Consider the following 114,992-nt stretch of genomic DNA (forward strand, 5'->3'; position numbering starts at 1 on the left):
TGAACCTGCCTGGCGAGCGAGATAATAAAGAAGGTTAAATTCCGCAGTGGTGAAATCAATAGCGACGCCGGACTTGTATACCGTCCTGGCGTTGGAGTTGATAACCAGTTCTCCTATACGGATAATCCCGTTTTCCTGGGTGGCGGGGAGGTCGCTGTCATTGGCGGAGTAGGTCTCCACCCGACGGAGCTGCGCCCGGATATGCGCCAGCAGTACTCTGGATTTGACTGGCTTGGCCAAATAATCGTCAGCGCCGACTTCCAGTCCGGCGACTTCGTCGATGTCGTCATCCAATGACGTGAGCATGATAATAGGGCCCTTATAGTGTCTTCTGACTTCACGGCACACTGACAAGCCATCCATACCCGGCAGCATGACATCCAACAAAATAAGTTGCGGTTGATTGCGTTCCAGCCAAGCCACGGCGGACTCTCCATCGTGGATCACTTTCACGGGATATCCGTTCTGTTCCAGAAACTGCTTGATGAGCCGGGTTAAGCCTTTGTCGTCATCCACCAGCAATAGCCGTTCAGTCATTTTTTAGGCCTCGTATTTTCCATTTACATCAGCGATATGGGTGGGAGGACTGGAGCGCGCCAGACTGTGACGCGCTCCAGCCGGGTCATTTCCCGGACTTAACCACCAGTGGGTTATTGATATACAGGGTCTCCCACTCCCGCAGACTCGGGTCTGTCAATGGTAGAGAAAAAGTCGTCCAATGAGCTTTTTTACGGCACAAGTCCGGCTTCAGGCGCACAACCGTGAGGTCGGGGCCATCCCACAGCAGCCTGAAATCGTCGCGACGGGTGCAGCCGGTGCTCTTTACCGAGAAGGTCAGCTGGCCCTGCTGAATCGACACGAATTGCAGTACGGCGGGGCGACTGAGAGGAACGCTCGCTTGCGCCGTCTCCGCCTTCTCAGCATGTCCCTGTGTGGATATCAGGCACAGCGCCAGTCCCAGGGCGAGCCCTCTGTTGCGCGCATTGGATCTATGGTGAGTAGTGTAATCGCTCATTGCAGCGACCTCCTGTATTAACCCGGATAATTTTGATTTCAGCCCAGGCGACGACGCGCCAACCACAGTAAGCCGAGAACAGGCAATAAGAAGCCGAATGCGCCGCCTCCGCCATTGTCCTTTTTCTTAGCTTTGGCGTTCAGGGCGACAGAGCGAATGTGAGCGCGTTTAAACTTGCCGTCGACGCCATCGGAATTATCCTGAAGCAGCCAGTAAACAGTGTGTTGGCCTTCTTCCAGCTTATATTTGAACTTCTTGAATTTGCCGCCTGCTTTGGCGTCAAAGATGCGTTTACCATCAATGTAGAGATAGAGGTCGTCCGCTTCGCCATTATCAATCTTCCATTCGAAGCTGAAAACGCCTTTTCCGCTGAACTGCGCCAGTAGAACGGCGTTTTCTTTATCAACGCCTAATTCCGCGCTCAGGCTCTTTTTACCGCCATCGTCGCGCTGAGTCCATTCGCCGTCTTCAGCCTGTCCCCACGCGAACTCAGTGTTCTGGCCTAATGTGAAGTCGGCTTTATTGATGGATTGGACTGAAAACACATAGGTCCAGTTTGGATGGCTGCTATCCGTACTGCTGGCGGTCAGTGTTGCTGTTTTTCGTCCTGTTTCCGCAAACTGCGCAGTCAGGTTCAAAGTACAGGATGCGCCAGGTTTCAACAGCGCGTTATCACAGGAGGCGGCGTCGATCTGGTAGCCGTTGTCTCCAGTCAGTACCAGACCCTGCACTACCATGTCTTTCTTACTGTTATTGGTCAGCGTGAGCGGACGCTGCATTTTGTAGTCAGCGCTGATCAATTTGAAGTCTGTTTGGCTGATGGACAATCCTTCCGCCTGCGCCATTTGTTCGTTGATCCATTCGTTAAAGGTGGCGACGCGGGCGTAAACACCAGGAAAACCGGCTTTGGCGCAACCTTCGCCAAAACTGACCACGCCAACCTGAGTCAGCACTCCATTGTTGTTCCAGAGCATTGGACCGCCGCTGTCGCCGTCGCAAGTGTCTTTTCCCCCAAGCGGATAACCGGCGCACATCATGGTGTTGTCAATGTCGATTCCTATGGCGCTATAGGCGCTGGCGCAATCGGCCTGATCATAAAATGGGACTTCTGTTTGGCGTAGCTTGTCAGGATAGTCAAAACCGACCGAAGACATGTTGCCCCAGCCCATGACTTTAAAAGGAGTATTGGGGGCCAATGAGGCCATGGCGTCTTCATCCGCCAGAGGAAGGGTGGGATGTTTGATCGCTTCTTTCAGCTCCAGCAGCATCAAATCGCCATAAGGTTCGCCCACAGCGTGAACAAAGCGCTTTACGCCCACTCGTTGCTGTCCTGCGTCTTGTTTGTTGAGGTCGAAATCGCCGGCGACGACGAAAACGGAATCGGCGGGCTCGTCTTCAATACAATGCGCCGCGGACAGGGCCCAGCGCTCTGCTATCAGACTAGCGCCGCAGAAATGGTCTCCTTCGTCCTTGGATTGCATGGACAGCATCCAAGGGTAGCCGTTTGGTGACTGATCTCCGCCGATAATTCTGGACGTGACAGGATCGACTGCGATGGCGTTATGGGACAGGGCGACTAGCCCAAGCGTTGCGCTCAGAGAAAGAACTCTTTGAGGACTCATAGCAAACTCCACTATAAAAACAGATTTACGCTTTTCCCGGCGTAAGCTAACTTGTTGGGGCGGCAGCGGATGCTGGCGCCCGCCGGCGGGGCTATTTAAGTGGCTGGCCATGTAGAGCTCTGTCTCGGTTTTGTATCAGAACGTACAAACCGGAACCAGGCGACGCTCGTTAGGAATAAACAGTAATGCTGATTTAGGGTGGGACAGGATAGTGACGACGTTAGAGCATCATCGGACATTGGGCATCGCGGACTTAGCGCAGGCCAAACGCAGAATACACGGGTATACCCTGGAAACGCCCATAGTCAGCTCGTCTTTGCTGAACCAGTGGCTGGGGCATGAAATTTATTTCAAAGCCGAATGCTTGCAGAAAGTGGGCGCGTTCAAGGCTCGTGGCGGGTGTAATACAGTGCGCTGGTTGCTGGAGAACGGGCGCAGACCGGAGCGCATTATCGCCAATAGTTCCGGCAACCATGCGCAGGCGGTGGCCTGGGCGTCAAGTCTGTTTGGTATCCCTTCGACGATTTTCATGCCGGAGAATGTCTCCCGCGTCAAAGCATGCGCTACGGAGTCTTACGGCGCCGAAGTCGCCTTATGCGCGACCCGCGCCGAAGTGGACGAGCGAGTGCTGGAAGCGGCCAAGGACCCCGGCGTGTATTGGATTCCCCCCTACAATCATGAGCAGGTCATCTGCGGCCAGGGCACTGCGGCTTATGAGGCGCTGCATGAACTGGGAGAGGTGGACGCCGTGTTTGCGCCCTGCGGCGGCGGCGGACTGGTTTCCGGTACATTGATTGCGACGCGGGCGCTGGCGCCGAAAGCAGAGGTCATCGCGGCGGAGCCGCTGCAGGCCAATGATGCGGCGATTTCGCTGCGTGAAAACAAGATTCACCGTCTGAGCGCCACTCCAGATACCTTGGCCGACGGCGCCAGAACCCTGGCGGTGGGCGACATCACGTTTGAATACATTCGGCAATTGGACGCCCTGTATGAAGTGGAGGAGCAGCGCATTGCGTTTTGGACGCAATGGTTGAGTCACTTGCTCAAGCTGCATATCGAGCCTACCAGCGCCATGACCATGGACGCGGTGCGCCAGTGGCTGAAAGGCCGCAGCGGCAAGAAGCGCCTGCTGGTGATCCTGACTGGCGGTAACGTCGACCAGGGAATGATGTCAGCCCTGTGGCGGGACAATTATCTCAATGAGTTTGAGCTGTAATGCCGCGACGCGTCGCGTTGGGTTCTAGCCCAGGCGGCGCGTGGACTCTCTGATCACCAGCTCCACATTCAGATTGACGGACTCCGCGCCTTCGCCGCGAATCAGGCGCAACAGTCGTTTCGCCGCCGTTTGTCCGACTTCATAGACCGGTTGCCGGATCGTGGTGAGGGGTGGCGTGGTGTAAGACGACATGGGCAGATCGTCGAAGCCGATCAGAGAAATATCCTCAGGTACGCGAATGCCGCGGCGATACAAGGCCAGACGGGCGCCATAGGCGGTCTGATCATTGGCGCAGAAGACGGCGCTGAAGGAAACGCCTTTGTCGAGCAGCCGGTTCATCGCCATCAGGCCGCCAGGCTCGATAAAGTCGCCTTGCGTCACCAGGTCTTCGTCGAAGGCGATGCCTGCTTCCTCCAGCGCCATCTTGTAGCCATGCAGCCGGTTACTGGCGTCGTGCTGTTCCTGCGGACCCTGAATATGGGCGATTCTGCGGTGGCCGAGAGAAATCAGGTGCTTGGTCGCCAGATAACCGCCCATGCGGCTGTCTATGAAGATGGACGCGGCGTTATCCGAATGGGCGGTATGCCCAACGGCGACAATGGGAGTTTGCGAGGCCAGGTCCAGGATCTGCTCGTTATTCAGGTTGCCGGTCAGCAGAATAATGCCGTCCACCCGTCGCGCGATCAGCAGGCGGATGCGTTCAATTTCGCTCTGGCTGTTCCAGTGGCCGCTGGCCATCAGCGAAGCGTAGCCTGATCCCTGCAGACCTTCCTCAATGCCTTTGAGCAGCTCGTTGAAGAAGGGGCTCTCCACCGCTTGGGTGATGACGCCAATGGTCATCGACTGGCCGCTTTTGAGGCTCTGCGCCAACACGTTGGGCTTGAAGTTCAAGTCCTCAATCGCCCGCTCCACGGATCTCCGCTTGTCATCGGACACCCGGGCGGTGCCATTGAGAATACGGGACACGGTGCTGACGGAGACCCCCGCCCGTTTCGCCACTTCGGTGACGGTGGAGGCCGCCGGCTGTGCGCCAATTCGCCTCTTCTTTACTGCATTCTTTCTGATTGTCTGTTCCAAGCTAAACTCCCATAGCCCGTCGAAATCCTGTCATTCCCTGGAATATATGCGCATACGCCACTCTTCACTTCGCATGCGGCCGCTGAATCGTATAAGAACGGATTCGTGCCCGGCATGTGCTCGTACGGTTCTGATAATAAATGAAATTTCCGGATATTTTCATTTTTTTATTGACAAGCGCATTTGCACAACGTTATAAAATCGCTGTGTTTGAAAACGTTTTCATTACGTTTTTGTCAAAATAACACAGCGCATTGATGAATAGAATAAGCACAAAAACCAACCTCGATGTAAGGGCTCCGGCCCAGGAGAATAATAAGATGAAGATCATGCATGCTCTTCTGTTGAGCGCGGCCATGTCGGGAAGCGTCGCCGCGCAAACCGTGACTCTGGAAGTGGCTTCATTTCCCGATCTGGACAGAGGCATTAAAGCCGCCATACCGTTATATCAGGAAGCGCATCCTGACGTGGAGATCAAGCTGGTCAGTCTGGCTTTCGGCGATCACCACAATGCGATGACCACCTCTCTCGCCACCGGTTCCAACCTGCCTGACGTCATGGCGGTGGAAGTCGGGTTTATCGGCAAATTCGCCGCGTCCGGCGGCATTGAAGATTTATCCAAACCGCCCTACAACGCCCTGCAATATCAGGATCAATTCGCCAAGTTCACCCTCCCGCAGGCCACCGGCGGAGACGGCAATCTGGCGGCGATTCCTGTGGATATCGGCCCCGGCGCTTTGTTTTACCGCCAGGACTTGTTACAAAAGGCGGGAGTCGATGAAAGCGCTTTCTCAAATAATTGGGACGCTTTTATTGAGGCGGGTAAAAAAGTGAAGGAAAAAACCGGCGCGTACATGGTGGCGCACGCTGGCGACCTGAAGGACATCATCATCCGTTCGGACCTGGAGGACGGCGAAGGCATCTTTTTTGATAAGGAAAACAGCTCTCTGGTGACCAGTCCGCGCTTCGAAAAAGCGTTCAAAGTGGCGAAAGCGGCGCGGGACGCCGGTATCGACGCCAAGGTCAAAGCCTGGACCAGCGAGTGGACCGAAGGGCTACGGCGGGGGCAGATCGCCACCCAAATGATGGGTTCCTGGGTGGCGGGACATCTCGCCAACTGGATTGCGCCGGAATCCGTCGGGCTATGGCGCAGCAAGCAACTGCCTGACAATGTGTACGCCAGCTGGGGCGGCTCTTTTTACGCCATACCCGCCAAAGCGCAGCACAAGGAAGAGGCGTGGGAGTTTATTCGTTTCCTGGCCTTGAACAAAAGCATGCAGTTGGAGGCGTTCCATAAGTTGGATGCGTTTCCCGCGTTGGTCACGGCGCAGAATGATCAGTTTCTGCAGCAGCCCATCGAATTTCTGGGCGGGCAGAAAGCCCGCGTCCAGTGGAAAGAGGCGGCGGATCGCATTCCCGCCATTACTGTGAACAAGTACGACACCATCGCCGACGAGATCGTCAACGCCGAGCTGGATAAAGTGCTGCTGCACGATAAAGATATCAAGGAAGCGCTGGCGGATGCGCACAAGCTCATCAAACGCAGGGTCCGCTATTAAGCGGGCCTGAAGTGCGTGAACAACCAAAGTCCATATCAGACTTAGTGGAGGCCCGGTAATGTCGGCGGTTATGGAGCGGCGGGAAACCCCAGCGACGGCGCAAGTCAAAACCAGACGCAGATGGCTGACCCGGAAAACGGCGCCTTATGTATTTATCAGCCCGTTTTTCATTCTATTCGCAGTGTTCGGGTTATTTCCGTTGCTGTTCACCATCTATCTGTCCTTTCATTACTGGGATCCGTCCACCGGCTTGGGCGGTATGAAATGGGTCGGCTTTGAGAACTTCACGTTCGTGCTCACGGACGACTGGTTTCACAAGTCGCTCTATAACACCTTTTGGATCGCGCTGGTGAGTGGGGTTCCCCAACATCTGGCGGCGATACCGCTGGCGTTTTTCCTGCACACCCGGTTGTCGCGCTGGCGCAATGCGGTGGTGGGGCTGTATTTCCTGCCGTTTATTACTTCCACAGTGGCTATTTCCCTGGTGTTTACCTCGTTGTTCTCTCGCGACTATGGGCTGATCAATGTGCTGCTGACGCAGATGGGACAGTGGGAAATCGCCGGACTCAGGCCCCTGAGCTGGGTGTTTCCAACGGAGAACATCGACTGGAATGACCCCGGCTACACCAAGTGGGTGATTTCCTTTGTGGTCTGGTGGCGTTATGTGGGATGGAACACGGTGTTGTATCTGTCCGCGCTGCAGACCATTCCCAAGGATCTGTATGAGGCCGCGAGCATCGACGGCGCCAGTCGCCGCCAGCAGTTCTGGCATATCACCGTGCCGTTGCTGCGGCCCATGATGTTCCTGGCGATTACTCTCAGCATCATCGGCAACCTGCAGCTATTCGAGGAGCCCTTTATTCTCACTGGCGGTCTGGGGCCGGGCGGCACCAGTATCGGCGGACCGGATCAAGCGGGCAAAACGGCGGCGATGCACATGTACGCCACCGCCTATATCGAAAGCGATTTCGGCACGGCGTCCGCAGTCGCATGGCTGTTGTTCCTGATCATCGCGATGATGACCTGGGCCAACAACAAAGCCTTCAAAGAAAAATCCTAGGCGGGAGCAGGCAATGGAAAGGCGCATCATCCTGGACCCCGGTCAGTGGATCGCATTCATGGTCGTCGCGGTTGGCGCGATGATCATGCTGGGGCCTTTTTACTTCATGTTTGTGTTCGCCACCCACAGCAACACGGATATTCTCTCCGTTCCGCCGCCGGTATGGTTCGGCGGTCAGTTTGTGGCGAACGTGCAGGTGCTGCTGGATAAGCTGCCTTACTTCTGGAACAACCTTGGAGTGAGCTTTTATGTGGCGGTCATCACCACGGCGCTGAATTTGTTCTTCTGCTCTCTGGCGGGCTACGCTTTCGCCACCTATGAGTTCCGCTTCAAAAACCTGTTGTTCATGATTGTCATGAGCACGCTCCTCATCCCGCCGTTTCTCGGCATGATACCCACCACCCTGATCATGACGCTGTTCGGGTGGATGAATGAGCCGCGGGCGCTGTATCTGCCCATGGCTTGTAGCGCCTTGGGCGTATTTTTGATGCGTCAGTACATCAGCTCCGCGATTCCCCGGGAACTGCTGGAGGCGGCGCGCATGGACGGCTGCGGCGAATTCGCCACTTTCCGCCATATCGTGCTGCCGCTGACGGGGCCCGCCATGGGCACCCTGGGGCTGATCACTTTTATCACATCCTGGAATAACTTCATGACGCCTCTGGTGGTCATGCGGGACATGGAAATGTACACGGTTCCGTTGGCGCTGCGCGCGCTACAGGGCTCCGGGCAAGTGCCCTGGGGCGCTATCTGCGCAGGCTCCTCCATCGCCGTGGCGCCGCTTCTCATTATTTTTATCTTGGCGTCGCGGAGGCTGATCGAAGGTATGACAGCCGGCGCGCTTAAGGGATAGAAGCGGCGATTTAGAAAGCAATAAGAGGCTTGTATTTATGAATCAGAAATTTGCAAAGGATTTTACCTGGGGCGTGGCGACCAGCGCGTACCAGATTGAAGGCGCCGCCAATGAAGGCGGCAGGGGGCCTTCCATCTGGGACACGTTCTCTCATACGCCGGGCAAGACGGTGAATGGCGAGACCGGCGACGTCGCCTGCGATCACTATCATCGCTACCAGGAAGATGTGGATCTTATTGCTGGATTGGGTGTGGACGCCTACCGTTTTTCCATCGCCTGGCCGCGGGTGCAGCCGGATGGCAAAGGCGCCTGGAATGAAGCCGGGTTCGATTTTTACAGCCGTCTTATCGATGCGCTGCTGGTCAAGGGCTTACAACCCTATGTCACCCTGTATCACTGGGATTTGCCACAGGCGCTGGAGGATGACGGCGGCTGGCGCAATCGCGACACCTGCCATCGGTTCGCCGACTATGCGGCGGAGTTTATGCGGCGTTACGGCGATTGCGTGAAAACGATTTCCACTCATAACGAGCCTTGGTGCACCGCCACGCTGGGGCACGCTACCGGCCAGTTCGCGCCGGGTTATCAGGATGAGGCGATGGCCTACCAGGTTTCCCACCACCTGCTGTTGTCCCATGGCCTGGCCATGCAGGCTATGCGTGGGGTGAATGCGGAGACCCCGGTGGGCATCGTGCTCAATCATACTCCCACGTATCCGGCCAATCCGGATTCGGAAGCCGATCGCCAACTGGCGCGTCTGGATGACGGAACCAACATTCGCTGGTACATGGACCCGATTTTCCGCGGCGCCTACCCCCAGGATGTGCTGGCGTATCTGGGAGACAAAGCGCCCAAGGTCACGGACGGCGATATGGAGACCATCCGCCAGCCGTTGGATTTCCTGGGCGTGAACTATTACACCCGCGGCTACTTCAGCCACGCCAATCCGCAAACCCCGGCGCCGGCGGCCATGGGAGTGACGGACATGGGCTGGGAAGTCTATCCGCAAGGTCTGGCGCAACATCTGGTGAGAATCACCCGCGACTACCTGCCGCCGCCGATTTACATCACTGAAAACGGCGCCGCCTTTCCCGATCGCATGCAGGAAGGCGAAGTGCAGGACTTAGCGCGGATTCATTATCTGCAGACTCACCTGCAGGCGCTGCGTCAGGCCATGGAGTTGGGCGCGGACATTCGCGGCTATTTCTATTGGAGCCTGGCGGACAACTACGAATGGAATTGGGGTTACAGCAAGCGTTTCGGGCTGACCTACGTGGATTACGCCACCCAGCAGCGCACGCTGAAAGCCAGCGGCCACTGGTATCGGGACTTTATTGCTCGTCAGCGCGCCTAGCTACGGCGGCGCAACTGAGTGAAACACTAACGCGGGACGAGGGGAGAATTGCATGGCGTCCTTACAATTGCTTGGCGTTGAAAAGAGTTATAAAGGCGGCGCCAACATCATCAAAAAGCTGGATTTGTTTGTGGAAGACGGCGAATTTGTGGTGTTGGTGGGGCCCTCAGGCTGTGGTAAATCCACCTTGCTGCGCATGATCGCGGGGCTGGAGGAGGTCAGCGCGGGACATATCCTGATCGGCGACAAGCGCGCGGAAGGACTGCCGCCTTCGGAGCGCGGCGTGGCCATGGTGTTTCAGAGTTACGCCCTGTATCCCCATATGACTGTGGCGGAAAACATGGGGTTTTCCTTGAAAATGGCCGGTCTGCCGAAGCCTCAGGTGACGCAGGCGGTGGAGCGGGCGGCGGAAGTGTTGCAAATCACCCATCTGCTGCAACGCAAGCCCAAGGCTCTGTCAGGGGGGCAACGCCAGCGGGTGGCCATCGGTCGGGCGATTGTGCGCGAGCCCAGCATTTTCCTGTTTGATGAACCCCTTTCAAACCTGGATGCTGCGCTGCGCGCCCAGATGCGGCTGGAGCTGGCCAAGCTGCACAAGCAACTGGGAACCACCATGGTCTACGTGACCCACGATCAGACCGAAGCCATGACGCTGGGAGACCGCATCGTCGTGCTTAACGGCGGTCATATCGAACAAACCGGTCGTCCCATGGAATTATACGAACGGCCCGGCAACCAATTTGTGGCGGGATTTATCGGTTCGCCGAAGATGAACTTTCTCCCCTGTCGCGTGCAGGCCAGCAGTGAACAGGGCGCAACGGTGCAGATCGGCTCATCGCCGCGCCCGTTGCAGATCCCCGCGCCGTCCGGTCGCGTCGCCGGTGAGCCGGTGTGCCTGGGGGTGCGACCGGAGCATGTGCGGTTGACGGCGCCGGATCAGGGCATTCCTGCGCGCGTGGACATCATTGAAGAAATGGGCGATGTCGCAGTGGCCTATCTGCATGTGCCGGGGCTGGAAAAGCATCTGGTGGTGAAAACGCCCACTTCCGCCATGGGTTTCTATGAAGGCGGTCAGGTTGGCGTCGCGGCTGAGCTGGAGTGCTGTCATCTCTTCAATCAACAAGGGGTTAACCTGTCTTTGGGCTGAGCCTGTTTCCGACGCGATTGCGGGGCCAGGGAACAGCCCGAAGTACGCAGAGAGCTTTGGGGGCGATTTGCGTATCGACGTGGCCTGATCGGCTCGTCTTGGCGACGGTTGTTAATTTGGGAACAAATTGGGAATCGTCGCCTTTCTTGTTTTCAGTTTCTGAAGAAATGTCTTTTATTGTCATAAAATATCAATTATTTCAATAAGATGAATTATTGTTGCGGCTGTCTGGCGTAAGCGCTGCTTTGTCCTGTGTTGACAGAATGTTGCGTTTTAACGCCTTGGCTAAGCCGCTGCAGCCTTGACCCTGGTACCCCCCTGCAACATGATTTTGGGGACGTTCCCAACGGTAGAAGCCTGTCATGCCAACAATTATCGATGTATCGGAGCTGGCCCATGTGTCGAAGTCCACGGTCAGCCGGGTGGTGTCAAACAAAGGGTCTGTGTCTCCCGCCGCCCGTAAGCGGGTGGAGGACGCCATTCGCAAGCTGGGCTACCGTCCCAATCACTTCGCACGGGGCCTGAAAAGTAATAAGTCCGACATTATCGGCGTGGTGGTGGTGAACCTCGCCAGCCCTTTCTATGCGCAGATGCTGAGCGGGGTGCAGGATTATATCTCCGGTTCCGACAAACATCTGGTGGTCACCAGCGGCTATGGCGACCTGGATCGGGAAGTCGCCGTCATCAATTCATTACTGGATCGCCGCTGCGACGGCCTGTTGCTGTACGTGGAGAACGAAGTGCCGTTGGAGCGTCTGGCTGGCGTGCATCCCGGCAATTATCCCATCGTGACCATGGGACGCATGTTGCCGGGCATTTCCAAATGGTCGGCGCGAGTGGACAACTTGCACGGCGGCTATATGGCGGCGCGTTATTTATTGGAGAAAGGGCACCGGCGCATCGCCCATCTGATGGGGCCGGAGAGCTATCTTGACGCTCGCCTGCGGCGGGACGGCTTCCTGCGCGCCATGGCGGAACAAGGCCTGACCGAGCGCGACTACCTGATTCTGTCCGGCCCCTATGAGGAGACGTTTGGCTATCAGGCGACCTTGCGGCTGTTGGACGGCGGCGCCCGTTTCACCGCCATTTGCGCTGGCGATGACGACATGGCGGCGGGGGTATATCAAGCCCTGCGCGAACGCAGCGTCAGCGTGCCGGAGCAGATTTCGGTGGTGGGGTATGACGATAACTTTCACGCCAAATTAATGTGTCCCGCACTGACCACCGTCAGGCAGGACGTGATGGAGATGGGCGAAGCGGCGGTAAAACTGCTCATCGAACGCTTGGACAATCCAACCATGGCGGAGAAACACATTGTGTTGGAGCCTAAGCTGATCGAACGAGACTCAGTGAGGGATCTGAACTGAGTCGCGAGGGGGTCAACTTAAACAGGAAATGGGAAGGCGAATGAAAGCGACGACAAAAATAAAAACGCGGTCTTTGATGGCTTGCCTGGCGCTGACGGCTTCGGTGCAGGCGGCGGAGGCGGATCAAAACAGGATTCACGGCGGTGAACTGGTGTTGGCTCCGACTCAGACCAACGCCCACGTGCGTAACTTCAACCCCTACAATTTCTCTGTCGGCGCTTTTTACGCTCAGGATTTCATCTACGAGCCCCTGTGGATATACAACATCGCCCATCCTGGCCAGGACTTTCCGCGCCTGGCCGTCTCCTTCGAGACCGCAGACGACCTGCGCTCCGTCACCTACCATCTGCGCCCTGGCGTAAAGTGGTCCGATGGCCAGGCATTCAGCGCTGACGATGTGGTCTTTACCTTCGAGCTGGCGAAGTCACACCCGGCTTTTCCGGTAGGTCTGGACATTCAGTCCGACAGCAACCCCAATGGGCTGATCGTCAGTATGGAGAAGGTCGACGACCTTACTTTTGTGGTGCGTCTCAGCAAACCCAGCGGGCTGGCGCACGAACATATCGGCGTTATGTACCCCTTGCCGCGCCATATCTGGAAAGATGTGCAGGACCCGACCACTTTCGCCAATTCTGAGCCGGTGGCCACCGGGCCGTTTACCGAGGTGCGTTCTTTCAGCATGTCCCAGTTCAAAGTATGCCGAAACGAGAAATACTGGGACGCCGGTAAACCTTATATCGACTGCCTCAAATTTCCCCAGTACTCCGGCAATGATCAGACCATGCTGGCGGCGCGGGCCGGCAAAATCGACTGGCTGGGGGACGGGATGTCGGATCCAGAAAGAACCTACGTCAACGGCGACAAGCACAACAAATACTGGTTTCCCGCCGGGGCCAACGCCAATTTACATTTGAACACCCACAAAGCGCCGTTCAACAGCTTGCCGTTCCGGCAGGCGTTCAGTATGGCGCTCAATCGCCGTTTTATTCTGGATGTGGCCACCTTCGGTTTGACGACGGAAACCCAATTTCCCATCGGCACCGGCGAACTGTACAAGGACTGGTATGACGCGCAGGCCCTGCAGCCCTATCGCTACCTGATGGAGTACAACCCCAAGCGCGCCAAGGCCTTGTTGGATGAGAACGGCTTCGTCGACCGCGATGGCGACGGCTGGCGCGACAACCCGGACGGTTCTCCCATTGAGTTTAAGCTGGCGGTGCCTTCCGGCTGGTCGGACTGGGTCAACACCATGATGACGGTGTCGGAAAACCTGCGCGACATTGGCGTCAACGCCCATCTCAGCACCCAGGACGAAAGCACCTGGTTTGCGGGAACCACCCAGGGCGATTTTGATGTTTACATCATGTGGACCAAACCTTCTGCGACGCCCCATGGAACCTACAGTCTGATGTTCGCCACGGATGGATTGGCGGAAGGCCGGCGACTGGAGCAGAACATGCATGGCATGGTTATCCCGGAGATCAATCAGGCGCTGGATCGGTTTGCGCAAACCCAGGACAGGGCGGAACAGAAAAAATGGCTGACGCAGGTGCACAAACAGGTGGCGGAGAAGTTGCCGGTCATCACCCTGTTCGCCAACCCGGATTGGTATCAGTACAACGACTCCCGCTTTCAGGGCTGGGTGACCCAGGACAATCCCTACGTGCGGCCCATGCTGCATTTGGGGGTGCCGGAGCGGGGCGTGCATGTGCTGAATCTGTCCCTACGTAAAGAAGCGGCGGCGCAAGTGGCGCGACAATAGCGTCCGTCAGGGAGATGTGCTGATGCGCTTTATTCTGCGCCGTCTGGGGTTTTACTGCGCCGCCTTTGCGGTGGCGTTGACCCTCAATTTTTTTATCCCCCGCCTGATGCCGGGCGATCCGGCGGCGACGCTGTTTGTCAGCCTGCGCGGGCGCATGTCGCAGCAAAGCCTGGACGCCATGCGCGCCGCCTACGGGTTTGACGGCAGCCTATGGGATCAGTTCGTCGCCTATGTGTTCAGGCTGATGCATGGCGATCTGGGCGTCTCCACCGTCAACTTTCCGCAGCCTGCTTCGGAAATGCTGTTATACGCCGCAGGCTGGACCTTGTTTTTAGTGGGCGTCGCGACCTTGTTGAGCTTTGCCGTGGGCATTGTATTCGGAATGCTGGCGGCCTGGCGGCGCGGTTCCTTCTTCGACACCCTGTTCACGCCGGTGAACGTGATGCTGAACGCTTTTACCCCGGCGGTGGTGGCGTTGCTCCTGCTGTACGGCTTCGCCCTGCAACTGGAATGGTTTCCTTTGGGACGGGCCTACGACATCGATCTGGAGCCGGGATGGAATATGGCCTTCATAGCCAGCGTCCTGTATCACAGCGTGCTGCCGCTGGCGTCCCTGGTGATCATCGCCATCGGCGGATGGCACCTGAGCATGCGCAATACCATGATCAATCTGCTTAACGAAGACTACATCACCCTGGCGCGGGCCAAGGGGCTCAGCGGCCGCCGAATCCTGTTTCGCTACGCCGCCCGCAACGCCATGCTGCCGCAGATTACTTCATTGGCGCTGACCTTCGGCTTTGTGCTGGGCGGCGCGCTGATCACGGAGGTGGTGTTCAACTATCCCGGATTGGGTAAGTTCACCCTCGCGGCGATTGAGAAACGAGACTACGCCTTCATTCAGGGCCAACTGCTGTTTCTAACTGTCACTGTGCTATTGGCGAACCTGATTGCGGATGTGCTGAATCTGCTGCTGGATCCCCGTTTGCGCGACAGGAGCGAATTAGCATGAAACTGCATGAACTACAGGTCGAGCTGGGCTTGAATAAACCGCAGACAAATGGGCTGCTGCGTTGGGCGCCGGCGCCTCTACGCGTATTTCTGGCGGATAAGCGCGGCGTGGCGGGTCTGGCGATCCTGCTGTTGCTGACGGCGGCCGCCTTGGGTGCGCCTTGGTTGACGGAATTCCCTCCTGATCGTATGAGCGCCATGCCGCACTTGCCGCCGGACGGCGAGCATTGGCTGGGAACCACGCGCATGGGGAAGGATGTGTTCGCGCAGTTATTGTACGGCGCCCGAGCCAGTTTGACGGTGGGTTTGCTGGCCGGGGCGCTGGCGACCCTGATCGGCGTATTCGTGGGCATGTGCGCCGGTTATTTCGGCGGTCGCCTGGATGACGCCATCAGTTTCATCGTCAATGTGGCGCTGGTGATTCCCGCATTGCCGCTGATTATCGTCATCGCCAGCTTTGTCGACAGCGCCAGCCCCATGGTGATCGGGCTGGTGCTGGCGGCCACTGGCTGGGGCTGGACGGCCCGCATTATCCGGGCGCAGACCCTGCAAATCCGTCATAAAGACTTCATCCTGGCCGCCCAATTGCTGAATGAGCCCTGGTGGCGCATTCTGGCGGCCCACATCCTGCCCAACATGCTGTCTCTGGTGGTGAGCGGCTTCGTGCTGACCACTATCTACGCCATTCTGGCGGAGGCGGGCCTGGAGTTTATCGGCCTGGGCGATCCCAGCGCGGTGACCTGGGGAACCATCCTGTTTTGGGGGCAGCAGAATTCTGCGCTGCAAGTCGGCGCCTGGTGGGAAATTCTGCCCGCCTGCTTCGCCATCATGCTGACCGGCGCGGCGCTGGTGTTGATCAACTTCACGGTGGACGAGATCGCCAATCCGCTGCTGCGTAAACGGCGTGGGGAAAAAGCGGTCATCGCTTACCTGCGCAAGAAGGGACTGCCTGTCAATGACTGACGCCTTATTGAGCATCCGCAATCTTTGTGTGGATTACCTGACGGACGCCGGCGTCGCCCGCGCCGTGGACGATATCAGCTTCGACATCCGTGCGGGGGAGGTATTCGGTCTGGCTGGGGAGTCCGGTTGCGGCAAGAGCACCACTGCTTTCGCTATCGCCAGATTGATCCGCATGCCGGGCTTCGTGTCCGATGGCGAAGTGCTGTTCGAAGGACAGGACGTGCTGCGCATGGACGCAAAACGGCTGCGGGCGTTTCGCTGGGCGCAGACCAGCGTTGTCCTGCAGAGCGCCATGAACGCCCTGAACCCGGTGATACGGGTGTCGGAACAGGTCTGCGACGCCATTCGCGCCCATCAGCGCGTGAGCCAGGATCAGGCGCGCGCGCGGACCAAGGAGCTGTTTGCCCTGGTGGGCATCGATCCCGGACGGTTAGACGATTATCCCCATCAATTCAGCGGCGGCATGCGGCAACGTATCTGTATCGCCATGGCGTTGGCGCTGCGGCCGCGGCTGATCATTATGGATGAACCGACCACGGCGTTGGATGTGGTGGTGCAGCGCGACATTATCGGCAAAATTTCCGCATTACAGCAGGCGTTTGGCTTCTCTGTGCTGTTTATCTCTCACGACCTGGGACTGATGCTGGAGTTTTGCGACCGCATCGGGGTCATGTACGCCGGTCGACTGGTGGAAGCGGGAACGGCGCAGCAGGTGGGAGAGCAACCGGCGCACCCTTATACACTAGCGCTGCTGCGCTCTTTCCCGTCATTGCACGGTCCTCGCAGACGCTTGCAGGGTATCCCCGGCGCGCCGCCGCGCCTGACGGAAACGATCGCGGGCTGCGCCTTTGCGCCCCGTTGCGAGAAAGCTGAGTCAGCCTGTCACACACAGGCGCAAACGCTTGCTTCACTGGCGGCGGGACGCGTCGTCGCCTGCGCCAGAGTATCGCGCCCAGTTGTGACGACGATGCAAACGACGGAGGTCTCATGACGTCAGAATCCGCATTACTGCGCATGGAGAAGGTGTCCCTGGATTTTAAAACCGGGACCTGGGGGCGCAGATCTGTATTACGCGCCTTGCGCGAGGTCAGCCTGACCCTGCGACCAGGCAGAGCCCTGGCGTTGGTGGGCGAGTCAGGCAGCGGCAAAAGCACCTGCGCGCGTTTGCTGAGCGGGCTGCATCAGCCGACGCAAGGCGACATCTATTGGCGCGGCGTGGATCTGGAGCAGCGTAAATCCAAAGAGATCGCCGCTTATCGTCGTAGCGTGCAAATGATCTTTCAAGACCCGTTCAGCTCTCTTAATCCGGCGTTATCCATCGGCTATCAGATTGAGCGGCCTTTGCTGGCCAACGGCATTGTCGACAACGCCGCCGAAGCCGCCCGACAAGCCCGGAATTTGCTGGAGCGGGTCGGCTTGCATCCGGCCGAGGAAACCGCCGCAAAACGCCCTCATGAACTAAGCGGCGGCCAGCGTCAGCGGGTCGCCATCGCCAGAGCGCTGGCGGTGAAGCCGGAAGTGATATTGGCGGACGAACCCACTTCCATGCTGGATGTGTCAGTGCGCATCGGCATACTGAATCTGCTGTTGGATCTGAAGCAGGAACAGGGCATTGCGTTTCTGTTTATCACCCATGATCTGGCCTCTGCACGCTATTTCGCCGACGACATCGCTGTCTTATACGGCGGTTCTTTGGTGGAGCAGGGCGATAGCGACGCTATTACGCAGAACCCGCAGCATCCCTACACCCGGCTGCTGCTGAATTCCATTCCTGGCGCGAGCGTCGATCCGGCGTCTATTCCGACGCAGACGGACGCGCCCCTGCGTCGGCCGGACGCGGAAGGTTGCCCCTTCGCCCACCGTTGCCCGCAGGCCATACCCGAATGCAGTAACGTCACGCCCGCGTTGCGTCAGCTAACGGACACCCACGCCATTCGTTGTCATCTTTATTGAACCCATTTCGGAACCCTTTTATGTCGATCAGCCTGCTTGTGAACCATCTTGGTTATTCCTGTGACGCCGTCAAACGTTGCATCGTTCAAAGCCGGGAGCGATTAACCGGCTCGATGGCGCAACTGATCAGCGAGGACGGCGAGATAGTGGCCCGGTTCGCCTTGGGAGATCCCATGCGCGCCGCCGGCTGGCACACAGGCGACTGTTACGTTTTGGACTTCAGTCAGGTCACGGAAGCGGGTCGCTATCGCTTTGAAATGGATGGCTGCGAGGTGGGCGGCGGTCGTCCACGCTCGCACTGGTTTGATATAGACTCAAGTATCGGACAGCGTTTGACGCCGCTGATGACGGAATATTTCCGATTGATGCGGTGTCAGGGCCGCTATGACGACTATGATCGCAACCTGCCGTTTTTTGGTCAGCGTAAATCCGGGCGAGTCGATGTCAGCGGCGGCTGGTACGACGCCTCCGGAGATGTCAGCAAATACTTGAGCCATCTCTCCTACGCCAACTATATGGCCCCGCAACAGACGCCGCTGGTGGTGTGGAGTCTGCTGTCGGCGGCGCCGCGTCTGCCCAAGGCTGTTCAAGCTCAGGCGGGGGAAGAAGCGTTATACGGCGCGGATTTTCTGTGTCGGATGTTCGATGAGGACGAGGGCTACTTTTACCAGATTGTATTTGACCGCTGGAGCAAGGACCCCGAACAGCGCAATATCTGCAACTACGCCACGCAGAAAGGCTACAAGAGCGAGCGCTGGGAGGCCAGTCTGCGCCAGGGCGGCGGTATGGCCATCGCCGCCCTGGCCGCCGCGGCGCAGTACAGTGTGGCCCTTGGCGTGTATGACAAACCTTATCGACGCATCGCCGAGCGCGCCTTCGCTCATCTGCAGGAAAACAATCTCGCTTACCTGGATAATGGCAAGGAAAACATCATCGACGATTACTGCGCCTTGCTGGCGGCGGTGGAGCTGTTTCAGTTAACCGGACAGGAACGATACAGCCTGTACGCCACAGCGCGCATCCGCAATCTGGTCAACAAACAGAGTTGTGGCCATGGTTACGAGGGCTGGTGGCGGGTGGAGGAGGACAGTGACCGTCCTTTCTTCCACGCCTCCGATGAAGGGCTCCCCATTATCGCCCTGCTGAGGGCGCAGGAGGTGATGGATAGCGATATTCCGCTGCAGTTCTTCGTCCGCCGTGGGCTGGAGTTTTATCTCTCTATCAGCCGGGATGTGGACAACCCTTTCGGCTATCCCCGTCAGTTGGTGAAACCCCTCAAACAACGTCCGCGGGCGCAGTTTTTCTTCCCTCATAGCAATGAATCCGGCTATTGGTGGCAAGGGGAGAATGCGCGACTGGGCTCGCTGGCGGCGGCGTCCCGTTGGTATCGACGGCAGAACGACGTTCCTGAACGCCTGCAGGGAGAGCTGCGTGGATTTGAACAGAATTTGCAGAACTGGCTATTGGGACTCAACCCGTTCAACTGCTGCATGGTGGAAGGCGTGGGTCATGACAACCCGCAATACAGCGAACTTTATCCCGCCTCCCAAGGCGGGATTTGCAACGGCGTTACCTCCAGCCTACATGATGAAATGGACATCGCCATGATGGAGACGGAAGACCCGCTGCACAGTTGGCGCTGGAGCGAGCAATGGCTGCCCCACGCCGCCTGGTGGCTATTGGCCTTCTCCATGGAGGATCAGGGCGTTTCGTAGCGGTAATGCCCGGTGATGGGATAATCGAACAGCATGTCCTCCAATTTGGGACCACGTCCGATGTTGTGAACGATCATGGGGCGGCCGCTGAGCCAGTGTTTTTTATCCACGACGATGCCGATGTGAGGCAGATTGCCCGGCAGCATCCAGGTCACCAGATCGCCGGGCTGATAATCCTCCGCCTTGTCGGTGACGGGCAACGATTGGCCGTGACGGGAAAAGTAGGTCTGCAAATTGGGAACGCGACGGTGATCGATGTTGGCGTCCGGCTTTTTCAGTCCCCAGATCTTCGGATACCGCGAGAAATGCTGACGCATGTCCTCATGCACTTCTTGTTGCAGGTCCACGCCTAACTGGCGGTAAGCGCGTATCACCACATCGGTGCAGACGCCAGTGTTCGCCGGTACGTCGCCGTTGGGGTAGGGAATCCTGCGATAGCTGCCGTCATACACAACCTGATGATTCGTTCGCTCAAGCGCCGCGGTGGACAGGCGTTGAGAAAAGTCGCCGTCGGCCTGTGTCAACGCTGAGCAGAACGTCATGGCGGCGAACAGGAAAAGGCGCGCTTTGCAATGGACAATACAACGCATATAGATAACATCTGCTTCTTAATTCATTCAGACGTCAGCATGGCGGAAAGTGCAATGGAAAACCATTCGACTTCAGCGAATAATTCGACGCTTGCCGCAGCCTGCCGGACAGTCTCTTTTCTATGACGCTTCTAGATCCCTCAATATTGGCTTTTCTCGCCGCCGTGGCCATATTCACCGGCTTCGTCAAAGCGGGCGTGCCGGCGTTGGGCGGTCTGATTTCCGCCGCCATGGCGTTGGTGTTTCCTCCCAAAGACGCCTTGGGAATCACCTTGCTGTATCTGCTGGCGGGGGATGTGGTGGCCGTCAGCCTGTACTGGCGGCAGGCGCATTGGAGTGAGCTGGGCAAGATGCTGCCTTCCATTTTTATCGGCATCGGGCTTGGCGCGCTGGCGCTGCAGTTTCTGGATAACGAGAGTCTGGGGCCTGTGATCGGCGTCTTGATTCTGATTCTGGTGGCGATGGAGCCGCTGCGGCCTTATATCACCGCCTGGGCGATGCAACGGCTGACCGCCGTGCGCTATTCCTCGGGGATCATGGCGGGTGTCGCCACGACCATCGGCAATGCCGCCGGTCCCATACTCACCCTGTATTTTTTATTGCTGAAAATCGATAAGCACGGTTTTATCGGCACCGCGGCGGTATTCTTTCTAATCGTCAACCTGACTAAGGTTCCGGTCTACGCCTATCTGGGCGTGCTCAAGGATTATTACCAGCTGAGCTATCTGGCGACAGTTCCCCTGGTGTTGCTCGGCGCCTACGCAGGACGCCATTTTCTGGTCTGGATACCACAACAATGGTTTAACCGCATCGCCCTGATCATGACCGGCGTAGCGGGATTATGGTTATTGCTGCGGGCGCTCTGAGTCCGCTTCCGCGGGTCCGACATAGGCGAAACGTTTTACTTTGACCCCGTCTTTCTCGATGGTTTCATCAAACATCGCCAACGGCCGCACCCACACGCCATAGTCGCCGTACAACGCGCGATACACCACAAACCACTCCTCCGTTTCCGAATGCCGCGCCACCTCCAATAACTGATAGCGGGGTCCTTTGTAATGCTGGTAGATGCCTTTGGGTAAGTGCATGCAGGAATCCTTTGAGTCTCATTCTGTATGGACAAGCCCTGTGATGGGCGGCTGTCTTGTTGGCGGGGAATAATAACGCATTATTAACATGGCGATAATATTGGCCTGTTAATAATCAGGCGCGCGCGGCGGCTAGCTGTGGGAGGCAGGGCCTGGCCTGTGAGGCCCTGTCGTTGCAGGCAAATAGAAGGAAGCTATTTGCTTGCCTGATAAATAGTATGCAATCTGCGCTTTCAACCTGATTCACATCAGCGTACCGCCCTCGCATTCACCAGAACAGGTAGTTCTCCATTTCTGGATAACCCTCTTTTTCCAACAAATATAGCGACAAAGTAGTTCATTCATCTCGCTATTTGAGCCGCCATTTAGAGCTCGTCCGCCGGAACATAAAACGTGAATATTAATCATGTAATGGGGTGACTATTTGCAAGTTTACTTAATCGTTGCGTTTGTAATTAACCATTTGATTTATATAAATTAAAGTAATTTTAATAAATGTCCTTCGAGTGATTGAAATGGATTTGTTTTATTGATTATAAAAATAGAATGACTCGAATAAAGATGAAATATCTGAGTTAGATAAAACAAATCAGTACACAAGGGGTGTAACAGTGAAGACGACTCAAGGTCTGGGATTTTTAACTTCATTAGTGTTTGTAAGCTGCGCGTCTGTTGCGCATGCGACAGTCATTGATTGGAGCAATACAAGCGGCGGTGATTTTAATAATGGCGCAAATTGGGCGGGAGGGACGGCGCCCGGGGCATCGGATACGGCGTCTTTTAACACCAATGCAGGTAGTTCCTATACCGCATCGTTGTCGGGAAACGCAGGTATTCGTGATGTCTCCGTGCAGAATGACCATGTTGTTATCGACCTCAATGAACATGATTTAACGATGCAGTCAGGCATCTCTGTGAATGGTAACGCCGATAGCTATTTGGTATTGAAGAATGGCCAAGTGATTCGGGATAGAGACAGCGCAGAGTTGGCTACAATTCGGGTAGGAAGTGAGTCTGGCGCAAAAGGCAGTCTGACTCTGCAAGGGGCCAGCATCGACAATGTCCACTCCGTATTAATCGGAGATGAGGGAGAGCTGGTAATATCCGAGGGCTCGCATTTGAACTTGTCGAATGGGATAAACGTGGAAAAAGGAGGAAGCTTGAAGGTATCGGGAACATTGGATGGATATCGTGATGCCAGCGTCGGCGGGAGCGCTAGATTTGATGGTGAAGTAGTAGTGGATAACGCTAGCGTTTATATGGATCGTTCTAGTAATCGCACATCCATTAATGGCGACTTTACTATTCAAAATAGTGCTGGGGCCTATTTCGGAGATCTATTTATAGGCGGAAACCTGAAAATGGATGGCACAGATGTCCGCTTAGAAGCTGATCGCCTGGAGATTGGTGGGACGGTTTCGTTCAATCTCGGAGGAGGGATTGTGTCTGATAGTAGTATTTCTATACTTTCAGATGGTCTGATGATTCTGGACAATGGGAGCTTGCTGGCGTATGAAGTGATAGTAGATGGAGGCGAACTTCACGCCGTTGGCGCCGTCGGCGGCATTGATGGTGACCTAATTAACTCTAATCATGGCGCCGTATATATTGGTCCCAACGGTAACAACCGAATCGCAAGCAATAGAGGCGATTATGTTCAGGATAGTTCCAGCACTTTGGCATTGACGTTGGGTGATGAAGATGTATTGACTGGCTATAAGTTGATGATTACTGATGGCGAGGTTTATTTGGATGGGACTTTAGAAATTGACTTGTGGGAGACTTTTAAACCCCAGCTGGATGACGAGTTCACCTTGATTACATCGGACTTCAATATCTACGGTATGTTCAGCAATTTTATACTGCCGAAACTAGATCCAGGCCTCGCCTGGGATTGGGGTGTCGAGCCAAGAAAATATGGTGGAAATCTGTTCAGCCTGAAAGTCGTGGAAGGCCATTCCGTGCCTGAACCCTACACCCTGGTTCTAATGACCATCGGCCTGGCTGGATTCGCTGGCGCGAGGCGCTTTCGTAAAGCGGCGTAATTAGGCTCAAGCAGCTTTAAGTATGGCTCGCTCTTCAAATGAAGTAGTTGGGCGGGCTATGTTTTTAGAATAATTTGACGTCTTGGCTAGAGAGTGGCATAGGATATGCTAACGTCAGTATGTGAACGCTCATACAAGGAGGAAGGCATGAGTCTCATTTCAATAGCGGAAAATCTCTGGATCTACAACGGCGAAGCGGTTCCCTACTTTGGATTGGCGTATACCACCCGCATGACAGTGGTGCGCTTGTCCAACGGCGATATTCTTGTTCACTCCCCCATTCGTTACGATGAAAATTTAGCTCGGGAAGTGGCGGAGCTGGGACCGGTCAAATATCTGGTGACGCCCAATAAACTTCATCATTTATTTTTGCCTCAGTGGATGGCGCATTTCCCAGACGCCGCCTGCTATGGCACTCCTGGCTTGCAGGAAAAACGTAAGGATATTTCCTTCGATGGATTACTGGGCGAAAACCCGGAGCCTGGATGGGAAAAGGATATGGACCAGACTTTGTTTCGCGGCAGTTTCGCCATGAAAGAAGCGGTTTTCTTTCATCGCAGCAGTCGCACTCTGATCCTTGGGGATTTGATCGAAAACTTCCGGATGGACCACTTTCATGGTTGGCGACGCTGGGTCGCTTTGCTGACGGGGATTATCGCGCCTCATGGCAAGACGCCAATAGACTGGCGCCTTACGTTTATATTCGGCAGGTCCAAAGCCAGGGCCGCGCTACGCAAAATGCAGGCGTGGCGCCCGGACAACATTATCATTGCCCATGGCGAATGTGTGATCGGCCATGGCTCTGAGTTTCTGGCGCGGTCTTTTTCCTGGCTTAAATAGCAGGTCGGCGCGGGGCCGTCTACATCAGGTCGACCCCGCACTTCAGATCTTCGAACCAGGACAGGAACTGGCCGATTTTGTCTTTGCCGAAAAACGGCTTACCGTGCTGCGGCAGCATCATTTCCACATCCAGTTTGCGCACCTGATTCACCCATGCCTGACAGGCTTTGTTAGAAGCCATATAGCGCTTATGAAAGCCTTCCATCAACGGGATATGCTTAGCCATATCCTGCACGGGCTCATGATCCCAGCCCGGCGTCATGGCGGCGCCGACGTCGCCGGAGAACAGGATTTTGCTGACTGGATCGTAGAAGTGAAAGTTACCAACTGAGTGTAAAAAGTGCGCAGGCACCGCGCGAATCTGGGATTTGCCCAAGGGGATCTGCGCTCCGTCGTCCGGCAACTCCACCATGCGGTGGCTGAGAGATTTATTCATCTTTCCGGAGACGAACTCCGACACCAAATGCGGCAGGAAGCGAGCCCACAGACGTGAGGTTACTACCTGACAGTCAGTATGCATCAGCCAGCGCGGCAACGAAGTGATGATGTCCGGGTCCTGATGCGAGGCGAAGACATAACGCAGGGAGGACTTGATGGAAATGTGTTTGGACAGTTCAATGGAAAGCGGCGTGTAGGTCAGTTCGCCGCCGGGATCAAAGAGCGCGGCTTCGCCATGGTCCACGATGACCAATTGATTGCTGGGAATCGCTTCCCCTTCGACCAGACCGGTCAGGAACAGGCAGATATGCCCATTTTTATCATACAACTTCATTGCTTTTTGGCTCATATTCCCTCCATAGCCATTCGGCGCTGGCCGTCTCGGTTAAAATTAAGACAACCTGACAAGAAAGCGGCGTATTGTACGTGGCAAGCCCGATGCGGCTCTGATATAGGTCAAAATGGAGAGGTTACGGAGGCCTGAACGATAAAGATATCAAGGAAAATAGGGGGCTCAGGCTTGTTCGAGCAGCTGTTCGACCAGGGGGACCACACCCTGGGTGGCGGGCTCATTGATCACTATTGCGTCGTGCGCCTCTGGATCAGCGTTAGGATCGACGATATACATGGTGACGCCGCGCATGCGCTTCTCCACCAGGTAAGCGGCGGGATATACCTCCAGAGACGTACCCACCACCAGCATGATGTCGGCGCTATGGACGATTTTCTGCGCCTGAGAGAACAAAGGGACAGGTTCGCCAAACCAGACTACGTCTGGTCGTAACTGGCTGCCTCTTTCGCATTTGTCGCCAATGTTGATGTCCCGATCGCCGTGCTGGTAAACCAGCTTAGGGTTCACTGAACTGCGGCTTTTCATCAACTCGCCATGGATATGCAGTACTTGACTGGAACCAGCGCGCTCATGCAGGTTATCCACATTCTGAGTGATGATGGACACCAGATAGCACTCCTCCAGCCGGCTCAGGGCGTAGTGCGCGGCGTTGGGCTGAGCTGCGGCCATGATGCGGCGTTGCGCGTTCCAGTAGGTCAGCACTTTTTCGCGATCTTTGCGCCAGCCTGTCAGAGAGGCGACTTCGTTATAGTCGGTGTCGCGCCAAAGGCCGTTTTCGCCACGATAAGTTTGAATGCCGCTTTCGGCGCTAATTCCGGCGCCTGTAATTACCACGATATGCTTCATAAAAAACGTACTTCAATATTGGGGAAATGCACTGAGCGTGCGAATCAGCATGCCAAACAATATGCCGTCCAGGCAACCTGGAATACCCCTGACGCTGAGTTACGTCAGCGCCAGTCGTTCACAAGGAGAGGCTATGAGTTTCGACGCTTTTGTTGCGCGCCACTTAAGGGACTCGCAGGGATTATTAGGAAACATGCTCGCCAGTTGGATGAGTAACGCTCATGACGAGCTAAATCAGTTCATGAAGCAGGCCATGTGCCTGGGACCTTCCGACCGTGTGCTTGAAATCGGCTTCGGCGCCGGCAGGCTGATTCGTGAAATGGCGCATATCACCACCAACGGCGGAGTCGCGGGCATTGATACGTCGATGGCCATGGTGTCACGGGCGACGCGCAATAATCGGAAACTCATCTCCTCCGGGAGGGTGACGCTGGTGAACGCCTCCGTTGAGAGCATTCCCTTTGATGATGCGGCGTTCACCAAAGTGTGCAGCGCCAATACGCTGCATTTCTGGCCGGACCCGGAAGAGAATATTCGCGAGATAGTTCGCGTACTCACCAATGGAGGGACACTGGCGTTGGGATTTCGTTTGGAGAATCAGCCCGACGGGCAGCCACTCTCACGACATGGCTTTAGGCTTTGCTCTGAAGACAGCGTCATGGCGCTGTTGCGCCTGGCGGGCTTTTCCAGCATTGAAATGCTGCAGGAAAAACGTCGGCAAATGACTTCCTACTGTGCGTTGGCGACCAAATAGTCACCGACTTTGAGATCATCTGGCGTGACGTAAAAGCTGGCCCCGATGCGACTTTTAACCGTGACGCCATCTTGTATCATCGCCAGACATCCACTGATTTCTACAGCGCATTCCAGTTGATTGGGGCGCGCTATATCAATCATTATCAGGTAGCGGTTTCCGGCAGCCGATAGGACCGCCGTTTCACTGTGACTTCCGGCGCGCTGCAGCAGCTCTGCATAGGAAGCGTCCCAAAGCTCTTTCATCGCAGCCTGCAGCGCCACGATGGCGTATTGATGTTCGTTATTACTCAACAAAGGAATAATCTCATGGATAAAGACAATGCTCGGATTGCGTTAGTTACCGGAGGTAGTAAGGGTATCGAACTGGTCGTGGCGAAGAAACTGTTGCGTCAGGGGGATTGCGTGGTCACCTGCGGCAGAAACGACGCCAACTGGAAAGAGGCGAAGGCCACGCACCCCGCGCTGGACCTCGCAGTTGCAAGACAGTCATAATCCGCAACAGAAGCAAACCGCCTCGCAGGCGCCTATCGGCCGCTTTGCTAATCCGGAAGAGGTGGCGGAAGCCACTGTCTGGCCGGCCTCCGAGAGTGCAAGTTATGTGGTCGGCCACACGCTGGTGGTGGATGGAGGCTTGTCGCTTACCTGAATGTTGCGTTGAACTGGAATACCAAGAGTGAGGACTAATGTCTTATCTTGCCCCGGCGGCGGCCGTGGAAACTGTCTCTGAAGTGAAAAAAAGCCGTTTCATCACTCGCGCCGGCTATGCGGACAGTCGTGAGGCTGCGATGGCGATGCTGGCGCAGGCGAAACAGGATTACCCCGACGCTGGACATCACTGCTGGGCTTATCTGTTGGGCAACCCGAAATCCGCGCAGAGCGCGGCCATGTCTGATGACGGCGAACCCAGCGGCACGGCGGGAAAGCCGATATTGAACGTGCTGCAACATAAGGGCGTTGGCGATGTCATGGTGATCGTCATTCGCTACTTTGGCGGCGTCAAACTGGGAGCGGGCGGATTGGTGAGAGCCTACTCCGGCGCCGCCCAGCAGGCGATGGTGGAATTGCCGGTTCAGCTTCGGGAAACCCTGACCAGCATTAGCCTGAGCTGTGATTTTCGTCATGAGCAGGTATTGCGCTTATGGCTGGATCAACATGGCGCCCGTAATGTGACTGCGGAATACGCAGAGCAAGTCACGCTCAGCGCCGAGTTGCCCCAGGATAAGCTGACCGCTTTGCAGGAGTTCGCCGCTGGTTTAGGGGTGACATTGACGGTTGCGGAATAAGTAAAGCGACTACTGTAACCTGTCAGTTAGCGCTTATAGGATAGTTGCCAGCGGCGTCCGCATAATTTCTAATGGTCGCGTTAGCGCCCGAATTGATAATCAGACCGAATGATTTAATCCGGACCTGCTTATGGGCGGGTTCGTTCAACTATAGCTGAGGAAGCCTGAGAATGTTGCGAAAACATCTATTGCCTTTAGTCGCCGCCCCTATTTTGAGCCTGGGCTTGGTGTCCGGTTGCGCTAATAGCGGCGCCTACACTGACTCCGCATTGACGCTGGGAGCAGGCGTGCTGCAGGCCACCACCCTGTCGGAAGACCAGGTGAAATCCGTGTCCCAGCAGGCGGCGGATAAGATGGATAAAGAAAACAAAGTGGCCCCGTCCAGCAGCAAATACGCCAAGCGCTTGGAAGCCATTACCCGCAATCTGAAAAACACAGACGGGCTAACGCTGAACTACAAGGTTTATTTGTCCGATCAGATCAACGCTTTCGCCATGGCGGATGGCACTGTGCGGGTATACTCCGGTCTGATGGACGTCATGCCCGACGACCAGGTGCTGGCGGTTATGCAGCATGAGATTGGCCACGTCAAACTCAAACACAGCTACAAGCAGATGCGTGAGAAGATGCTGACGGATGCGGCGTTTCAGGCGGTGGTTTCAGCTGGCGGCACAGTGGGTGAACTGACTCAGTCGCAGTTGGGGCAAATCGCTTACGCCGCCGTCAATGCGCGGTTTTCTCAGGCGGATGAACTGGAGGCAGACGCCTATGCTGTGAAATCGCTAAAACGGTTGGGTAAAGACCCCTACGCCATGAAGCGCTCTATTGAGACCTTGCAGAAGAAAGTCGGTGGTGAATCCAGCTTCCTGAGTTCACATCCGTCCAATGAGAAGCGATTGGAGAAAATTCAGGAAGAGATCAATCGCCTGTAACAAGTAAAGCCTTATCCAGATCAGGGAACGCTTGTTCTGGAGAGTGGATTGAGCGGCGCGCGTCGGTTTGGCGCCGCCGCAAAGCGGGACTACGCTTAAGAAAGTTCAACCAGACGCAGGGAGTGTGTGATGGCCGCGACAACAATCAGTCCTGTAATCAGTAAGGCCGAACAGGAGTCCGGCTATACCGAACCCAACTTTCTCCCCTTTCCGGAAGAAAACGCCTGGAGCGATCTGGCCAAGGTCGTGCGCGGCGCGTTGAATATGTTTCCGCCGTTCTATCTGCAGTCCATTTTTGGGCCGATATCAAGCTGGCCGCCGCCACACCGAGAATTATCGGAATACACCATTCTCGACCTCTGGCGTTTAAAGCGTACGCTCGGGTTTCTGGCGGACGCCAATATCCCGGCTCATTCGCATCTTCCCAACAAATGGGCGCGGACCCTTCTTCCTCCTTTTATCAACCGCCTGTTCTGGCGTCCTAGCGGCTACTTTCAGCAGTCGGACCCATTTGATTCCGTCACTTCATTCAGTCACGAACGCTGGTTTTTCCTCAATGGCATTTTGACCAACAAGGCCATTGCTGAGCTTAACTCGCAGCTGATCAGCCAGATGTTTCAGCGTCCGGTGACGGTTATTCACAATCAGACCAGTTCGTTTTTCTTGGACTTGTTTCAGTGCGCCGTGGGAAAAAGCTTCAAGATCGATCCCGATCTGGAGATTCCTCAGACCATGACCGAACCGGACGTAAAGGCGACTATCGCGTTGCTGGAGGCGATGAAAAATCCGGCGCTGGAGCGGGTGGTGGCGCTCTGTCATTCGCAGGGAACTATCATCGCCGCCAATGTGCTGCGTGCGATCAGTCGCGCGTTGAAAGCGTTGCAGAAATTGAAAGATAACCCGGAATGCAACGACTGGGCGAACCTGGAGTTTATTGATCGCTTGGCGCTGGCGCACCTTACGCCGGATCAGTTTGACCTCATGGATAAGAGCGGTTTTAACGCTTACGCCATTAAATTGCTCAAGAAACTGGAGGTATATACCTTCGCCAATTGCGCCAACACCATGACCTATATCGCCAAAGTAAATATGCCCATTGAGATGGGCGGTGGCGTAACCGCGCTGCCTTATATCGAAAACTTCGCTAATCAGTATGATCTGGTCGCCCGCCTTGGCGTCATCTCCCCGTTGCGGGAGACTGGCTCATCTATCATTGATATTGACGGACCACTCTATCTGCGTACGGATATCGACGCATGGGGGCATCTGCTGAACCAGCATTACTTGTACGCCATTAGCGATTACCTGTCGGCGCCTCAAGGAACCACCCGCAATCCTTATCAGCTAGAAGGCGATAATGCAGACAAAACGCCTAGACTTTACTGTTACTTCCGAGGCGATAGTCCAGAGCGGATAAAGTCGTTGGATGAAAATCTGCGAAGATTCCCTGTCGTATTGGACATGGTTTGATCTGTTTTTTCAGAGCGCCCTAGTTACCAAGGCCCAAAGTGGGGAGAAGTTGAGTCGTATCTCATACGCCGGTTTGTTGATTTTGTGATCAGTATCGCAAGTGAAAAGGCGAAACGAACTTGCTTTTAGTGTGAAAACTACAAGTGTAAAAAATTCTGACGATAATTCCCTTGTCATTCCTGTGAAATACCGCTAGATAATAACTTCATGTTTAATCGGCTAATTGCAGTCGATAATGCCTCCTAAAATATGTGACACATTATTATCTTCGTTAGGAAGTTGTCTATTTATAAAGGTATTGTTGAGTAAAAGACCACATATAGTCTCTTATGAATAATCCTAAGAGTCTATATTTAATATCCGCGAAATGTCGGGACTATTGCTTAGGGCCTATATCTTTTTTTTGTGAATATTTAAATGTGAAATCATCCATTGATTAAAATTTGTTAGGCCTATGTCTAAAGGCCGTGTCCATTAACTTTACTGAGAAAATATACTTTTATATTGGTTAAAAATATAACGATATGTTTTTTATTATATTTTTAAACCAGGGAATACTTTGTGCCTTTCGGGTAACTCCAAAATCAAAATTATAAGGAGTAACCATGCACAAGGTTATTAATGCATTGTTTCTAGCAAGTAGTGCAGTGGCCTTTGTAGGGTCTGCTCAAGCCGCCATTGTAGACATTTACACGGATCAAGCTGCTTGGGCGTTAACAACAGGAGCCTATGAGGTCGAAAGTTTCGACCGGGACGCGTTAACCTCAGGACTAAGTATTTCTTCAGGATGGAGCCACTCCACGGTCAGCGGCGGAAAGTTCTATGACCGTGTTAGCGACACCTATGCGCCCACCGTTTTCGCCTTTGAAGGCGGCGCCACCTCTTTTGGCGGCATTTGGGATTTGGCGGGCCCTGGAGGAGAGGGGACCGGCATCAAGATGGAAATTGAGCTGCTGGACGGCAGCAAGGTTGTCGAAGAAATGGCTCCGACGTTGAGCGGTACTTTCTGGGGCTTCGCTCTGGACCAAGGCTTCTCATCGATCAAGTTCCTGGAAGGTTCTTTCGCTGCGCTGTTTGAAACTTACAGTCTGGATGAACTCTTTTTCACAGGAGTCGCCGGTAAAGACGCGGCTGAGACTAGCGAAGTTCCCGAGCCGGGAGTATTCGCATTGCTAGGTTTGGGCATGCTCGGTTTGTCGATGCGCAGGAGGTCTTCTCAAGCGTAACCGACGTTACCGATGGAATAGGCCGGCGGAGACGTCGGCCTGAACCAGGAGTTAGCTCAAAAACTCCCTTTCCATTTTTTGCGAGAGTGCGCTGCTGCGTTAGCGCCAATGATGTACTCGCTCCTTTTCCCGCTTCTTGTCACATTGAACGCAAGTGCGTCGGGACGATTCTTTCTTCCAGAATTTCTGGAACCATTAGACAAAGCTCCCAGTAGACGCCGTCTTCTTTTTCCGAACGGTGAGAAGCGAAGCTGTATCCCAGCCGGCTCAACACATTTTCAATTCGTTTCGTGGAGAATTCAGGTCCGACTTTGAAAACTCCATTAGAGCGCCCAATACACCTGGCTTCCCGCACCATGCGAAACAACTGTCGCTCAAACTCCTGAGATGTTTTCTTGGTGGTCATGTTCACCGTACTTGGTCTTGCTGAGTGTTGGTTTTGAGTCGAACTTCCCGGACTTAATAGACGAGCTTAACTATGCGGGCCGCCTGTCTCAGCGTTAGGGAATAGTGCGATAACCACAAAAAGTGCGGCCAACAACACTTGTATGAATATGATATAAAAACATCAAGTTATCAATATTTTTTAAACTGATTATTAAGTGTTCGAAAAAGCGAAGACCCAAGGCAAACGGCTAAGCAGGCCGCGGCGTCGTCGCTGTGCGGCCTGGATAGTCTCTTAACGCAATTTGAGCGCGGCCTGAGCTTCAGGATGTCGACTTGCTGGCCAGGTCTCTCACCACATACTGCAGAATTCCCCCATGACGGTAGTAATCCCACTCAGTTGGCGTATCAATGCGTACGTCCATGTCGAAAGTCTTCTTCGAACCTTCTTTATCTACGGCGGTGACAGTAATTGATTTGGGCGCGCTTTCCAGAGAACCGAAGGAGTAAGTTTCCTCTCCGTTGAGGTTCAATGTCTGCGCAGATTCTCCGCCCTTGAACTGGAGAGGCAAGACGCCGAAGCCAACCAAATTGGAACGGTGGATACGCTCATAGCTTTCCGCCAAGACTACTCGCACTCCAAGTAGGCTCACCCCTTTGGCGGCCCAATCGCGACTTGAGCCTGAGCCATACTCTTTCCCGGCGATGACAATCAGCGGAGTTCCGTCTTCCCGGTAGCGTGAGGCGGCGTCGAAGATACTGACGACATCGCCGCTGGGCCAGTGTGTCGTCCAGCCGCCTTCCGTACCCGGCGCCAGTTGGTTGCGCAATCTGACATTGGCGAAGGTGCCGCGCATCATCACTTCATGATTGCCGCGACGACTGCCGAGACTATTGAAATCCCGTTGCTCGACGCCGCATTCGAGCAAATATTTGCCAGCGGGGCTATCCGGCGCGATAGAGCCGGCAGGGGAGATGTGGTCGGTGGTGATGGAGTCGCCCACTTTCACTAATGCCCGCGCCTGTTCAATTTTTGGCAAAGGCGGTGGCGATAGGGTCATGCCGTCAAAGAACGGCGGTTTCTTGATGTAGCTGGAGTCGGGCCAGTCATAGGTTTTACCTTCTGGAACCGGCAACGCGCGCCAGGCGTCAGTCCCTGCAAAAACATCTGCATATTGGCTGCGATAGCGCTCTGAAGAAACCGTGGCGGCGATGAGATCGGCGACTTCTTTTTGCGAAGGCCAAATATCCTTCAAATACACATCCTCGCCATTTTTATCCTGGCCAAGAGGGTCTTTGTAAATATCCATACGCATGGAGCCAGCCAGGGCATAGGCGACCACTAATGGCGGCGAGGCCAGATAGTTGGCGCGTACCTCTGGATGTATGCGGCCTTCGAAGTTGCGGTTACCGGATAAGACGGACGCCACCATGAGTTTGTCTTTGCGAATGGCGTTTTGAATCGCCTCCGGCAGTGGACCGGAATTACCGATGCAGGTCGTGCAACCGAATCCAACCAGATTGAAGCCTAGGGCATCCAAATCATCCATTAGCTCCGCGGCTTTGAGATAAGCCGGCACGACCTGAGAACCCGGCGCGAGGGACGTTTTCACCCAGGGTTTGACGTTTAGCCCGCGCTGTCGCGCATTTCTCGCCACTAACCCTGCCGCCAACATGACCGCTGGGTTAGACGTGTTGGTGCAAGACGTAATGGCGGCGATCACCACATCCCCATGTTGGAGATGATGAGGCTCCCCGTTGTGTTTTTGCCCCGCCATACTGTTGGAAGCGGAGCTCAGGTCCAGATAATCCTGCAGGGTGTTTTCAAAGGACGCTTTGGCGTCGGAGAGCGCGACGCGGTCCTGGGGACGCTTGGGGCCGGCCAGGCTGGGCGTGACTGAGCCCAGGTCCAGCGTCAAAGTATCACTATATTCCGCCGGGCTGGAGCCGGTTTCCCGCCATAGTCCCTGGGCTTTGGCGTAGGTTTCCACCAGATTGATCAGACTGTCTTCTCTGCCTGAAAGCTTAAGGTAGGCTAAAGTCTCTTTATCCACAGGGAAGATGCCGCAGGTGGCGCCATACTCCGGCGCCATATTGGCGATGGTGGCGCGGTCAGCCAAGGGCAGGTGATCGAGACCATCGCCATAAAACTCGACGAATTTACCCACCACGCCTTTCTTGCGCAGTATTTGCGTGACAGTGAGAACGAGGTCTGTGGCGGTCGCGCCTTCGGCGAGCTTGCCGGTGAATTTGAAGCCCACGACTTCCGGCGCCAGCATGCTCACCGGTTGCCCCAGCATGGCGGCTTCTGCTTCAATACCGCCAACGCCCCAGCCCAGTATGCCGAGGCCATTGATCATGGTGGTGTGAGAATCAGTGCCTACCAGCGTGTCGGGATAAGCGAACCACTCACCGTCGATTTCTTTCTGCATCACCACCTGTCCCAGATATTCCAGGTTCACTTGATGTACGATGCCGGTGCCGGGAGGCACTACTCTGAAGTTGGAAAACGCTTTTTGTCCCCAACGCAGAAACTTGTAACGTTCTTCATTGCGCTCGAATTCAATTTGAGTGTTGCGCGCAAGGGCGTCGTTGTCACCGAAATAGTCGACCATCACGGAATGGTCGATGACCAGATCTACTGGCTCAAGGGGATTAATCAACTTGGGATCGCCGCCGAGACTCATCATCGCGTCGCGCATGGCGGCCAGATCCACTACCACTGGAACCCCGGTGAAATCCTGTAAGACAACCCGCGCTGGCGTGAACGCAACCTGCGTGCTGGGTTGGGCGTTGGCGTCCCATTGCGCGAGAGCGGCGATGTCATCTTTGGTGATGCTATAACCATCTTCCCGCCGCAACAGATTTTCCAGCAGGATCTTGATGGAATAGGGCAGCCTTTCGACCTTATATTCCGCCGGCATTGAAGGTAACCGATGGATGCGATAGCTGCGGTCTCCGACGGATAAATTGGAGAGAGTGTTAAAACTATTCATGGCGCCTCCTTGATCCGCCTGGTCGGGAAGGAAGGTTAACCGCTTGCGGCGCCGGCTCCATGTACTGCTGCATTGGGAGAGGAGGCGGGCTTGGATAACCGGCCGAACCGTTCCCAGGCCTTTTCATGAAAGAAATAGGCTACAGTGTTGCACAGTGGCTCCACTAATGCGATAGCGCCTCCGACGATGAGGTCGCCGGTTAACAGGTACCCGACAGTGAAGGCGACGCTGAAATGGATGATGGCGAAGGTTAACGTTTTGATCATGTCTGACTCCCCCGTACCACGGTAGCCGTTTATGTGTCAGGGGTAGATTAGAATGATTCTCATTATTGTAAAAGGTAATCATAACTATGCTTCCGATTGATATGTTTAATCAGATGCAGGAGTGAATACTGGTGTTTTTAAGTAATGAGCGCCAGAGTGGATTGCTAATACAGGACGCAGATCCAGCTCAGAGTTGTTGATGATAAACCTGATAGCCAATCCATAGAATTGAGCCTAGCAACCCCAGATAACCCAGCACTAATCCGGTGATAGCCAGTCCTGCGCCGGTCAGCACGCCAGCGCTTTCCCGAATTTTGTGGAGGGCGATATGTCCACAGATGATCGCTATCAGGGAACCAAAGAAGAACAGCCCGATAAGGCTGAAGATAAAGCTGGTGACCGCCAGGCCGGAGGTGTGGGAAAACGTGGCTTTGCCCGATGTCGGGTTGGTGTTGACGCGTTCTCTCGATTGCGATTGCGATTGCGACGACGGGGGCGTATGCGCAGCGGGAGAAGGGCTAACTGCTTGAGCTGACGCGCCTGGCGCAGGCGTTGGCTCTGGTGTGGCGGCTCTTTCCAGGAAATAGATTTCCGTCGCCAGTGTACCTAGCGGCAGGAAGTCCACTTTGTCTCCCCGTCGTGGCGCTTCCTGACTTTTCCACTCAGCCAGGCTAAAGGCGTAACGGTTGCCTTGATGACATCTCAACACGCCTTCACGGTTGTTATGGTTGATATCAAGCACTACTCCGTCCATATCTCTCACCTAAGTCTGCTGGAACTCTATATGCGTCATTTGGAAAATAGGGAAGCCGGTTAGTGTAACGGACGCAAACAGCGGAAGTAGCCTGGGGCAAACCCTAGGGCGTTGGGTCGCTTTACTGGAAAAATATCAAATAGAATCAGAGAGAAAGCACCGTTTATCCAGTCCTTGTCGGACTGCTTATGTAGATGGGAAGGATGCGATGAGCAACGGGCGGACATGGCTTTTCCGCCCTGTGCGGTTGAAGGAGATGGGCGCAGAGGAGGCTAAACCGGTCACTCCTTGGCGACGCGTCTTTCTATAATAGCGGGATCGTCCCAGCGATAGATGCGGTTTTCCGTATAGGTGACTTCGGGAACTCGTTCCCCCTCGGAGAGCTTTTTCAAATAGCGGTAACTGATTCGTCCCATCTCCGCGAAGTCAATGGATACGTAGGCGTGGACGAGCTTTTCACTCAGTTGATCAAGCTGTTCGGGCAGTGGCGTGCCAATGCCAATGATGATGATTTTATTCAGTGAGTCCAGGTACTCGGCTTTCGCCGGCATCAGAATTTCACGATACAGGCTGAGATCGCTTTGCGGCCAGGCTCCGACAGAGACGAAAGCATGTATTTCCTTGTTGTAAATCGCTTCCCGCATCTGCAGTAATGCGCGGTCATACTTGTCCCAGTTGTACCAGGGGCAACGCTCAGGCTCTTGCCAGCCGTTTTCGCCTTTTAACTTTTGCCCGGCGGGAAAGGCGTCATCGCCGCTAAGCACCTGACGCACGCCCTGCAAACGGGCGTTGAGATTAGGGTTGTAAGGACCGCCGCTCATCAGGCAAACGGAGCCGCCTTGCGGGCGCAGGCGCATCGCCTGGGCGCCCAGGTTGCGCCCGAAGCCCAAGTTGTCCGGACCTACATATGCGCTGCGTAAGCTTGCGTGCTGCTTTTCCAGATCGGAGTCGAAAGTGATAACGGGAATGCCGCGTTCCGAGGCGGCGCGTAAGGAGCTGGCGAAGAGAAACTCGGAGTTGGTAATGGAAACGGCGATGCCGTCTATGCGTCGCTCCATTGCATCCAACAGGGCGCGGTCCTGATTGCGGAAGTGCGCAGGGCCGACCTCCCCAATGTGAATGCAGGTGTCGTCATTAAGGCGGGCTTCTTCTTCACATCCCTTCCAGGCGTTGATGAAGTTGATGTCCTCCACGCTCTTGCCGGCGATGCCGAAAATGCGTCCGGAGGCCTGCGTCGCAGAAGCGGCCAGGGATAGCGACAGTGCTGTGAAGAGATGGATCCCAAAGAGCCAGGATCGACAGTCCATGTGCATCTCCAAAACTCATTGAAACCAGTGATGTCTCTAAGTATGGAGCAATTTCCGTGAAATACACGGCAATAGCCATTAATGGCGTCGTGATGGAGGAGCAATCAGAATAAGCGCGAGGGCGGGAGCCCTCGGCTTAACGTAAGCTAAAGCGTCTTCAACCAAACTCTTCCATAAAATCCAACGCAAACTGATGACGGATTTGTTTGCGGTGGTTGGCCCAGAGTTCGGCGATTTTTTCCTGATTGCATTTTTGCCTGTCTACCAGAACGCGGGTTTGCAGTTCGCCAACCGGGCGGGTGGTAGGGCACTTGGTGAACACGAACTGGTTGCTGATCAGGTCCATGAAGGGGCCGGATTTGCTGGTGGGCATAATGAATACCAGCTGCAGGCCCAACGTCTGAGTCAGATAGTTGATGACCTCGCGGGAGCGGGTTTCGTCCATTTTCGAGAAGGCTTCGTCCACCAGCACCATACGCAGATGGCTGTCGCCTTCGTTGAACCGGAATGCGGAGGTGATCGCCGCTGAGCGGATGATGTAGGCGGGCGTCTCCAACTGGCCGCCGCTGCCGGTGCCGTATTGAGATAATGGAATCGGCTGCTTGCCTTGTGGCTCCTTATAGATCTCGTAATTGCGGTAGTTGCGATAATCTGAGATGCGTTCAAGCTCCCGCATCGCCTTTTGCTCGTCGTCGGACAGCAACATCGCCATCATGCGATCGCGTACTTGCGAGGCTTTCTTCGACAACTCCGCGTCAAACAAGGTCGCGCCTTCGCCAAGATTAGGCAGGGCGATGATTTCTTTGAAGAAATCCCAGTATTCCTTGAATTCCGGCACCCAGGTCCAGTCGAAACGGAAGGATTCGCGATCGGCGCCGAAACGATGGTGCTCCAGCTCCCGGTTCATGTCCTCCAGGATCTTCTTGCCGTCATTGATGGCTTGATAGATGGCATGGCAGAGATGAGTGACGAAGGTGTTGTTGAACGCCAGTTTCAACTGCGCCAGCTTCTCTTGTTTTTCCACCAGAATATTGTTTTTCAGGCGGTTGCGGATCTTGTCGATCTCCCGGCTGACTTCACAGATGCGGCTGAAGAATGCGCGGTTGTGCATCTGATCATAGTCAGGCAGATAGGCGATCTGATCCAGCGGATTGCTTGACTGGTTGTGCTCGATCAGTTTGTTCTCGAACTGTCGCGCCAGACTTTCAATGTTGGACTGAGTATCCTGCAGTTCCAAGTGCAACTGGTCGGAACGAATGCTTTCCGCACATTGATCCGCCTCCTGCAGGCGGGCTTCACTATCGAAATTAGGCCATAGGGACGCGATTGAGCGCAGGGACTCTTCTTTCTCGTCCTGCTTGGTTTCCGAGGCGTCTTTGCGTTCGCTCAGGGCCTTGCAGAGATCCGCTTTTTGCGCCAGCTCGGTTTGCAGACTGCCTTCCCGCTTGAGAAGAACTTCAATGCGCTGCTTGAGTTCTTTGTCTTGTTGCTTAAGTTGCTCCAGCTCTTGTTCCAGCTGCTCGAAGTCGGCCAGGTCCAGGTGGGCCAAGCGATCTTCCGCTTCGCGCAGCTCGCGGTGAATGTCGAGCATGGCTTTCAGGCGGTCGGCGTAGGATAGCGGCTTGATCTGATCCGCAGCGCGCAACAGATTGGACAACTCCTGCCACTGTTCGCTGGCGCGTTGGTGTTCGATACGGATTTGCTGCAGCTCTTCTCTTTTCGCGTCCAGAGCGCGTTCCCGCGCTTGCTGGCCGAATACCAGCTCACTGTCGGCGACATCGCAGCGGAACATACTGTAAGAACCGGAGCCCAGGCCATTGGCGGTGACGCCACGACGCGTCATTCGCAGTTCTTCCTCCGAGCGCACCCGCAGTACATTGCCGTAGCTGGCGGTGATGTAGTAGTGTGCGGTGGCGTGGCTGAACTCCATGACATGAATAATAGAGTCCTTGTCCAGGTTCATGCGTTCGCAGTCGCGACGGGCTTTTTCGCCCTGGATCACGCGAGCCTGTCCGCCGCCTTTCAGCGAACGTAGGATGCGGGTGGCGCGGGCTTCGTACTCCGGCTCCACCAGGATTGAGAAGCGGCCGCCGCCGACATAGCCTTCGATGGCGTTTTGCCAATTGGGATCTTTAATCTCGACGTAATCGCAGAGCACTCGGGGGTCCGCCTCGGGGCATTCCCGGCGAATCGCCTCTAACGCCGTTTTGACGTGGTAAGGATAGGTGACCTGACGCGTCTCCAGGCTTTCGATTTCCGCCTGTTTCTGGTGGCGTTGTTGCTCCAGCTTCTGATTCAAGCTTTCACGCCGGTGCAGAGCGCGGCTGACTTGGTCGCGCAGGCTGACGCCATCGGCGCTGATTTCGCCATCGTGCCACTGGCGCTGCCATTGATTGGCTTTCTGCTGAATTAATAACGCTTGATCAAGGTGGCTTTCGAGTGGGGAGATATCCACCCAGTCGCGCCCCAGCAGGGCGGCGAAATCCACCTGTCCGTGCTGTTTCAGTTGACTGAACTCCAGCGCTCCCGCCCACACATCCTTATGGCCCAGACGTGGTACGTCATCCAGAATATTCTGGCTTTTCATCAGGTTGATGATGTTATTGGTGGCCTGGAAGATGGCGTCCAGACGATGATTCTGCTCCAGCAGCCCCGGCGCTTGTTCGTGCAGGGCGCGGCCATTGGCGGCGATCAGTTTCTCCAGCTCGTCTTTCTGCTGCAGCGGCTGATGGCCCATGCGTTTGGCGGTCAGCTCCAGCAGGCGGCCCTCGATCTGGTCATGCCGGGCTTCCAGGGTGTCGCGCTCCTGTTGGTTGGAGACTTTCTCATCCTGCAGGGATTTTTGCTGCTTCTTGGCGGTGAGATAGGCTTCCTGATCCGTCAGATACTGGTGGCGCGCAGCGACGTATTGCCAGACATTCAAATCGATCCAGCGTTGAATATAGCTCTCGCCATAGCCCATGGCGTCACTGAGGATGCGAATGGCGTTCTTGAGGCGGGAAGCGTCGCTCTCCATCCCGTGGATGGTTTTCAGCAGATCGGAGACGGAGCGGATCGCTTCGCCCAGGTCTTTTTTCTCCAGGATTTCATTCGCGACGAAATCATTGATGCTTTTCACCGGCTTATAGGCCATGAAACGGGAGAACGCGCGAGCGGCGTTCATCGCCTCCCGCTCCGGCACCTCATGGGATTTGCCGCGCAGAATACCGTAAAGACGTTTTAAATAGCCTTTCTTGGTATCGTACTTCTCCACTTCGAATTTCTTGCGCAGGCGCGCCACGATCTTGTCCATGGGCATGACGAATTTGTCGCCGCTGGCGTCTTCGCCCTGCAGATCGGACAGGCTGATTTCCGCCCCAGGCAGAATCAGGAAGAACAGGTCGTCCTGGCGCGCCACCCGCTGCGAGCCGGCCTGATCGATGTGGGCGCGGCAGCAGATGATGGCGGTGAAGGGCTCGGCGGACTCTCCTGTCGTCGGGTGAAAGCAGGCGGCGATATAGCCTTCGGTTGGCTCCAGACGGGCGAAGCTGCCATCGTCGCAGCCGAGTACATAGGAAGACAAAGTGCGCACCTGTTTACCGCCGCGACCCCGTTGGGTGGTTTCATCCTGGCCGGGATTATAGGTGAACAGGTAATCGTGGGCGGCGGTCATCACGGTCTGAATGGCGTCCGCCGACGTGGTTTTACCGGAACCGTTGCCCCCGGAAAGCAGGTTAATGGGGCCGAAATCGAATTCGCTGTTGGGGATGTTGCCCCAGTTAACGTAGATGCATTTCTTTAGAAACATGGTGCTCTCAAATCACTGATGGTGGACGCCGCCTTATTAGTTACCATCCCTGGGCTAACTTCCGCCTGTTAGCTTTCTTCCGGGGACGCCGCTGCGTCTTCCTGCTCCGCCTCTTCTCCGCGCAACGCGGACAGCGCTTCATCACTGACGAAGTTGACGATTTGGGGGCGGATGCGGACCCAGCTTTCGCCGCTTTCCAGGGTGTCTTCCTGGCTGAATTGCAACAGACGCAACTGACGCAGACGTTTGAGAAGCTGGCGGCGTTCCGTCAGGTTCTCCGGCAGGGAGCGTTGCAGCAGATTTTTCATAGCGATAGACAGCGCTTCGAAGCTGAGGGTGACGCCGCCCTGGTCATCCACCTGGCCCTCTCGCAGGGCCTTGTCGTACTGGCTGCGTAGCACCAGAATCAAGGCGATTTCCTGCTGATTCAGGCGCGCGCGCAGGCCGGTGTTGAACGGCTGATCCACCTCGTCATCAAGACCCGGGGCTTCAGCACCCGGCGGATATGCGCGGATATATTGAAACTGGCGGTCGTGCAGCAGACGCACGCCGAGAACGGATAAATAATCGTCCACCAGCTTGTCGATGCGCAGGTAACGATCATACAAAGCTTGTTCGATCAGGCTTTCATCGCGGCAGATGATGCTGTAATCCAGCAGACGCAGCACCAGCTCGCTGAAGTCCGTTAACTGAAGCCCTTCAGAGGACAGTTCATTTTCAAGGCATTGACTCAGAATCATAAGGTGTCTTGCATCGCTTTTTTCGGTCGTACTTCGATGATGAAATCATCCGCCTGGAGTAAATATTCATTGCTGACCAGATCGCCCGTCGGCTCAACCACGAACTCGTATTCGCTGGAGAGTCCTGACACGGAGCCCAGCTCCACGGCATGCATCGCCGCCAACAGGTCGGGAGCGGCGTTGATGGGCAGATGTTTGGTTTGGATGCGCTGGCCGCCGCGCAGGGCCTGAATCAGATATTGACGAGTGCGGTCGTCATTGATGACGAAAGCCTGATCCAGCGCGTGTTGTATGAACAACTCTTTACGGGCGCCCTGGTCCAGCGGCTCATCGTTAAGCACCCGGCTGTCCACGGTGATTTTCCGACGGCCTTCGCGCAGACTGATCTGTTTGGGGTCGATAAGACCCACATTGAGATTGGCCATCAGGGCCCCTGCGCGCTCCAGGCGCGCCTGTTGCTCTTCCGCAGGCAGCTCGGTCAGCTCCTGGCAAATCTGCACCATGTCATTATGGCGCTGGCTGGCCAGATAGCTCATTTGACGAATAATGATGTCCGCGCGACGGGTGAAGTTACGCAGCGCGCTGCGCAACGCCGGCAACATGATGTCGCAGGCGTTGGTGAGACGGATTTCTATGTTGTCCAACAGCAGCCAGAGCAGGGATTGTCCCTCCACCACGCGGTCCGGCAGCAGTCGGCGCAGCTCGCTTTCCGCACGAACCTTGGCTTCTTTGGGGAGCCTGCGAATCTGGCGCACCTGGGACATGATCTCGTCCCGGTGTTTTTCCACAGAGTCCGCCGACAGACGCACAGACAAATCCGGCTGAAAGCGTTTGTCCATGAAGTCGAAGAATTCATCGCTGGCCCGTTTGATCAGCGCGGTGATTTCAATTTCTTTCACCAGCTGGCGCTTACGGTCTTCCAGTTCGGTGATGATATCGGTGAAGTCGCTGATGATGCGCTCGGAGTATTCATAGGCGTCCAGCAGGTCGTGGACTTCGCCGGCTTCAATAAACGCCCGCAGCGCATTACGGGTATTGCGGGTGTTGCGGTGACGGGTGCGCACGGAGGCGCCGCTGAGCTCTACAAAGGGCTGGGTGAACAAACGTCCTTTACGGCTGAAGTGGTAACTGGACTGTAGCGTGACCTCGTCAACCTGTACTTCCAGCCAGCCGTAGTCAATCAGCGTATTGAGAATCCACAGGGCCTTGTCGCGATCCGTACGGAAACGCCCTTCGGTCTCGCTGTCCTCATCGGTTTCCAGCTCCGGTGCGCGGGTCAGGGCGGTTTGAAAGATCTCCACCATCTGCTCACGCTTCAGGGCGTGCCCGTAGTCCGCCATGCTGCTGTAAAAACGCTGATACAGCAAACGCAGGCACTCCACGATCATTTCGCGGTATTTGCTGGTCAGCGGACGAAAGAATTGCGGGCAGTCTGTGGAAAAAAACTGCTGAAAACGGTCTGGATTAGACATCAGTAACGGCTGTGCAGGTTGTTCTGGGGCGACCGCCTATTATAGAGGCAAGGTGGAGGAAATCCCATGAGCAAAATGTAACTGTGGCGCCCCGACCGGTATCCTTACCGGAGCAGGAAGAAGGCTGACAAAGCGCCGAACACCACGGCGAAGCCGATCACGGTGTAAAGCAGATAGCCGCCTTTGGATTCCGCCTTAACCGCCATTTCGTGGGCGGGAGCGGGTTTTTCTTGCGCTGGCTTTCTGGCGGCTTTGGGGGGCGCAGCGGGGCGCATTGGGCGTGGCGGCGGATTATTGGCGATGGTCTCTTCACCGGTTGGCGCGGGAGAGGGCGCTTGCGCGACAGCGTCTGGACGCACGATGGTGCGATCGCCATCATCCTCGGGTCCGGTTACGGTAAAGGTAACGACGTCAAAACGCAGGCGATCGCCTCGTTTGGCGCGCCCCTGGGTAATGCGCTCGCCATTCAGGTAAGTACCGTTGGTAGAACCTAAGTCCTTGACCAACATATAATTTCCCGCCACAGTCAGCTGGGCGTGCTGGCGCGACAAATGAGATACCGGCACGGTGATGTCACACTGTTCGTCGCGACCGATGATGACTGTATCTTCAATCGGGTAAAACGACTGCTTGGCCCAACTGGCGTTGGTATGCAGGCCCCATTCATTATGGGCGATGCTTTGCGGCGCTTCGTGTTTCGGTTTATGCTCGGCTCCGGGATGCACCACTTTAAAGCGGGCTTTTCCCAGTTGGATGGTATCGTTTTCGTTGATTTTTACGGCTTTTTGCACCTTTTTTCCGTTCACGCCCACGACATAGTCGGGGCTGAGGTTCAGCAGATACAGCTGTTCCTCCTGCAAACGGATCTCGGCATGAAAGTCCTGGATGTCCGGCTGGTTGAGAACCAGGTTGTTGGAAGAATGCTTACCTATTTTCAGGCGCGGTTCTACCAGCCAGATGCTCTCCCGGCTTCCATCGGTGAATTGCAGTTTCAGCATGCTGCTAGGGGCCTCGTTAAGCTCACACTTGTGGAAATGACTACTGAATTAAGGTTCTGCCGGTCAGAAGGCGCTTTAACACTTTAGAGTATAGTCAAGGAAACTAAACTGAAAACCCATCTATACTAAAGAAATATACTTTTTTAATCCCCATGAATCAGGGACTTGGAAATCTTTTAATGCAAGTAGGTTTCGCAACTCATACCGGCCGGCGGCAGCAAAATCAGGATAATGGATTAGTAGACGAATCGACAAGTCTCTATGCCGTCGCCGACGGCGTTGGAGGGGGCGACAGTGGGGAAGTCGCCAGCGCGAGCGTATGCCAGTCCATGCAGAGAGCAGTGCACGCCGGACATCCATTGGAGCAGGCCATTCTGCTCGCTCATCAATCCTTGTTAGGCGACGACATCAGTGGCGAACGCGGTTACGCGGCGTCCACCATTGCGGCGTTGCATGCGCATCCCGATGAAATGGAAGTAGCCTGGGTGGGCGACAGTCGCGTGTATCTGTTGCGGGACGATCTCATCATGCAAATGACGGAGGACCACTCTGTCGCACAACGCAGCACCGGGCTATCGGAAGAAGAAGCGGCGCGCATTCGCCATGTTCTCACCCAGGCGGTGGGCGCCGCGGGTGAGAACGGACTGCATGTGGACGCCTATCGCGTGCCCCGGCAGGCGGGAGATGTGTGGCTGATGTGCAGTGATGGTCTGCATGGCGTTGTAACCGAGGAGCGGATACAGGAAGTGTTGGCGCGCCGCGGCAATTCGCAGAGTAAAGCGGATGAGCTGGTGGAAATCGCCCTCACCAATGGCGCCGATGACAATGTTACTGTGCTGATAGTGACTGATAAAGAAGGCGCGCCGCACAGCAACGCCCCTCCCAAACGCGACTTGTCCGGTGAAAAAACCCGGCCCATGCCGCCTTTCGCCGAGCCGAGCGCATTGGAATCCGCTTCGGGACGACCTTGGCGTTACATGGCTTTAGGCGGCATACTGGCCGCAGTGCTGTTTTTGGCGTTGGCGTTCGCTCTTTAACGCCATGGGGAAATCCGGCGACGGACTAATGCATCTGATTCGGAAAAGATAACTACATGGCGTGGCAGGGATACAAAGTTCTCAGCAAGCTGGGCGAGGGCGGCATGGCGACTGTTTACAAAGCCATGCAGGAATCGCTGCAACGTCCTGTCGCCATAAAAATACTGTCCGCCAACCTGAAAGGTCACCCCGAGATTCTGGAGCGCTTCGAAAAAGAATCTCTCATCATCGCGCAACTGAATCACCCTCATATTATCCATGTGATCGATAAGGGCGTTACCGGTAAGGGACGCCCTTATTTCGTCATGGAATATGTGGAAGGCATGACCCTTGAGGACGCTATCAACCGTGGCAAACTCGACTTTTCCCGCAAAATGGATGTGTTGGTGCAGTTGTGCAAGGCGTTGGCCTATGCGCATAAAAATGGCGTGATCCACCGCGATATCAAGCCCTCCAATATCCTCATCGATAATGATTGGCAGGCGCGGGTGCTGGATTTCGGCATCGCGCATTTCTACGATTCGTCCAGCAAGCAGAAAACCCTGCATACCCAGACCAGCAACATTATGGGCACATCCGCCTATATGGCGCCGGAACAGCACAAGTCGGCGGACGCCGCCTCGGTGCAGAGCGATATCTACGCGCTGGGCATTCTCATGTACGAGTTGTTTACCGGAGTGTGCCCGCAAGGAGATATCCCGCCGCCGCGCAAATTTGAACCGGACATGGCGCCGGCCTTGAACTCGCTGATCATGCGCTGCCTGGAAAAAGATCCATCGGAACGGCCCGCTTCAGCGGACGAGGTGAAAAACGGGCTGCTGCATATTCTGCAAGGCGGCCATCTCAGCAAGGCCCAGAAGGAGCGGGCGCTTTCCAACAGCGAGGCGATAGAGTCCAAGTTTTCCTTGTTGGACGTATTAAAGGAAGATCGCCACAGCTCCGTCTATTTATATGAGGACCTGGGCAAGCAGAAGCTGCTGATCATGAAGAAGCTGCCGGCGGATGCGCCAGGAATCAAGGAGCACAAGCTGCTGGCGCGGCTCAGTCACCCCAATATCTGTAAGATTCTTGCGGTGTCGAAAGTGGATAAAGGCTTCGTTATTGTGACGGAGTATCTCCCCGGCGGCTCCATGGCGGAACAAATGCTGGCTCCGCTGCCGCCGGTGAAAGTGGTGGAGTGGGCGGAGCAAATCGCAGAGGGGCTGGCGTTCGCTCACCGCAATCGAATTGTGCACGGCAATTTGCGTCCCAGTAATCTGTTATTGGATGAAGATGGCGTCATCAAGCTCACGGATTTTGGCTTACGCGCTCACTATACCGATTCAGACGAGCCGAACTGGTATGAAAATGCCGACGCCCAGGGCATTCTCGGCGACATGTTCGCGCTGGGCGCTATCTGCTACCACGCGCTGACCGGGCAGCCGCCGGTGATTCGCGGACAGCGTCTGGTGCGCAGCAAGAGATTTACCGAACTTCATAACCGGCTTCAGGAATTGATTAATCGCCTGCTGGAAACGCGTCCGGATAAACGCTACCCCTCACTGGAAGTGGCCATGGCGGATATTCGCGGGGTGTTGAAAAGTCTGCGTGCGCAAACGGCGGCCAAGCAGACGGAGGCGATCAAGAAGCATGTGTCTCAGGTCGCCAAGAAAGAACGTCGCTATCGTCCGCCGATTCGCTGGGGAAGAGTGATTTTCTTCATGCTGGTGATTGGCGTCGCGGCGGAGGAGTACTTTTGGGGGCACGGATATCGTTACCTCAAGCCATATCTTGATCCTTATCTGCAACAGGTGCAGGAGTCCGACGCCTGGATTGAGTGGTCGGAAAAAGCCAAGGAAGTAGGGCGCAAGACCAATCAGATCGATTGGTGACCCTTAATTGATTCCATATTGTTGTGAGCTTTCAAAACGAAAGTAGCCGCTGGCTTCTTCAGCGGCGATGATATCCGCTTCGTTGCCGAAATACTTACGTTGCAACGCCTGAATACGCGTCGCATCCTGCGCGCCATCGCCCGACAAGGCCTGCCTCTGCGCCATATAGGCGTCGCCGTTCGCCCGCCGTTCGTCCCGGGCCCTATCCAGATTTTCCCAGCGGGTCAGGGCCGCATCGTCCATGCCCAGTTCTTTACGTAAATGGCGGAGCTGCGAATAGCGTTGTTCCGGGGGTAGGGTTCGCAACTGTTCCTGCACGGAAGGTAGACTCAGAAAACGGTCGGTCAACTCCTGCTTCTTATTGGCGATGAGGTGTTCGGCTTTTTCAGGGAAACTGGCCAGAATTTGTTGTTTATATTGGGTAATTTTCTCTTCTACGGGAGCGGAAGACTGCTCCAGGTCGGCTAGATGATCTTGAAACTGTTCGGCTTGCCACTGATCTTTCCAAATCTCGTAGGCTTGCTCGCCAAACAGCGCCTCACGTTTTTGCCAGAGGCGAGTGCGCTTTTCCGTATCGCTCAGGGACATCAAGGCGTAACGTTCGGTGTTCATCCATTCTGTGTAAGTCTCCAGAGCGGCGAAGGTTTGCATCAACGTATCCTGGATTTCAGGAAAGGCGGCGCTGACCAGAATGGCCAGTTGCTCTCGCCAGTTATCCGGGTAGCGGTTTTGTACGAAACGCATCAGCTTTTCCAGCACCTGGACCTGAACCTTGGGATGCTGGATATGCGCCCCGAAGGCGCGTTGTAAATATCCGATCAGTTCCTCTTCTTCCAGATTGCGTTGGGCGAGGACGTCTTGGGCGGGCGTCGCGGTCTGAACAGAAGGCCTGGATTGCGGCGCTGATGCAGTCAAAGCTGACGTTGGCGCTGACGCTGTCTGTTGTGTCGCCGCGGCGTCATTGGAACCCCGCTCAGGCCAAAACATGGCGACGGCGATCAGGGTTAAAGCAAGTCCGCCTGTTATTAAGACGGCGCTTCGACGTGAAGTAGCGTTTGTTATTTTTGTCATGCCTGGAATTTTTATTGTTTACTCGGAACGAATGCAAGCCTGGCGGCGCCGCAACATCTGCGGGTTAAGTTTTAATAGGAAAATTTGTCGGCGCCATCACACATTCGGGGGATGGTACATCTGAACTGCGCTTCATATTATGGTTTACTCATAGGTCGCTGAGCGGAGTTCCTTCACGTAACCTGTATCGGCGCCGGCGTAGAACAAAAATAAAAACCCGAATTACGATCAAAAGAGTCGTATTACCTCGTTACAACAAAAACAAAATGAGGACTGAAAACATGAAACCAATGCTCAAGGCCGTTCCGGCGGCGCTTGTCTGCGCTTCGTTGGTCTGCGCGCCGGCCGCTCAGGCTCGGGACGCAGATAAAACCAAGTACCCCATTGTCTTCGCTCACGGCATGGCCGGGTTCAACAATATCCTGGGGCTGGATTACTGGGGTGACGACTTTGGCACGTACGTGCTCGATCCCTGCGATAAATTCCTCGAAATCGCCTGCAACGGCGACATCAACGACAATCAACAAAGTTACGTTTCCGCCGTACAGCCTTTCCAAAGCTCAGAAGTGCGCGGCAAGCAGCTCGCGGATAATATTGAAAGCTATCTGGCCACCAGTGGTAATCGTTACGTCAATCTGGTGTCTCACTCCCAAGGTGGAGTAGACAGCCGTAAAGCGGCGCGTGTGCTGTATGAGCGTAAAGGCTATCGGGTGGTGAAGACGCACGTCAGCATCTCCTCTCCACACAGGGGCTCTCCCGTCGCTAAATTCGTACTCGATAATTTCCGCGACTCCATTGTGGAAGTGCTGGCCAACTTCTACGGTAATGTCGTTTACGCTGCGGGGAACGACGCGGTGGCGGCCGCCAAACAACTGGTATATGACGATTATGAAGCGGACGGCGTCATCACTGGGATGAAGGCGTTCAACCAGAACTACCCCGCCAGCGGCGCCTATATCGAACATGCGGCGTCGGTAATGACGGCGCAAAGCGGACTCAACGTGAACCCGGCGTTATGGCTGGTGTCGGAAGGCCTGTTCAATATCGACGGCAATGGCTACTGCCTGGATGATTGTAATAACGACGGCGCCGCAGGGCAGGGGGACGGCAACGCCAATCAACGGGACGACGATGGTCTGGTTGGCATCAACTCCCAGCAACAAGGGGAGCGGTTGCAATATTACGAGCGTTGGGGATCGCTTGATTCCATCTACGCGCAGCCGGCGTTTGGCTATGTCAGCGACCTGAACCGACCCAGTGAAATGCAATCTACGTCTCTGTCTTACGTGCTGAATCAGGATCATATCGACGTCATTGGCGTTGGCCCTGACACCTTTGATGAAATGGAGTTCTACGCGGCGATCACGGACTATATCGCTGATCGCGGGCATTAAGCTCATAAGGGAAGGAGCGGCGGGACGCCGCGGCGATGGGGGAGCGGGAAACTCCTCCCATCGCCTGCCGGGATGGCTTAGGCGCAAGCCAACTCAGGCGTTGAGGTCTGAGTAGGTTGGTTGAGCGCTTTCAGCATTTTCACATCCAATAGCTTTTGCAACTGTCGCAGTAGCGTTTCCGGCGGACGCGAGCCGGAAACGATCAGTTGCGCCTCGTAGACATCCGCCAATCGCTGCAGACGCAGATCCTCCACCTGAAATCCACGTACGCGCACCACTCGCATAACGCGTTCGAGAGCGCCAGGCTGACTGGATATTTGGCATTCAAAAATAGTTTGCGGATGTCGTGGGGAGGTCATGCGGCTCTTCCTTTTTGCTGATTGGCGATAGTGGGCGCCGGAGTGTTCTCCAGCATATTGGCGTTCGCTTCTCCGGGTTTAACGATTGGCCATACGTTGGTTTCTTCTTCAATGTGTACGTGCAGCAACATTGGTCCAGGGTAGGCGAGCAGCGTTTCGATACTGCGACGCATCTGGCAGCGCTTGCTGATGGTCATGGCGGGGATGCCAAAGGCTTTGGCGATGGCGCTGAAGTCCGGGTTATCAGAGAGGTCCACCTCGCTGTAGCGGCCGGCGTAGAACAGCTCCTGTTGCTGACGCACCATACCCAGGCGCTGGTTGTCCAGAATGATGAGCTTAATCGGCAGGCCATAACGCTGAATAGTCGCCAGTTCCTGCATATTCATCATGAAAGAGCCGTCGCCAGACACGTTGATGACCGGCGCGCCAGGTTTAGCGAACTGTGCTCCCATTGCAGCGGGCAGGCCGTATCCCATGGTTCCGAGGCCGCCGCTGGACAGATGCTGACGTGGGTGATTGAAGTCAAAATACTGCGCCACCCACATCTGATGTTGCCCTACATCGCAGCTTATGATGGCTTCAGGCGGCGTTACTTTGTCCATGGTGGCGATGAAATCAGGGCCTTGAATCGACGCCGGATCGTCTTCGTTTGAGGTGGCGGCGAACCCGTTACGGGTCTTGCTCGCCATACATTGGTCGCGCCATTCTGGAATCTCCAAAGGCTGACGCAAGGCGTGCAGAATCTCGCGCATATCGCCCAACAGCACACAGTCGGCGCGTTTGATTTTGCCGATTTCGCTATGGTCGCAGTCAATGTGAATAATGCGCGCGTTGGGAGCGAAAGCGCCGGGTTTTCCTGTGGCGCGATCGTCAAAACGCGCGCCGATAACAATTAGCAAGTCGCATTGCTCTACCGCCTCATTAGCGGCGCGGGAGCCGTGCATACCCAGCATGCCCAGATTGAGTGGATGGCGTTTACCGGGATTACCGATACCTTTCAACGTCACCACTTGTGGAATGCCGGTGGCGTCCGCGAAATGGCGATAACTGGTTACCGCTTTTGCGAGCATGACTCCGCCGCCGCTATAGATCAGCGGACGTTTTGCGGCTTTGATCATCTTGCGGGCCTGCCCCAACGGATTGTCCCAATTTGTCTCGTCGCCTCCGCTGCTCTCTGTAGCAGGGGATTCCGAGGCAGGCGTTGCGTTAAGTTCTTCCAGCAACACGTCTTTGGGGATATCCAGCCATACCGGACCAGGACGGCCGGACATGGCCAGCGCAACGGCCTCGTCCATGATGCGCGGCAGGTCGTTGGCGTCTTCCACCAAATATGAATGCTTCACTACGCCTAAGGTCATTCCCAGAATATCGCTTTCCTGAAACGCGTCTGTGCCGATCAGGGCGCGCGGCACTTGCCCGGTGATCACCAGCATGGGAATGGAATCCATGTAAGCGTTGGCCACGCCAGTGATCAGATTGGTTGCGCCAGGACCGGAAGTGGCCAGGCATACGCCGAGACGCCCCGAGGCGCGGGCGTAGCCGTCAGCGGCGAGGGCGGCGGCTTGTTCGTGGCGGCAGAGGACATGTTTGACATTGGCGTCGAGGAGCGCGTCATACAGGGGCATGATGCAGCCTCCTGGATACCCGAAAATGGTGTCAACGGAGTGCTGCGTCAGCTTCTCGATAATACATTGTGCGCCGTTCATATCCTCTGTTCCCGTCAGTGGCCGCTTGCTGCGGGGGTCATAAAAAAACCCCCGGTTCTTGCGAAGCGGGGGTTTTTCGAAGTCTTACTTTGCTAGTTCCGACTCGTAAACGCCAACCCCCGCGAAGGTACGACGACCACCGCGACGACAATTAGGTTGACGATTAGAATCAGGGCTTGCTTCATGTGTTTGATAAATTCGACTGTTGTCAGAAATCTTGAATGCATTTTGACCTGTAAATCAGGTCTGAAAAATATAGACGCTGCCTTTTCAGAAGGCAACCCCCTTTTTGCAAGTTATTTTTTTCGCCCCCTTTTCAACCCTTAACGAACCCAGTCAGTTACTGGCGCGGCTTAGGTTTTTCGATACGTATTTTCTGTCACGTTCACCTGTTTGGGTGATTGTAACCCTGATCATATTTTATTCTCCTAACGGCGTTCAGAGAATGCCGCAGAAAACGTCCTGGTTAAGCGGGTCGGTCCCTTAATCCAGGAATGACGGGCGATTACGAAAAGGCGCTCTCATCTTTTTCGTTACAACCTTTCTGTAACACGCAGTAGTTAGAGTTTCCTTAAACAAACACGATAAAAAATAAGGAGATGACTGTTCATGGGAAATAAAAAACTGATTTTGGCCGGCGTTATCCTTGCTTCCCTCGGGGCTCAACCTGCTCTGGCTTTCAAACAGGAAACCCACAAGCGCTTCGTTATCGACGCTGTCGAGTTCATGCGGACGCACCCTGACATCACCAACTACGCTAAATTGGAAGCGGTGGCCGCTGCGGCGGGAATCAGCGTGAACCAGATGGCGGATATGATTGGTCAAGGCGCCTACGATGTGGATGATTTCGAAGACACCTTTCTGTGCGGTGCGGTGACCGGCGATTGCGTGCTGGCGCCGGTGTGGGGTCTGGGCTCCAGCATCGTCAACTACACTTCTTACTGGCACTTCCAGAACCACACTCGTGGCGCAGACGCGCATGGCAACGACATCGGGGGCTATGACTATTCCAAACTGAGCGTAAAAGGGGACATCGACAACATGGCGGCGTCCTGGCTCAAGGGCGATCACTTGGACGACGGCGCGGGCGGTCAGACTGGATGGTTCGGAGCGGATGACTCTGAATACAAGAGCTATCAGGTCACTGAGGCCAATTATCGTCAGGGCAGTTACTCCACCTACAGCATGTACAAGGATTTTGAGAATATCCCCTTTCAGCCCATCGATAATCTGGGGCAATACTGGTACAGCGCATTCTGGGCGCAACCAACGATTCAGACATTGGGTTTCACCCTCCACACCACGGACTTATTGCAGCCTCACCATACCTGGACCACCTCCGCATTGAACCATTCCGGCTGGGAGGCCTGGGTGCGTGATTACTACGATTCGGAGAATCTGAACGATGACGCATTAGTGGAACAGGCTCTGGCGGACTTCCCCACATTAAGCGCCAATTCTGCGGAAATTCGTCCCTTGTTGACCAAGGGCGGTGAAATTTCCTATTCCATGGGCGGCGTGGTGTTGTCTTCCACGGAGCATGTGGACCGGCTGGCTGTGGCGAAAATTGTGGTGCCTCATGCTATCGCCATGACGGTTCACATTCTCAATCACGCCATGAACCGGTTCTGATCATGCGCGGGACATTCCAGGTCCTGACGTTGGCCTTTTGCCTGCTGTGCGCAGGCGGGGCCTCCGCCGCAGCATACTTAACGGTCGATGACACCAGCCTGTCGCGTGAAGCCTTTGATGCGCTGCACCAACAGGCGAGCCAACTTCGCAAATTGGATCGCAAGACCTTTGCCGACGAGTTAATCGACGCCTTGTTGATGTACCGTTGGGCGCAGGGAGAGCTTCCTGAGGAGCAATGGCGGGGGGCTGAAATTGGCTATTCCTATGGGTGGCATATCCGCCGCCAGTTGGATCGAACGCTGGCCAAGCTATATCCCCAGTGGCCTGCTTCGGAGTTGATGCAAGAGTATTCCAAACCCGGCGTGGAGGCGAGGGAAGCGCTGACGGCCATCGCCGCGAAGTCGATTCTGGGTTATCAGTTGATGCCGGAGCAGCGCAGCAAGGCGGCGTCTCTGGTGTTGGCGCGAATGGCTTTCCCTGATCAGCAAGAAGTGACGCTGACCCTACTGGAAGTGTACGAAGGGCAGTCCGTTCAGGGTAAAAAAGCGCTGATGGAAGGCGACGTCAAAGCGCTGGGCATGGAGATGCTGTCCTGGAAACAACATCAACTGCGCTTATGGTGGCTAAGTCACCAAGGCGGTGTTGAGCAGGACGCTATCGACGACCTGCAACGGACAATCGAGGCGCATTACTTCTACCCCAAGATCCTCAACGCATTGGGCGTGATCAAACGCAATCATGGCGATAACCCCGGACTGATCAAATTCAGAGAGCAGGTTAGCGCGGCGCAGATTAAAAGTTACTATCAGCAACATCAGGAAGACTTTCGCTTCCTGGCGAGGGTCAAGGTGCGCGGCGCGATATATGGTGATGAAGCCGCAGCGCGACTCGCTCGCCAACAGTTAGTGGAAAGTGCGTCCTGGGCGGATCTCAAAACGCCTTATCGTCCCGTTGACTTGCCGTTAGACGCGGAAGGCTGGCTGCGTAAGGATGCCGTCAAACCTACGGACTGGCTTGCGTCGCTGGCGTTCGCCACCCCGCCGGGAGACGTCAGCGAAGTCATTCGATCTCCGGCAGGCGATTGGGTGATTCTGCAAGTGAGCGGGCGCGAGTACGACTATTATCCCGCCGACAGTGAGACGGTGCGTTATCTTGCCACCGATGTGTTGGCGATTCAGCAGGCGGTGGCGGCCTATAGTGAGCTGATCAACCATCTGCGTCGTCAGGCCAGTTTGCAAAATAAGGTATGAACCGGAAGTCGCGGCGACGTGGCTGGATCGTGTCGGCGGCCTTCTGCGCCGCCTGTGTTGCGACGGGATCTTTCTTTTTCATCGCCACTGACGCGGCAAAGAAAGCGGTACCGCCTGCTCCGAGTCATACCGCGGCTCCGCCCGCCGAGCTTCCCCCAACGTATATGCCTGCACCTGCGACGCCTGCAGACTCGCTAAAGCAAGCCGTCACTCAGGAAGAGGCCCCCACGCCGCTAGACCAAGAAGAGGCATACCCAGAGTTGCCTACCGACATTGAGGCGTTGGCGTCCTTTTCCGCCTCTGTTGAAAATGGCGATCGACGCGCTCCCCCCATCACCAGACGCGCGTCGGAAAAAACGCCGGATGCGGAAATCCTGGCGGACCACGAAGCTTATGCCCGAATGGAAGCGCAGCAGCATAAAAAGGTGCTCAACAATTTTCGCTCCGCCGCCAGGGACAAGGCGGATGAATTGGAGAGCTTGATCGCCGAAGGCCGCGCCCGCGGCGTCTCCCCCGAACTGTTACAAGAGGCGGAAGCCAAGCGTGACGCGCTATTGGACGCTATCCATATGATTAATCAGGAATAATTTTTCATAACGATTTTACTGCGGCATAGCTCAGGAAATTTTGGTTACAGTCCGGCAAAGAAACTACTAAAAACATTATTGACAATCATTCTCATTAGCATTAACTTTCTTCACAGACTGCTAATAAATGAGAGAGATTTTCATGTACGTATGTCTTTGCAACGGAATTACCGATCACTCCATTCGCGAAGAAGTCGCGAAAGGCGCTCAACATCTGCGCGATGTCGTGCGTTCGTTGGGATTGGCGAAAGACTGCGCCCGCTGTGTGGAAGCCGCTCGTGAAGTATTTGACGAGGCTAAATCTCAATACGATCTCTCTATGGCGGAGCAACTGGCTTACGCAGCTGATATTCCTACCCTGACCGCCGCCTGAAAATTCGATTGTACTTTCCTTCCCGTTACAACTAACCTTAAGGGTTGAGTTGGTAACCCCTTGTTTTTATGGGGTTATTGCAATTGAGAATCATTCTGACGGGAGCGCTGTGATGAAGGGCGATAAGAAGGTTATCGAACACCTTAACCAGATTTTGGCTAATGAACTGATTGCGATTAATCAGTATTTTCTGCATGCGCGCATGTATAAAAACTGGGGCCTGACGGCTCTGGGCAAGAAAGAATATGAAGAATCCATTGATGAAATGAAGCATGCCGATCAATTGATCGAGCGGATTCTGTTTCTGGACGGCATTCCCAATCTGCAAAAACTGGGCAAGCTGATGATCGGCGAAACTCCGAAAGAAATGCTGGAATGCGACCTCAAGCTGGAACTGAAAGCCATACCAGACTTGCGTGAAGCGATCGCCTATTGTGAGCAAGTGCGCGATTACATCAGTCGCGAGGTTCTGGAAAACATTTTGGAATCGGAAGAAGAGCACGTTGATTGGCTGGAGACTCAGCTGGATCTGATGGAGCGTGTGGGCATGGAAAACTACCTGCAGAAGCAGATGTCCGACGCGGATTCCTGACAGACCCTCTTTTACATCGCTCCGGCGCCGGCCGCCCTTGGGTTGGCCGGCTGCCTGAAACCTCCCTGTTTCTCACCCCTTTTCAACCTGTTAGAGGTTAGCCCGCAGATAATCCGCTACAAAAGCGAATTCGTTCTGCATGGTTTCCTGAGATTTTGCGGCGACAAACTCCGCCAGTTTTTTGCCCACCAGCGGCACGCGACACTCGAAGTTCAGTGTGACCTCATGGACACTGCCTTCCCCTTCTGAGTACAAACGCATTTCGCCGTTGATGGCAACCGGGACGCCCTGGATATCCACCTTCACCTGCGCACGGTATTCGCCGGCATTCTCACGCCAGTGCTCTTCTTGAGTCACCCGGTTCCATTCGGAGATGAATTTTCTCAACATCGCCGGGGCCTCTGCGGGCACTTCTCGAATTATCTTCAAGTCCAGTGCGGAGTCAGTCTGTTCGCACTGGCGAATATCTATGTTGCGGGAACCGAGAAAGCGCTGCTTTTCTTCGATATGGTGGGGAGCGCCAAAAGCGCTGAAAACGGTGGCTGCTGTGTAAGGGAAATGCTGCTGCCCTTTTACGATCATCCCTAGCTCCTGTTGTGATTATGATTATGAAGGTCGGTCTTGTCTTTATTGTTAATCGCGTCAGCCGCGCAGCCAAGCGCGACAAGGCCCGGAAACCATAGCAGCATGGCGGAAAAGCTGGCAATAACCGGTGGCGCTGAATGTAGCCTGGGTCTCAAATTGGACATTTGTCCGCGGATTGACGGAATTTAAGTGTAATAGCGGCCAATTTGGGTATAATTGCGCGATTTTTAATCGGCCAGACGCGGCTGTTCCCGCGTTGCTGGCGATACCTTCCGACTTAAGAGCGTACGGGTAGTTTTTGTAGCGGTTGCGGTAAATGTCCTATCTGTTTGGTTTCCTGTTATTTCTTATATGCATCCAGGTTTTTGCTCGAGGGGCAGTTACTTGGCGGATTCTGCAACTCAGGGGGAAACTGGAGGTATCCGGCGGAGTCGTTAATGAAGAGGAAGTGGGACAAGCCTATCGACGTGTTTTGATTCCCAATATCGAAGAGCTGTCTGAATTTGGCTTCGCGAAATTTTGTTGGTTACGCTATAGCGAAGGGTTCAGCAAAGACGAGGTGGGTATATATGCCTGTGTGATGTATCACCCTGGTGAGCGGACCTACGCTCTCTTGTCCCTTCAATCTGATCTGAGTGTCGGTCGCGAGGTGCAAGCGACTTTTATCACTTACCTCCGCGATGGCGAAATCCTTGAAACGATGAACGGCGGCAAGCATTGCCTTCTGGCTGATGTCACTGGTTATCACATTGAAGATCCTTATGTCGTCGAGCTATCTCAACATTGGCGTGCGCACCTGCACCGTCTTGAACAGAGCAGTGTTGAGCGGCTGGAAAAGACGCCACAGTGTGTCGTAGATACAGGCGTCGCTTTTTATAAGGCCTACATACAGGAGCTGCTGGCGCAGAAGGTCCTAAAGCTCGCTGCCCCAAATACACAATGCGTACAGTATACGCTCGCGGGCGCCTTGCGCAGCCAAAAAATAGCTAAAGCTGGGGCGGAGCGCCTACAAAAATCCATGCAGAGTGCGCCCAGGCACACGCCTTCATTGGATTATCAGGTTGCCTCTCATATGCGAATCGATTCAAGCCTGACAGGACAGGAGTCGACAGGCTGGATAGGGAAGGCGCTACTGTTACTGTTTTCTTTAGGCGCCTTTATGCTGAGCTTTGGCTTCAGAATGGATGCCCCTATATTACTGATCTTGGTCGCTGTCCTTTTTTTGCATGAGTTGGGACATCTGCTTGCGATGAAAGTCTGTGGGTTCCGCGATTTACAGATTCTGTTCATTCCCTTTTTAGGGGCTGCTGCGCGGGGCGACAAGGATCAAGTGCCGGCATGGCAGAAAGTGATTGTTGACCTGATGGGACCGGCGCCAGGGCTGATACTCGGTATCGCGCTTTGTTTCTATTTGCCGATTGATGCTCCTGACTGGATGACACGAGCGGTGTTCATGCTGATCGTCCTGAACTACTTCAACTTGGCTCCGGTTCAGCCGTTGGATGGAGGACAGCTTTGGAATCTTCTGTTTTTCCGGCGTTGGCCGATGGCCCAGTTTATTTTCTTTTGCCTCAGTATTTTGGCGTTCGCTGCGTTTTCTTGGTGGTCCCAAGAGGTAGTGCTTGGACTGGTGGCGCTGTTCTGGGTGTATTTGCTGCCGAATCAGTGGCGTCAAGCCAGACTGTTTTCCCATATCCGTCGAAAATATCCTGAGCTGTCGCAACACGACCTGTCTTCGCAATTAGCGGCTGTTTATGAGGGTGTAAAAGAGCTCAAGCTACCCTGGAGCGGCGCAATCGCTTATCAGCAGGTCAATGGATTAATGCTGCGCCTGAAGGAAAAGCCGCCTTTAGCATGGGAAATCCTGTTCGGTTTAACCCTATATCTGACGCTGGTAGTTGGGGCCCCGGCGGCGCTGATGCAGTCTCCCCAGTACGGCGATTATCTGAAGGATCTGATCGCCCCCTGGCTGCCTGAAAAAGGCATGAACTGGGACGGACAGATCGCTAACGCCAAAAACCCCAGAGAACGCCTGAGTCTGCTGATTGCCGCAGGGGACTACTACTTCTATTCCGGCGATGACGCCATGGCCGAGAAATATTATGACTTGGCGCTAAAAGAGACTGAAAGAAACGGCATCAGCCCGGAAGAGAAAATAAAAGTTCTTTATCAATTGGCGCAAGCCTTGTTCATGAACACCAATGATAAAGAGTCCGTGTCCATCGCCTACCTGCAGGAAGCGCTGCGTTTATACCAAAAAGAGCGCATTCAGAATGGTGAACTGTTGCCGGATATTTATGAGCTGCTGGTGGAGTGTTATTTATTCCAATCCGACTACACATCGGCTCTGAAGAACATAGACGGCGCCTTCGCCAACAGCGATATCCGTCGTAACGAGCAGCGAGTGGCGCAACTATACATGCTGAAGGGAAATGCGCTTTCGGAACTGCATCGGGTGGTGGAGGCGGAGCGCGCCTATATTCAGGGTATCAAGGCTTCCAAGTCCGTGGATTTCAAGCGCACGGTGGAATTACGGTTGCTGGAGTTCTATTTGAATGAAGGCTTGTACGACGCCGCCATCAAGCGGCTGGAGTCTCTTTTGTACGGTCCTAATGCCTTTACCGGGTATACCGATGGAATCAGCTACAACCTTAATCTGCGTCTGGCCTGGGCCTACTACAGCAAAGAACGCTATATAGACGCGGAGATTACACTGCGATCGTTGTTAGTGGACATGACTGACGCCGGTTTGGGCGACGTTTCATTACTGCCCGCACTGGAACTGCTGCATATCGTGCAAAGCGCCCATGATCCCTGGCAAGCCGCCGGCACCCGCATCTGGATAGAGCAAATTGCGGAAAACACGCTGGATCTGGCTCCGGACGCCTATATCGATTCGTTGCGCGAACAGCTTCACTTTATTCCCAAAAGCAGTCGTTACCGCCGCAAACTGGCGGAGGCGGGGCTAACCAGTTTTGGTGTGAAAAACGCATCGGAAACCTGATCGCCATGAAAATGTATATCTTGATTAAAGACACGATCCCTGCCGGGTATGCAATGGTGGCTGCGGCCCATGCGTCACTCGCCGCCTATTTGAAGTTTCAGGATACGGATGAAGTAAAAGAGTGGTTATCTGGCCCTTTCTATAAAACCCTCTGCAAGGTAAACGAAAAGCAGTTCGAAAAAGCCAAATCTTTCGCAGACCATGTGGTGATTACGGAGTCTGCTCTGGAAGGTCAGGAAGTGGCGCTGGCGTTTAAGCCCAGGGAAGAGTGGCCAAAGGACTTTAAGTTTTATCCTCTGTACCGATAAGTCGCTGCGTTGAGCGGGTGAGGCGGGAACCGCCGCAGCGCCCAATGGCGCCGCGGCGATGTACGATTATTGCTCGGCTTGCGGCTCTTCCGCTGTAACGGGCTGCGCTACCGGGGCAGGCTCCGCCAGCTCCATCTGAATCAGTTTTTTCTCCATGTCGACCGCACTGATGGTGACTTTCACTGGTTGCTCCAGGCGGAATTGGCGATGCTCGCCAGTGTGCTGGAAGTAGGTGCCGTCGAAGCGGAACTTCTCCTGCAAGGCGCCCAGATTCACCATGCCTTCAATGCCATTCTCATCCAGACGCGCCTGGAATCCAGAGCCAGTAGTGTGCTGCACCACGCCATCGAAGGTCTTGCCGATCAGCGTCTGCGCATATTCGCACTTCAGCCAGGTCTCGGACTCATTCACGGCGCTACGGCCGGCGCGCAGAGACTCCTGTAGTTGCTGGATGGCTTTGTCGTTCAGTGTGTGCGGCTTCTGATTCTTCAAGACGCCTTTGATCTGGCGATGAATGCTCAGGTCCACGTACTTGCGAATCGGGGACGTGAAGGTGGTGTAGTGAGGCAGTCCCATGCCGAAATGAGGGCAGGGCTGGTCAGACAACGCGCCACGCGCCAGCAAGCGGTTGGCGATCGCCTTCACAGGCACTTCCGGCGGATTTGCGTCCAGGAAGTCCATGAATTTCTTGAAGCCTTCCCATGTATGCAGGTCGCTGCAATCGTAGTCAGAGATCTGTTCGGAGACGATTTGTTTGATCTGATCCAGACGCTCCGGCCGGAAACCGCTATGAGAGGTGTACAGGGAATGCTCGGTATTCTGTTTCAGGAAGTCCGCCGCACAACGGTTGGCGGCCACCATCGCTTCTTCCACGATGGAATGGGCGACGCTGTTGATCTTGCGATGGATGTTTTTGACCTTGCCGTTCTCATCCAGCTCCAACTGATAGTCCGGACGGTCTTCATTCACCAGCGCGTGTTCACGGCGATGGCTGGCCAGTGCGGTTCTAACATCATTCAGAGCCTGCAAAGTCGCGCCGTGGGCATGGGCGCTGGCGTCGCCAGAGGCTAAAGCGGTGGCGACTTCTTCGTAAGCCAGATTGGCGGCGCAACGAATGGCGGCTTCTTCAATGCTGTAAGAGGAAATAGCGCCATCAGCGTCGACCTGCATTGTGCAAACCAGAGCCAGACGGTCTTCGCCGGACTTCAGTGAACAGAAGTGGTTGGCCAGTTTGGCTGGCAACATAGGTAAGGTGCGGTCGGCGAAGTAGAAAGAACTGCCCAGGCGCTGCGCGTATTTGTCAATATCGCCGCCTTCCGGAATCAGTGTGGACGGGTCTGCGATGGCCGCCAGCAGCTCCCAGCCTCCTTCAGGCTTGGCGGTGGCGAACAGGGCGTCGTCCATATCCTGAGTGCTGGCGGCGTCGATCGTGACGAAGGGTGTTTCCCGCAGGTCTTTACGCTTTTCCAGCTCAGCGGCGACTTGTTTCTGCAGCTCCGCTTCGTTGATGGAGGCGCGATTGTGCGCCTGCAGATTGTACTTGGCCAGCATGTAATTAACTTCCAGGCCAGATGCGCCTGGCTTGCCGATGATTTTCACCACTTCGGCCTGCGGCTTGCCTTCAGGGAAGGGATGCTGCAAGACGCGGCACAGAACCAGATCATTGACGTGTGCCTGCTGGCGCTTCTTCGGCGGAATGAAAATCCAACGGTTCATGCCCATCAGGTCAGGCTCGACGAAATGGCCTTGACCACGGGTGAAATAACGGCCGACGAAATACTTCAGCTCACTTCTCATGTGTTGCACGACTTTGGCGACATCGCGGCCTTTGTCGTCCTGGCTGACTTCCACCAGAATTCGGTCGCCCGGAAATACTTTCTGCATTTCGTCCGGGTTCAGGAAGCACTCTCTGCCGTCATCCAACACAGCAAACCCAAAACGCCCCGGACTGCCTTTCACCGTTCCTTCAAAACGGTTATTGGCGATACGCAGGTCTTGTTTGAACTGTTTCAATTGGCTTAAAGCATCGGAATTTAACATGGAAAAGTGGTCACTCGTGATGATTGCTGAAAGGGAAAGCTGATCGTTACCGCTGGTTGTCCGGGCTACATCGAAGGAGGGTCATATTACCCCGAATGCCCGCGTGGTTCTAGCGGCGATAGCGCATAAATCATGCATTCAGCCGGGCGGAATAAGGCCTGGGGCCGGTTTTACAAGTAAATTTTGACGCGGCTCACGGGATATTGCCCCAAACTGGGGCGAATCTCTCCTTCTCCTTGAATATCGTGGAAACGTGCTCTCTGCGGCATTAAGACGCGTTAGTTTGTCATATATTTCGCGATAGTCGGGCCGGATTCGAAACCCAATGACGCTGCGGCGGATGGGGCATTTGGGCTGACTCAGACAGGGACGACCGTTGTACAAGGAAAACCTCAATACCAATAACAATAATGGAGATTCACACCATGACAGCATGCCTTCGTCGTGCGTTGCTGGGGCTATTCCTGGGCGTCGCCGCACTCACCGCGCAAGCGGCTGAGAAACGCAGCTACTGCGTATTCGATCCTCTCGGGGCCGCCGGCCCTGTGTATAACCTGATGAAAGCCACTCGTATTCAGGCCCTGAACTGGGGCTATGATCTGGAATTGAACGCCTACACAGATGAAAAAATCGTGGCTGACGACTTTCGCGCCGGTCAATGCGACGCCGTCTTACTGACTGACGTGAGGGCGCGGGACTTTAACCGCTTCACCGGGACTTTGGTGGCGCTTGGCGCGATTCCGGGATACGGCGAGCTGAAGATGATTCTGCAGACGCTGGCGCAGCCGAAAGCCGCAAAGCTAATGTCCAGCGGCGATTATGAAGTCGCCGGATTGCTGCCTGCCGGAGCGGTGTACGTATTGGTGCGGGATCGCCGCGTCAACACCGTGCAGACGATACAGGGCAAGAAAATCGCCACCTTCGATTATGATCCCGCGGCGGTGACCATGGTGCGTCATGTGGGCGGCTCCGTGGTGGGCGCCACGCCCTCCAGCTTCGCCGGTAAATTCAATAACGGCAGCGTCGATGTCGCCTACGCTCCCGCGATCGCCTATCAGCCCCTTGAGCTATACAAGGGCGTAGAGCCGGATGGCGGCGTGTACTCGTACAGTTTCGCGCAAATGACTTATCAGATGTTGGTGCGCAAAGAGCGCTTCAATGCGGATTTCGCCCAGAAAGCGCGGGAGCATTTCCAGGGACGCTTTGATGAGCTGATGGAGATGGTGCGTAAGGCGGAAGCCGAAATTCCCGCCAAGGTGTGGATACATCCCAATCAGGAAGAGGCCGCCGGATTTAGCAATATGCTCAAGGAAGTGCGCATTGCGTTGAAGCAGGATGGCGCTTATGACCCCAAAGCCCTGCAGTTAATGCTGAAGGTGCGTTGTCACAGCGACCCCGCCAACGCGGAATGCGTTGACGGGCGCGAGTGATTTAAGCGCCGCACTCCTGTGCAATCAAGGCGGCGAAAGCCTCGCGCAGGCGCTGAAGAATGGCGCCGGGCGATGTGCGGAGGGAACGTCCGTCCACCTCCGTGACGGGCAAGAGTCCTGCGCCGCTGCCAGTCAGGAAGCATTCATCCGCTGTATACAGATCGTAAGGCGTGAGCGTGTGCTCACTGACGGGGATATTGTTGGCCTGAGCCAGCTCAATGATTACCGAGCGGGTCACCCCCGCCAGTGCGCCATCGCTGGTTGGTGGCGTCAGCAGACGGCCCTGACGGGCGATAAACAGATTCTCCGCCGAAGCCTCTGCTACCTGACCGCGCTCGTTCAGCAATAAGGCTTCGTCGGCGCCAGCGACATTGGCTTCCATGCGCGCCAGGATCGAGGTGAGGTAGTTAAGGCTTTTCACTCTGGGATCCAATCCTGCGCCCACGGTGCGGCGCACGCTGGCGGTAATCAATTTAAGCCCTTTCTCTTGCGCCTCGCTGGAGGCCATGCTGAGCTGATCCGCCAGAATGAAAACATTCGGCGTCCCGCAGTTACGCGGATTCAGCCCCAGGTTGCCGGGACCGCGGGTGACCACCAAACGCAGATAGCCGCTGTCGCTCTCATAACGGCTTATCAGAGCGCTGACGCCCTGGCGTAAGGCGTCGGCGTCGTAGGGCAGGGAGATTCCCAGGGCGGCGGCGGAGTCCTGCAGACGCTGTAGATGTCGCTCTATGCGAAAGGGCGTGCGCTGGTAAAAACGCAGTCCTTCAAAGACGCCGTCTCCGTACAACAGACCGTGATCGTAGACGGAAATCGCCGCTTCCGCCGCAGGAACGATGACGCCGTTCAGCCAACAGTAAGGGGTAGGGGAGGCGGCGGTGTGCATAATCTTTCTCCTGATTCGTCAGATTGATGGGAAAACACCAACGATAAACAGACGGAGGATTGCGATATAGACCAAGAAAAATTTATATATATCGATACAGTTTTGGCTTTTAATCCTCTGTAGGGAGTGACAACGGGAGCAAACCTTGTTGAAAGGGGGATTTACAAGTGCTGTGGGCCCTAGCGTGCTTTTTCAGGTTGCCTCAAAATTTCCTAACTTATCGGGCTATCTGTTTCCTTACACCCGCGAAATTAAAAATTTTGGATACTAAGGCATTAGAGCTTCCAAGCTGATGGCTGAATTAGCCACCAGCTTGGAGTAATGTTTTCAGGTGAGCTAAGACATGTCGTCTATCAGGGCTGATCTAGGTAATTTGCCAACCTTGAAAGCCTCAATATTGGCTTTCGACAACTCTCTTAGCGCCTCGGTATTATTGGCTTTTTGCTTTAGCTCAAAAATCCACTTATCCAATCCACCTATTTGCTCCAAGATATCCTTTGGCCAACCTTTTAGCTCCTTGTATGCTTCATCTATAAGCCCATCTTTCAGCTTATTGTTTGAAATCCATCCGCATATCAGCGCCATATCCTGATACTGGAGGTGTGGAAGTAGGCTTGGATACTTTTTCATGCCCTTTCTATAGGCTGTAAGCACTTCACTCAGCTTAACATCTCCCTCCAACGGTAAAAGAGAGAGCTTTTTCATGCGGTGAGCTGCATCTACAAACTTCTTCTCATGGGATAGAACGCTGATTCTTTCTTGTGATCCAGTTCGTACAGTCTCCAGTGGTGTGGCTAGCGTTAGAGTTAAGAATGTAAACCCATTACAAAGATTATGAACATGAAATAAAGGTTTATAGACGTCATTAGAGCTATCTCGTTCGAGAGAGATTCCTATTAATAAGGGCTCAACTATGCGCAAAAACCAAAGTGGTTTATATACGCCCAAGCCAGGAAACTCCGCACTCCAGTCTTGAGTAATTTGCTTCTTAGCCGATGGCGTCAGTTTTTTTCTCCATGCGCCGAGTGTTTTCATGGGTTCACCTCAATAACTCTCGTTCCTGGAAGAGCGTTGGCTGTGATCTTATTAATTTGCCTCGTCGAAAGGCCTGGAGGATTGGTAACAAACTTGTAGTCATACGCAATTCTTGCGGCCACATCATAGACATCCAACCTAACACTACCTTTTCGGCCATAAGTTGTTTGCGCCCTTCCGCGATAGGACACTTCAGTTTGCAACCCACGTTGACCGAACATATCTTGATACCTTTCAAGAAGCTTTCTAGCATAGCTGTGCTTATGGATACCAGCAATCCTTCCCGTCCCTCCTATCTTTCTCTCCGCTCGGGTAGCTATTTCCTGAAGAAGCTGGCCGGTGGTCCTTGTCACAGTGCTTCGCGCAGCGGCGGCGCGACCAGGTATTGCAAACACCACCATCGACAACGCTTCAGCGGCGGCGGCTCCGCCAAGTTCATTATTTGCAATATGCACCTGTGGCAGATGCAATCCAGCTCCCATCATATAGCTAATTGCAGTAGCGGGATTAGAGTACTGTAACCCCTCATATAATTCGACGCTTATATTCCATAGCGCCTTGTAGGCCCCCACCATGTAATCCGTTATCGTGCCGGCCACTCCACGTTTACCCCATGCTGCAATGTACTTGCTAAATGGGTTGCCGCTGCTTTGGTCACTGTCCACCTCAATATCAATGACTTCATGCTCACCACCATAGACCACGACCGTATCTAGAACAGTAACGTCATCATCGTATGAAGCGCGGCCGCCCCCCCATCCAGAGCCACTACTGGCGGTGTCTCGTCCTGAACCGCTCCAGTCTCCCAGAGGCTCGCCTGGGTCTCCCGTCCATTCATACCCGGAAGGGTCGGTCATGGAGAGTGGGTTATTCATGACGTAGCTATAGCGGTTAAAGCTTTGTGACATGGACGGTGCTTGAACGATAGGGTCCGCAGATAAAAAGCGACCTATGATGGGGTCATAAACTCGCCCTCCCATATGTATCAAGCCCATGGCGTCCACATGCTCATGCCCTGTATACCCTTGAGTGGTCGCTTTGGCTTTGTAGGCGTAAACATTAATGTCATCCCAGGTCAGGGCGTTACGACGCAGTCCCCACGGGTCGTAACTTAGCCTTTCCACTTCGCGTCCTCTGACGTCGGTAATGAAGGACACGCCGCCCTGATTGTCGCGATGAATGTACTCCTTGGTCAGCTTATTTCCTTCACGCGTAAATACGGCAAAGTCGCCGATGTAAAGCTTATGCTTGGTGGAGCCGCCTTCTACGATTTTTTCGTACAGACCATCGACATAGTAGGTGGTTTTGGTGTTCTCCCCAGGTATCACGTCAATGCGTTGCGTCTGCGACAAATCGGGGCCATAGGCGAAAGACACCTTTATCCCGCCTTTCGCCATCTCATAGGGCTGGTTAAAGGCGTTGTATTTAATGGTCCGGCCATCGCCGCTAATCTGATTGCCGTTTTTGTCGTAACAATACTGAGCGGACTTTTCTCCGCTGATTGAGCTGACGGCGTAGGGATTGACGTAGGAAGAGGCTGCAGAGGACTGACATTGCGCTTCCGCAGTTCCGTATGTATAGGCGCCGACGCCAGACTTGGATTCAATGTTTCCGTTCAGGGCGATATCGACGCCACTGTTGGACGTGACCCGCTGTCCGCCAACGCTTCGGGTGAACGATGTGCTATCCAGGCGATTCAGCTCATCATAAGTAAAGCTTTCGCTAAGACGCCTGAAACGATCCTCCCGCGACGTGAGATTTCCAACCTCGTCATAGTCGAAGGCTAAGTCGTGTATGGCTCCTGTTGAGGCCAGAATGAAACTACTGGTCCGCTTTAACCTTCCGGTTTTCGGGTCATACTCACGTTGGGTTGTCACCGCGTTGCCGTAACGGAACTGGTTTAAATGCCCGCGAGCATCCATGGATTCCGCCTGCCAGTAGACCTCTCTGGGATCGTCAGCGTTGACGACGGCTTCCAGGTAGCCAATGCTGTTATATCGCCTGAGAACGCTGTCGCCTGTGGGGTAGACTTGCAGGTCCATCTTGCCCGTGTCGTTGTCGTAGCCATATCCCATGCTGAAGGTTTCGCCATTGATCGTTGTGGCTGCTTGTTCCAGCCGCGATTTGGCGTCATAAGCAAAGGTTTTTTTGAAACCGTTAGCGCCTTCTACTTTGGATAACAGTCCCACTCCTTTTGCCGCCTTGTCATACTCCCAAACAGACGTATCGGGATTATTTTCATCCCCCGCGCAATGGTTGAGCGCCTGCGTGAAGGCACCGCCCTTGTAATTTCCAACCTGTTTGGTCAGGCGCCCCAGCTTGTCATAGGCCATACAAATAATGGAGCCATCGGCATTTTGCGCGGTAATGACCTCCCCTAGTGGAGAATAGGTATACCGCTGAACTGGCGTGTTGGCGTCTGACTCACTGAGAGATTCCACGCGATGAGCGACTTTGCGCCCCAGTACGTCATATTCAAGAAGCGTGACCACGCCATCAGCAACGGTCTTCCGTAGGTTGCCAAGGCCATCGTAGTCATACTCCACCGTTGAGCCATTGGCTTCCGTCACCTGTTTTAATCTGCCTAATGCATCGCGGGTAACTGTTTTATCATGGTGGCGCTCATCACGGACAATAGTGGTCGATCCGCGAAACGCCACTACTTCGCGATAGCTGTTATCGGGATTGATCAGTTTGTAGGGCCGTTGGTACTGGTCGTACTTCGCTTCGCTCCAGTATGGAGTCTCATTTAAAAAATAAGGTTCGGATATTTTGGAGATTTGACTGAGTTTGTTATATTCGGTGTTTTGGTCAATGGCATTCCCATCCAGACCATACGTTCTCTCGCGAACCACCCGATCAAGACTGTCATAAAGTTGCAGTACTGGCGGCTCTCCCGAACTTGAAGTGATAAGGACATACTTTTCCTGCGAGCCTTTTGTGCATAGTCTCATTTCTCTTTCGCAGTACTTAAGTTGAATCTTTACTTTGGTTCCATCTGGTTTTTTTATTGAGGTGACCCGTCCGACACCATTGTATTGCCATTCGGTTGTCTGTCCGTTTGGATCGGTATAGTGAGTGATAAGCCCTAACTGCGGATGGTATTGCCTGTCGCCTGCATCCTCATGTCCCAGCGCATTTTTCTCCCGTAGCAGATATCTCCCTGCGTCGTCATAGGTCAGACGCGTCTCACGCGGCGCCATACCCTGGCCGGTTACGGTTTGGGACTCCAGTACGCCAGTCGCATGATCATATTGATACTCAATCGTTTGTTGTGAGTCCCCAGGCTGAATAACTTGTTTGGTAGGAAGCCCCAATACCGGATCATATTCAGGGAAGTGAACAACCCGCTTTCCTTCGCTGGGATAGCCTGAAGACTCTCCCCAGACAGACTCATACTCAACGAGACTAACAAACCAGTTTGCAATATCGGCTGGATGATAATTGTATTCTTTGGTTTCTTTGGAATAGTTTCCATTGAGACTGGTAGAGGTCGTTTGCGTGACGAGGTTGCCGTAGCAGTCATTGGAGTAGTCGCTCTCTGTCACGACCTCGCCTTGCGAGTAACCTTCAGGGTCGTATTTTTTGCTGTGGGATGAGGCGATGTAAGGGAAGTAGCGAACATTGGCGCCGCTGCCGCATACCTTAACGTCCAGCGTATTGGTTATTTCCTCTAATATCTTTACGTCGCCAAAACTCGTCACGGAATGCAGCAGCATACCTTGTGTATGAGCGTCAAAATCCTGGCTAAAGGTGTTGCGCACTATGAGGCCAGTTTGCATGTCTTGACGCACAATTTCCTGAAACCCTAGGCTGGCCCGGGCTCTCAGATGGCTACTTAGCCCTTTATACCCATAGCTATATTGGTTCATCCCTCCCAACCCATCGTTAACGTTCACCATAGATACAACTTCCAGAGAAGCTTGTTCATCTGTGATAGGGTAGTTTTCGTCAGAGCTTTTAAAGTAAGCTGCGCTACCAGATAGCGTTGTATAGTTAATGGTGTACTGAGTGCCAAGTCCGTTATCGATGAGAGATAGGTGTGGCCTTGATACTACTTGGTTCCTCCAGACATGCATGTAATCTTTATTGACAAGATGAAAAATGTCTGCAGATCCATCCCCTTCGAAATCGCCAACAAATAAATTAAAGTTGTTGCTTCCGATATTGTATCCGCCTTCTGGGTAGTATTGTTCTGTTATGTGAAACGTTCCATTTTTTCGTGACGCCCAGATATGGATATAATCTTTATTGACAATATGGGCCAAATCATCAACGCCATCGGCATTAAAGTCCCCAAACAAGAACATATAGTTATTGCTTGATATATTGTAGTCGCCAGGGTCGAATGCGTCTTCGATAACAAATCGCCCATCTCCGGATGATGTCCACACTCTGACATAATCCTTATTTACAAGATGGACAAGGTCCGTGTTCCCATCGCCATTGAAGTCTCCCACGATATAGTTATAGTTGTTGGCGTCGACACCATATCCAGGTTGGGGATAGAATTTCTCCTGGATATTGAACGTTCCATCGCCATTCGATAGCCAGGTGTGTGTGTAATCTCTGTTTACAAAATGAATCAGGTCGGAGCGGCCATCGCCATTAAAGTCCCCCACCTTGAAGTTGTAGTCGTTGGCTTCCAGTCCATAGCCACTGTTTGGGAACCCTGTCTTTACACTAAACGTGCCGTCCCCGTTGGAGATCCAGACATGGAGATAGGCGTTGTTAACTAAGTGGATCAGGTCCGTCCGACCGTCACCATTAAAGTCACCTACTTTGAAGTTGTACGCATTGGCTGACACGCCATAACCGGACCAGGGCGAGAACTTAGGTCTTATATTAAACGTTCCGTCTCCATTCGACGTCCATACATGAATATAGTCATTATTGACGAAATGAATGAGATCAGTTTTACGGTCACCATTAAAGTCGCCAACTAAAAAGTTATAGTTATTGGCGCTTAGGTCGTAGCCGTTATTGGGAAAATTGTCCTTGATTTTGAATCGGCCTAAGGCCGTATTATCAGCCAGGAATACCTTTCCATAATTTTTATTAACAATATGGAAAAGATCCGTTTTGCCATCGCCATTGAAGTCGCCATTGATGAACTTGTAATCGTTGGCGCTCAAGTCATACCCGTTATTAGGAAACTTGTCTGAAATCTCGAATTTACCAACCCTTGAATCATTATAGTCGTTATACTTAAATGCGGTGGGTAAAACACAAGTATTATCAAAGCCGCACAGCTTTACTTCCGCAAGATATGCAGTTTTTAGGGCGGAGCTAAACGTATACTTCAAGCTGTATTCATAGGAAGAATAAGAGCCTGAATAGGTTTTTATTTTGGTGACCAGAGAGGAGAGAGAGATTTTTGCGCCATATTGGTAGTCGTACTCCACGAGCGCTCTTGGTTCGTACTCGAACACAATTTTATTTTGTGGCGTTGCCTGCGCGCTTCCCGAATATCTAATCTCTACAAGCCGCTGTTCGCCAGATTCCGCTTGCAAGTCGTAGACATACTCCATGTAGGCGCCAGCCCGATTAGAAATCCTATTGAGCCGCCAATTAATAACTTCTGATCTTGGGTAGGCTCTCAGTCGCGAGTTTGCCGTGTACCCATACTCGGCAATCAGACCATTCTTAAGCCACACCTTGAATTTAGTCGGGCCATTACCAGTGGTCCCTTCGTTGTACGCAATGAATTTGCCGCCCGTCTCCATCTCCGTGCGGTACTCGGAGCCATTACCTCCGAGGGAGCCCGACACCAGCACGAGCCGAGCGCCATTTATACAGAATTGGTCGTTACCATCAAAGTCCACCGCATCATTGCCGCCGTCGCGCTCCAGTGTTGGTTGGCATCGGTGAATCTTGGAGACGCCCTCCAGCGACCAGCCTTCGCCGAAATAGCCCGTACCCGTACGATTGTTATAGGTTAGAGATAGTGTAGGAGTCAGTCCCGCTATGCCAGGAGGCGCTTTGATAGGGATACTGTAGGAAGCCGCTCCGGATGGCGTCACGTCGAAATCACCGGGTATTGTCGCTGGTGAAGCGAAAGCCTGACTCGTCCAGGCCAACAAAACGGTTAGTAAAATTTGTAGGCGCTGACGCGCCCGCGATCTAACTGAGAAACTAGTACGATGAGAAAAAACAGGGAGGAACGAACGACTGGCGAAGCGTAGCCAATTCCCTGCTTGCTTTCCTTCAAACATAAAACCCTCTGTATTGCTACATGATGTAAGGCGACTCAAGCGTGAAAACGCAAGCCGAGTGGGCAATGAACTGGAAACCGCAAACATTCGTTCGCGGAGCAACAGCTAAAAGTAAGAAGGGGTACAAGCTAGGGAGGATAAGACTACGGCGTCCCAACCGTCTTAATACTTCGATACCTCGCAAAAGACGAAAGGGCGCCACAAGCAACTCCTTTTGCCTTCGGGATATGAGTTCAGTTTCCGTACAACGCGGCGAATATTAATAAATTTTGGTTCTGATGATAAGTCTCCTTAGTAGATTTATTAATATGCAATTTATATTGAGTGAATATGCAATGTCAAATGCATTTTCATTGCTAGGCTATCCTTTTCCGATAATCCTAAGGTACTCAGGGTAAGGCATTTAGCGACACAAAGTGACGTTACATAGGTATTAATTGCTAAGAGGGAAGAAAAGGGCGACGTTGGCAGCCAAATATCGCTATGGTGCTGTCTCTATAGGTCAGACCAAACTCAACAAGGAGCTCAAGAAATGAAAGTTGTCTCCTATTGGGGACCGCGAAAAGAGGAAGTCGGCCAATGCGCCGACCGCCTCATTTTGATGTTCTCAAATTTAGCGGAAGTGTCTCCGTTATTTTCGTGTTGGTGCAAAAAGGCCAATTCTAGGAAAAAAGCATTGAGTGAAGAGCCAATTGATTGGAGCAATAAGGACAATGTTGTATCTGAACTGTTACATGGAGCAAGCCGCTATTATGACTCCAATGAAGTTATAGAAGACCTTGGCTATAGAGTTGGTTGGTGGAACAAAGGTAATGATAAAGGTGGGGCTGAATTCGGTGTTCGGTGCGCTTTATATAACGCATCTTCCGGGCTTCGGAATAGTGTTGTCATAACAATTCCAAAGGCATTAATTTCTGAGTCGGGTTTGTCTACATATAAAAAGCTTATAACAGGCGTGGTGGAAGCATGGGAGCCAGAGTGGGGAGGGGTCTGTAGCTTGGAGGATTTGGCGGCATCACAAGGTCCGAACAAGGTCGGTAAAGTTGTCTTCATCAATGGTAAAACACTCGACATCAAGGCCAACTCATCGCTCCGCGAGCTGGAAAAATTTGGAGACGGAATGCTATATTTTCGAGAGGTGTGACTTTATGGGCTTGCCCAAGATTGAAATTATGGTAAATTTTTTACTCACTTTGAATCTGGTAATAGATAGGGAAAATACGTGCCGTCAAGAGAATGGGCCATTGAAAGGAGTTCGGGGAGACTGGTTTATATTGGAGAGTTGAACAGCCGGTTCTTATCACTGAGTGGAGTGGAACAAGAAAGATTCAACATAAGAAATTTTCAGTGCCAGTTTTGTCTAATTCGACTTACCGCAAGATCGCTAGGAAACCCATCTCAAACAGCCCATTTCTTGGTGGGGGAGCAAGATAAGAGACGCCAGGAGTGCCCAAAGCATCACTATGCCTGCAACGTCGCAATAGATGAGCGGACCAAGAACATTTTATCCGCTCCTCATACGGTCTGTTCCGATCTTAACTTCGTCGGCGCCCTGCCGATTGTCCATAGCCTAGATCTGGGCGATACGCCAAAACCAACAAATGCGGGGCGTGGCGGAGGAAGTTCCAAACGCGTTGGACTAAGAAATAATGGTCGCTCAAATCAACTCGCAACCCTCGTATATTCATTAATCTCCAACCAAGATATCGTCGCCAACGAGGCTCTGCACGTCACCGGTTGCGATGGGAGTAGTTACGGAGAGGTATTTCAGAACCTGTCCGAAATGCGGCAGGGCGACAGGCCGAAAGGTAGTCATGTATTTTATGGCAATATTGATCATCGCGATAAGATCGGACACTTCGAAGACCGTATCGAATTCATCTTATGGATGAAGCACTACAAGGAGCGAAAGTCCGTAAAAGTTACTGTCTATACAGATAATTGGAAAACCGCCCACAAGAAAGACTTTTTAGAATCGCTCCAGAGAGCGCAGATATTTAGGTTGGAGAACGAAAACCGCCAGAAAAAAGCATATATGTTTATATTTTGGGTAGGCTCAGCCAACCCTAAATACCCCAACAATATGATAGTGAATGAGTATAAAAAAGTTCATATCGTCGCCACTCACTTCCTCCGATTTAAATGTGTCAATCTAGGAATTGAAACAATAAGTCCAACAATCAAAAGTTCCGAGGCTGCTGCGACCGATGAGGTTGCCGCCCAAACACCAACTCTCCCCTTAGCAGAGCCAGCTATTCAGGAGGTTACCCAGGAAGTAGAAAGCAGCCTTGAACAAGTTGCTCCGCCCCCAATACCTGATCAGCCTAGCGTCCATATTTCTCCCCAAGAAGAGAGCGAAGTCAAAGTAGGCAGAAACGAGGAAGAAAAGACGCCAGAGAAAAAAAGGTGGTACAAACGAATTTTTTCCGCATTGAAGTTAACTTGAGTATGCAAGTTAATGAATAGCTCTTTCATTTATGAAAAAGCTTTACCCTATATCCATGTTTCATACAAGAACTCATTTTCGATATCTTCAGAGCTTCCGCCAAGGAACAAGAAAAGGAAGGAAGCCAATACAAGTACTCCCCCCTCACACACTTAACCAAAGCATCAATGTCCCTGTCTATGAGCTAGCATCTAATCGGGCCACTCACATCCAATCCTTTCGCCATTCAATATCGGCGACATCCAGTAAATCCAAACCGGCAAAACCACTCTCCCTTTCTTGGCCGCCACCAGCACCCGCCGATACAGACTGCGACCCCAGGGCCGAAACCCCTCCAGACGGTCGATGGACGGCAGGTCGCGCGACGGATTTGCGAACGTCACCAATTCACCCCGAATCAGATCCCAATCGCCTGTCGGACGCTGGAAACGCGGCGTTTTGAGTTGCGCCTGGGTTTGCGCGTCCGCCAAGGGGTCGGTCGTGCCGTGGGCGAGGACAGCGCGCTGCGGAATCTCCAACGCCGGAAATCCGGCCATAAGGTGGTAGAGTCGGCCCCAGACTGCCGCCGGCTCGATGCTTTGGGCGTGGGCGCAAAAGCGCGTATGGTTCGCATAACCCCGCTTCAAGGTGCCGTAGACAAATAGTTGGATGCTTTCCGAGTAATTTTCCTGAGGAGATGAATGCGGGATGTTTTTCAAGGTCATGCGACGACTCCTTTGGGCAATGTGTATTTTCGGACTTGTGGGATGAAGTGGAAGTTAGCGAGGTCTATCTTCGTCAGATCTTCATGACGGAACCTGAGTAGCGTCATCGGCGGGATTTCAAGCTCCCGCCACCCCGTGTCTCCCGCCAGGGCCAGCTCCAAAAACGCCGGTTCCGACGCGTAAAGCGCCACGCGATAGCGCCGATGGATGCACATGCTGAGGGGCTTGTTGCCCTTGAAGACGGCTATAACGCCCGGGTCCAGGCAGGAAGCCAGGACTGCGCTCAACTGGCCGCGACACAGGCTCAGAGCGGCCTTATACCCTTCCAGGTCAAGGACGCCATCGTACGCATAGCGGTCGGCCAGCCGAAAGAGCAACTCGCTGTCCACCTCCGAGAAACGGGGCAGCCGGAAATATCGAAAAAGATAATCGGCGTTATAAATGGTCCCGTTATGGGTCCCGATGATATCGCCGGCGCGGATAGGGTGATTGTTACGGTTGTTGAGCTCATCGCCGCGCGTGCGCCAGCGTGTATGGCCCATGAGTATCGTGGTGTGATGATCGACACTGGCCAGCGTCTTTGCGTAGCCGTGTTCGCCGACCAATTCGTGCGCCCGCAGTGGGCGTTTATATATCCTGTAACTACCGTCTGTTTTGAGCCAAGCCACGCCAGTCGCATGCGGCCCGCGTCGCTCGCTGCCCAGCAGCATGCGGGTAAACACATGGCGCAGATGGCTTAGTTCGCCGGGGCGTCGCCGCTTGCGTCCAAAAATCACGCCTACTTGTCCACACATAGTTTCATATTCTCCTTACCGATGATTTCGCATCCCTCCGCCCGCTGAGGCGGAGGGCTCGTGGGTTACTTAAATGACGAGACCGGGTGCTTGCCCGGCCTCAATGTGAACGCTGTTTGCATCGACAAGGTCACGCTCGACCTTGTTGGGTTTGCGTCGTCCGCGCTTAAACGCCGCATCCCCCGGCATGTTGACCATCAGGTGTCGTCGGGCGGTTTTGAACTCCTCGCCAATCATTCCCAGGCGCAGCAAAAACACCCGGAAGTCATACTTGGCGCTCTGGGGATCGAAGCTGCGTTTTCGGCTGTAGGCGGTTTTGGCGTTGAGGGCTTTTGCGGCGAGGGCGAGGCAGAACTGAAGGTAGGCTTTGACTTTGCCGGCGTGCAGCGTCGCTTCGAACCAGCGGAATTCAACCGTGCCGCGATACCAGACATTGTGCAGGTTGACGCCGTGGTAGCGGGTTCGGTCGTAATGGATCGGTTGTTGATTGTGGTAGCCGTACCAGATGCGATTCAGTTGCTCCGTGGTTCGGGGACGTTCGCGTTCAATGTTTTGTATCAGTTCGTTGCTGATGGGCCGGGTAAACGTGCGCAACCGCTGCGAACTGACGCCCAGGGCGTGCAAAATCAGCGGCTCCTGCTTGTAGACCATCTTGGCGAGGTTGGCGAGATTCGCGCCGTTAAACAGCGCCGCGTCGATGTGGATATGGATGCCGCATTGGCTGTCAACCTTGCCGCCTGCTCTGCGGATCGCGCGAATCACCTCCTGCAGCAGGGGGATGTCGTTGTAGCCTAATACCGGGCTTACGACTTCCGCTCTCAGGTGCGCGGGGACTGAGGAGAGAGAAGAATCGCTCACCACCTTCCAGGTTCGTCCCCGCGCATCCACCACATCCCAGGGATCGTAGGCGACTGGCGTGCGCCGGTAAAACACCCCTCCGCCGGTCACCGACTGGATGGCCCGCGCGATCTGCTCCCGGGTGCGCTTAACGGTCTCGATCTCAATTCCGAATTTAATCTCTCTCAGGTCCATGATTGTCTCCTTCGCTCATGGCTATAAGCATGTGTTTTTAAAGGTGTTTATCCTTTTTGCTATGCAGCACATGAACGCTTCATCAGGGAGACGAATCAAGTTAAGAAGACATCGAAATCGTTAAATTAATCCTTATATTTCAATAGCATAATAATATTTGCGCTCGAGGTTGAATTCTGGGCGCAGAGACTGCTCGGAAAGGGAGCTATGTGAGGGGAAAGAGTCGGGGGTGTAGAAAAGACGTTGCCGCAGGTGAGGAGTTTTTCGATGAGACCAAATGATGGGCCAGCCCAGGGCGATCTCAGTAGTAGGAGCGCCCTGACGGCTATTGAGCACTCATGCTCTGATCGAGCCGATGGCGGTCGGAGAGGGTTATATGTTAAAAAAATCAACTCAATGATATTTAAGGCTTTATTTCATCAGGTTCACTCCACTTGGCAAAGTACGAGTGCACCGTGCGCCACTTGGGGTAGTCGCTGGGCAGGCCTCTCCACTGGCAACCGGTGCGCAGCAGATACAGCACCCCGCAACACACCTCATACAAATCTATCGTTCGGGGCTTGGTTTGCGCCGCGCCAGCTCCAGCAACAGCTGAATCTTCTCGAATTGTTCGCGACTGATGTCGCTTGGGTATCTCTTGGTTCGCATCAGTTAATCTTCTCAGATACGAACAAGATCGTGAACACGTTCTTAGGCGCGATTCCCTGGGCGGGATATCCAAGGTGGGAAGCGGAGAGAAGCTTCTTTCCGTGAGTCAGTCGTTTGTGAAAGCAACGTGATTGACAGCTATTGAAGTGGAGCCATACTTGAAGATGGTAGATCGACCTGCTATAGCTTGGTTCAAAGAAGACTGTCTGCTCACAAGGGTGGCTGTAGCGGCTTGATGGCAAGGAGTTCGATAAGTGAAAGTCTGATAGTCATGTGTTCCTTGGCGTAGGTTGATCCTGCCCTCTTCTGCTGAGGTAAGTCACAAGAAGGAGGAACATCATGAAATTCAGATCGTTTGTCGGGAGTGTTGCGCTTGAAATTTTTGTGATTATTGGGCTGGCTGCTTGCGGTGGTGGAGGTGGCGACAGCGGTGGAGCCACAGCCACAGTTTCAGCAAATGGACTTTGGGAAGGTACCTTCACTGAAAATGGGTCAGGAACTTTCGATGTAAGCGGGCTCTTTTACAATGGACGAATCATCGCAATCAGTGAGTCCGCCGGGGCAATTTATGACGGTAGTTATACGGTTAGCGGCAGCAGTATTTCAGGTAACGTAACGGCTTATCAAGTCAATGGCGGGGCTTTCGCCACGGCATCTATTTCGGGGACTGTGTCAGTGCAAGGGGCAATATCGGTTACGTTCAACACATCCTATGGGTCCAGCGGCAGTATGTCGCTATCCTTCAACAGCATTTATAACCGTACGCCATCATTATCGCTACTTGCGGGGCAATGGAACTACACTAGTGGCGCTTACAGTCTCACGATTACCGTGCAGAATGACGGAACATATTGGGGGCAGGACTCTGATGGCTGTGTCGTGTCAGGAACCATAGGGTTATTGGATACGGCGCATAACCTTTACAATGCGAGCACTTCGATAGCTTCTTGCGGAGCCTCAAATGGCTCCTATACAGGTTTCTCCAGCTTGCTTGATAACGTCACCACCAATGACACGCTCCAGGTTGCCGTGTCAAATAGTAATTTTATCTTGTTGTACCCATTTACTAGGCAATAGCCAACTCCAAAAGATGTCGGCGCCAACGCGCCGCGCCCCAATCGGTCATTACTGCAAACGCCTTTGGATTGTCCCTTGGGCGTCTTCCGCCATCCCCGTTATCAACAACACATTTGTGCAGGTTACTTATTACTTTCGAGAGCTACTCGGCCTTGATCCAAACCACCAAGTGACGGCCGTCGTTGTCAGAAATAACATCTGCGCGATGGCCTTTTTGTACAGGACCATTAAATCGACCGGGCTCAGCGTGCCCACGCCACCGAGATGGCGGTTAATATTCAGGGTCACAAACGTCGCCAGAATAAGCAGATAGACAGTAATCAGCGGTCGCATCAGGCACCGGATCGCGTCCACGCACCGCAGGCCATAGGTTTTACGCTGCTCCTGCAACCCTTCGGTGAAAGCGGTTATTTCGAAAGCGGCGCAGGTCGTCGGCCTTGCATTTCCATCCGAAGATGTTGACGAAGCCGAACACCTGCCAGGGCTCCAGCTTGATAAGCTGACGCTTGAACGCCCACTCGCCCTTGGTGTGCGGCAGCAGCTCGACGAACTCGCAGACACGCTCGGCCTCCGCCTTGTCGAAGTAATACGGATAGTCCGGGTCGCTCTCCTGGGCGAGGTCATCCAGGTAACGTTGGCACGCGAGGCGCGTGTATCGATACGCAGGGATAGACCCGTCCAGCACGGCGCGGGCGTACCGCGTCGCCGCCTCGACGTGAGGATATTTAGCCGCCATGGAGTAACCGAAAATCAGAATTTATCGAAAGGGTTTGACGTGTCGTGTTTGCCGCCGCCGGTCAGGCGTTGACGGCTGGATGGGTCCACGCCCCGAAGGTCGCCAGTTGTTTTAAGGATTCGTTGGCGACGGTGGCCGCCGGGTTCTTCTTCAGGCCGCCGTTTGCATCCGTGGTGGTGATGCCGTATTGCGCCAGCTCACGCTCCGCCTGACGCCATCGACCGTACGAAGCACAGAAGGCCTCCAGGTTATGCGCGTCCGTCATGGCGATGATCTTTTGCAGCGCATAGCTCCGGGGCGATCAGCTCCCACATGCGGCGCGCGTCGTTGCCCAGCCAGTCCGGGCAATCGATGTTAGTGATCTGTGAAAACGGAGGTTCGTGGGTGTTAAGTTGACGCTTGCCAGGGTTGCCAGCCAGGAGCTTTTGCGCGACGGGCTTCCGCCCCCGTCCTACTCAGGTTGCGGTTCCACTCATAGCGTTTATCTGAAATTTTTAATTTTGAGTGTAAAAAAGGGGGACCGAAATACTGCGGTTAAAATGATTCCAAAAGTCTAGTGTGGGTCACAGCTAATAGTAATAAACTCTCTTTCTCCTTAACACTTCAAATTTTCCTTTCTGTTCAGGATTAATAACAATTTCTGGTAACTCCTGTGAGCTTCCTTCATACATATCAGGATGCACTTCAATAAATACAAGTCCTCCAGCCTCACATAGAAATGATATTTGCTTCCTTATGCTTTTCCCTGACCATAACCTTGTTAGCCTATGAAAACCTGGGGCGACTTCAGTATACGCATAATTACCAAGCGTGAGCCTCTGCTCACCATACGTATCAAGATTAATCCACGTATTACTACCGGAGTTATATACATATACCCCACATCGTTCATTACTAACGCTAAAGTTTCTGGCCACAGCCTCATCAATAGCTGTTGCCGTAATCTCCACCCAATCATTTTTAAGTCTTATAAAAGGATAAGCGCCCCAGTCAGAAGTTAAACACATGCCATTTGACGAACATCCGATACCACTTTTCACATACTCAAAAAATTGAACAACATCCTTATCAAATTTAAATATAACAAATCTTTCACTTATCTCTGTCCACCCTATATATTTAAAAGCCATCATGAATCCATATCCCTGATAGTCTCCATATACCCATATAGAATCTTTCTCCCTGACAACATCCGGATTGCCAAATACATTTAAAACATCCTCCTTGGTGCTTTCGTTCACTCGAATAGAAGAAACCATTTTTTCTGGGTAAGGATCTGCACCCGTCACAGGAAGATAAACACAAGCCCCCAACTGACATGCAATCAGAAAGAAAGTAACGAGCAACATTCTACCGCGAGCTTGCTTAAGCATACATATAGAACAACTCAGCTATGCATTAGCAGTTAAAATAATATCGCCACGTCCCTCCAAATTTAGCTCCTATTGTCAAGACTAGACAACATTCCTGCGAAGTCAACCTGATAAGTCTTCATCAGTGCTTATTATCCGAAAGTCCCACCGAGCGAACAGAGGTAAAAGTTCTAACGAGATCCGCGTCTTTTAAGATAGTAGCGATATCAGATTGCATCTTGCCGATGCCTTTATCTAAAATTTATAATTTCGCGGGTATAAAAAAAGACTTAGTGGTGCGGTGCTGAGGGCTCAGGTATCAGAGATTTAACCCGCCCCCCTCCTGAACAAAGTTCAGTCCCTCTCATAAATTGAAAAGCCTATAATCTGTTCTGTTTCGTATCTTGTCATCGGCTTCAATCCAAAATCATTACTTATCAATAGCCTCTCTGCCATATAAGGCCGACCGTCATCAATAACTATTTCATCTAACTGCTTTCCTTGCTGAAGTCCAATGAGAACCTTTGTAATGACTATTGCTGTAGAAGGGATTAATACTGCATGATATACACCTTTCTCCGGTATTATCGAGTATTCTTGTGCAGTGAGAAATTGTGCCGCAAAGTTATCCGGCTCAACGATATCACGAAGCAGCATTGAAGTTCGTATCACTTCTGTTAAATCCGGCCTTAATATCGATAGCTCTACTCTTAGATAAGACAAAGTAGGAATTATTTTTGGTTCAGATTTAAATAGTATTTCTTTAATTGATACATTGAATATGTATGCAGGCTTTACGCCTACCCTCAATCCTCTCTGCGTCGCTAGCAACAATTGATGTTCAAGTAGCGCAGCATAAAATTTGTCAGGAATAAAGTTATTCGCCTTCGAAGATTGCGCCTTAAAATCAACCTTAACTGATCCGAAATCAAAAGTTCTACCTTCTAACTCAACACTCGTCATCTCTGAACTAGATATCGCTAAAGTTGTTGAGTAGCCACTCTTTAATTGATTAACCAAAGTCTTTTGGCAAGCACTAATCATTATAACTAAAAGAAGAATAACCGCAGTTTTGATTAAGTGTTTCATGATTACCCCTATAAATGAGGATTCTCTGCTACTGAGACAATTTCTTTTTCTCTGCTTCCTTTATTAATCGGATAATTTCTTCGTTCCCTTTTAGAACAGCATGCTCATACGCAGTCTTATTATCAGCAATATCGGCGAGTGTTCCCTTTGCTGGAAGAAGGGTTGGGTCCGCCCCATACCGGAGTAAAAGTTGCACCATCTCTGGTACATTGGTATTGATCGCGTAAACCAAGATAGTGGTGCCGGTTACATCTTGAGCATTAACCGCCGCCTTCCTTTCCAGTAAATACCTTGCTACCGCAACTCTGTGAGATAAAACCGCAGCCATTAGTGGCGTCAGCCCCGAATAGTCAACGGTATTAATATTGCCTCCCCTTTCAACAAGGTCGCGCACAATCGGTAGATGGCCGTGACTAGCAGCATAAATTAAGGCCGTTCGTCCCATTTGATCCTTTTGATTGACGTCATCTTGGCTCAGTAGCTGAACCGATCTCGAATCTCCTCTTATTGCCGCCTCCATCAGAGGCTGTCGGGTTTCACACCCCATTAGGATAAGTAAAACTAATAACAGGGCAGCTGCCAGATTAGCTCTCAAGTAGGTGTTTATGATGCTCATAAAGTGAAGCCTGCTTCGTTCAAGTCTATTAGTGATTGCTCCAGCTAATTAGACTGCCCCGTTACCTTCCACCATTTCAGCCAAATATGAGTATAGAACACCATCTAAAGTTTTGGCCTTTCCGTTTAACGCCAAAGCGGTGAAAAACCTGAGCTTTAGCAGGAAACTACGGTTTTGAGCCTATGGCAGGCTTTGCATATCCCTTGTAGATTCTCTTCCCGGTCATCACCACTTTGCGCCTTGGGCTTAATGTGATCCACCTCCGTCGCCGCACTGGTACGCCCTGCCTTTAAACACTCCTGACACAAGTAGTTATCCCGCCTCAGTATTCGCGCTCTAAGCTTACGCCATTGCCAGCCATAACCGTGTTGGGTGTCGCTGCCTTCCTGTTGTTGCCATACTCCCCAACGTGTCACCTCTCGCTTGTCTGCGAGCCTCTCACAGTATCGGGATTTATGCCGGATGGTATTGGAGCAGCCCTTGTCATTGCAGGGCCTTAGCGAGGTTTGTGGTATTACTATTCAGTTTAGTGCTCAGGTGTCAGAAACTTGATCCACTATGCTCCTTCCTGATTATGCCTATCAATCACTTTTTAACCAATTCGCCTCATCCCCTAGTGACTGGCCCTTCGGTCTCAAGCAGGCCGTCCAGCTTTTCTAGCTCAACATCTGCGATACTGAAATAGTAATCAAAGCTTGCTTTCCCTACATGCATCCTCAGATTGTTTAAGACGCATTGGCAGGTTTGAATTTGGAGTATAATGTCCGGCATACCTTCAGCAGCAACAGTAAGCTCAGAAAGCTGAACAAGCTTATTAATAATAGAGTTCATAACACTCTCTTCAGGAGTATCAATGCTTCCCGCAATAGCCCACTCAAAGTCGACATAAGGCTTCGTCATTATTTATACCTCCTAATCTCTCAATTGTAGCTAACCAACATCAAGCTGTGCGGTTTGCTTAGATTGAGTTGTCATAACGCCGTATATAGCCAAATAAGAGGGCAAAAAATCACTCTTTCTCGCCACTAAAAACTTTCACGATATTTTCTTTTCCATCATAGCTTTCTAATCAGCACCCGCTGAGCTATGCTTATTTCTAATCTCCCTAAGCCGGTTAGCCTGAATCAGGGTATGAGCACACGGCTGTGACAGGGTGGACATCTATTGTCTGCTACCCGGCGCTTATGCCGAGGATCTTATGAATATGTCCCATATGATTCCCCGCCATCTACGTTACTCCCTCAATCATCAATGGGTTCGAACTGTTGCTGGATTTGGCTTGGTAGGCATTACAGAGCATACAAGCAGAGTTGCTGCAGCATTCCTTGCTGATGTCCCCATAGACTATGAGCGGTTCTACAAAGCTAATGACAAAGTAGGAGCGGTAGTCACGGAGTCAGGCGGCAAGGTTCCCATTATAACTCCGCTGTCTGGCTATATCGTTTCCGCAAATGATGGTTTAACTTCCAGCGACATAGCCAAAGACACCTACGGAACTGGATGGCTATTCATTGTGAAGATATCAGAGCCGCAAGAACTCCGGCGCCTTTTAACCGCCGACCAATATCAAGCGTTCATTGAGTCCAAAATTGAAAGCCTGCCACGGCATGTCAGAGCCTGATATAAATCTGCCCTTCCTACCTGTGGCCGTTAGCAGGATGACAATTACAAGAGCGTTCAAGAGCACCCAACCGCCGTAAAGCTTCAACTTCCGTTTCAGTCCGCACCTTTACTTGGTGTTCACTTTGACACTTTCTCTTTTTCGCAAGCCTCATCTTCGCCTCCGCCAGCTTTGAGGTGATGTCATGGCTTTCCTTGCTTAATAGATAAGAACGCTCAAATACACCCGTGACGGCATCGACATTGATCTCGAAGTACACTTTAAGGATGGGTATATCCATTTCGCCTCCCTCTCACATCCTAATGAGAGTTATAAGTCTAAATGCCCAAGTTCAGAGTCAACCTTCTGTTGGGCTTCGAATAGTTCACTCGTGACATGAGCATGCAAGCACCGGAATCGCTCTTCACAAATAGGATCTTTCGCATCTTCTATAGCGTCTTTACACTTCGACAAAGCATGCATTAAACATGTATAACGAAGGACGCTTTCTACTTTTTGGTTTCCTTCATTTTGTTGGATGACCGATGTCACCTTCTTTAATTGCTTCATCTTTGCAACTCCCCCTTTCAGCGCCTGACAAGGTTTAAATTGTTCCTCTCCTATGGTTTGCCATGCATTATCAACGAGGGGCGCTTTCATTGCTCTTTTACTCTATGCCTTCTACCAGCAGTATCCGGTCCAATTTGGTTAACTCAACATCCGCAAGATGATAAAAAAAATAGTAATTGGGTTCGCCAACATGCAGCTTGAGATTATTTAAAGCCCCTTGGCAAGACCTGATTTGGGGAAGCATCTCCGGCATAGTTTCCGCCGCCATCTCCAGCTCCTTCAGCCTCACCGACTTCCTAACGAAACATTCAAGCACATCATCAGGCTCGTTTCTTTTGACTCCGCATAAGGTCCATTCCTTGTCAATAAAGCGCATTCCGCACCTCCGACTATTAATCCATTTGCACAACTGCGTTTAACCGCTCCATGTGGCGCTATTCTTTACTCTGGCGCGCCAGTATCCTGACATTCTCCATGGTAAAACTAATCAGCGTTCCAACTTGGCAGTCAGCATCTACATCCCCAGAAACTTCAGTTACAGTCCCTCTCATCTCGTTTCCATCCTTGGATAACACACATACCGTAACCCACACTACTCCATTACACGCAGAAAGCGTGACATGGTCCCCAATCTGCGGAGGACTCTTTGAATCCAGGGGAAACTCCCCATATACGCTAATCAAGCCATCGCTTGTATCCCAAGACAATTCATCTCTCCAAGTGTCTCTCACCTATAAAGAAAAGATAGGTCATTGTCGCCTATTCTTTAGACGACTTTCCTCCTGAACATAAGACCTATAGGACAACAGCGTCGAAGTATGGATCAGTATCATGGGGTTTGCCGTGCTCACTAAAGCTCAAGTGGGCTAAAAAAAAGATCAATCCTTTTTTCGGCGTCCATGAGCATCGCCGTCGCATAGGCAAATCTTCCCCAAAACACGTCAGCGTGAAAGTTTGGCTCCACGTCCTTCAAGCAGTCTTTACAACTTAATAACGCGCCTAGCAGCGTTGCGCGACTTAAGGCCCTTTCCGTCACTTCGCGCCCTTGGCGGATATCGATAATATCTGCGATTTGGTTAACCTGATCAATTTTGGCGTCCAATAGAGCAAGCATTTTATCTCTCTCTAAAGGGCTTTCTGACAAAGCAAACCATTCGTGGTCTATCAAGTGAGTCTTCATATCCTCTATTTCCATCGCCAGCGACGGACAAACAACGGGGGCATTCCTTTTAAAACAGTATGGCTCATTTCATACATCACCGCTGATATCTATTTCCTAACCGATTTCTGTCGATGGCACATATGGCATATCCCTTGTAGATTCCCCTCCCGGTCATCGCCGCCTTGCGCTGGGTGTGATCCACTTCAGTGGCCGCACTGGTACGCCAGGGTCTACCAATCAGGTATTATTGCCTGCTATTTCAACATCTTACACACAAGGAATTATAGTGAGCAGCACTATCAGAAAGGCGAAGAAAGAAGACTTTCCCGTATTACGCATGCTGTGGCAGTTTTACGAATACCATAATTCCTATTACACACATGAGGATATCGATCACAACGGCCTATTCGATATCGACGATGACTACATTATGGCCACTCTTGAAGCTAAAGAAGAATGCGAGGTCTACTTAATTCTCTCAGATCAGTCTGTCGCCGGGTTCCTTACCATTGAACCCGTAGAGATTAGAGGGAAAGAGCTTCTGGAGCTTGCAGACTTATTCATTCTTCCAAAATACCGATCTCGTGGAGTAGCCAGTTTCGCCATTAAAAACATGGTTTTCAGAGAAGATAAGGCGTGGCATATTTCCGTTTATCAAGGCGACACACTGGCGTTAGCATTTTGGAAGCGCATATTCCATAAATTGCCATTTAGGTCTGTCAGTGAGATATCGCCACCAGAAGTAGAAGGATTTTATGAGTTTGTGGTTGAAGCAGTAGCGCTTTAATGACCTGGGCGCAACCGGCTCATTCATTCGCGGTTTTATGGCTGTGGCAAAGCCTGCAAATGGCCTGCAGGTTTTTGGCTTGATCATCACCACTGAATCGCCCCAGGTTTGGCGGAGGCTAATCTTCTTGAGAGAATTAGCCTATGAACGAACGATCTGGATACTCCCCCTGAAGTGCGTGAACGCGCTGTGCGCATGGTGTTGACCGGCGAACACGAACACAAATCCCGCTGGGCGGCGATACAGTCTGTCGCTTCAAAGATAGATTGCACTCCTGAGACATTGCGCTCATGGATCAACAAAATGGAAGTGGATACAGGTAAGCGCCCTGGAACAACCAGCGAGGACGCCGCCCGCCTTAAAGAGCTGGAACGAGAAAACCGTGAGCTTAAACGCGCCAATGAGATTTTGCGAAAGGCGGCGGCTTTTTTCGCCCAGGCGGAGCTCGACCACAAACCGAAGTAATGGTTGAGTTTATTAACCAGGAACGGGAAGCGCACGGTGTCGAGTCAATCTGCAAAGTCTTGCCGATGGCTCCGCCCACATACTACCGCCGTAAACATCTGGGCACTAACCCTGAACAGCGCTGTGATCGCGCAAAGCGGGATGAAGAACTCAAGTCGGAGATTACACGAGAGCACGAAGAGAACTTGCAGGTCTACGGCGCCCGCAAGCTCTGGAAGCAGCTAAACCGCGAGGATATCACTGTGGCGCGCTGCACTGTCGTCCGGTTGATGGGGGAAATGGGGCTGGAAGGCGTGCGGCGCGGTAAGTCCTGTCGCACCACCATTCCCGATGAACTGGCCGACAAGCCGCTGGATCTGGTTAATCGCAACTTCAGCGCTGAGCGTCCGAACCAGTTGTGGGTCGCAGACATCAGTGTGCCGCAGCAAGCTGCGGGAGAGATGAGGGATTGTGACCCCTCGTCATCGGCATACAGGTGCTGATGACAAACCACCTTATGCGGCGATGGCCAAAAGCCGTGGTCGTGAGCAATAAGGAAAAGGCGCCAATAAGGCGTCAGGTGTGAAACAGGAAGACGAACAACCGTGAACCGCCGTTCAATTGTCGAAACCACTCAGATGATACCAAAACCGGGGAGTGATGTTGCTCCGGGATCAGTGCGGACAGTGCCTGTTGATGGGCCGCATGGTATCCGGCAGAGAGGCGGCGTGATCCTGTTTTGGGCTCTCTCATGGAACTGCGGGAACCTTCGATGGCAATGCCAAGGGAAAAGCACAAGCTCACAAGGCGAGGCCGATAGTACCGATGTGTCATCAAGGGGCGGAGCCGCTCGTAGTAGCATTGAAGGGGCTGTAATGGCCGTGGAGCGAAGGGGCGGCGTCATTCAGCCGAGCTTGTTGGTCAACTGCGCGAGCAGGATGAACTGATGAGTAAGGCAAAGCCATTTGTGATTGAGAAGTCTCTAGTTTGGGAGGCGTTCAAAGATGTTAGAGCGAACCGAGGAGTAGCGGGAGTCGATGGACAGTCGCTGCAGCAGTTTGAGCAGCGTTTGGGGCCGAACCTTTATCGGATCTGGAATCGCCTGTCGTCGGGGAGCTATTTTCCTCCGGCGGTCAGGGGTGTCGCGATCCCAAAGAAGAGCGGCGGCGAGCGTGTTCTGGGTATCCCGACGGTATCGGATCGTATCGCGCAGACAGTGGCGAAGAAGATTTTTGAACCCCTGGTAGAGCCGATCTTCCATGAAAACTCCTACGGCTATAGGCCCAATCGTTCAGCGCATGATGCGCTGACGACGGTGCGGCGGCGATGCTGGGAGTATGATTGGGTGATTGAGTTTGATATCAAAGGGTTGTTCGATAATATCGACCATGACCTGCTGATGCGTGCGGTGAGACGCCACTGTCAGATACCTTGGGTGGCGCTCTACATTGAGCGCTGGTTAAAAGCGCCGATGGTAGGTCCAGATGGGCAAGAACAGCAACGCGATCGGGGTACCCCTCAAGGGGGTGTGATCAGTCCGGTGCTAGCCAACCTGTTTCTGCACTACGCACTGGATCGTTGGATCAAAGAGCGCTGTCGAAGCGTGCGATTGTGTCGCTATGCGGATGATGGTGTGATCCACTGCAAAAGCCAGCGTCAAGCTGAATGGGTGCTTGCCCAAGTCAGTCGGCGATTGGTTGACTGTGGCTTGCAGATCCATCCGGGGAAAACGCGCATTGTGTATTGTAAGGATGTCAATCGTACGACCAATCACGAGAGCATTGAGTTCAGCTTTCTGGGTTACAGTTTTCGTCCTCGAAAAGCAGTGGACAAATACGGGCGCGTTTACGTCAACTTCTTACCGGCAGTCAGTCCAGCAGCCTTGAAAGACATGCGGCGGAAAATCCGTAGTTGGCGCTTGCAGTTAAAGAACGACAAGTCGCTGATGGATTTATCACGTATGTTTAACCCTGTACTGAGAGGGTGGTGGCAATACTATGGACGGTTCTATCGTTCAAAGCTGGAGGCTGTTGGTAAGGGCTTCGATGGATATCTGGTTCGGTGGCTAATGCGCAAGTTCAAATCCTTCGCAAGGCGCAAAACCAGAGCATGGCGATACCTTGATACACTGAAACAACGTTACCCGCATGCCTTCGTGCACTGGAGTAACCAAGCAAAAGGCCGAATGATGGGAGCCGTATGACGCGAGAGTGTCATGTACGGTTCTGCGAGGGGCTGGCGGTGAGAGTCCGCCGGCCTACTCACCCCTACGTTGCAACTTGGTCAGGCTTCGTTTACGTGGCCTTCGTTGTGGACGTTTTCTCGCGCTATATCTTAGGCTGGCGTGTGCTCAAAAGTCTGCAGACAGATATTGTGCTTGACGCCTTAGAGCAGGCGCTGTGGGCGAGAGGAAAGCCCAAGGGGGTCATTCATCACAGTGATCGCGGCAGCCAGTACCTGTCGATCAAGTACACTGAGCGCCTGGCTGAGGCGGGGTTTAAGGCCTCTGTCGGAAGCGTAGGAGACTCCTACGATAGCGCCCTGGCGGAAACCATCAACAGCTTGTACAAGGCGGAGGTTATCCACAAAAAAGGCCCTGGAAAGGGCTGGATGAAATAGAACAGGCGACCCTCACCTGGGTGGAGTGGTTCAACAATCGTCGATTGTTACCGTCGATAGGAGATGTGCCTCCTGTCGAATACGAAAACCTGTACTATCAACAAGCCGAGTCTGCAGTTGCATGACTCAAATAAAATTGCCTCCGACAAAACCGGAGCGACTCAAGTTCAAGTAGGGCCAGAAACCGGCTCCTGAGCCTATACTTATCAGGCGACACGTAAAATAAAAAATGCTCTTTTATATTCCGCGTTATTAATGGCCATACCTTCTGCAATTGAACAAAAAACCGTCTTAAATGTAGCCGGAAGGTTGGCTGGCATGGGGGCTGAAAAGTTATTTGGATCAAAATATGCGTGAGCGGGTCCAGACTCAAACAGGTCCCATAGTTTTAGAGGATTATGTAACTCAGTAAAAACGCTATCCTCCTCAGCATAACCTACGTTAAAGCCTAGATTTTTAAAATATTCAACATACTCATCAGCACTCCTCAAATGGAACCACGGACAGTGATAGTTGCTATATGCATGTGATACTTGGCTAGTTTTAACTGTCTTTTCTATCGCTTCTTGTAACTCAGGGCACCATGTTTTTAGCGGCGTTTGAACCGCCAAACAGCTACTGGATGTTAACAGCTGCTGTATACGCTTTAACGTCTTCTCAGGCGTTCGAAACCAATGCATTACAGAGTTGATAAAAGCCACGTCAAATTTCCCTGATGACGCTAAAGGAAGCGTTTCAATATCACCTTCTATAAAGCGCCCTCTTGGCAAGAACTCCCTTGCGGACTTAATCATTCCTTTCGATATGTCTATTCCGACAACATTCCCTGTCGTCAACTTCGCCAAAAGTGATGTAAGTCGGCCATTTCCGCAACCAATATCGATGACACTTTCACTCCCGCATAAAGTAAGCAGATTGATTAACTTAACTCCAGCTGACTGCTGATTAACGCCTAATTTGTGGTATTTGTTGGCGACATTTGAAAAATCGACTGTCATATTATTCGTCATTGTCCTATATAGCTTAATAAACCCTAGTGTTGTGCTCACACATCCCCAATTCGTTATCCCAAGAAAGTTAATGTCATTGGATCGCCCCTGCTACTCCTGGCGGTATCTCCAACGGCAACCTGAGACAAACTGTGTTGATAGGAAAGGTACGCCTAGTGTGGGCTTTTAAGTATTCTTTCAGGCTTTATCTGCTGGTTGACGGTCAGCCAGGACATCACTCCAAGGTGAACGGACCCGGTCTGGGGCTTTCGCCTTGAACCTGAAATCGCAACTTACGCGAGTCTGATTGGTTTGATTTGCGTATGTCCCGTGTTTTAGCAAACCGCCGTCCCACAACAAGGCCTCTCCATACTTTAGCGTGAGCGGCTGGTAGATGTTACTGTCGTAGCGCTCTTCGCACCATACCGTGCAGGTTTCAAAGACGTCGGTGAAGGGTAGATAGCAGTTGATTTGATCCAGTCTGCTGGTGATATCCGCGTCACGGTGAAAGTCGCTCACACAGCCAGTTCCAGCCAGATGCACGCGCATTTTCGGATGCGCGGAGTAACTGATCTTGCCGCCGTAGCGGGGCGCCAGCACATTGGCGATCCAGGCGTGATACACCTTATAAAATAGGGCGTCATCGGGTAGGCGCTGCATCAGCCTGCGCAGCGCCATGTTGTCCTGATAGTGCAGTTTCTCCCGGTGATTCTGCCGCCGCCACGCCACATGCAACTGGTCCAGCCGCCGCACTTTAAAGACATAGTGCGACAACACTTTCTGGAACGGATACTGCTCCGTATCGTAAGTCAGTGTCAGGGCGCGGCTAAGCATCAGATCAAAACTCCAGGGTGCTTTCGCTGCTGAGGGTCTGGCCGCGAAACTTGGTGGTTATCTTCATCGCGCCGCTGACTTTTCCTGCACTGACGGCAACTCCGCTGACATCCATGGCGTAAGTCTTTGCCACAGTTTTGCCGTCCGCGGCGTAGAGTGTCACGGCAACGGAAGTCGGCTTATCGTCAGTGACATTGGTGACCACGGTTTTAAGTAATGAGCCATCGCTGCGAGTGATGGTTTTCTTATAGGCGGTAGTTTGGCCCTCTGCGTTTTTCATCGTGCTGGTGTGGGTCAGGTACTGGGGCGCGGAAGGCTGCGCTGACGTCGCCATCAGTTCTTCTGCGTGGGCAGTTGCGCTGGCCGCCGTGGGCGAGGTGAAGGTTTTGATCGTTTCGATGGAGCTGGAGTCTTTCAGGTTGGTCGTCGTGATTTTGGCGTGACCGCCAATGGGTTTGCGGCGATAGTTAAATTGAGTGTTGGCGTAGTCAGTTTCGATCAGAAATAGCGGCGTTTGCGTGTCCGGGTCCAGAGTTCGGCTTTGAATTTTGGTGGGCGCGCCGCTGGCGTTGTAACTGGCGTCCGTCATCGACATCAGCTTTTCCGCTGCGTTGTATTCCCGGGTATGAACCGTGCTGTTGATGGCTCTCAGTTCATTGTCGAAAGTCGCGCCTTCGTATGATGAAACCACTTTACTGAGGACCTGGTTGTTAGCGTAGTTTTGCGTGACGGTATTTGACGGGACGCCGTTTCGATAGGTCACCACCGTTTTGTTCTGCAAGACCCCGTTGGGATCGCTGATGCTGTAATGGGCTTCGCCGCCGTCGATTTCGTTACGGGCGTTGAACTGGGTGTTTTGAAACTCCGTTAAGACCTGTGACTTCATTGCGGCGGATGTCGGGTCGAAATTTTTGGTGTGAATCTGGTCTATGCGGCCGCTGGCGTTCATGAACACATTGGATTGTGAGTTCTCCGCGCGCGCGGCGTTCTTGGAGGAGACGGTGAAGTAACCGCCGGTAATACGGTCGCCGACGAACTTGGTGTTGCTGTAGTCGATGTCCGTATAGCCCTCTACGCCGCCTTGTCCCTCCGGCGAGTAATGGCGAAACGATCCGCTCGTTATCAGCTCATTGGCGTAAGTGACGACGCCGTCGCTGCGCAGGGTTTGAGAATCACCCCGGCGGGAGGTGAATTTGACCTGGCCGCTGTGAATGGTGGTGGCCGGCGTCCATTTCACATTACTGAAATCCGCTTCCACCTGCTTGGCGACGCCACTGGCGAAGCGATTGTTGATTTGTGTTTTGGCCGTGGAGACATTGCCGTTGGCGAAAACGAGGGTGGAGCTGTTCAGCGCATTGCCATTGGCGTCCGTTGCGGTATGGCTCAGAGTTCCGCCCTGGATGTCGCCCTGCGGGGACAGTTTTAAGTTGGCATAACTGGTTTTGGAATAGGACGCGATTTGCTTGCCGTCCGACCCGTAATGAGTGGTGCTGGCGTTCTGCGGCAGGCTGGCGACGACGCCCGCTAACTGGCTGACGTTGGCGATATTTTCTGACGCTTCGAGGTGATCGCTGAGTTCGTGTGTGGCGTTCAAGGCGCATTCCTCCTCAAGGTTTAAAGAAGATGGGTTAAGTAGCGATTGACGATAAAAGTGGTGAGATTGAACTTTTCCCACTTATGCCATAACAGCAATCCTCCCTTATGGCTGTTGTGGTGCGCGATATCCGCCAAGTGGCGAGCTGCCCAGTCAGGCAGAGTCGGTCCGCAATAATCGGGCGTCGTTGGAGAGATGGAGGAGCCGTAGCAAGTGAAAACGCCTTTCTCTTCGTGGGAACGGGTTGCGCCGTACAGCTCAATGGAGTTGATGATGGGATCGCGCAAAAAGGTCGCTTCCCCTTCGTAGCAGGCTTTGTCGCCGCCGCGCCAGCGCAGTGTCCCTCTGTTGAAAGAGAACTCTGGAACCACGCGCTGGTTAATCGTCAAACCGGTCTCCGACACTTTGACCTCGTTGATGTCCCGGTAAAAGCGTCCATCGGTGCGAACGGCGTATTCTCCATAGATGGCGCCAAGGTCATCACATCCGTTGAAACTGCAGGCTTGGGCGCTTAGCGCTTTACGTTCAGGGTTGGCTTCCAGAGCGACAAAAGCGGACTGGGCGCCGTCTCTGTTGGCGTCGCTCCAGATCTTGCCGATCAGCCGGCGTGCGCCGTTGGCGTCCACGTCCAGGCGCAGAAAACCGTGATGGGGGATCTGGCTGCTCGCCTTCCAGCGAATGGCTCCGGAGTCAAACGCAAAAGATCGGATGCGGGCGCCATTGATGTAGATAACGCTTTTATGACGCTGTTTGCGGGCGCCGATAATGGTTATCACAAACTGCTGTTCGGGCTCGATATAAACCCCGGTCCAGGGGAACAGATTGTTACGGAAGATAAAATCAATGGCGCCGCCCAAATGCGCCCACTCAACTTGATAATTTCGCGACTTCAACCAGGTCTCGAAGGCGGCTCTGGCTTCCGCTTTGGGCTGGTCCCCAAGTGTTTTCACCAGCTCCATCGCGACGGACTTTTGCGTCAGACAGGCGGTCACCGTCGCTTCTGTGGCGGGGGAGCGGATATAGGCGCCTTTGGCGGCGATTTGAATGGCGCCGGAATCCCGCGACGCCAGCATCGCCCGCTCACGATCTGATAACGAGCTGAAACGAGGATCTTGCAGCGCGGCGCCGGGATCGCGGCGATACAGATCCTGCAAACGCGTATCGAAACGCAGTTCAATCAGGAAGCGACTGGCGGCGGTTTCATCCTGCCATTTGTAGGAAGCGGGGATGCGAAAGCGCTTAAAGGCGTCGAAGGCTTTCATTTCCCGGGGACCATAGCGGTCGATTTCCCGCAGGGGCGAGCGGGGCGTCATCAGTTTCTGCCCAGGCTCGATGACGCCCAGGTCGACGGCGGTCTGATAATCCGTCGGGACCACCTGCATAGGAGGAATGTAGAACGTGGACAGGCCGGTGATCCTGACCTGATTCGCCGGATCATGCAGTTCGCTCAGGCGATAGGTTTCGATCAGCGGGTCGATGGTGGGATAACGGGAGCCAATGTAGTGGGTGACTTCATAGTCCGCTCCGTAAATAGACTGCAGCCAGTGGATGAAATAGGAAAACTTGTTATTTAGGTATCCTTGCCGGCGATAACCCATTTCTCCAATCAGGCCAACCTGCCATAACACCACATGAAGACTGGCGTCCAAATGGCGACGCCGGACCAGGCAATCAGTGGCTTCGTGAGTCTGCAGGCCCGGGTAGCAAGGGTCGATGCCCAGGTCGGAGCACAATGTGTCCAGCGCGCAGACGCCCGCCTTCATGGTGGCTTTATAGCCCTCCCGGCGCGCCAGTTTGATCGCCCGGTGCGTGGACAACACGAATATGCCCGGATGGCCGTAGAACACCACGACGACCTTGAGTCCCTGCCGCACCCAGTAGAGCTGGGCTTCCGTCATCTGCATGTAAGTGGTGTAGCGGACTTTGTCCTCTCCATACAGCACGTACAGATCCAACGAGTCCGGTCGCAACTGTTTGAGCCAGACCACGGTGGCGGGGTCGGCGACGCAGTACAGCACTTTGTCCGCTTCTTCGATGAGGCGGATGTCGCCGACGGAGATGCCAATGGTTTCGATCCCGGTCCCCAGTATGATGAGCTCGCCTTGTTTTGAGCCGGCGGGGATTCCTCCTTCCTCGACCTCTCTCACAGTCTCCTTCAGCGCGGCGATGCCCTGAGCCAGTTCTTCCCAGTGCTTCTGATGATCTTCATATTTTGGATAAGCGCTCGCCATGTGACGTTCTCCCTTACAGAATTTTGGCGACGAATTTCAGGGCGACGCTGGCGCCGACTTTCAACGGCAGCGTTTTGCCCTGGTAGGTATAGCTGGCGAGAGTGGTGTAGGCTTTGGGCCAGTCGCTTTGCGAGGAATACTGCGCCATGGCGTTGACCGCCGCGTTCTCGTCGTCCTGACTCCAGCGCCAGGCGCTGAAGGCCTGATCCTCGGCGTCGTTTTTCAGGGACAGGATGCCGGATACCGCCATGTTCTGTTCGTCAGCGCTGGCGCCTTGGTCCACGTAATAAGAGAAGGTGGTCCAGCGTTCCTGAATCGTGTTGGCGGGGTTTTCCATGTAATCCATCAGCAAGCCCAGGGGCGCGGCTTCGGAAGGCTGTTCGTCAGCATAGCTGTCGCCGGCCTTTTTGCCCCACATACCCAACAGTTTCTGGGCGGCGGTCATGCCCCCCATCACGGCGGCGTTTTTCAGGACAAACTTGAAAATAGCGCCTTTGTTGGCCCAAAGAGACTGACCGATGTTCTTCACCAGCGAGCCCAGCGCCGAGCTGTCGACATTGATATCCGTATCGATGTCGGTGTCGATATCGGTCACGTTGTCGACGACATTGTCCACCACCGTGTCTACGTCAGTGTCGATGTCCACGTCGATGTCCACATCCACGTCCACGACCACCAGGGCGTCGATATCTATGTCAATGTCTACGTCGATATCTACGTCCACATCGACGTCCGTGTCCACGTCGGTATCGACATCCACATCTACATCCACGTCTACATCGGTATCCACGTCCACATTCACCAGATCGCCGTTGTCTGCCGCCGCACTGGTGAACTTACTGGATATCCATTGCGCGACGTTGCTGAGGTCGGACTTCACTGCGCTGATGACCGCCTGGCCTCCGGTTTTCAATGCGTTGAACAGCGTGGGAAGGTTCTTCGCCAGGGCGATGACCGTTTGGCTGATCATGATGATGTTAATGGCGGTGTAAGCGGTGTACGCCAAGTCATAGGCGGACATCCACCAGGCCAGTTGCGGAACCTGATAGGGCTGGACAATGACGTCGTCGCCATCGACTTTGCCGGTAAAGAACAGTTCGTAAACGCCGGCGTCGCCGCCATGCATGATCATGTCCTGCATCACCGCGCTGAGATTGACGCCACTGGTGTCGGTGGCGCCGTTGGAGGTCAGCGTACCTTTGCTCAGCGTCAGCTCCACCGTGCTTCCGCTGGTGGGTTGATACAGAGCGCTGCCATCGGCGCCGAGAATAATCTGGCCGCTGCTGTCTTTCGGCAGCACCAGCGGAATCATGGGTTGCGGCGGTTGAGGGTTGTAGCAGTAGAGGGTCAGGCCTTCGCTGCCGGCCCAGGCGCGTACGTCGTTTTCCGCCCAATAGGAAACCGAGGAAAAGGTGTTGTAGTCAAAGCCGACATTGTTATCGGAGAACCATTGATTCAGTTTTTGGTTCTGTTGCGTCAGATCGCTGTTGTTTAGAATGATATCGTTGACCGCCAGCGCATTGGGGCTATAGGGACTGCCCTTGTAAGCCTGGTAGAAAGCGAAGGCTTTTTGCGCGCTGGTGAGGTCGTCCGCCGTGATGGTGACATTGGTGTCGCCGAGGATATTGGTGACCTGATTCAGCAGCGGCATGCCGTCCGACTGGCGCGCAAACGACAGATTTTCCAGAGGGTTGGAGGGGGTATAGGTTTTTTTGGAATTGGCGGCGACGGAGTCCACTTTGGTGTAAACCGGGTACATCGTGCTGGGATTGTTCGCCGAGGCGCCGGAAGGCACGGTAAACGTATAGATATCGAGAGCTTCGCTATATTGATTGTCGATGTTAACCACATTCGCGGCCATGCGGATCTCCTTCAAGCGTGAGTAGGGCGTGACAAAGGCGGCGACGGGAATGCGCGTCGCTGCGCATCCCGTCGCCATTAGTCAATGAAGTGGGTGTTTAGAAATCTTCGAGTGGCTTGATTTCGTCTTCCGCTTTGGGATCGTCGTTGGAGGCGTCCTCTTCCGCATTCTTCTCGGAATTCTCGATATCTTCGCTGACTTTTTCGCTGGCGGCCTGATTGCTCTCGATTTGCGCCTGCTGCTCGCTGGAGATGGACTTGTCGAGGGATTCCGTCAGTGCGGAAGTATTGGCCTGGATTTCCTTGAAGGCGCTGGTCTGCTCGGTGACGACATCGTGCAGGTTCTCTTCGGTCGCGTTGTTCAGCGCGTCATTGGAGTTCTTGATACTGGTGGCGCTGGATTCCAGTTGTTCCAGCTGTTGGCTGTTCATTTCGCTTTCATATTGCGCCTGAATTTCCAGCGTGTTGGCTTCGACTTTCAGGCCTTCTTCCAGGTTGATGGCGTTTAGGTTGTCATCGATGGAGCCCCGTTCCGAATTGATCTCCTCCAGTGCGCTTTCGGTATCCTCCGGCGCGTTTTGTTTGCCGTTGGTGAGCTTCTGCACGGCGGTGTCGATCTTCTCGTTCAGGGCCTTCTCAAATGCTTCCTGCTGTTGCTTGAACAAATCCTCGGTGGTGGGCTCTTTGGCTTTGCCGCGGTTTTTGACCCATTTGAAGATACCGTACAGAGTGGACCCTACGAAATGCAGCATCATCACTGCGCCGCCAATGGTCATGATGGAATTGAACACTTGCGCGGAGTTTTTCGGGTGGAACAGGGTGTTCCAGAATTCCGAGCTCTGGTCGGTGCTCAGTTGTGGAGAGTCGAAACCAATACAAGTCTCCCCGGCGATAGTTCCGGTTATGACCGGGATGATTTGGGTGTCGGACGGGTTTTGGGTGAAGACGCGCTTCAATTGAAATGTGCCTTTCACCGCTACATCCGGGATATCCGCGTTCACGTTGTCCACAAATAAGGCGTTGGTGTAAGTCAGCGTTTTGGCTTGTGATGAGTCCACATCGACGGTGGTGGTGTCAGTGGGATCTTTTGCGGGGGTAAAGGTGCAAGTGTAGCCGGCGTTGGGTTTGCTGAGATCCAGCGCCGACGGTTTGGTCAGAGAGAGTGTGCCCACAAAGGACGTGGTTTTGCTGTCGCTGCTGTACAGGTAATAGGTCGTGCTGTCATATTGCGCCCACACGAACGGAAACTTGCTGTAGTAGGACTCCACCGCGACCAGGCCAGCCAGAGTGACGTTCTGGAAACCCTTGGTGGACGCAAAGAAAGCATTGACGCTATTGGTGATGGAGTTCGCCACATTGTCGGAAGAATTCGCGCTGCCGTCCGCCTGACCCTGGGCAGTGGTTTGCGCGCCGTTCATGGCGGCTTCATAGTCTTTGGTTAACTGGGAGGTAGGGTAGGCGGCGATGGTCTGATAGAACGTGGCCGCATTGGCTATGGACTGCTGTTCGTCTGCAGTCACTGTTTGCGCCGGAAAGGTGACTGGCGAGCCGAAGATATTTTGCATGACGCCGATATTGTCTACCGGGAAATACCAGCTGGAGGTGCTGGCCAGCAGGTTATAAACCAGTGAATACTGCTGCTGTTTGGTATTAGGATCGGTGTAATACTGATCCAGGTACACCGTTCCAGAACCGTTCTGGCTGATGACGGTTCCGCCTTCGAGCAATGAGAGAATTTCCAGGTCCTGATCGTAAACGCTGGCATTCTGGGTGTCGCCAGGAGCCTGTGCGGTAGTGGGAGACAAAATGACGATGTCAGAGGTGCAGTTATTGGTGATCACACACTCTTTGCTTTGGTCTGGTTTAGTGGTGGAAGCGGCTGTTGACATGGTACAGGTCCTTGTTAAGCGTTGTAGTGAATGAAAGCGTCCTTCGTACTACAGACTTCGCCTTTCGGCAGTGCGTGCGCTTCCTTACTCACGGCGCGAGAAAACAGCGGAAATTCGGTTTGCTCTCGCATGTCCCTGAGAAGCGCGCGCGGGAACGCGCCATACTTTTCGGCGGTTAGTCAGAGGAATGACTCCCCTGATGCGTCATAACTGTTTAGTCAGGATTATCGGTTTAAGCAAGACGGCCATGGATAAAAAACTAAAACAGTTTTGTCTTACTTTTTATGGGCTGATCGTGGCCGGTTATATTAGGCCGTCAGGCTAATTTTATAGATCTTAATTTTTTAATTAGTCCGAATTTCCCTTGAAGCTCCCAATGAATTGGTCTATCACCTCATCGGCTGATTTAGAGCTCTCGCTTTTCTCAATATCCACCCACTTTACCCACGTTATACTAGGTTTCAGACGCCACTTTCCCTTACGTCATTGCAGGTCGGGGCCGGTCAGGTAAGCTGCGTGGCTCCTAAGCGCTGCCCCCCCAACAAAGTCCTCATGCATTTAATGATGGAGTTGCTCCTGTTGTAGCTGAAGAAAAACTTAAAACAATGTCCGGGATTGGTTGACCACTACATAGGTAGACAGTGAACCGTAATGAACTAGAAGCATTTTCCCGCGAGGCAGCCAAATCTCTGAAGACAGAAAAGGATCTCAACGAGTTCCGTCAGATGCTCACCTTTCATGATGTGTATCCAACCCTGGCCCCCTATGACCTTATGGCTGTTTAATGAATCGTTACCAACCCTCCACTAAAATGAAGGGACGCAATGGGGTGCTCATATTTCCACCAATATTTTTAAAAAAGCATCTATATTTAACGGACAAAAGGTAGTTATACATTGGGACTACCTTTTGATGTGGCACTGCGCCCCAAGGAGGGACACCATGAAAACAAGACAAAACGTTTACGAATTGCAAGACGATACGCTTTCCTGGTACTCAAGAGCCGTTGAGGAAATGCAATCCAGGGACATTAACGATCCCACCAGCTGGTGGTACCAAGGAGCCATTCACGGCTACGCAACCTACCCCAGTGCTTTAACCTACTGGCAAGACGCCACAGGTTTTCCTCCATCCCAGCAGACCGTCAATAGCGGCTTCTGGAACCGTTGCCAGCACGGTACCTGGTACTTCCTGCCGTGGCACCGCATGTACCTATTCTATTTCGAAGAGATTGTCGCCAAGGCAATCCGTGACATGGGCGGGCCCTCAGATTGGACACTTCCCTATTGGAACTACTGCGACGCATATAACACAAGCGCTCAGGCAAGTGAGCAACAACAAGCCCTGCAAATCCCACCTGAGTTTGGATCTTCCCAGGGGCCCAATACCGACTTCGCCGCTTTATGGATAAAAAACCGGCGCAACTATGTGTTGAACAAGAACAACGTTAATCCCTGGCCAGCCATGAATGAAGTGGAGTTTACCAGTATCAGCAATGATATAAGCTTTGGCGGCGGAGTCACAGGATTCGCCCACTCAGGTAGCGAGACTGGGCAACTAGAAAGTCTTCCACACAACGTTGTGCATACCGATATTAACGGCGCCATGGGGAATCCCGACACGGCTGCTCTCGACCCCATATTCTGGCTACACCATGCTAATATCGACCGGCTGTGGCAGGTGTGGCTGGCTCAGGCAGGTCGCACCAACCCTGATGTGAATGCGTGGAAGGATTTCCGCTTCAAGTTCCATGACGGCAATGGCCAACCTGTCGAAATGGCGGTCAAAGACGTGGAGACGACCGAATTACTGGGTTATGTATATACCCCGTCCTTTCCTCTTCCTTCCACCAAACCCGTCAGAAGAACAGCACCGCCAATGGATGTTGTTGGTGCGACCCCAGGCAGCTTTTCGGTCGGCGATCATATGGCTCCCATGGATCTGACCATGGTGCCTCAGCCGGCAAGAGGCGCACGCCTTAAGTCTGCCAGAGCTGATGATGAAAAAAGAACCATTTTGCGAATCAGTAACGTGAAAGGTAAAGGCGCAACGTCCCCGATCGATCTGTTCATCACAAACCGTGATAACGAAGAAGGCAACGAAGAAAACTTCGTGGGTTGTATTGGACTGTTTGGCCTCGAAAATGCCTCAACTCCCAGTGTTGAGAGTGATGGCAGCGGCTTGAACTTTGCTCTCGATATTTCCGACACGATTAACAAGCTCAGGCAGCGTGACGATTGGGACGAAGAAAAAATTCGGGTCCAATTGATCCCCCAGTCAAAGCAGGACAGCGATGTCGAAATAAACGTTGGCAGGGTCAGTTTGCACAGTGAAATTGATTAGCGAACGGTATGCTGACATGAGCGACAGGATGAGCCGTCTGACAACGGCTCATCCCTATTGGTGGCTTTTCATGGTGAGCGCGCTCAGCTGGGCATATTTGATTTCGGCTGAGCTGAGCAGGTCCGTACACTCACATCACCATATGTCAGCCACTCCCATTGTGGCGCTTTCTAGTAGTTTGGTGGCCTGGCTAATGATGGTTTCAGCGATGATGCTGCCCATGCTCAGCGGTTCAGTCCGGCGGGTGAAAATCATGATGCCTCGGTATCAACACTTAAGGTTGATGCCCCTTCTCGTGTTTGGGTATTCAATCGTCTGGCTGATCGCAGGAGCCGTGGTAGAGGTTATCAGGGGAATTTTTTTTCAGCTGCCCTATATTGAGCATGACGTGATTTCACCATTACCTGTTGGGTCGCTTACCTTTTTGGCGGCAGCGGTCTGGAACAATACATCATCCCGAAGAAAAGCCGTTTTTGCCTGCAGCAGCGGCGTCCCCATGCGAATCAGTGGCTGGTATGCATACAGGGATGCAGTCTATTTTGGACTAATCAAGGGCATCAGTTGTGTAAAAGCCTGCCTTCATGTCATGTTGGCGCTGGTAATCACTGGGCACAATCTGTGGCTGATGATGATTGTGACGGCTGTACTGTTATATGAACGCATACTTCTGCCCAGAGAAACCAGACTGGTGTCCTGGATGTGCTGTGCGCTAGCAGTGTACCAATTACTGATCTGGCTCAATTGATTATGGCATCACCTTCCATAAACATTATGGCCGAGCATCCTGGACCGTTAACCTTGTCGGGAGATGAGGTAGAGATCCGGCTAGGAATGTATGAGGAAAATCGACCTCATTTCAATCACAAGCCTTTGCACAACTCACGGGTATTCCTAAACTTTCATCGCATCTTCGGTGAACCCGGCAGCCCTAACTACGATGTGTTTCTCGTAGCACACACACAGGGAGGTGCGCTCCACTATATCGGCTCATTATCGTTTTTTTCCGTCCGGCCAAAAAACCCGGACAACAACGAGGGAATGAACCTAAAAATAAAAATCGAGTCTCCAATAAAAGAATTGCTTGGTCAGGAGGCAAGCAAGAGAGATAACCTGACTCTACAAATCAAACCCCAGGACCAGGCCAACGAGCCAATACCCATAGAGGTGGAGTTCATATTCCTTTGCTGTATACCACAGGAACAGTAGCCTCTCTTGCCAATTTGCGATCCTATTCTACAGACAAAAAAGTTGGTGGCAGGACAATTTTGTACTTTTCTTGATGATTGCCATACCCCGTAGTATTCGATTCTAAAGCCAGATTGTTTGAAGTGGTTTAACAGTCCCGGACACATTAATATTAACCATGCATTGATATAGGTATTTTATGCTGCATATTTGATGCTTGGGTGACTAAAGTATTTCTTCACCCTCGCAGGCTTCTTTTGTAGCATGCACATATGTGATCGGGTTTTCTTTTTCAGATCTCCTTTCCTTCGCGCCGGCTTACCCCCGTGTACTCCTGCTTTTAAGTCACAATTCAAATACTCGTCCGGGTTCAGTTCCGGGGAATAGGCGGGTAAATAGAATACTTCTATATGATCCCGGTTCTCCTCAAGCCAAGCTTTCACCGCCTTGGCGTGATGAACTCTCAAATTGTCCAGTATCAGGAAGACCTTGCGTTTGGCGTCTTTGAGCAGCCGCTTCATGAACCCTGTCAACCGGTCCGCGTCCATCGTTTCATCATAGATTTGAAATCGCACTTTGCCCTGGTTGCTGATCGCCAAGATCATGTTGACCGACTCACGCTTGGCGTTCAGGCGAATCACCGGCGTTTTCCCTTTCGGCGCATAGCCCCGCCCATGTTGAGCGTCGCTTCGAAGCCCTGTCTCGTCCCCCTAGGGTCTGTTGACGTTTCACATCGGCAGCCATAAATACCCACAAGCCATGGCTACCATACTTTCATAGTTCCTCTTCAACTTGTCATACCTCGTCGCGATGGCCCGGTACTGCTTGAGTCGGGCGAAGGCGTTCTCCACCAAATGGCGACACTTGTATAAACCCCAATCCATATCGTCATTGCCTTTGACTGAGTTTCGCTTTCTCGGTATCACGGCCCTGGCTCCCTTCCTTTCGATCTGTGCCCGCACTCGTTCACTGTCGTAGCCTTTGTCTCCGACAACCGCTTCTGACAAGGGAAGCTTTTCAATCAACTCCGCCGCTGCCGTACAGTCATTGACTTCGCCTCCTGTGATCTCAAATTCCACAGGAAGACCATAGGCATCCACGGCCAGATGCACTTTCGTGGTATTGCCCGCCCGACTCTTACCAATCGCCTGAGACTCTTCCGTGCAGGCTCCTGCGCTGTGCTGATGGGCCTTCACATAGCTGCCATCAATAAACTCCCATTCCAAATCCGGCTCGCGGATCAAGCCCCGGAAGATCCTCAACCACTTGCCTTGGGCAGACCAGGAATTGAATTTTTTGAACACCGAATTCCAGTCGCCAAACTGCCCTGGCAAGTCTCGCCAGGGACACCCCGTCCGCATTCGGTACAACATGCCTTCCACCATCATTCGTAGTGTGGGCTTGTTATAGATTCGCTCTTGCAGCATGATCTCTTTCAGCTTCGACCAAAGCTCGTCACTGAGCATCAATCGGGGCATCGCAAACTCGTCTTGTTGTTGGTGTGGGAACCGCAATATGACGAGTTTGCGCCTATCTATCACCTATGACGAAACGTCAACACGCCCTAGTAGATCTCTGCCCCTTCCGCCTTGGCTCATACGCTTTTTTCGCCGGTTTCTGGGGCGTGAAACCCCAGGCAGACAGATATCAGATTCACATAGTATCCAGCCCTAGCTTTAAGCCTTCGTGGAAGCAGAAAAAATAACGCTGAATCCACTTGGCTTCCTTCTCGAATGAAGCGTTCATGTCGGCGTCTTAACCCACCCGCCAAGGAGCTTTTTATGAGTCACACATTGACGCCCACACAACACGCTATTCTGTCCCACGCTATCGATCACCGCGAGGGTCGCGTCGACTGGTTTCCAGACCACATCAAAGGCGGCGCGCGCAAGAAAGTGCTGACCGGCCTGATGCAGCGAAACCTGATCCACGCTGAAGGAGAAGCATGGCATGTCGATGACGCCGCCTACGAGGCCCTGGGACGCGCCAAGCCAAGTCCTGTAGAGCCCGCGCCTGACTCCCTCGACACGGAGCGGGACGAGGCCCAAACAGCGCCACAGCGCCAGCCATCTCGCCTCCGCGCTAACAGTAAGCAGGCCCTTGTTATCCAGATGCTGGAGCGCCCGGAAGGGGCCACCATCGACCAGCTCAGCCACGCTACCGGTTGGCAAAAGCACACGGTGCGCGGAACGCTCTCTGGGGCGCTGAAAAAGAAGCTGGGACTCAAGGTGATCTCAGAAAAATCCGCAGACGGCGAGCGCCTCTACCGCATCGCCAAAACCGACCATCCATAACGCTCTAAATCACTTGCTACGCCGGCGCTATGAAGCGTACATACACCACACGAACCACCCCAAAGGAGCGAAAAAATGGGCACCTGGAGCCAACCAAACACCGAAGAAAAAGCCGCCAAACTGGAACGCCTGATGGCCAAGCCGCTGCTGAAGAAAGACGCTAGCGACATGCTTTACCACCTGACCGGCGACGACGACCTTTTTGATTTTTTTGAAGAGTTTGAGGAGGACGCAGATGTCCGCCTCCTGGTGCGCTTTCACCTTGAGCGGGCGCTCGACAACCTGCACCTCTCCTACGTGACCTGGGACGAAGCAGCCATCGCCATCTGCAAGCGCATCATTGAAGCCTGACCCAAACATCTATACGGCGGCTCACCACAGCCGCCTCACCACAAAAAGGAGAAGCCCAAATGGAAACCATCCACCAACCACACACCGAAGAAAAAGCCCTTGCTCTGACCCGTCTGATGTCGGAGCCGCTCCCCAAGCGCGAGGCGATCACCAAGCTGCAGGGGTTGCTGATAGATGAGCGTCTTGCCCGCTACCTGGGCAAACTTGAGGAAGACGAAGACGCCCGGTTATTGATCCGGTTTCATCTCCTGGGCCTGCTATCAGACGCTAGCCGCCTTATCGCCCCCTGGGAGGACATCGCCTTAAAGCTGTGTTGGCGGCTGATTGATCGCCCCTCCTGAACGCCTACAGCCGGCCTCTGTCGCCGGCTTTTTTCGTTCGCCGCCCCTGACGCAAAAACCTCGCTTATCTCTCCAGATTCAACTTGGCTTCCCGCTCACATGAAGCGTTACTAGGGACGCAAAAAACTGACCCAAAGGAGTCTAAAGATGGAACGCTCAACACGCATACCCACCACCCAAAACGTCGCCTGGGGCTTCTTCGGAACGATGAATGAGGAGGCCAGTGTCGCTTGGCCTCTGGCCATGAAAGCCATTTCGAAGACAACGGGGCAACCGCTTGAATCCATCCGCAACTTTTTGGATAGCCGCTACGGAAGACGCTTTGCAGACGAGCTTCGAGGCAATCAACTAACAGGGCTTACCCTTGAGGCCGCCATTGATGCAACCACCCAAAGCTGGATGAAACGCACCATCGGGCGATTCACCAGCGTACAGCACGGCATCCCTTACGGGTTGCCTGAACTGGTTGGGTATGTCATTCATTGCGAGGCTGTCGCGGCTTGACCATCAAAAGCCATCCCGTCTCTGGCACGGGTGGCTTTTTCTCCCGTCCCACCAATAACGCGCGCGGGTGATACAATACAACTAAGGACGCCAAGCGTCGGCGCTTGGTTTTTCCGCACGCGTCTGGATTGTTCGCGGGCCTCGAGGTTAAGAGAGGAGCCCAAGATGAAAAATATCAATGCGATTCCCGCTCCACACCGTCCCTCCAGAGGATTCCATGGAGCCATGTGCGGAGACGCTGCAGCTGCGTGGCCCCTGGCGGTTACCGCCATCGCCAACGCCACTGGGCAACCTGTCGAGTCGGTCCGCCGCTTCTTGGAAAGCGGTTATGGACGGCATTTCGCGGACGATGTAATCGAGAGGCGTCTCAACGACCGCCCGTTAGAGGAGGCCATCAACAGCGTCACGGCCCGTTGGATGGAATGGTCCATCGGGCCGTTGACCAGCATGCAGTACGGTATCGCGGCCAATCAGCCCTTCCTGACTGGATTTGTGATTTATTGCGAACGCATCGCGGAGGAGATCTGACCGTTCAGGAAGGTCCCTTCGCGGTGGTCCTCGCGCTCAGCCGCCACGTCCGCGAACGATCGATTCGAGCCGGCGAGCGTCGCCCGCCCGCCAGAGAACGCCTCCCAGCGGCGCACGATAACATCCACGTACTTGGGATCAAGCTCGATCAGGCGCGCGACGCGCCCAGACTTTTCCGCTGCGATCAATGTGGTGCCTGAACCGCCAAATGGGTCAAGCACCATATCTCCCGGTCGGCTGGAATTGCGGATGGCGCGCTCCACCAGTTCCACCGGCTTCATGGTGGGGTGCAGATCGTTTTTCGCCGGCTTCTTAATTTGCCATACGTCGCCTTGATCGCGATCACCGCACCAGTGTCGACGCGCGCCTCCAGTTCAACACGCAGCAATTGCTCGTCCCAGCCCGCCTTCAAGGTCAGCTGATTGTCCGCGAGGATATAGGCGCGTTTCTGCGTCGGCGACAAATGCGCAAGCTCAATGATCGGGACGTCCACCATTCCTAGTTTTCTCGCCGCCAGTAAGCGCCCGTGGCTGGCGACAACGCCGTTCTCTCCGTCATCCACGGACAAGGGGGTCAGGTTTTCACTTTCAAGGTTGGCGCCTTGGATTAGCGCTCAGGTTCGCACCCGGTTGGCGCCTTGATTCATATATGGAGATCTGGGCTTTTCCCTGAAAACCACACCGTACGTGGCGTTTGGAGAAAGATAGCTTTTCGTCGGAGCCTTGGGAACTGCGAACCGCAACCCCTGCCAACCTCGTTTTTAGCGCTGACGCTAAACAAACGCGGCGCTGTCGCCCCCCGCTTCGACTCATGGCCAGGAAGGACCCATCGGGAGCCCAAAAGGTGCCCAGATAGGCCAAATAATCGCCTGGCGGCTGCCATAGCGGGGAGGTGAACTCACTATTACGTGGACCGGTGCTTATGGTAGCAAAACCATGCACTTACGCTACCTCTAATTTCACGCCAACCCTGCACCAGTACTACGTTTTCCGCAGGAGTTGTTTAAAACTATTCCTACCCTCGGAAAATAACGACGCCCAAGTCTAAGGACTGGATTATGTTGAGCGTGTCCATCGAGACACTTATCTCATGAGACCAATCGCTCAGGTTTTCGGCGGCAATAGTCTTCGTGTTTTGGTAGAGACCTCTGCGCTTATGCGTGAGGTCTCTACTACCCCTGTAAGGGGTAGTAGTCTGCGTGCAAACTGAAAACGGCCCCGCAGACCGCGTCGTTGCTGGATTTCGTCTCAGTTTGCAGAGGGTTTTGCAAACTTAACGCCTGCAAACTAAAAACTCACCTAACCAATTGTTTTTATTCTATTTAAGTTTGCAGCCAGATTGCAGATTGCAGCAAACTGGCTCAGATTGCAGAGTGAATTCGGGGCTTTGTCCATAGAATGTCCGTAGGCTAATCATGGCGCTAACTCCTCGTGATAGACCCAGATTTCCGGGTTTTCCACTGGCAAGAGCGAACCTGTTTTAGGACACTTGTAATGGGTTGGTCGAACAGCGGCCCCGGCGAGAACGTCCTCATCCGCGCCTGCGCTGGTTGGGCCTCCTAGTAACGCCATGCCCTCCACACACATATACCCAAACTTGCTGCGGCCGACGGCTGGCAGGCCATAATCCCCGGGGTTTCGGAAGAACTTTATATACCCTTTAGTCGCTAATACGGAAAGCCGCTCGTTAATGGTGCGATTGGCCCCTAAGCCTGCTACCCCCTCAAAAGACTCTGCGAACTGGTTAGCTGTATAACACTTACCTTTAGCGGCCTCTTCGAACAAGATCTGCAGAATATTGTCTCGTTTGCGACGTCGCTCCGCATCCAGGCGCTCCCCATAATCTTTCATAACCAGACGTTCACTGGAAGATACCTCGCGCCATTCTCCCTCGAGTTTGTCGACATACTTAGGAGGGATGTGGGCGCCATTACGCAGCTCAAAGTACATCTGCCTTACTGAGTTAGCCTCATCGGGTCGAAACAACAGCATTCCTGTTGAATAATACCCTCGTAGGCTACCGGCTCCCGCCAGCGCTTGAAATGGGTCCTCTTCTAACTGTCGTTTACCGAGCTTACGGGTATGGTGAGCCAAGATAATTCCTGCATTGGGATTTACCGTTTGGCGTAGTCGCTCAATGCGTTGCGACAGGAAAAACAGCATGGCGCCGTTATCGTTTTCGCCGCCAGCCTCTCCACCGTCGAACAGATTGCGGATGGGATCGATAGCGATAATATCCGGTCCTTCAGGGCCAAAGGCATTGGTGATCGCTGGAATCACTTGAGCAAGTCCATCCTCATCAAGGACGAGTCGTAATTGTGGGGTTGCGACAAAGTTCGTACGCGCTTCCACCATACGATGGGACGGTAAACGTAATGCTTTCACTCGCTCACGCAGATAGTGGTATTGCACCTCCGCTTGTAGGTAGAACACACGTAACGGCCTTGCGGGCGTCATGCCGAGGAAGCTGGCGCCCGCCGCCATATGCGTCAGCCATGCTAATAAGAAGTCGCTTTTGCCCACTTTGGGAGCGCCGCCGAACACCAAAGTACCTGCCGGTGTGAGTACACGTGGCGCAATGAGGTCCGGCGGAACCGGGGCATCGTCATCCAGCAGTTCCCCCAGTGTGTAAGAGGGCAAGCGGTGTGGCGTTGCCTTGATGATCCGACGCTCGCCGTGGGTAACAAAGCCCTCTATGTCGAAGCCCTCGGCAATGGCGTCCGCCGCATCCCATTTTTCGGGTTTATCCGGTGACGGAGCTAGGATGGCTACGGAGGCCGCTCCAGCCTTCACACAAGCGGGCGCCACGCTTTCCGCATACTCCCAGCCCGGTCTGTCGCGGTCTGGCCAGATCACCACATGCTTGCCCATCAGCGGGCTCCAGTCGGTTTTGCCCACTGGCGCTTTGGCTCCATTCATCGCCGTGGTGGCGCAAATACCTGCATCGATCAGCGCCTGGGCGCATTTCTCGCCTTCCACCAACACCACCCGATCCGTTTGTGCGATGCCGGGTTGATTATACAAGGGGCGCAAATCTGGAGCCCGCCAAGCACGCGCCCGAGCATCCCAGGGGCGATACTCTTTACCCGATGGTGGATCATAGCGATATACGCAGGCGATCAACTCGCGGTTAGCGTTTAGGTAATCCCATTTGGCAGTGTATGGCCCCAATTCATCCATGACAGGCGCAGACTTGCCCCTCTCCGCCTGTCGCTGTTCATACCTGCCGTCCACCGTATCCGTGCTTCCCAACCAATGCGTAATTGAGCGCTTTAATTCTGGAAACTGACCTTGAGCATCCAGTCCTTTAACTGCGGCCCAAAGCGAGAGAACGTCGCCGGACTCGTTAGTTTCGAAGTCAATCCAGACTCCCATTTTGGGACCGGCAAGCTCAACCACTAGGCTTTTACCTGGGTTTCCCTGCAGGTCGCCAATAAAAAATTGCGCGCCGCGAACCTTGCCATTGGGAAACAGATGGGACAGCGCATCAGGAAGGCGTTCCAGCAATTGCATTTTCAGTTGCTGAGCGTCGCAACGAGGCGGCATAGAGAGTGCGGGACTCGCAACATCATTGAAGTCCAACCAGCTCACTGATAGTCCCCCTCCGGAAAATAGGCTTTAAACCAGTCGCCGTTCTCACGAACGCAGTAGTATTTGCGGCCGGGACCTAGGTACTTACGATCGGGTGCGATCCAGAGATGCTCTGCTTTATCGTATGCCCAACCTCCTTCACCAAAGAGGGCGTTCATCAATACGGGCATGCCACCCTGTTTGAGAGCACGACGAAACTTTCGCAACAAGGATTGATACTGCTTACTAGTTTGCTTCACGCTAAGTGCTTCACTCCTATCAATTATTGCCGTCAGCCCCTCCGCTAATATGGGACTCTTCCAGGTATTTCCGACCTGGTCTCCATCACACTCCAGCGCAGGTTTTTCTGTAGTTTGAACGTTCTGTGAAGCCGCTGAAATCCCCGTTTCAATGGGCGTTTCCAGCAATCTCCAGCAGTAACCTTAAATAGCCTGCAATGGCATGTTAAAACTAACTGAGTTGTGGAAAAAAAATTGAATAGGAAGAGGTGGAGGGCCAGCGATAAGGTATCGGGACAACTCAGATGGGCTTATCACAAGCCGCCCTATCTTGCGGGCCATCAAGGATACCCGTAGTACGGGGCCCCCCTTTTTGTTTTCGGGAAGCGCCGATCTAGCGGCTGTATACACGGCGAAAGTTTTACCGCCAGAACCTACCGACAATGTGCGCTGGTGACAGTTTCAGAAGATGCCGGATGGTTCAACGGTTATTCCTATAAGGCGCGCACGCGTGGGGGTTAATCAGTCAACCCTCCGGGAACTCTGGAATCTGTCACCAAGCGACAAGCAACCGAAAGGCGTGGCGCAATCCGCATGCCTTGCGGTTCGTGGTGTTTGAGGCTCCGCTACCCTATTGCCGGGGGAGGTCAGCCTCGACTTCGTGCGAGTCGGCGGATATTATTTGGGGAGGTGGTGGGGTGACTCCACCAAAAAATGGACCATGTCCACAAAGCGAATTACCCCTTCCAGGAGAAATCAACGGCGGACAAGAGCTATTTATATCTTTCCCTCGCCTGGACCTGGAGCTCCAAACCGGTGGACCCACTCCTATTTCCATCAAGACAAAATCGGCCAGCCTGGTTTTCAATTGTATTACAAGTAGTTAAGCGTGAACCTAGTGGAAATCCGGGCAAAACGGCCACCCTGGAAAATCGTGGCTGAAGGCGGTGAGGGCGGCGCTTATTCTCGATTCTACGGCGCCTGCCGCCCCAACCGAGTGGAGGGCGGACGTTATCCCTAGCGAAACAACGCATTCTCGGCGCCTGAGAGCGCTTTTTCAGGGTGGCGCGCAGGCATCCCTGGGGTTGTCAATTGGACGCACGCAAGACGCTGAAAGAGCCTCTATTCAACGTTAAATGTCCGAGATAAAGTCGCCATCCACGAGGCCTTGCGTACCCTTTTTTATTCTTTATTAACAGGGTATTACGCGTAAATCTTCCGTTAAAACCCTGAATATGCGTACCCTCTTCCATGTGAGCTCAAATGAGAGGAGACCGCTACCAATGAATGTAAAACATGCCTTTGGCCAGGATGACGATCGCTATCATATGGAACAGCACGCTGAGGTGAATATATCGGGACAATTTGGACGTCATGGCTCCACATGCGGATCGCCTGATAGCCAGCACAAAATGCGCTAGAACACTTAAGGCCAGTAAAATTTTCACGCTGAGCAGCGTACCGAACAGATTAACAAAAGGGTTGGTCAATGCATGCGTCACCGCAACACGATGCGCCACTCCCACCATTGCGATTCCGCTAAGGAAAAGCAGCCCCACAACCCAAGGCATGATCTTCCGCGCCCTACGTTGAATTTCCTCGTCCAGCCGTCCCAAGCATCCAGCAGGGAGGCGTCCGCGTACGCCATCTATCATCAGCACTTCAAAGGCGACGGCTCCGATGAACACGATGACGCACAGCAGGTGTAGCGTGACGAGAATACCGTAAATCATGCAATCTCCCAGGAAAAATCGCGTCTGATAATGATTCTCAACCATGCTATGTTCGAATGAATGCTTTACCTATGATCAAGATCAAGTTCTTTCCGGGGCTGTGACATTTCCCCTGCCGGCGCCATCGGTGAGGGGCAGAGAAACATTAAATTTTTACCGCCGTTTCCGCAACGGCCTGCAATCCCCCGCAACTGTTCGCAACGGCCTGAAACTCCCTCATGGCCGGATGGGCGGCTCAACCCGATAATGACGCTTCCATCAATAAGTTTGAAAATCGGGCCGCCCACCATGCCGTCATACTCGCCTTTACCCATTCAAGCCATTCCGCCAGAGAATATGAGCGCTGAACAACGCTGTAGGGAAATCGCCTTCATTCTCGCCCATGGGCTCATCCGCCTGCGTGAGACGAATTATCAAAAAGAGAGCAGGGTGGGACTTGTCTTCCGGGACGAAGGAAGCGTTCATCCAACTCCGTCAAAAACTGAAAGAGCGGAGAAAAAATGAACCCTTTGGAATTTAAGAAAACACCTTCTATCACCGCCCAGGTGGCTGCGTTACCTAATTTGTCTTTACAGGAGCTCCGCGCACTTTGGCGCGAGCTCTTCGACAAAGAGGCGCCCACCCATGTGAAAACCTATCTTGTGCGCCGCATCGCCTATCGGATTCAGGAAGTGGAGTTTCGCAAGCTCAACCCTGAGCTGCTGGACAACAATCGACGACGTATCTCCGCATTGGCGGAAGCGACCGACCAATCCAGGAAGCCTTCCGTCAACCGGCCCCCGGCCGGTACAGTGCTGACCCGTGAATTCAGGGAGGTAGAGTATCGGGTGGTGGTGACGGTTGATGGACAATTCGAGTTTCAGGGGCGTCTCTACCCGTCCTTGTCCATGATCGCCCGGGAGATCACCGGAACACGATGGTCTGGACCGAGTTTTTTCGGACTTAAGTCAGCCTCGAAACCAAAAGGTGTGTGCAAGGGAGGCAAACGATGAGTGATGCTATTAGACGTCGACTGCGCTGCGCCGTCTACACCCGCAAGTCCACCGAGGAAGGCCTTGAACAGGAGTACAACTCCATTGACGCCCAACGGGACGCGGGACACGCCTATATCGCCAGTCAACGTGCGGAAGGGTGGATTTCTGTTGAGGATGACTACGACGATCCCGCTTATTCCGGCGGCGATATGGAGCGTCCCGCTCTACAGCGCCTGCTTAGCGATGTGGAAACCGGCAAGGTGGATATCATCGTCGTATACAAAATTGACCGCTTAACTCGTAGCCTTACCGACTTCTCCAAAATCGTGGACGTATTGGATCGCAGTGGCGTGTCTTTCGTATCCGTGACTCAGCAGATCAACAGCGCCACCTCGATGGGGCGGCTGATGCTGAACGTGCTGCTTTCCTTCGCGCAATTCGAACGCGAGGTCATTGGAGAGCGCATTCGCGATAAGATTGCCGCGAGTAAGCGCAGAGGGATGTGGATGGGCGGCATACCGCCGCTTGGCTATGACCTGGATGGACGTTATCTCGTCCCCAATGATCGTGAGGCAGAGCTGATCCGTCATATTTTTCAGCGTTTCATCGCATTGGGCTCCAGCACTTCCCTCATGAAAGAGCTGCGCCAGCAGGGCGTTACCGCCAAGTCCTGGACGACCAGCGATGGCCGTGTTCGTGAAGGAAAACCACTTGATAGGACGATGATCTATCGAGTGCTCACCAACCGGGTCTACCTCGGTGAAATCAGGCATCGGAAAGCTTGGTACAAGGGAAAGCATTCTCCTCTCATCAGTCCTGAGTTGTGGGATCAAGCTCATGAGATTCTACGTAAAAATCACCGCTCTCGCGGAAACACCTTGCGCGCCAAAGTGCCCTACCTGCTGAAAGGCATTATCTTCGATTCCGAAGGCCGGGCGCTGACGCCTTGGCACACCACTAAGAGAAGCGGAAAGCGTTATCGATACTACATTCCACAACGAGACGAGAGGGAGGGCGCCAGCGCATCCGGATTGCCTCGCTTACCCGCGGCCGAACTCGAGTCCGCTGTACTGGAGCAATTACGCGGCTATCTGTGCTCTCCGACTTTGATGCAGGATATTTCATCGATGGGCGCGCACCTGGACCCTGAGCTGGACGAGGCCAAGGTCACTGTCGCGATGACGCAACTGGACGCCATTTGGGAGCAACTGTTTCCGGCGGAGCAGTCCCGCATCGTGCGCCTGCTGGTGGAGAAAATCATATTCACGCCCATGAGTTTAGAGGTGAGACTTCGCATGAATGGCATTGAACAAATAACCCAGGAGCTGTGCGCCAACACCAATCATTTCACAGAGGAGAATGTGGCGTGAGTGGAGGAAGCATAAAAATCACGGGACGCACCAGCACCATTTTAGCGAGTAACGGCGCTCCAACCTTGTTTATTCCCATTCGGATAAAACGCCGAGGCGGACGTAAATTAGTCACCCTTCCTCAAAGCGAAAGCGGCGATCGCCCCTGGGACACAATGCAGACGCCATTACAAATGGCCTTGATCCGAGGGCATTGTCTGGCGGCCCGTCTTGAATCGGGAGAAGCGCGCAATGTCAGCGATCTGGCGAAGAAAGAAGGCATGAACATCAGCTATCTCAGCCGCTTTCTGAACTTGACCTTATTGCCTCCTGACATCGTGGCGGCCATTCTTGATGACTCGCTGCCCAGTCACATATCGTTTACCGGTCTGACAATCGATCCACCGTTGTTGTGGGAGGAGCAAAGAGAAAGGGCAGGGATGGGAAAAGTTTGAAAGAGTCGGCGTTGAGTAGCCGAACCCAACGCCGACGGACCACGATAAGAACACTGGAGTCATAGCGGTCCCTTGGGAGTTTAGCAGTTGAACGCGAAGCTTGAACAGGCGGCTGGAAGCTTCGAAGCAGCGAGCGGGAGAACGCCTACCTTCCTAAAAGCGTTGGCGCTGAGCGGGCCTTTCCAGCGCCGACTCGCCATCACAGCGACCTCGACGTCGTGTAGTGGTTAGAGCTGATCGGACATGTATGAAAGGAAGAAGATTTTCAAGGTTCAGGCCGACGTGTGCATTGGAGAGGTAATCCAGTTGCAATCCCTCGCGGATTACGCGTTCATAGGCTACCTCTAATCGCCGGCGCTAGGTGGTGACACACCCAACGCCGACTAACCACAACCAACTTACACGGAGTTGATCATGGCTGACGTCGAGTCTACTACG

Annotated in this window: 107 protein-coding genes, 5 pseudogenes and 1 other annotated feature (2 of these 113 only partly in view); of the genes and pseudogenes, 54 read left to right on the forward strand and 58 right to left on the reverse strand. The window is 53.5% G+C overall.

Features of this window, described 5'->3' with window-relative positions:
- From O5O45_RS25945 to O5O45_RS25955, 3 genes are all read right to left on the reverse strand, one after another.
- A protein-coding gene (locus tag O5O45_RS25945; protein ID WP_305902209.1) for a response regulator crosses the window boundary here: on the reverse strand, nt 1–537 show its 5' portion. It extends 192 nt beyond the left edge of the window; only the first 537 of its 729 coding nucleotides appear in the window; its start codon is at nt 535–537; the stop codon falls past the left edge of the window.
- Between the two features lie 85 nt (nt 538–622).
- Nucleotides 623–1,015 carry a hypothetical protein gene (locus O5O45_RS25950; RefSeq protein ID WP_305902210.1) on the reverse strand — a complete coding sequence of 131 codons (393 nt, stop codon included), beginning with the start codon at nt 1,013–1,015 and terminating at the stop codon, nt 623–625.
- Nucleotides 1,016–1,053: 38 nt separating this feature from the next.
- A complete protein-coding gene (locus O5O45_RS25955) occupies nt 1,054–2,637 on the reverse strand; it encodes a serine protease (protein ID WP_305902211.1) in 1,584 nt (527 codons plus the stop codon).
- A 211-nt stretch (nt 2,638–2,848) separates the two neighbouring features.
- Between O5O45_RS25955 and O5O45_RS25960 the strand changes: the two genes are divergently transcribed.
- Nucleotides 2,849–3,853, forward strand: a complete 1,005-nt coding sequence (locus tag O5O45_RS25960; protein ID WP_305902212.1) for a serine/threonine dehydratase — start codon at nt 2,849–2,851, stop codon at nt 3,851–3,853.
- 24 nt (nt 3,854–3,877) lie between these two features.
- On the opposite strand, the gene O5O45_RS25965 is transcribed toward O5O45_RS25960, so the two are convergent.
- Nucleotides 3,878–4,930: a LacI family DNA-binding transcriptional regulator gene (locus O5O45_RS25965; RefSeq protein WP_305902213.1), complete on the reverse strand. Its 1,053-nt coding sequence runs from the start codon at nt 4,928–4,930 to the stop codon at nt 3,878–3,880.
- Nucleotides 4,931–5,250: 320 nt separating this feature from the next.
- Here O5O45_RS25965 and O5O45_RS25970 point away from each other — a divergent pair, with 320 nt between their 5' ends.
- The 12 genes from O5O45_RS25970 (at nt 5,251) to O5O45_RS26025 (ending at nt 19,671) form a co-directional block, all read left to right on the forward strand.
- Nucleotides 5,251–6,489 carry an ABC transporter substrate-binding protein gene (locus O5O45_RS25970; RefSeq protein ID WP_305902214.1) on the forward strand — a complete coding sequence of 413 codons (1,239 nt, stop codon included), beginning with the start codon at nt 5,251–5,253 and terminating at the stop codon, nt 6,487–6,489.
- 58 nt (nt 6,490–6,547) lie between these two features.
- Nucleotides 6,548–7,549, forward strand: a complete 1,002-nt coding sequence (locus tag O5O45_RS25975; RefSeq protein WP_305902215.1) for a carbohydrate ABC transporter permease — start codon at nt 6,548–6,550, stop codon at nt 7,547–7,549.
- 13 nt (nt 7,550–7,562) lie between these two features.
- Nucleotides 7,563–8,402, forward strand: a complete 840-nt coding sequence (locus O5O45_RS25980) for a carbohydrate ABC transporter permease (RefSeq protein ID WP_305902216.1) — start codon at nt 7,563–7,565, stop codon at nt 8,400–8,402.
- A gap of 37 nt (nt 8,403–8,439) precedes the next feature.
- A complete protein-coding gene (locus O5O45_RS25985) occupies nt 8,440–9,756 on the forward strand; it encodes a GH1 family beta-glucosidase (protein WP_305902217.1) in 1,317 nt (438 codons plus the stop codon).
- A gap of 52 nt (nt 9,757–9,808) precedes the next feature.
- Nucleotides 9,809–10,903 carry an ABC transporter ATP-binding protein gene (locus O5O45_RS25990; RefSeq protein WP_305902218.1) on the forward strand — a complete coding sequence of 365 codons (1,095 nt, stop codon included), beginning with the start codon at nt 9,809–9,811 and terminating at the stop codon, nt 10,901–10,903.
- Nucleotides 10,904–11,265: 362 nt separating this feature from the next.
- Nucleotides 11,266–12,270 carry a LacI family DNA-binding transcriptional regulator gene (locus tag O5O45_RS25995; protein WP_305902219.1) on the forward strand — a complete coding sequence of 335 codons (1,005 nt, stop codon included), beginning with the start codon at nt 11,266–11,268 and terminating at the stop codon, nt 12,268–12,270.
- A gap of 40 nt (nt 12,271–12,310) precedes the next feature.
- The gene (locus O5O45_RS26000) at nt 12,311–14,032 is read left to right on the forward strand and encodes an ABC transporter substrate-binding protein (protein ID WP_305902220.1); all 1,722 of its coding nucleotides are present in this window, start codon (nt 12,311–12,313) and stop codon (nt 14,030–14,032) included.
- A 22-nt stretch (nt 14,033–14,054) separates the two neighbouring features.
- Nucleotides 14,055–15,041 (forward strand): ABC transporter permease, encoded by a 987-nt coding sequence (locus O5O45_RS26005; protein ID WP_305902221.1) that lies wholly within the window; start codon nt 14,055–14,057, stop codon nt 15,039–15,041.
- Entirely contained in the window at nt 15,038–16,003 is a 966-nt protein-coding gene (locus O5O45_RS26010) for an ABC transporter permease (RefSeq protein ID WP_305902222.1), read from the forward strand. Before O5O45_RS26005 ends, O5O45_RS26010 begins: the two co-directional genes overlap by 4 nt.
- Nucleotides 15,996–16,994: an ABC transporter ATP-binding protein gene (locus O5O45_RS26015; RefSeq protein ID WP_305902223.1), complete on the forward strand. Its 999-nt coding sequence runs from the start codon at nt 15,996–15,998 to the stop codon at nt 16,992–16,994. The genes O5O45_RS26010 and O5O45_RS26015 overlap by 8 nt, the downstream gene beginning before the upstream one ends.
- On the forward strand, nt 16,991–17,956 hold the full coding sequence (locus tag O5O45_RS26020) for an ABC transporter ATP-binding protein (RefSeq protein WP_305902224.1): 966 nt from the start codon (nt 16,991–16,993) through the stop codon (nt 17,954–17,956). Before O5O45_RS26015 ends, O5O45_RS26020 begins: the two co-directional genes overlap by 4 nt.
- A gap of 20 nt (nt 17,957–17,976) precedes the next feature.
- The gene (locus tag O5O45_RS26025) at nt 17,977–19,671 is read left to right on the forward strand and encodes a glycoside hydrolase family 9 protein (RefSeq protein WP_305902225.1); all 1,695 of its coding nucleotides are present in this window, start codon (nt 17,977–17,979) and stop codon (nt 19,669–19,671) included.
- Here the strand turns inward: O5O45_RS26025 and O5O45_RS26030 are convergent.
- Nucleotides 19,656–20,261 (reverse strand): DUF1287 domain-containing protein, encoded by a 606-nt coding sequence (locus O5O45_RS26030; protein ID WP_305902226.1) that lies wholly within the window; start codon nt 20,259–20,261, stop codon nt 19,656–19,658. The two genes, O5O45_RS26025 and O5O45_RS26030, sit on opposite strands and share 16 nt — an antisense overlap.
- A gap of 122 nt (nt 20,262–20,383) precedes the next feature.
- Between O5O45_RS26030 and O5O45_RS26035 the strand changes: the two genes are divergently transcribed.
- The gene (locus O5O45_RS26035) at nt 20,384–21,127 is read left to right on the forward strand and encodes a sulfite exporter TauE/SafE family protein (protein ID WP_305902227.1); all 744 of its coding nucleotides are present in this window, start codon (nt 20,384–20,386) and stop codon (nt 21,125–21,127) included.
- Here the strand turns inward: O5O45_RS26035 and O5O45_RS26040 are convergent.
- Nucleotides 21,107–21,349 (reverse strand): DUF1653 domain-containing protein, encoded by a 243-nt coding sequence (locus O5O45_RS26040; protein WP_305902228.1) that lies wholly within the window; start codon nt 21,347–21,349, stop codon nt 21,107–21,109. The genes O5O45_RS26035 and O5O45_RS26040 overlap by 21 nt on opposite strands.
- Nucleotides 21,350–21,960: 611 nt before the next feature.
- On the opposite strand from O5O45_RS26040, the gene O5O45_RS26045 reads away from it, so the two are divergent.
- Complete coding sequence (locus tag O5O45_RS26045) at nt 21,961–23,394, forward strand: PEP-CTERM sorting domain-containing protein (protein ID WP_305902229.1); 1,434 nt, start codon at nt 21,961–21,963, stop codon at nt 23,392–23,394.
- A gap of 147 nt (nt 23,395–23,541) precedes the next feature.
- The gene (locus tag O5O45_RS26050; RefSeq protein WP_305902230.1) at nt 23,542–24,234 is read left to right on the forward strand and encodes a DUF4336 domain-containing protein; all 693 of its coding nucleotides are present in this window, start codon (nt 23,542–23,544) and stop codon (nt 24,232–24,234) included.
- 19 nt (nt 24,235–24,253) lie between these two features.
- On the opposite strand, the gene O5O45_RS26055 is transcribed toward O5O45_RS26050, so the two are convergent.
- Both O5O45_RS26055 and O5O45_RS26060 read right to left on the reverse strand, forming a co-directional pair.
- Complete coding sequence (locus O5O45_RS26055; RefSeq protein WP_011400555.1) at nt 24,254–25,021, reverse strand: oxygen-binding di-iron domain-containing protein; 768 nt, start codon at nt 25,019–25,021, stop codon at nt 24,254–24,256.
- Nucleotides 25,022–25,186: 165 nt separating this feature from the next.
- The gene (locus tag O5O45_RS26060) at nt 25,187–25,870 is read right to left on the reverse strand and encodes an SIR2 family NAD-dependent protein deacylase (RefSeq protein ID WP_305902231.1); all 684 of its coding nucleotides are present in this window, start codon (nt 25,868–25,870) and stop codon (nt 25,187–25,189) included.
- Between the two features lie 133 nt (nt 25,871–26,003).
- Between O5O45_RS26060 and O5O45_RS26065 the strand changes: the two genes are divergently transcribed.
- Nucleotides 26,004–26,624, forward strand: coding sequence for a class I SAM-dependent methyltransferase (locus tag O5O45_RS26065; protein ID WP_305902232.1), 621 nt, complete (start codon nt 26,004–26,006; stop codon nt 26,622–26,624).
- On the opposite strand, the gene O5O45_RS26070 is transcribed toward O5O45_RS26065, so the two are convergent.
- A complete protein-coding gene (locus O5O45_RS26070) occupies nt 26,600–26,917 on the reverse strand; it encodes a hypothetical protein (RefSeq protein ID WP_305902233.1) in 318 nt (105 codons plus the stop codon). The genes O5O45_RS26065 and O5O45_RS26070 overlap by 25 nt on opposite strands.
- A 15-nt stretch (nt 26,918–26,932) precedes the next feature.
- Between O5O45_RS26070 and O5O45_RS26075 the strand changes: the two genes are divergently transcribed.
- The 6 genes from O5O45_RS26075 to O5O45_RS26100 all read left to right on the forward strand — a co-directional run bounded on the left by O5O45_RS26075 (nt 26,933) and on the right by O5O45_RS26100 (nt 31,537).
- Nucleotides 26,933–27,118, forward strand: a complete 186-nt coding sequence (locus O5O45_RS26075; protein ID WP_305902234.1) for an SDR family NAD(P)-dependent oxidoreductase — start codon at nt 26,933–26,935, stop codon at nt 27,116–27,118.
- Nucleotides 27,102–27,272, forward strand: coding sequence for an SDR family oxidoreductase (locus O5O45_RS26080; protein ID WP_305902235.1), 171 nt, complete (start codon nt 27,102–27,104; stop codon nt 27,270–27,272). Before O5O45_RS26075 ends, O5O45_RS26080 begins: the two co-directional genes overlap by 17 nt.
- A gap of 37 nt (nt 27,273–27,309) precedes the next feature.
- Entirely contained in the window at nt 27,310–27,909 is a 600-nt protein-coding gene (locus tag O5O45_RS26085) for a YigZ family protein (protein ID WP_305902236.1), read from the forward strand.
- Between the two features lie 170 nt (nt 27,910–28,079).
- The gene (locus O5O45_RS26090) at nt 28,080–28,841 is read left to right on the forward strand and encodes a M48 family metallopeptidase (RefSeq protein ID WP_305902237.1); all 762 of its coding nucleotides are present in this window, start codon (nt 28,080–28,082) and stop codon (nt 28,839–28,841) included.
- 129 nt (nt 28,842–28,970) lie between these two features.
- Nucleotides 28,971–30,311: a hypothetical protein gene (locus O5O45_RS26095; RefSeq protein ID WP_305902238.1), complete on the forward strand. Its 1,341-nt coding sequence runs from the start codon at nt 28,971–28,973 to the stop codon at nt 30,309–30,311.
- 605 nt (nt 30,312–30,916) lie between these two features.
- Nucleotides 30,917–31,537 carry a PEP-CTERM sorting domain-containing protein gene (locus tag O5O45_RS26100; protein ID WP_305902239.1) on the forward strand — a complete coding sequence of 207 codons (621 nt, stop codon included), beginning with the start codon at nt 30,917–30,919 and terminating at the stop codon, nt 31,535–31,537.
- Nucleotides 31,538–31,676: 139 nt separating this feature from the next.
- Here the strand turns inward: O5O45_RS26100 and O5O45_RS26105 are convergent, their stop codons facing one another.
- The 9 genes from O5O45_RS26105 to O5O45_RS26145 form a co-directional block, all read right to left on the reverse strand.
- The gene (locus tag O5O45_RS26105; protein WP_305902240.1) at nt 31,677–31,943 is read right to left on the reverse strand and encodes a hypothetical protein; all 267 of its coding nucleotides are present in this window, start codon (nt 31,941–31,943) and stop codon (nt 31,677–31,679) included.
- Between the two features lie 301 nt (nt 31,944–32,244).
- Nucleotides 32,245–34,917 carry an aconitate hydratase AcnA gene (gene acnA / locus O5O45_RS26110; RefSeq protein ID WP_305902241.1) on the reverse strand — a complete coding sequence of 891 codons (2,673 nt, stop codon included), beginning with the start codon at nt 34,915–34,917 and terminating at the stop codon, nt 32,245–32,247.
- 35 nt (nt 34,918–34,952) lie between these two features.
- Nucleotides 34,953–35,183, reverse strand: coding sequence for a DUF2061 domain-containing protein (locus O5O45_RS26115; RefSeq protein WP_305902242.1), 231 nt, complete (start codon nt 35,181–35,183; stop codon nt 34,953–34,955).
- Between the two features lie 187 nt (nt 35,184–35,370).
- A complete protein-coding gene (locus O5O45_RS26120; RefSeq protein WP_305902243.1) occupies nt 35,371–35,937 on the reverse strand; it encodes a DUF4190 domain-containing protein in 567 nt (188 codons plus the stop codon).
- Between the two features lie 281 nt (nt 35,938–36,218).
- Complete coding sequence (locus tag O5O45_RS26125; RefSeq protein WP_305902244.1) at nt 36,219–37,244, reverse strand: substrate-binding domain-containing protein; 1,026 nt, start codon at nt 37,242–37,244, stop codon at nt 36,219–36,221.
- A gap of 157 nt (nt 37,245–37,401) precedes the next feature.
- Nucleotides 37,402–41,031, reverse strand: a complete 3,630-nt coding sequence (locus tag O5O45_RS26130) for an ATP-binding protein (RefSeq protein ID WP_305902245.1) — start codon at nt 41,029–41,031, stop codon at nt 37,402–37,404.
- 68 nt (nt 41,032–41,099) lie between these two features.
- A complete protein-coding gene (locus tag O5O45_RS26135; protein WP_305902246.1) occupies nt 41,100–41,771 on the reverse strand; it encodes a DUF4194 domain-containing protein in 672 nt (223 codons plus the stop codon).
- Nucleotides 41,768–43,243, reverse strand: coding sequence for a Wadjet anti-phage system protein JetA family protein (locus tag O5O45_RS26140; protein WP_305902247.1), 1,476 nt, complete (start codon nt 43,241–43,243; stop codon nt 41,768–41,770). The genes O5O45_RS26135 and O5O45_RS26140 overlap by 4 nt, the downstream gene beginning before the upstream one ends.
- A 104-nt stretch (nt 43,244–43,347) precedes the next feature.
- On the reverse strand, nt 43,348–44,241 hold the full coding sequence (locus O5O45_RS26145) for an FHA domain-containing protein (protein WP_305902248.1): 894 nt from the start codon (nt 44,239–44,241) through the stop codon (nt 43,348–43,350).
- A gap of 179 nt (nt 44,242–44,420) precedes the next feature.
- Here O5O45_RS26145 and O5O45_RS26150 point away from each other — a divergent pair, with 179 nt between their 5' ends.
- Together O5O45_RS26150 and O5O45_RS26155 are read left to right on the forward strand one after the other, a co-directional pair.
- Nucleotides 44,421–45,278, forward strand: coding sequence for a PP2C family protein-serine/threonine phosphatase (locus tag O5O45_RS26150; RefSeq protein WP_305902249.1), 858 nt, complete (start codon nt 44,421–44,423; stop codon nt 45,276–45,278).
- A 56-nt stretch (nt 45,279–45,334) separates the two neighbouring features.
- Nucleotides 45,335–47,149, forward strand: coding sequence for a protein kinase domain-containing protein (locus tag O5O45_RS26155; protein ID WP_305902250.1), 1,815 nt, complete (start codon nt 45,335–45,337; stop codon nt 47,147–47,149).
- Between the two features lie 3 nt (nt 47,150–47,152).
- Here O5O45_RS26155 and O5O45_RS26160 read toward each other — a convergent pair whose 3' ends face one another.
- On the reverse strand, nt 47,153–48,220 hold the full coding sequence (locus tag O5O45_RS26160) for a hypothetical protein (protein WP_305902251.1): 1,068 nt from the start codon (nt 48,218–48,220) through the stop codon (nt 47,153–47,155).
- Nucleotides 48,221–48,501: 281 nt separating this feature from the next.
- Here O5O45_RS26160 and O5O45_RS26165 point away from each other — a divergent pair, with 281 nt between their 5' ends.
- On the forward strand, nt 48,502–49,614 hold the full coding sequence (locus O5O45_RS26165) for an esterase/lipase family protein (protein ID WP_305902252.1): 1,113 nt from the start codon (nt 48,502–48,504) through the stop codon (nt 49,612–49,614).
- A gap of 77 nt (nt 49,615–49,691) precedes the next feature.
- On the opposite strand, the gene O5O45_RS26170 is transcribed toward O5O45_RS26165, so the two are convergent.
- Both O5O45_RS26170 and ilvG read right to left on the reverse strand, forming a co-directional pair.
- Nucleotides 49,692–49,973 carry an ACT domain-containing protein gene (locus O5O45_RS26170; RefSeq protein WP_305902253.1) on the reverse strand — a complete coding sequence of 94 codons (282 nt, stop codon included), beginning with the start codon at nt 49,971–49,973 and terminating at the stop codon, nt 49,692–49,694.
- A complete protein-coding gene (gene ilvG / locus O5O45_RS26175) occupies nt 49,970–51,679 on the reverse strand; it encodes an acetolactate synthase 2 catalytic subunit (protein ID WP_305902254.1) in 1,710 nt (569 codons plus the stop codon). The genes O5O45_RS26170 and ilvG overlap by 4 nt, the downstream gene beginning before the upstream one ends.
- A 609-nt stretch (nt 51,680–52,288) precedes the next feature.
- Between ilvG and O5O45_RS26180 the strand changes: the two genes are divergently transcribed.
- The 5 genes from O5O45_RS26180 to bfr all read left to right on the forward strand — a co-directional run bounded on the left by O5O45_RS26180 (nt 52,289) and on the right by bfr (nt 56,113).
- Nucleotides 52,289–53,311: a phospholipase C/P1 nuclease family protein gene (locus O5O45_RS26180; protein ID WP_305902255.1), complete on the forward strand. Its 1,023-nt coding sequence runs from the start codon at nt 52,289–52,291 to the stop codon at nt 53,309–53,311.
- A gap of 2 nt (nt 53,312–53,313) precedes the next feature.
- Nucleotides 53,314–54,561: a peptidylprolyl isomerase gene (locus O5O45_RS26185; protein ID WP_305902256.1), complete on the forward strand. Its 1,248-nt coding sequence runs from the start codon at nt 53,314–53,316 to the stop codon at nt 54,559–54,561.
- A complete protein-coding gene (locus O5O45_RS26190; protein WP_305902257.1) occupies nt 54,558–55,148 on the forward strand; it encodes a hypothetical protein in 591 nt (196 codons plus the stop codon). The genes O5O45_RS26185 and O5O45_RS26190 overlap by 4 nt, the downstream gene beginning before the upstream one ends.
- Nucleotides 55,149–55,290: 142 nt before the next feature.
- Entirely contained in the window at nt 55,291–55,521 is a 231-nt protein-coding gene (locus O5O45_RS26195; RefSeq protein WP_241566926.1) for a (2Fe-2S)-binding protein, read from the forward strand.
- Between the two features lie 112 nt (nt 55,522–55,633).
- Complete coding sequence (bfr, locus tag O5O45_RS26200; RefSeq protein ID WP_011400513.1) at nt 55,634–56,113, forward strand: bacterioferritin; 480 nt, start codon at nt 55,634–55,636, stop codon at nt 56,111–56,113.
- Nucleotides 56,114–56,203: 90 nt separating this feature from the next.
- Here bfr and O5O45_RS26205 read toward each other — a convergent pair whose 3' ends face one another.
- Entirely contained in the window at nt 56,204–56,695 is a 492-nt protein-coding gene (locus O5O45_RS26205; protein WP_305902258.1) for a DUF2505 domain-containing protein, read from the reverse strand.
- 319 nt (nt 56,696–57,014) lie between these two features.
- Here O5O45_RS26205 and O5O45_RS26210 point away from each other — a divergent pair, with 319 nt between their 5' ends.
- Together O5O45_RS26210 and O5O45_RS26215 are read left to right on the forward strand one after the other, a co-directional pair.
- Nucleotides 57,015–59,702: a site-2 protease family protein gene (locus tag O5O45_RS26210; RefSeq protein WP_305902259.1), complete on the forward strand. Its 2,688-nt coding sequence runs from the start codon at nt 57,015–57,017 to the stop codon at nt 59,700–59,702.
- Nucleotides 59,703–59,707: 5 nt separating this feature from the next.
- The gene (locus O5O45_RS26215; RefSeq protein ID WP_305902260.1) at nt 59,708–60,010 is read left to right on the forward strand and encodes a peptidyl-tRNA hydrolase; all 303 of its coding nucleotides are present in this window, start codon (nt 59,708–59,710) and stop codon (nt 60,008–60,010) included.
- 66 nt (nt 60,011–60,076) lie between these two features.
- Here the strand turns inward: O5O45_RS26215 and O5O45_RS26220 are convergent, their stop codons facing one another.
- Nucleotides 60,077–62,050: a ribonuclease R family protein gene (locus tag O5O45_RS26220; protein WP_305902261.1), complete on the reverse strand. Its 1,974-nt coding sequence runs from the start codon at nt 62,048–62,050 to the stop codon at nt 60,077–60,079.
- 425 nt (nt 62,051–62,475) lie between these two features.
- On the opposite strand from O5O45_RS26220, the gene O5O45_RS26225 reads away from it, so the two are divergent.
- Nucleotides 62,476–63,480, forward strand: a complete 1,005-nt coding sequence (locus O5O45_RS26225; RefSeq protein ID WP_305902262.1) for a putative solute-binding protein — start codon at nt 62,476–62,478, stop codon at nt 63,478–63,480.
- Between the two features lies 1 nt (nt 63,481).
- On the opposite strand, the gene ilvE is transcribed toward O5O45_RS26225, so the two are convergent.
- The 3 genes from ilvE to O5O45_RS26240 all read right to left on the reverse strand — a co-directional run bounded on the left by ilvE (nt 63,482) and on the right by O5O45_RS26240 (nt 71,616).
- Nucleotides 63,482–64,366, reverse strand: coding sequence for a branched-chain-amino-acid transaminase (gene ilvE, locus O5O45_RS26230; protein ID WP_305902263.1), 885 nt, complete (start codon nt 64,364–64,366; stop codon nt 63,482–63,484).
- Between the two features lie 336 nt (nt 64,367–64,702).
- A complete protein-coding gene (locus O5O45_RS26235) occupies nt 64,703–65,401 on the reverse strand; it encodes a hypothetical protein (RefSeq protein ID WP_305902264.1) in 699 nt (232 codons plus the stop codon).
- A complete protein-coding gene (locus O5O45_RS26240) occupies nt 65,398–71,616 on the reverse strand; it encodes an FG-GAP-like repeat-containing protein (RefSeq protein WP_305902265.1) in 6,219 nt (2,072 codons plus the stop codon). Before O5O45_RS26240 ends, O5O45_RS26235 begins: the two co-directional genes overlap by 4 nt.
- Nucleotides 71,617–72,148: 532 nt before the next feature.
- Here O5O45_RS26240 and O5O45_RS26245 point away from each other — a divergent pair.
- Together O5O45_RS26245 and O5O45_RS26250 are read left to right on the forward strand one after the other, a co-directional pair.
- Nucleotides 72,149–72,760, forward strand: a complete 612-nt coding sequence (locus O5O45_RS26245) for an Imm52 family immunity protein (protein WP_305902266.1) — start codon at nt 72,149–72,151, stop codon at nt 72,758–72,760.
- A 78-nt stretch (nt 72,761–72,838) separates the two neighbouring features.
- Nucleotides 72,839–74,062, forward strand: coding sequence for a hypothetical protein (locus tag O5O45_RS26250; protein WP_305902267.1), 1,224 nt, complete (start codon nt 72,839–72,841; stop codon nt 74,060–74,062).
- Nucleotides 74,063–74,253: 191 nt separating this feature from the next.
- Here O5O45_RS26250 and O5O45_RS26255 read toward each other — a convergent pair whose 3' ends face one another.
- From O5O45_RS26255 to O5O45_RS26270, 4 genes and pseudogenes are all read right to left on the reverse strand, one after another.
- Complete coding sequence (locus O5O45_RS26255; RefSeq protein ID WP_305902268.1) at nt 74,254–74,766, reverse strand: gamma-glutamylcyclotransferase family protein; 513 nt, start codon at nt 74,764–74,766, stop codon at nt 74,254–74,256.
- Nucleotides 74,763–75,560: a class II glutamine amidotransferase gene (locus tag O5O45_RS26260; protein WP_305902269.1), complete on the reverse strand. Its 798-nt coding sequence runs from the start codon at nt 75,558–75,560 to the stop codon at nt 74,763–74,765. The genes O5O45_RS26255 and O5O45_RS26260 overlap by 4 nt, the downstream gene beginning before the upstream one ends.
- 69 nt (nt 75,561–75,629) lie before the next feature.
- On the reverse strand, nt 75,630–76,592 hold the full coding sequence (locus tag O5O45_RS26265) for an amidoligase family protein (RefSeq protein ID WP_305902270.1): 963 nt from the start codon (nt 76,590–76,592) through the stop codon (nt 75,630–75,632).
- 415 nt (nt 76,593–77,007) lie between these two features.
- A pseudogene (locus O5O45_RS26270) lies at nt 77,008–77,240 on the reverse strand (transposase); the annotation flags it as partial.
- A gap of 339 nt (nt 77,241–77,579) precedes the next feature.
- Here O5O45_RS26270 and O5O45_RS26275 point away from each other — a divergent pair.
- Nucleotides 77,580–78,317 (forward strand): hypothetical protein, encoded by a 738-nt coding sequence (locus O5O45_RS26275; protein WP_305902271.1) that lies wholly within the window; start codon nt 77,580–77,582, stop codon nt 78,315–78,317.
- Between the two features lie 373 nt (nt 78,318–78,690).
- Here O5O45_RS26275 and O5O45_RS26280 read toward each other — a convergent pair whose 3' ends face one another.
- The 7 genes from O5O45_RS26280 to O5O45_RS26310 all read right to left on the reverse strand — a co-directional run bounded on the left by O5O45_RS26280 (nt 78,691) and on the right by O5O45_RS26310 (nt 83,010).
- Entirely contained in the window at nt 78,691–79,053 is a 363-nt protein-coding gene (locus tag O5O45_RS26280) for a hypothetical protein (RefSeq protein WP_305902272.1), read from the reverse strand.
- Nucleotides 79,054–79,114: 61 nt separating this feature from the next.
- A complete protein-coding gene (locus tag O5O45_RS26285; RefSeq protein WP_305902273.1) occupies nt 79,115–79,318 on the reverse strand; it encodes a P27 family phage terminase small subunit in 204 nt (67 codons plus the stop codon).
- Between the two features lie 304 nt (nt 79,319–79,622).
- On the reverse strand, nt 79,623–80,426 hold the full coding sequence (locus O5O45_RS26290; RefSeq protein WP_305902274.1) for a hypothetical protein: 804 nt from the start codon (nt 80,424–80,426) through the stop codon (nt 79,623–79,625).
- A gap of 333 nt (nt 80,427–80,759) precedes the next feature.
- Nucleotides 80,760–81,494, reverse strand: coding sequence for a hypothetical protein (locus tag O5O45_RS26295; RefSeq protein WP_305902275.1), 735 nt, complete (start codon nt 81,492–81,494; stop codon nt 80,760–80,762).
- Nucleotides 81,495–81,522: 28 nt separating this feature from the next.
- Nucleotides 81,523–82,110 carry an ankyrin repeat domain-containing protein gene (locus O5O45_RS26300; RefSeq protein ID WP_305902276.1) on the reverse strand — a complete coding sequence of 196 codons (588 nt, stop codon included), beginning with the start codon at nt 82,108–82,110 and terminating at the stop codon, nt 81,523–81,525.
- A 155-nt stretch (nt 82,111–82,265) separates the two neighbouring features.
- The gene (locus O5O45_RS26305) at nt 82,266–82,526 is read right to left on the reverse strand and encodes an HNH endonuclease (protein ID WP_305902277.1); all 261 of its coding nucleotides are present in this window, start codon (nt 82,524–82,526) and stop codon (nt 82,266–82,268) included.
- Nucleotides 82,527–82,716: 190 nt separating this feature from the next.
- A complete protein-coding gene (locus O5O45_RS26310) occupies nt 82,717–83,010 on the reverse strand; it encodes a hypothetical protein (protein WP_305902278.1) in 294 nt (97 codons plus the stop codon).
- 304 nt (nt 83,011–83,314) lie between these two features.
- Between O5O45_RS26310 and O5O45_RS26315 the strand changes: the two genes are divergently transcribed.
- Nucleotides 83,315–83,731, forward strand: coding sequence for a glycine cleavage system protein H (locus tag O5O45_RS26315; protein WP_305902279.1), 417 nt, complete (start codon nt 83,315–83,317; stop codon nt 83,729–83,731).
- Between the two features lie 16 nt (nt 83,732–83,747).
- On the opposite strand, the gene O5O45_RS26320 is transcribed toward O5O45_RS26315, so the two are convergent.
- From O5O45_RS26320 to O5O45_RS32055, 5 genes and pseudogenes are all read right to left on the reverse strand, one after another.
- Entirely contained in the window at nt 83,748–84,011 is a 264-nt protein-coding gene (locus O5O45_RS26320; RefSeq protein ID WP_305902280.1) for a hypothetical protein, read from the reverse strand.
- Nucleotides 84,012–84,040: 29 nt separating this feature from the next.
- Nucleotides 84,041–84,370: a hypothetical protein gene (locus tag O5O45_RS26325; RefSeq protein WP_305902281.1), complete on the reverse strand. Its 330-nt coding sequence runs from the start codon at nt 84,368–84,370 to the stop codon at nt 84,041–84,043.
- A gap of 7 nt (nt 84,371–84,377) precedes the next feature.
- Nucleotides 84,378–84,656, reverse strand: a complete 279-nt coding sequence (locus O5O45_RS26330) for a hypothetical protein (protein ID WP_305902282.1) — start codon at nt 84,654–84,656, stop codon at nt 84,378–84,380.
- Between the two features lie 474 nt (nt 84,657–85,130).
- Nucleotides 85,131–85,460 carry a hypothetical protein gene (locus O5O45_RS26335; RefSeq protein WP_305902283.1) on the reverse strand — a complete coding sequence of 110 codons (330 nt, stop codon included), beginning with the start codon at nt 85,458–85,460 and terminating at the stop codon, nt 85,131–85,133.
- 89 nt (nt 85,461–85,549) lie between these two features.
- Nucleotides 85,550–85,597 (reverse strand): annotated as a pseudogene (locus O5O45_RS32055) (hypothetical protein); the annotation flags it as partial.
- Nucleotides 85,598–85,728: 131 nt separating this feature from the next.
- On the opposite strand from O5O45_RS32055, the gene O5O45_RS26340 reads away from it, so the two are divergent.
- A complete protein-coding gene (locus tag O5O45_RS26340; protein ID WP_305902284.1) occupies nt 85,729–86,229 on the forward strand; it encodes a GNAT family N-acetyltransferase in 501 nt (166 codons plus the stop codon).
- A 19-nt stretch (nt 86,230–86,248) separates the two neighbouring features.
- Here O5O45_RS26340 and O5O45_RS26345 read toward each other — a convergent pair whose 3' ends face one another.
- Nucleotides 86,249–86,335 (reverse strand): HNH endonuclease, encoded by an 87-nt coding sequence (locus O5O45_RS26345; RefSeq protein ID WP_305906250.1) that lies wholly within the window; start codon nt 86,333–86,335, stop codon nt 86,249–86,251.
- 37 nt (nt 86,336–86,372) lie between these two features.
- On the opposite strand from O5O45_RS26345, the pseudogene O5O45_RS26350 reads away from it, so the two are divergent.
- From O5O45_RS26350 to O5O45_RS26360, 3 genes and pseudogenes are all read left to right on the forward strand, one after another.
- Nucleotides 86,373–87,110, forward strand: a pseudogene (locus tag O5O45_RS26350) (IS3 family transposase); the annotation flags it as partial.
- Nucleotides 86,652–86,768 (forward strand) — a sequence feature (AL1L pseudoknot). It overlaps the preceding pseudogene by 117 nt.
- Before the next feature lie 509 nt (nt 87,111–87,619).
- Nucleotides 87,620–88,876: a group II intron reverse transcriptase/maturase gene (gene ltrA / locus O5O45_RS26355; protein ID WP_305902285.1), complete on the forward strand. Its 1,257-nt coding sequence runs from the start codon at nt 87,620–87,622 to the stop codon at nt 88,874–88,876.
- Between the two features lie 65 nt (nt 88,877–88,941).
- Nucleotides 88,942–89,417: pseudogene (locus O5O45_RS26360) on the forward strand (IS3 family transposase); the annotation flags it as partial.
- Between the two features lie 81 nt (nt 89,418–89,498).
- On the opposite strand, the gene O5O45_RS26365 reads toward O5O45_RS26360, so the two are convergent.
- From O5O45_RS26365 to O5O45_RS26390, 6 genes are all read right to left on the reverse strand, one after another.
- Complete coding sequence (locus O5O45_RS26365; protein ID WP_305902286.1) at nt 89,499–90,290, reverse strand: class I SAM-dependent methyltransferase; 792 nt, start codon at nt 90,288–90,290, stop codon at nt 89,499–89,501.
- A gap of 189 nt (nt 90,291–90,479) precedes the next feature.
- Nucleotides 90,480–91,115, reverse strand: a complete 636-nt coding sequence (locus O5O45_RS26370; RefSeq protein ID WP_305902287.1) for a phytanoyl-CoA dioxygenase family protein — start codon at nt 91,113–91,115, stop codon at nt 90,480–90,482.
- A gap of 4 nt (nt 91,116–91,119) precedes the next feature.
- A complete protein-coding gene (locus O5O45_RS26375) occupies nt 91,120–92,709 on the reverse strand; it encodes a hypothetical protein (RefSeq protein WP_305902288.1) in 1,590 nt (529 codons plus the stop codon).
- A gap of 20 nt (nt 92,710–92,729) precedes the next feature.
- Nucleotides 92,730–94,940 (reverse strand): SAM-dependent methyltransferase, encoded by a 2,211-nt coding sequence (locus O5O45_RS26380; RefSeq protein WP_305902289.1) that lies wholly within the window; start codon nt 94,938–94,940, stop codon nt 92,730–92,732.
- Between the two features lie 13 nt (nt 94,941–94,953).
- On the reverse strand, nt 94,954–96,801 hold the full coding sequence (locus O5O45_RS26385; protein WP_305902290.1) for a hypothetical protein: 1,848 nt from the start codon (nt 96,799–96,801) through the stop codon (nt 94,954–94,956).
- Nucleotides 96,802–96,898: 97 nt separating this feature from the next.
- The gene (locus O5O45_RS26390; protein ID WP_305902291.1) at nt 96,899–98,689 is read right to left on the reverse strand and encodes a hypothetical protein; all 1,791 of its coding nucleotides are present in this window, start codon (nt 98,687–98,689) and stop codon (nt 96,899–96,901) included.
- A gap of 942 nt (nt 98,690–99,631) precedes the next feature.
- Between O5O45_RS26390 and O5O45_RS26395 the strand changes: the two genes are divergently transcribed.
- From O5O45_RS26395 to O5O45_RS32095, 3 genes are read left to right on the forward strand one after another with little or no spacing between them, the layout of a single operon-like run.
- A complete protein-coding gene (locus O5O45_RS26395; protein WP_305902292.1) occupies nt 99,632–101,032 on the forward strand; it encodes a tyrosinase family protein in 1,401 nt (466 codons plus the stop codon).
- A gap of 16 nt (nt 101,033–101,048) precedes the next feature.
- Nucleotides 101,049–101,777 carry a DUF2182 domain-containing protein gene (locus tag O5O45_RS26400; RefSeq protein ID WP_305902293.1) on the forward strand — a complete coding sequence of 243 codons (729 nt, stop codon included), beginning with the start codon at nt 101,049–101,051 and terminating at the stop codon, nt 101,775–101,777.
- A gap of 26 nt (nt 101,778–101,803) precedes the next feature.
- Complete coding sequence (locus O5O45_RS32095) at nt 101,804–102,238, forward strand: DUF7868 domain-containing protein (protein ID WP_459077245.1); 435 nt, start codon at nt 101,804–101,806, stop codon at nt 102,236–102,238.
- Nucleotides 102,239–102,414: 176 nt separating this feature from the next.
- On the opposite strand, the pseudogene O5O45_RS26405 reads toward O5O45_RS32095, so the two are convergent.
- Nucleotides 102,415–102,912 (reverse strand): annotated as a pseudogene (locus O5O45_RS26405) (IS630 family transposase); the annotation flags it as partial.
- Between the two features lie 33 nt (nt 102,913–102,945).
- Entirely contained in the window at nt 102,946–103,695 is a 750-nt protein-coding gene (locus O5O45_RS26410) for an IS5 family transposase (protein WP_305902294.1), read from the reverse strand.
- Between the two features lie 303 nt (nt 103,696–103,998).
- On the opposite strand from O5O45_RS26410, the gene O5O45_RS26415 reads away from it, so the two are divergent.
- The 5 genes from O5O45_RS26415 (at nt 103,999) to O5O45_RS26435 (ending at nt 106,235) form a co-directional block, all read left to right on the forward strand.
- Nucleotides 103,999–104,511, forward strand: a complete 513-nt coding sequence (locus tag O5O45_RS26415) for a DUF3489 domain-containing protein (RefSeq protein WP_305902295.1) — start codon at nt 103,999–104,001, stop codon at nt 104,509–104,511.
- A 75-nt stretch (nt 104,512–104,586) separates the two neighbouring features.
- Complete coding sequence (locus tag O5O45_RS26420) at nt 104,587–104,862, forward strand: hypothetical protein (protein WP_216740608.1); 276 nt, start codon at nt 104,587–104,589, stop codon at nt 104,860–104,862.
- Between the two features lie 59 nt (nt 104,863–104,921).
- Complete coding sequence (locus O5O45_RS26425; RefSeq protein WP_305902296.1) at nt 104,922–105,203, forward strand: hypothetical protein; 282 nt, start codon at nt 104,922–104,924, stop codon at nt 105,201–105,203.
- A 147-nt stretch (nt 105,204–105,350) separates the two neighbouring features.
- On the forward strand, nt 105,351–105,707 hold the full coding sequence (locus O5O45_RS26430) for a hypothetical protein (protein ID WP_305902297.1): 357 nt from the start codon (nt 105,351–105,353) through the stop codon (nt 105,705–105,707).
- A 165-nt stretch (nt 105,708–105,872) separates the two neighbouring features.
- Nucleotides 105,873–106,235: a hypothetical protein gene (locus tag O5O45_RS26435; protein ID WP_305902298.1), complete on the forward strand. Its 363-nt coding sequence runs from the start codon at nt 105,873–105,875 to the stop codon at nt 106,233–106,235.
- Here the strand turns inward: O5O45_RS26435 and O5O45_RS26440 are convergent.
- From O5O45_RS26440 to O5O45_RS26470, 7 genes are all read right to left on the reverse strand, one after another.
- The gene (locus tag O5O45_RS26440; protein WP_305902299.1) at nt 106,205–106,516 is read right to left on the reverse strand and encodes a DNA-methyltransferase; all 312 of its coding nucleotides are present in this window, start codon (nt 106,514–106,516) and stop codon (nt 106,205–106,207) included. The genes O5O45_RS26435 and O5O45_RS26440 overlap by 31 nt on opposite strands.
- Complete coding sequence (locus tag O5O45_RS26445) at nt 106,513–106,803, reverse strand: ParB N-terminal domain-containing protein (RefSeq protein ID WP_305902300.1); 291 nt, start codon at nt 106,801–106,803, stop codon at nt 106,513–106,515. The genes O5O45_RS26440 and O5O45_RS26445 overlap by 4 nt, the downstream gene beginning before the upstream one ends.
- 844 nt (nt 106,804–107,647) lie before the next feature.
- Nucleotides 107,648–109,825 (reverse strand): AAA family ATPase, encoded by a 2,178-nt coding sequence (locus O5O45_RS26450; RefSeq protein ID WP_305902301.1) that lies wholly within the window; start codon nt 109,823–109,825, stop codon nt 107,648–107,650.
- Complete coding sequence (locus O5O45_RS26455; protein ID WP_305902302.1) at nt 109,822–110,232, reverse strand: hypothetical protein; 411 nt, start codon at nt 110,230–110,232, stop codon at nt 109,822–109,824. Before O5O45_RS26455 ends, O5O45_RS26450 begins: the two co-directional genes overlap by 4 nt.
- A 1,088-nt stretch (nt 110,233–111,320) precedes the next feature.
- On the reverse strand, nt 111,321–111,776 hold the full coding sequence (locus tag O5O45_RS26460) for a CopD family copper resistance protein (RefSeq protein ID WP_305902303.1): 456 nt from the start codon (nt 111,774–111,776) through the stop codon (nt 111,321–111,323).
- 65 nt (nt 111,777–111,841) lie between these two features.
- Nucleotides 111,842–112,090: a hypothetical protein gene (locus O5O45_RS26465; RefSeq protein ID WP_305902304.1), complete on the reverse strand. Its 249-nt coding sequence runs from the start codon at nt 112,088–112,090 to the stop codon at nt 111,842–111,844.
- Nucleotides 112,083–112,241, reverse strand: coding sequence for a hypothetical protein (locus tag O5O45_RS26470; RefSeq protein WP_305902305.1), 159 nt, complete (start codon nt 112,239–112,241; stop codon nt 112,083–112,085). Before O5O45_RS26470 ends, O5O45_RS26465 begins: the two co-directional genes overlap by 8 nt.
- Nucleotides 112,242–112,276: 35 nt before the next feature.
- Between O5O45_RS26470 and O5O45_RS26475 the strand changes: the two genes are divergently transcribed.
- The 4 genes from O5O45_RS26475 to radC form a co-directional block, all read left to right on the forward strand.
- Nucleotides 112,277–112,768, forward strand: coding sequence for a DUF2924 domain-containing protein (locus O5O45_RS26475; protein WP_305902306.1), 492 nt, complete (start codon nt 112,277–112,279; stop codon nt 112,766–112,768).
- Nucleotides 112,765–114,120 carry a recombinase family protein gene (locus O5O45_RS26480; protein ID WP_305902307.1) on the forward strand — a complete coding sequence of 452 codons (1,356 nt, stop codon included), beginning with the start codon at nt 112,765–112,767 and terminating at the stop codon, nt 114,118–114,120. The genes O5O45_RS26475 and O5O45_RS26480 overlap by 4 nt, the downstream gene beginning before the upstream one ends.
- Complete coding sequence (locus O5O45_RS26485) at nt 114,117–114,554, forward strand: LacI family transcriptional regulator (protein WP_305902308.1); 438 nt, start codon at nt 114,117–114,119, stop codon at nt 114,552–114,554. Before O5O45_RS26480 ends, O5O45_RS26485 begins: the two co-directional genes overlap by 4 nt.
- Before the next feature lie 414 nt (nt 114,555–114,968).
- Nucleotides 114,969–114,992, forward strand: partial view of a RadC family protein gene (gene radC / locus O5O45_RS26490; RefSeq protein ID WP_305902309.1) — the beginning only. It continues 528 nt past the right edge of the window; the window shows 24 of its 552 coding nt (coding positions 1–24); it begins with the start codon at nt 114,969–114,971; the stop codon falls past the right edge of the window.

It is taken from the genome of Hahella sp. HNIBRBA332 (assembly GCF_030719035.1).
Taxonomy (GTDB): Bacteria; Pseudomonadota; Gammaproteobacteria; order Pseudomonadales; family Oleiphilaceae; genus Hahella.

Excerpts from the sequence above, each read along its gene's own strand:
- O5O45_RS25950 (WP_305902210.1), bottom strand. The coding sequence starts at position 1,015 with ATGAGCGATTACACTACTCACCATAGATCCAATGCGCGCAACAGAGGG.
- O5O45_RS25955 (WP_305902211.1), bottom strand. The coding sequence starts at position 2,637 with ATGAGTCCTCAAAGAGTTCTTTCTCTGAGCGCAACGCTTGGGCTAGTC.
- O5O45_RS25970 (WP_305902214.1), top strand. The coding sequence starts at position 5,251 with ATGAAGATCATGCATGCTCTTCTGTTGAGCGCGGCCATGTCGGGAAGC.
- O5O45_RS25975 (WP_305902215.1), top strand. The coding sequence starts at position 6,548 with ATGTCGGCGGTTATGGAGCGGCGGGAAACCCCAGCGACGGCGCAAGTC.
- O5O45_RS25980 (WP_305902216.1), top strand. The coding sequence starts at position 7,563 with ATGGAAAGGCGCATCATCCTGGACCCCGGTCAGTGGATCGCATTCATG.
- O5O45_RS25985 (WP_305902217.1), top strand. The coding sequence starts at position 8,440 with ATGAATCAGAAATTTGCAAAGGATTTTACCTGGGGCGTGGCGACCAGC.
- O5O45_RS25990 (WP_305902218.1), top strand. The coding sequence starts at position 9,809 with ATGGCGTCCTTACAATTGCTTGGCGTTGAAAAGAGTTATAAAGGCGGC.
- O5O45_RS25995 (WP_305902219.1), top strand. The coding sequence starts at position 11,266 with ATGCCAACAATTATCGATGTATCGGAGCTGGCCCATGTGTCGAAGTCC.
- O5O45_RS26000 (WP_305902220.1), top strand. The coding sequence starts at position 12,311 with ATGAAAGCGACGACAAAAATAAAAACGCGGTCTTTGATGGCTTGCCTG.
- O5O45_RS26005 (WP_305902221.1), top strand. The coding sequence starts at position 14,055 with ATGCGCTTTATTCTGCGCCGTCTGGGGTTTTACTGCGCCGCCTTTGCG.
- O5O45_RS26010 (WP_305902222.1), top strand. The coding sequence starts at position 15,038 with ATGAAACTGCATGAACTACAGGTCGAGCTGGGCTTGAATAAACCGCAG.
- O5O45_RS26015 (WP_305902223.1), top strand. The coding sequence starts at position 15,996 with ATGACTGACGCCTTATTGAGCATCCGCAATCTTTGTGTGGATTACCTG.
- O5O45_RS26020 (WP_305902224.1), top strand. The coding sequence starts at position 16,991 with ATGACGTCAGAATCCGCATTACTGCGCATGGAGAAGGTGTCCCTGGAT.
- O5O45_RS26025 (WP_305902225.1), top strand. The coding sequence starts at position 17,977 with ATGTCGATCAGCCTGCTTGTGAACCATCTTGGTTATTCCTGTGACGCC.
- O5O45_RS26030 (WP_305902226.1), bottom strand. The coding sequence starts at position 20,261 with ATGCGTTGTATTGTCCATTGCAAAGCGCGCCTTTTCCTGTTCGCCGCC.
- O5O45_RS26035 (WP_305902227.1), top strand. The coding sequence starts at position 20,384 with ATGACGCTTCTAGATCCCTCAATATTGGCTTTTCTCGCCGCCGTGGCC.
- O5O45_RS26040 (WP_305902228.1), bottom strand. The coding sequence starts at position 21,349 with ATGCACTTACCCAAAGGCATCTACCAGCATTACAAAGGACCCCGCTAT.
- O5O45_RS26050 (WP_305902230.1), top strand. The coding sequence starts at position 23,542 with ATGAGTCTCATTTCAATAGCGGAAAATCTCTGGATCTACAACGGCGAA.
- O5O45_RS26055 (WP_011400555.1), bottom strand. The coding sequence starts at position 25,021 with ATGAGCCAAAAAGCAATGAAGTTGTATGATAAAAATGGGCATATCTGC.
- O5O45_RS26060 (WP_305902231.1), bottom strand. The coding sequence starts at position 25,870 with ATGAAGCATATCGTGGTAATTACAGGCGCCGGAATTAGCGCCGAAAGC.
- O5O45_RS26065 (WP_305902232.1), top strand. The coding sequence starts at position 26,004 with ATGAGTTTCGACGCTTTTGTTGCGCGCCACTTAAGGGACTCGCAGGGA.
- O5O45_RS26075 (WP_305902234.1), top strand. The coding sequence starts at position 26,933 with ATGGATAAAGACAATGCTCGGATTGCGTTAGTTACCGGAGGTAGTAAG.
- O5O45_RS26085 (WP_305902236.1), top strand. The coding sequence starts at position 27,310 with ATGTCTTATCTTGCCCCGGCGGCGGCCGTGGAAACTGTCTCTGAAGTG.
- O5O45_RS26090 (WP_305902237.1), top strand. The coding sequence starts at position 28,080 with ATGTTGCGAAAACATCTATTGCCTTTAGTCGCCGCCCCTATTTTGAGC.
- O5O45_RS26095 (WP_305902238.1), top strand. The coding sequence starts at position 28,971 with ATGGCCGCGACAACAATCAGTCCTGTAATCAGTAAGGCCGAACAGGAG.
- O5O45_RS26100 (WP_305902239.1), top strand. The coding sequence starts at position 30,917 with ATGCACAAGGTTATTAATGCATTGTTTCTAGCAAGTAGTGCAGTGGCC.
- O5O45_RS26105 (WP_305902240.1), bottom strand. The coding sequence starts at position 31,943 with ATGACCACCAAGAAAACATCTCAGGAGTTTGAGCGACAGTTGTTTCGC.
- acnA (WP_305902241.1), bottom strand. The coding sequence starts at position 34,917 with ATGAATAGTTTTAACACTCTCTCCAATTTATCCGTCGGAGACCGCAGC.
- O5O45_RS26115 (WP_305902242.1), bottom strand. The coding sequence starts at position 35,183 with ATGATCAAAACGTTAACCTTCGCCATCATCCATTTCAGCGTCGCCTTC.
- O5O45_RS26120 (WP_305902243.1), bottom strand. The coding sequence starts at position 35,937 with ATGGACGGAGTAGTGCTTGATATCAACCATAACAACCGTGAAGGCGTG.
- O5O45_RS26125 (WP_305902244.1), bottom strand. The coding sequence starts at position 37,244 with ATGGACTGTCGATCCTGGCTCTTTGGGATCCATCTCTTCACAGCACTG.
- O5O45_RS26130 (WP_305902245.1), bottom strand. The coding sequence starts at position 41,031 with ATGTTTCTAAAGAAATGCATCTACGTTAACTGGGGCAACATCCCCAAC.
- O5O45_RS26135 (WP_305902246.1), bottom strand. The coding sequence starts at position 41,771 with ATGATTCTGAGTCAATGCCTTGAAAATGAACTGTCCTCTGAAGGGCTT.
- O5O45_RS26140 (WP_305902247.1), bottom strand. The coding sequence starts at position 43,243 with ATGTCTAATCCAGACCGTTTTCAGCAGTTTTTTTCCACAGACTGCCCG.
- O5O45_RS26145 (WP_305902248.1), bottom strand. The coding sequence starts at position 44,241 with ATGCTGAAACTGCAATTCACCGATGGAAGCCGGGAGAGCATCTGGCTG.
- O5O45_RS26150 (WP_305902249.1), top strand. The coding sequence starts at position 44,421 with ATGCAAGTAGGTTTCGCAACTCATACCGGCCGGCGGCAGCAAAATCAG.
- O5O45_RS26155 (WP_305902250.1), top strand. The coding sequence starts at position 45,335 with ATGGCGTGGCAGGGATACAAAGTTCTCAGCAAGCTGGGCGAGGGCGGC.
- O5O45_RS26160 (WP_305902251.1), bottom strand. The coding sequence starts at position 48,220 with ATGACAAAAATAACAAACGCTACTTCACGTCGAAGCGCCGTCTTAATA.
- O5O45_RS26165 (WP_305902252.1), top strand. The coding sequence starts at position 48,502 with ATGAAACCAATGCTCAAGGCCGTTCCGGCGGCGCTTGTCTGCGCTTCG.
- O5O45_RS26170 (WP_305902253.1), bottom strand. The coding sequence starts at position 49,973 with ATGACCTCCCCACGACATCCGCAAACTATTTTTGAATGCCAAATATCC.
- ilvG (WP_305902254.1), bottom strand. The coding sequence starts at position 51,679 with ATGAACGGCGCACAATGTATTATCGAGAAGCTGACGCAGCACTCCGTT.
- O5O45_RS26180 (WP_305902255.1), top strand. The coding sequence starts at position 52,289 with ATGGGAAATAAAAAACTGATTTTGGCCGGCGTTATCCTTGCTTCCCTC.
- O5O45_RS26185 (WP_305902256.1), top strand. The coding sequence starts at position 53,314 with ATGCGCGGGACATTCCAGGTCCTGACGTTGGCCTTTTGCCTGCTGTGC.
- O5O45_RS26190 (WP_305902257.1), top strand. The coding sequence starts at position 54,558 with ATGAACCGGAAGTCGCGGCGACGTGGCTGGATCGTGTCGGCGGCCTTC.
- O5O45_RS26195 (WP_241566926.1), top strand. The coding sequence starts at position 55,291 with ATGTACGTATGTCTTTGCAACGGAATTACCGATCACTCCATTCGCGAA.
- bfr (WP_011400513.1), top strand. The coding sequence starts at position 55,634 with ATGAAGGGCGATAAGAAGGTTATCGAACACCTTAACCAGATTTTGGCT.
- O5O45_RS26205 (WP_305902258.1), bottom strand. The coding sequence starts at position 56,695 with ATGATCGTAAAAGGGCAGCAGCATTTCCCTTACACAGCAGCCACCGTT.
- O5O45_RS26210 (WP_305902259.1), top strand. The coding sequence starts at position 57,015 with ATGTCCTATCTGTTTGGTTTCCTGTTATTTCTTATATGCATCCAGGTT.
- O5O45_RS26215 (WP_305902260.1), top strand. The coding sequence starts at position 59,708 with ATGAAAATGTATATCTTGATTAAAGACACGATCCCTGCCGGGTATGCA.
- O5O45_RS26220 (WP_305902261.1), bottom strand. The coding sequence starts at position 62,050 with ATGTTAAATTCCGATGCTTTAAGCCAATTGAAACAGTTCAAACAAGAC.
- O5O45_RS26225 (WP_305902262.1), top strand. The coding sequence starts at position 62,476 with ATGACAGCATGCCTTCGTCGTGCGTTGCTGGGGCTATTCCTGGGCGTC.
- ilvE (WP_305902263.1), bottom strand. The coding sequence starts at position 64,366 with ATGCACACCGCCGCCTCCCCTACCCCTTACTGTTGGCTGAACGGCGTC.
- O5O45_RS26235 (WP_305902264.1), bottom strand. The coding sequence starts at position 65,401 with ATGAAAACACTCGGCGCATGGAGAAAAAAACTGACGCCATCGGCTAAG.
- O5O45_RS26240 (WP_305902265.1), bottom strand. The coding sequence starts at position 71,616 with ATGTTTGAAGGAAAGCAAGCAGGGAATTGGCTACGCTTCGCCAGTCGT.
- O5O45_RS26245 (WP_305902266.1), top strand. The coding sequence starts at position 72,149 with ATGAAAGTTGTCTCCTATTGGGGACCGCGAAAAGAGGAAGTCGGCCAA.
- O5O45_RS26255 (WP_305902268.1), bottom strand. The coding sequence starts at position 74,766 with ATGACCTTGAAAAACATCCCGCATTCATCTCCTCAGGAAAATTACTCG.
- O5O45_RS26260 (WP_305902269.1), bottom strand. The coding sequence starts at position 75,560 with ATGTGTGGACAAGTAGGCGTGATTTTTGGACGCAAGCGGCGACGCCCC.
- O5O45_RS26265 (WP_305902270.1), bottom strand. The coding sequence starts at position 76,592 with ATGGACCTGAGAGAGATTAAATTCGGAATTGAGATCGAGACCGTTAAG.
- O5O45_RS26275 (WP_305902271.1), top strand. The coding sequence starts at position 77,580 with ATGAAATTCAGATCGTTTGTCGGGAGTGTTGCGCTTGAAATTTTTGTG.
- O5O45_RS26280 (WP_305902272.1), bottom strand. The coding sequence starts at position 79,053 with ATGGCGGCTAAATATCCTCACGTCGAGGCGGCGACGCGGTACGCCCGC.
- O5O45_RS26285 (WP_305902273.1), bottom strand. The coding sequence starts at position 79,318 with ATGACGGACGCGCATAACCTGGAGGCCTTCTGTGCTTCGTACGGTCGA.
- O5O45_RS26290 (WP_305902274.1), bottom strand. The coding sequence starts at position 80,426 with ATGCTTAAGCAAGCTCGCGGTAGAATGTTGCTCGTTACTTTCTTTCTG.
- O5O45_RS26295 (WP_305902275.1), bottom strand. The coding sequence starts at position 81,494 with ATGAAACACTTAATCAAAACTGCGGTTATTCTTCTTTTAGTTATAATG.
- O5O45_RS26300 (WP_305902276.1), bottom strand. The coding sequence starts at position 82,110 with ATGAGCATCATAAACACCTACTTGAGAGCTAATCTGGCAGCTGCCCTG.
- O5O45_RS26310 (WP_305902278.1), bottom strand. The coding sequence starts at position 83,010 with ATGACGAAGCCTTATGTCGACTTTGAGTGGGCTATTGCGGGAAGCATT.
- O5O45_RS26315 (WP_305902279.1), top strand. The coding sequence starts at position 83,315 with ATGTCCCATATGATTCCCCGCCATCTACGTTACTCCCTCAATCATCAA.
- O5O45_RS26320 (WP_305902280.1), bottom strand. The coding sequence starts at position 84,011 with ATGGATATACCCATCCTTAAAGTGTACTTCGAGATCAATGTCGATGCC.
- O5O45_RS26325 (WP_305902281.1), bottom strand. The coding sequence starts at position 84,370 with ATGAAAGCGCCCCTCGTTGATAATGCATGGCAAACCATAGGAGAGGAA.
- O5O45_RS26330 (WP_305902282.1), bottom strand. The coding sequence starts at position 84,656 with ATGCGCTTTATTGACAAGGAATGGACCTTATGCGGAGTCAAAAGAAAC.
- O5O45_RS26335 (WP_305902283.1), bottom strand. The coding sequence starts at position 85,460 with ATGAAGACTCACTTGATAGACCACGAATGGTTTGCTTTGTCAGAAAGC.
- ltrA (WP_305902285.1), top strand. The coding sequence starts at position 87,620 with ATGAGTAAGGCAAAGCCATTTGTGATTGAGAAGTCTCTAGTTTGGGAG.
- O5O45_RS26365 (WP_305902286.1), bottom strand. The coding sequence starts at position 90,290 with ATGACAGTCGATTTTTCAAATGTCGCCAACAAATACCACAAATTAGGC.
- O5O45_RS26370 (WP_305902287.1), bottom strand. The coding sequence starts at position 91,115 with ATGCTTAGCCGCGCCCTGACACTGACTTACGATACGGAGCAGTATCCG.
- O5O45_RS26380 (WP_305902289.1), bottom strand. The coding sequence starts at position 94,940 with ATGGCGAGCGCTTATCCAAAATATGAAGATCATCAGAAGCACTGGGAA.
- O5O45_RS26385 (WP_305902290.1), bottom strand. The coding sequence starts at position 96,801 with ATGGCCGCGAATGTGGTTAACATCGACAATCAATATAGCGAAGCTCTC.
- O5O45_RS26390 (WP_305902291.1), bottom strand. The coding sequence starts at position 98,689 with ATGTCAACAGCCGCTTCCACCACTAAACCAGACCAAAGCAAAGAGTGT.
- O5O45_RS26395 (WP_305902292.1), top strand. The coding sequence starts at position 99,632 with ATGAAAACAAGACAAAACGTTTACGAATTGCAAGACGATACGCTTTCC.
- O5O45_RS26400 (WP_305902293.1), top strand. The coding sequence starts at position 101,049 with ATGAGCGACAGGATGAGCCGTCTGACAACGGCTCATCCCTATTGGTGG.
- O5O45_RS32095 (WP_459077245.1), top strand. The coding sequence starts at position 101,804 with ATGGCCGAGCATCCTGGACCGTTAACCTTGTCGGGAGATGAGGTAGAG.
- O5O45_RS26410 (WP_305902294.1), bottom strand. The coding sequence starts at position 103,695 with ATGCCCCGATTGATGCTCAGTGACGAGCTTTGGTCGAAGCTGAAAGAG.
- O5O45_RS26415 (WP_305902295.1), top strand. The coding sequence starts at position 103,999 with ATGAGTCACACATTGACGCCCACACAACACGCTATTCTGTCCCACGCT.
- O5O45_RS26420 (WP_216740608.1), top strand. The coding sequence starts at position 104,587 with ATGGGCACCTGGAGCCAACCAAACACCGAAGAAAAAGCCGCCAAACTG.
- O5O45_RS26425 (WP_305902296.1), top strand. The coding sequence starts at position 104,922 with ATGGAAACCATCCACCAACCACACACCGAAGAAAAAGCCCTTGCTCTG.
- O5O45_RS26430 (WP_305902297.1), top strand. The coding sequence starts at position 105,351 with ATGGAACGCTCAACACGCATACCCACCACCCAAAACGTCGCCTGGGGC.
- O5O45_RS26435 (WP_305902298.1), top strand. The coding sequence starts at position 105,873 with ATGAAAAATATCAATGCGATTCCCGCTCCACACCGTCCCTCCAGAGGA.
- O5O45_RS26440 (WP_305902299.1), bottom strand. The coding sequence starts at position 106,516 with ATGAAGCCGGTGGAACTGGTGGAGCGCGCCATCCGCAATTCCAGCCGA.
- O5O45_RS26460 (WP_305902303.1), bottom strand. The coding sequence starts at position 111,776 with ATGATTTACGGTATTCTCGTCACGCTACACCTGCTGTGCGTCATCGTG.
- O5O45_RS26465 (WP_305902304.1), bottom strand. The coding sequence starts at position 112,090 with ATGGGTAAAGGCGAGTATGACGGCATGGTGGGCGGCCCGATTTTCAAA.
- O5O45_RS26470 (WP_305902305.1), bottom strand. The coding sequence starts at position 112,241 with ATGAACGCTTCCTTCGTCCCGGAAGACAAGTCCCACCCTGCTCTCTTT.
- O5O45_RS26475 (WP_305902306.1), top strand. The coding sequence starts at position 112,277 with ATGAACCCTTTGGAATTTAAGAAAACACCTTCTATCACCGCCCAGGTG.
- O5O45_RS26480 (WP_305902307.1), top strand. The coding sequence starts at position 112,765 with ATGAGTGATGCTATTAGACGTCGACTGCGCTGCGCCGTCTACACCCGC.